Annotated in this window: 92 protein-coding genes and 5 pseudogenes (1 of these 97 cut by a window edge); 39 read left to right on the top strand and 58 right to left on the bottom strand. The window is 40.7% G+C overall.

From position 1 onward, the window contains the following. Window positions 1–1,556, bottom strand: the 5' portion of a protein-coding gene (locus tag MSHOH_RS22100) for a PKD domain-containing protein (RefSeq protein WP_052730787.1). Its footprint begins 814 nt before the window's first position; only the first 1,556 of its 2,370 coding nucleotides appear in the window; its start codon is at window positions 1,554–1,556; its stop codon lies beyond the left edge, outside the window. Window positions 1,557–2,226: 670 nt separating this feature from the next. Between MSHOH_RS22100 and MSHOH_RS23660 the strand changes: the two are divergent. From MSHOH_RS23660 to MSHOH_RS09155, 4 genes and pseudogenes are all read left to right on the top strand, one after another. Further along, window positions 2,227–2,352 (top strand): annotated as a pseudogene (locus tag MSHOH_RS23660) (hypothetical protein); the annotation flags it as partial. Between the two features lie 239 nt (window positions 2,353–2,591). Then, a complete protein-coding gene (locus tag MSHOH_RS09145; RefSeq protein WP_048139090.1) occupies window positions 2,592–3,413 on the top strand; it encodes a class I SAM-dependent methyltransferase in 822 nt (273 codons plus the stop codon). 484 nt (window positions 3,414–3,897) lie between these two features. Beyond that, window positions 3,898–4,959 carry an NAD(P)-dependent alcohol dehydrogenase gene (locus MSHOH_RS09150; protein ID WP_048139092.1) on the top strand — a complete coding sequence of 354 codons (1,062 nt, stop codon included), beginning with the start codon at window positions 3,898–3,900 and terminating at the stop codon, window positions 4,957–4,959. Between the two features lie 334 nt (window positions 4,960–5,293). Then, window positions 5,294–6,226, top strand: a complete 933-nt coding sequence (locus tag MSHOH_RS09155; RefSeq protein WP_048139094.1) for a Fic family protein — start codon at window positions 5,294–5,296, stop codon at window positions 6,224–6,226. Between the two features lie 97 nt (window positions 6,227–6,323). On the opposite strand, the gene MSHOH_RS09160 is transcribed toward MSHOH_RS09155, so the two are convergent. From MSHOH_RS09160 to MSHOH_RS25135, 3 genes are all read right to left on the bottom strand, one after another. Next, a complete protein-coding gene (locus MSHOH_RS09160; protein ID WP_048139096.1) occupies window positions 6,324–6,548 on the bottom strand; it encodes a type II toxin-antitoxin system HicA family toxin in 225 nt (74 codons plus the stop codon). Then, window positions 6,541–6,792, bottom strand: a complete 252-nt coding sequence (locus tag MSHOH_RS09165; protein WP_048139098.1) for a type II toxin-antitoxin system HicB family antitoxin — start codon at window positions 6,790–6,792, stop codon at window positions 6,541–6,543. Before MSHOH_RS09165 ends, MSHOH_RS09160 begins: the two co-directional genes overlap by 8 nt. 311 nt (window positions 6,793–7,103) lie before the next feature. Beyond that, window positions 7,104–7,250, bottom strand: coding sequence for a toxin-antitoxin system TumE family protein (locus tag MSHOH_RS25135; RefSeq protein ID WP_239451300.1), 147 nt, complete (start codon window positions 7,248–7,250; stop codon window positions 7,104–7,106). A gap of 399 nt (window positions 7,251–7,649) precedes the next feature. Between MSHOH_RS25135 and MSHOH_RS09175 the strand changes: the two genes are divergently transcribed. After that, window positions 7,650–7,979, top strand: coding sequence for a hypothetical protein (locus MSHOH_RS09175; RefSeq protein WP_048139100.1), 330 nt, complete (start codon window positions 7,650–7,652; stop codon window positions 7,977–7,979). A gap of 186 nt (window positions 7,980–8,165) precedes the next feature. On the opposite strand, the gene MSHOH_RS09180 is transcribed toward MSHOH_RS09175, so the two are convergent. Further along, window positions 8,166–8,993 (bottom strand): TrmB family transcriptional regulator, encoded by an 828-nt coding sequence (locus MSHOH_RS09180; RefSeq protein WP_048139102.1) that lies wholly within the window; start codon window positions 8,991–8,993, stop codon window positions 8,166–8,168. A 238-nt stretch (window positions 8,994–9,231) separates the two neighbouring features. Here MSHOH_RS09180 and MSHOH_RS09185 point away from each other — a divergent pair, with 238 nt between their 5' ends. Beyond that, the gene (locus tag MSHOH_RS09185) at window positions 9,232–9,942 is read left to right on the top strand and encodes an SAM-dependent methyltransferase (protein ID WP_048139104.1); all 711 of its coding nucleotides are present in this window, start codon (window positions 9,232–9,234) and stop codon (window positions 9,940–9,942) included. 679 nt (window positions 9,943–10,621) lie between these two features. Then, complete coding sequence (locus tag MSHOH_RS09190; protein ID WP_048139106.1) at window positions 10,622–11,683, top strand: NAD(P)-dependent alcohol dehydrogenase; 1,062 nt, start codon at window positions 10,622–10,624, stop codon at window positions 11,681–11,683. Between the two features lie 458 nt (window positions 11,684–12,141). On the opposite strand, the gene eif1A is transcribed toward MSHOH_RS09190, so the two are convergent. The 3 genes from eif1A to MSHOH_RS09205 all read right to left on the bottom strand — a co-directional run bounded on the left by eif1A (window position 12,142) and on the right by MSHOH_RS09205 (window position 13,561). Then, the gene (gene eif1A / locus MSHOH_RS22730) at window positions 12,142–12,471 is read right to left on the bottom strand and encodes a translation initiation factor eIF-1A (RefSeq protein WP_082089294.1); all 330 of its coding nucleotides are present in this window, start codon (window positions 12,469–12,471) and stop codon (window positions 12,142–12,144) included. A 247-nt stretch (window positions 12,472–12,718) separates the two neighbouring features. Next, window positions 12,719–12,901 carry a CxxC-x17-CxxC domain-containing protein gene (locus tag MSHOH_RS09200; protein WP_048134822.1) on the bottom strand — a complete coding sequence of 61 codons (183 nt, stop codon included), beginning with the start codon at window positions 12,899–12,901 and terminating at the stop codon, window positions 12,719–12,721. A 474-nt stretch (window positions 12,902–13,375) separates the two neighbouring features. Beyond that, window positions 13,376–13,561 (bottom strand): CxxC-x17-CxxC domain-containing protein, encoded by a 186-nt coding sequence (locus MSHOH_RS09205; protein WP_048139110.1) that lies wholly within the window; start codon window positions 13,559–13,561, stop codon window positions 13,376–13,378. Window positions 13,562–14,251: 690 nt separating this feature from the next. Here MSHOH_RS09205 and MSHOH_RS09210 point away from each other — a divergent pair. Beyond that, entirely contained in the window at window positions 14,252–14,839 is a 588-nt protein-coding gene (locus tag MSHOH_RS09210) for a class I SAM-dependent methyltransferase (protein WP_048139112.1), read from the top strand. Window positions 14,840–15,108: 269 nt separating this feature from the next. Here MSHOH_RS09210 and MSHOH_RS09220 read toward each other — a convergent pair whose 3' ends face one another. From MSHOH_RS09220 to MSHOH_RS09230, 3 genes are all read right to left on the bottom strand, one after another. After that, window positions 15,109–15,834 (bottom strand): flavodoxin family protein, encoded by a 726-nt coding sequence (locus tag MSHOH_RS09220; protein WP_048139116.1) that lies wholly within the window; start codon window positions 15,832–15,834, stop codon window positions 15,109–15,111. A gap of 512 nt (window positions 15,835–16,346) precedes the next feature. Then, window positions 16,347–17,786, bottom strand: coding sequence for a carbon starvation CstA family protein (locus tag MSHOH_RS09225; RefSeq protein WP_048139118.1), 1,440 nt, complete (start codon window positions 17,784–17,786; stop codon window positions 16,347–16,349). A gap of 329 nt (window positions 17,787–18,115) precedes the next feature. After that, the gene (locus tag MSHOH_RS09230) at window positions 18,116–18,523 is read right to left on the bottom strand and encodes a DUF1699 family protein (protein WP_048139120.1); all 408 of its coding nucleotides are present in this window, start codon (window positions 18,521–18,523) and stop codon (window positions 18,116–18,118) included. 517 nt (window positions 18,524–19,040) lie between these two features. Here MSHOH_RS09230 and MSHOH_RS25140 point away from each other — a divergent pair. Both MSHOH_RS25140 and MSHOH_RS25145 read left to right on the top strand, forming a co-directional pair. Further along, window positions 19,041–19,535, top strand: a complete 495-nt coding sequence (locus MSHOH_RS25140) for a hypothetical protein (protein ID WP_239451301.1) — start codon at window positions 19,041–19,043, stop codon at window positions 19,533–19,535. A gap of 312 nt (window positions 19,536–19,847) precedes the next feature. Beyond that, complete coding sequence (locus tag MSHOH_RS25145) at window positions 19,848–19,973, top strand: tetratricopeptide repeat protein (RefSeq protein WP_239451302.1); 126 nt, start codon at window positions 19,848–19,850, stop codon at window positions 19,971–19,973. Between the two features lie 234 nt (window positions 19,974–20,207). On the opposite strand, the gene MSHOH_RS09240 is transcribed toward MSHOH_RS25145, so the two are convergent. The 4 genes from MSHOH_RS09240 to MSHOH_RS23665 form a co-directional block, all read right to left on the bottom strand. Next, window positions 20,208–20,843 carry an undecaprenyl diphosphate synthase family protein gene (locus tag MSHOH_RS09240; protein ID WP_239451303.1) on the bottom strand — a complete coding sequence of 212 codons (636 nt, stop codon included), beginning with the start codon at window positions 20,841–20,843 and terminating at the stop codon, window positions 20,208–20,210. 368 nt (window positions 20,844–21,211) lie between these two features. After that, a complete protein-coding gene (locus MSHOH_RS09245; protein ID WP_048139124.1) occupies window positions 21,212–21,586 on the bottom strand; it encodes a DUF1428 domain-containing protein in 375 nt (124 codons plus the stop codon). A gap of 293 nt (window positions 21,587–21,879) precedes the next feature. Further along, window positions 21,880–22,449 (bottom strand): hypothetical protein, encoded by a 570-nt coding sequence (locus MSHOH_RS09250; RefSeq protein WP_048139126.1) that lies wholly within the window; start codon window positions 22,447–22,449, stop codon window positions 21,880–21,882. 345 nt (window positions 22,450–22,794) lie between these two features. Further along, window positions 22,795–22,971, bottom strand: a complete 177-nt coding sequence (locus MSHOH_RS23665) for a DnaJ-like cysteine-rich domain-containing protein (RefSeq protein ID WP_158024101.1) — start codon at window positions 22,969–22,971, stop codon at window positions 22,795–22,797. A gap of 342 nt (window positions 22,972–23,313) precedes the next feature. Here MSHOH_RS23665 and MSHOH_RS09255 point away from each other — a divergent pair, with 342 nt between their 5' ends. Then, on the top strand, window positions 23,314–23,682 hold the full coding sequence (locus MSHOH_RS09255) for a hypothetical protein (RefSeq protein WP_052730788.1): 369 nt from the start codon (window positions 23,314–23,316) through the stop codon (window positions 23,680–23,682). A 346-nt stretch (window positions 23,683–24,028) separates the two neighbouring features. Here the strand turns inward: MSHOH_RS09255 and MSHOH_RS09260 are convergent. The 4 genes and pseudogenes from MSHOH_RS09260 to MSHOH_RS09275 form a co-directional block, all read right to left on the bottom strand. Beyond that, a pseudogene (locus MSHOH_RS09260) lies at window positions 24,029–25,208 on the bottom strand (IS256 family transposase). Window positions 25,209–25,424: 216 nt separating this feature from the next. After that, window positions 25,425–26,540, bottom strand: coding sequence for an IS200/IS605 family element RNA-guided endonuclease TnpB (gene tnpB / locus MSHOH_RS09265; protein ID WP_048143321.1), 1,116 nt, complete (start codon window positions 26,538–26,540; stop codon window positions 25,425–25,427). Window positions 26,541–26,690: 150 nt separating this feature from the next. Further along, window positions 26,691–28,445 carry an MEDS domain-containing protein gene (locus MSHOH_RS09270; protein ID WP_052730789.1) on the bottom strand — a complete coding sequence of 585 codons (1,755 nt, stop codon included), beginning with the start codon at window positions 28,443–28,445 and terminating at the stop codon, window positions 26,691–26,693. 536 nt (window positions 28,446–28,981) lie between these two features. Further along, a complete protein-coding gene (locus MSHOH_RS09275) occupies window positions 28,982–30,853 on the bottom strand; it encodes a PAS domain-containing protein (RefSeq protein ID WP_052730790.1) in 1,872 nt (623 codons plus the stop codon). A gap of 1,387 nt (window positions 30,854–32,240) precedes the next feature. Here MSHOH_RS09275 and MSHOH_RS23670 point away from each other — a divergent pair. Further along, window positions 32,241–32,399, top strand: coding sequence for a hypothetical protein (locus tag MSHOH_RS23670; protein ID WP_158024102.1), 159 nt, complete (start codon window positions 32,241–32,243; stop codon window positions 32,397–32,399). 189 nt (window positions 32,400–32,588) lie between these two features. On the opposite strand, the gene MSHOH_RS23675 is transcribed toward MSHOH_RS23670, so the two are convergent. From MSHOH_RS23675 to MSHOH_RS09290, 4 genes are all read right to left on the bottom strand, one after another. Continuing rightward, entirely contained in the window at window positions 32,589–32,741 is a 153-nt protein-coding gene (locus MSHOH_RS23675) for a DUF3796 domain-containing protein (RefSeq protein WP_158024103.1), read from the bottom strand. A gap of 286 nt (window positions 32,742–33,027) precedes the next feature. Continuing rightward, window positions 33,028–33,654, bottom strand: a complete 627-nt coding sequence (locus MSHOH_RS09280; protein ID WP_048139130.1) for a LysE family translocator — start codon at window positions 33,652–33,654, stop codon at window positions 33,028–33,030. Window positions 33,655–33,842: 188 nt separating this feature from the next. Beyond that, window positions 33,843–34,595, bottom strand: coding sequence for an ABC transporter permease (locus MSHOH_RS09285; protein WP_048139132.1), 753 nt, complete (start codon window positions 34,593–34,595; stop codon window positions 33,843–33,845). Further along, the gene (locus MSHOH_RS09290) at window positions 34,592–35,395 is read right to left on the bottom strand and encodes an ABC transporter ATP-binding protein (protein WP_048139133.1); all 804 of its coding nucleotides are present in this window, start codon (window positions 35,393–35,395) and stop codon (window positions 34,592–34,594) included. Before MSHOH_RS09290 ends, MSHOH_RS09285 begins: the two co-directional genes overlap by 4 nt. 758 nt (window positions 35,396–36,153) lie before the next feature. On the opposite strand from MSHOH_RS09290, the gene htpX reads away from it, so the two are divergent. Beyond that, complete coding sequence (gene htpX / locus MSHOH_RS09295) at window positions 36,154–37,041, top strand: zinc metalloprotease HtpX (protein ID WP_048139135.1); 888 nt, start codon at window positions 36,154–36,156, stop codon at window positions 37,039–37,041. Between the two features lie 192 nt (window positions 37,042–37,233). Continuing rightward, a complete protein-coding gene (locus tag MSHOH_RS09300; RefSeq protein ID WP_048139137.1) occupies window positions 37,234–37,935 on the top strand; it encodes a type 1 glutamine amidotransferase in 702 nt (233 codons plus the stop codon). Window positions 37,936–37,949: 14 nt separating this feature from the next. Here MSHOH_RS09300 and mprF read toward each other — a convergent pair whose 3' ends face one another. Then, a complete protein-coding gene (gene mprF / locus MSHOH_RS09305; RefSeq protein ID WP_048139140.1) occupies window positions 37,950–40,526 on the bottom strand; it encodes a bifunctional lysylphosphatidylglycerol flippase/synthetase MprF in 2,577 nt (858 codons plus the stop codon). Window positions 40,527–41,058: 532 nt separating this feature from the next. After that, a complete protein-coding gene (locus MSHOH_RS09310; protein ID WP_239451304.1) occupies window positions 41,059–42,066 on the bottom strand; it encodes an RNA-guided endonuclease InsQ/TnpB family protein in 1,008 nt (335 codons plus the stop codon). Between the two features lie 58 nt (window positions 42,067–42,124). On the opposite strand from MSHOH_RS09310, the gene MSHOH_RS25150 reads away from it, so the two are divergent. Next, the gene (locus MSHOH_RS25150; RefSeq protein WP_239451305.1) at window positions 42,125–42,343 is read left to right on the top strand and encodes a hypothetical protein; all 219 of its coding nucleotides are present in this window, start codon (window positions 42,125–42,127) and stop codon (window positions 42,341–42,343) included. Window positions 42,344–42,811: 468 nt separating this feature from the next. Here MSHOH_RS25150 and MSHOH_RS09315 read toward each other — a convergent pair whose 3' ends face one another. Next, window positions 42,812–44,293 carry an MATE family efflux transporter gene (locus MSHOH_RS09315; RefSeq protein WP_048139144.1) on the bottom strand — a complete coding sequence of 494 codons (1,482 nt, stop codon included), beginning with the start codon at window positions 44,291–44,293 and terminating at the stop codon, window positions 42,812–42,814. Continuing rightward, window positions 44,287–44,499, bottom strand: coding sequence for a hypothetical protein (locus MSHOH_RS23680; protein ID WP_158024104.1), 213 nt, complete (start codon window positions 44,497–44,499; stop codon window positions 44,287–44,289). The genes MSHOH_RS09315 and MSHOH_RS23680 overlap by 7 nt, the downstream gene beginning before the upstream one ends. A gap of 1,202 nt (window positions 44,500–45,701) precedes the next feature. Between MSHOH_RS23680 and MSHOH_RS09325 the strand changes: the two genes are divergently transcribed. Then, the gene (locus tag MSHOH_RS09325; protein WP_052730791.1) at window positions 45,702–46,634 is read left to right on the top strand and encodes an alpha/beta fold hydrolase; all 933 of its coding nucleotides are present in this window, start codon (window positions 45,702–45,704) and stop codon (window positions 46,632–46,634) included. Between the two features lie 47 nt (window positions 46,635–46,681). On the opposite strand, the gene MSHOH_RS09330 is transcribed toward MSHOH_RS09325, so the two are convergent. The 3 genes from MSHOH_RS09330 to MSHOH_RS25860 are packed head-to-tail and all read right to left on the bottom strand — an operon-like array spanning window position 46,682 to window position 49,795. After that, on the bottom strand, window positions 46,682–49,384 hold the full coding sequence (locus MSHOH_RS09330; protein ID WP_048139148.1) for a hybrid sensor histidine kinase/response regulator: 2,703 nt from the start codon (window positions 49,382–49,384) through the stop codon (window positions 46,682–46,684). A 48-nt stretch (window positions 49,385–49,432) separates the two neighbouring features. Further along, window positions 49,433–49,651 (bottom strand): response regulator, encoded by a 219-nt coding sequence (locus MSHOH_RS25855; RefSeq protein WP_332881990.1) that lies wholly within the window; start codon window positions 49,649–49,651, stop codon window positions 49,433–49,435. A gap of 9 nt (window positions 49,652–49,660) precedes the next feature. Further along, window positions 49,661–49,795, bottom strand: coding sequence for a response regulator (locus MSHOH_RS25860; protein ID WP_332881989.1), 135 nt, complete (start codon window positions 49,793–49,795; stop codon window positions 49,661–49,663). Between the two features lie 512 nt (window positions 49,796–50,307). Between MSHOH_RS25860 and MSHOH_RS09340 the strand changes: the two genes are divergently transcribed. Further along, window positions 50,308–52,881 carry a U32 family peptidase gene (locus MSHOH_RS09340; protein ID WP_048139150.1) on the top strand — a complete coding sequence of 858 codons (2,574 nt, stop codon included), beginning with the start codon at window positions 50,308–50,310 and terminating at the stop codon, window positions 52,879–52,881. A gap of 198 nt (window positions 52,882–53,079) precedes the next feature. On the opposite strand, the gene ppcA is transcribed toward MSHOH_RS09340, so the two are convergent. Further along, window positions 53,080–54,660: a phosphoenolpyruvate carboxylase gene (gene ppcA, locus MSHOH_RS09345; protein WP_048139151.1), complete on the bottom strand. Its 1,581-nt coding sequence runs from the start codon at window positions 54,658–54,660 to the stop codon at window positions 53,080–53,082. 362 nt (window positions 54,661–55,022) lie between these two features. Between ppcA and MSHOH_RS23685 the strand changes: the two genes are divergently transcribed. From MSHOH_RS23685 to MSHOH_RS09355, 3 genes are all read left to right on the top strand, one after another. Continuing rightward, on the top strand, window positions 55,023–55,196 hold the full coding sequence (locus tag MSHOH_RS23685) for a hypothetical protein (RefSeq protein WP_158024105.1): 174 nt from the start codon (window positions 55,023–55,025) through the stop codon (window positions 55,194–55,196). A gap of 382 nt (window positions 55,197–55,578) precedes the next feature. Next, window positions 55,579–57,201, top strand: coding sequence for a hydroxylamine reductase (gene hcp, locus MSHOH_RS09350; protein WP_048143325.1), 1,623 nt, complete (start codon window positions 55,579–55,581; stop codon window positions 57,199–57,201). Between the two features lie 1,092 nt (window positions 57,202–58,293). Next, window positions 58,294–58,686 carry a hypothetical protein gene (locus MSHOH_RS09355; RefSeq protein ID WP_162197622.1) on the top strand — a complete coding sequence of 131 codons (393 nt, stop codon included), beginning with the start codon at window positions 58,294–58,296 and terminating at the stop codon, window positions 58,684–58,686. Between the two features lie 153 nt (window positions 58,687–58,839). Here the strand turns inward: MSHOH_RS09355 and MSHOH_RS09360 are convergent, their stop codons facing one another. From MSHOH_RS09360 to tnpB (MSHOH_RS09370), 3 genes are all read right to left on the bottom strand, one after another. Then, window positions 58,840–59,622 (bottom strand): helix-turn-helix transcriptional regulator, encoded by a 783-nt coding sequence (locus MSHOH_RS09360; protein WP_239451306.1) that lies wholly within the window; start codon window positions 59,620–59,622, stop codon window positions 58,840–58,842. Between the two features lie 1,232 nt (window positions 59,623–60,854). Further along, complete coding sequence (locus MSHOH_RS09365) at window positions 60,855–61,193, bottom strand: hypothetical protein (protein WP_048139156.1); 339 nt, start codon at window positions 61,191–61,193, stop codon at window positions 60,855–60,857. Between the two features lie 450 nt (window positions 61,194–61,643). Further along, window positions 61,644–62,759: an IS200/IS605 family element RNA-guided endonuclease TnpB gene (gene tnpB / locus MSHOH_RS09370; RefSeq protein ID WP_048143326.1), complete on the bottom strand. Its 1,116-nt coding sequence runs from the start codon at window positions 62,757–62,759 to the stop codon at window positions 61,644–61,646. A gap of 204 nt (window positions 62,760–62,963) precedes the next feature. Here tnpB (MSHOH_RS09370) and MSHOH_RS09375 point away from each other — a divergent pair, with 204 nt between their 5' ends. Further along, window positions 62,964–66,161 carry a CheR family methyltransferase gene (locus tag MSHOH_RS09375; RefSeq protein ID WP_239451307.1) on the top strand — a complete coding sequence of 1,066 codons (3,198 nt, stop codon included), beginning with the start codon at window positions 62,964–62,966 and terminating at the stop codon, window positions 66,159–66,161. 719 nt (window positions 66,162–66,880) lie between these two features. Here MSHOH_RS09375 and MSHOH_RS09385 read toward each other — a convergent pair. Beyond that, window positions 66,881–67,612 carry an alpha/beta hydrolase gene (locus MSHOH_RS09385; protein WP_158024106.1) on the bottom strand — a complete coding sequence of 244 codons (732 nt, stop codon included), beginning with the start codon at window positions 67,610–67,612 and terminating at the stop codon, window positions 66,881–66,883. Between the two features lie 320 nt (window positions 67,613–67,932). On the opposite strand from MSHOH_RS09385, the pseudogene MSHOH_RS23690 reads away from it, so the two are divergent. Continuing rightward, a pseudogene (locus MSHOH_RS23690) lies at window positions 67,933–68,055 on the top strand (IS5/IS1182 family transposase); the annotation flags it as partial. Window positions 68,056–68,116: 61 nt separating this feature from the next. On the opposite strand, the gene MSHOH_RS09390 reads toward MSHOH_RS23690, so the two are convergent. The 6 genes from MSHOH_RS09390 to MSHOH_RS22110 all read right to left on the bottom strand — a co-directional run bounded on the left by MSHOH_RS09390 (window position 68,117) and on the right by MSHOH_RS22110 (window position 75,181). Then, on the bottom strand, window positions 68,117–68,416 hold the full coding sequence (locus MSHOH_RS09390; protein ID WP_048139160.1) for an aspartyl protease family protein: 300 nt from the start codon (window positions 68,414–68,416) through the stop codon (window positions 68,117–68,119). Window positions 68,417–68,476: 60 nt separating this feature from the next. Further along, window positions 68,477–68,728 (bottom strand): hypothetical protein, encoded by a 252-nt coding sequence (locus tag MSHOH_RS09395; RefSeq protein WP_048139161.1) that lies wholly within the window; start codon window positions 68,726–68,728, stop codon window positions 68,477–68,479. 413 nt (window positions 68,729–69,141) lie between these two features. Further along, entirely contained in the window at window positions 69,142–71,550 is a 2,409-nt protein-coding gene (locus MSHOH_RS22105; RefSeq protein ID WP_052730792.1) for a PAS domain S-box protein, read from the bottom strand. 540 nt (window positions 71,551–72,090) lie between these two features. Further along, on the bottom strand, window positions 72,091–73,038 hold the full coding sequence (locus tag MSHOH_RS09405) for a DUF5996 family protein (RefSeq protein ID WP_048139166.1): 948 nt from the start codon (window positions 73,036–73,038) through the stop codon (window positions 72,091–72,093). 408 nt (window positions 73,039–73,446) lie between these two features. Then, window positions 73,447–74,757: an HAD-IC family P-type ATPase gene (locus MSHOH_RS09410; protein ID WP_052730793.1), complete on the bottom strand. Its 1,311-nt coding sequence runs from the start codon at window positions 74,755–74,757 to the stop codon at window positions 73,447–73,449. Next, entirely contained in the window at window positions 74,732–75,181 is a 450-nt protein-coding gene (locus tag MSHOH_RS22110) for a P-type ATPase (protein ID WP_052730794.1), read from the bottom strand. Before MSHOH_RS22110 ends, MSHOH_RS09410 begins: the two co-directional genes overlap by 26 nt. A 180-nt stretch (window positions 75,182–75,361) precedes the next feature. Between MSHOH_RS22110 and MSHOH_RS09415 the strand changes: the two genes are divergently transcribed. Next, on the top strand, window positions 75,362–75,547 hold the full coding sequence (locus MSHOH_RS09415) for a protease inhibitor I42 family protein (RefSeq protein ID WP_048139169.1): 186 nt from the start codon (window positions 75,362–75,364) through the stop codon (window positions 75,545–75,547). A 97-nt stretch (window positions 75,548–75,644) separates the two neighbouring features. On the opposite strand, the gene MSHOH_RS09420 is transcribed toward MSHOH_RS09415, so the two are convergent. After that, window positions 75,645–76,007 (bottom strand): VOC family protein, encoded by a 363-nt coding sequence (locus tag MSHOH_RS09420; RefSeq protein WP_048139170.1) that lies wholly within the window; start codon window positions 76,005–76,007, stop codon window positions 75,645–75,647. A gap of 684 nt (window positions 76,008–76,691) precedes the next feature. On the opposite strand from MSHOH_RS09420, the gene MSHOH_RS22115 reads away from it, so the two are divergent. From MSHOH_RS22115 to MSHOH_RS09440, 3 genes are all read left to right on the top strand, one after another. Next, window positions 76,692–77,477, top strand: coding sequence for a hypothetical protein (locus MSHOH_RS22115; RefSeq protein WP_052730795.1), 786 nt, complete (start codon window positions 76,692–76,694; stop codon window positions 77,475–77,477). A 194-nt stretch (window positions 77,478–77,671) separates the two neighbouring features. Continuing rightward, window positions 77,672–78,943: an ATP-grasp domain-containing protein gene (locus tag MSHOH_RS09435; RefSeq protein ID WP_239451309.1), complete on the top strand. Its 1,272-nt coding sequence runs from the start codon at window positions 77,672–77,674 to the stop codon at window positions 78,941–78,943. A 398-nt stretch (window positions 78,944–79,341) separates the two neighbouring features. Further along, window positions 79,342–79,926, top strand: coding sequence for a fasciclin domain-containing protein (locus MSHOH_RS09440; protein WP_204245408.1), 585 nt, complete (start codon window positions 79,342–79,344; stop codon window positions 79,924–79,926). A gap of 136 nt (window positions 79,927–80,062) precedes the next feature. Here MSHOH_RS09440 and MSHOH_RS09445 read toward each other — a convergent pair whose 3' ends face one another. Then, on the bottom strand, window positions 80,063–80,425 hold the full coding sequence (locus MSHOH_RS09445) for a SpoIIAA family protein (RefSeq protein ID WP_048139175.1): 363 nt from the start codon (window positions 80,423–80,425) through the stop codon (window positions 80,063–80,065). 318 nt (window positions 80,426–80,743) lie between these two features. Here MSHOH_RS09445 and MSHOH_RS09450 point away from each other — a divergent pair, with 318 nt between their 5' ends. The 8 genes from MSHOH_RS09450 (at window position 80,744) to MSHOH_RS09485 (ending at window position 87,400) form a co-directional block, all read left to right on the top strand. Beyond that, complete coding sequence (locus MSHOH_RS09450; RefSeq protein ID WP_082089297.1) at window positions 80,744–81,679, top strand: ATP-binding cassette domain-containing protein; 936 nt, start codon at window positions 80,744–80,746, stop codon at window positions 81,677–81,679. 3 nt (window positions 81,680–81,682) lie between these two features. After that, the gene (locus MSHOH_RS09455; protein WP_082089298.1) at window positions 81,683–82,519 is read left to right on the top strand and encodes an ABC transporter permease; all 837 of its coding nucleotides are present in this window, start codon (window positions 81,683–81,685) and stop codon (window positions 82,517–82,519) included. 44 nt (window positions 82,520–82,563) lie between these two features. Further along, window positions 82,564–82,698 (top strand): ubiquitin carboxyl-terminal hydrolase family protein, encoded by a 135-nt coding sequence (locus MSHOH_RS25620; protein ID WP_048143334.1) that lies wholly within the window; start codon window positions 82,564–82,566, stop codon window positions 82,696–82,698. A 142-nt stretch (window positions 82,699–82,840) separates the two neighbouring features. Continuing rightward, the gene (locus MSHOH_RS09465) at window positions 82,841–83,551 is read left to right on the top strand and encodes an SDR family NAD(P)-dependent oxidoreductase (RefSeq protein ID WP_048139180.1); all 711 of its coding nucleotides are present in this window, start codon (window positions 82,841–82,843) and stop codon (window positions 83,549–83,551) included. Between the two features lie 171 nt (window positions 83,552–83,722). After that, entirely contained in the window at window positions 83,723–84,433 is a 711-nt protein-coding gene (locus MSHOH_RS09470; RefSeq protein WP_048139181.1) for an SDR family NAD(P)-dependent oxidoreductase, read from the top strand. A 156-nt stretch (window positions 84,434–84,589) separates the two neighbouring features. Continuing rightward, on the top strand, window positions 84,590–85,264 hold the full coding sequence (locus tag MSHOH_RS09475; RefSeq protein ID WP_048139182.1) for a phosphoribosyltransferase: 675 nt from the start codon (window positions 84,590–84,592) through the stop codon (window positions 85,262–85,264). Window positions 85,265–85,685: 421 nt separating this feature from the next. Next, window positions 85,686–86,714 carry an inorganic phosphate transporter gene (locus MSHOH_RS09480; protein ID WP_048139183.1) on the top strand — a complete coding sequence of 343 codons (1,029 nt, stop codon included), beginning with the start codon at window positions 85,686–85,688 and terminating at the stop codon, window positions 86,712–86,714. After that, window positions 86,711–87,400, top strand: a complete 690-nt coding sequence (locus MSHOH_RS09485) for a TIGR00153 family protein (RefSeq protein WP_048139184.1) — start codon at window positions 86,711–86,713, stop codon at window positions 87,398–87,400. The genes MSHOH_RS09480 and MSHOH_RS09485 overlap by 4 nt, the downstream gene beginning before the upstream one ends. Window positions 87,401–87,734: 334 nt before the next feature. On the opposite strand, the gene MSHOH_RS09490 is transcribed toward MSHOH_RS09485, so the two are convergent. Continuing rightward, window positions 87,735–88,670 carry a DMT family transporter gene (locus MSHOH_RS09490; RefSeq protein ID WP_048139187.1) on the bottom strand — a complete coding sequence of 312 codons (936 nt, stop codon included), beginning with the start codon at window positions 88,668–88,670 and terminating at the stop codon, window positions 87,735–87,737. Between the two features lie 54 nt (window positions 88,671–88,724). Between MSHOH_RS09490 and MSHOH_RS09495 the strand changes: the two genes are divergently transcribed. Next, the gene (locus MSHOH_RS09495; protein ID WP_082089299.1) at window positions 88,725–90,218 is read left to right on the top strand and encodes an alpha/beta hydrolase family protein; all 1,494 of its coding nucleotides are present in this window, start codon (window positions 88,725–88,727) and stop codon (window positions 90,216–90,218) included. A 168-nt stretch (window positions 90,219–90,386) separates the two neighbouring features. On the opposite strand, the gene MSHOH_RS09500 is transcribed toward MSHOH_RS09495, so the two are convergent. The 3 genes from MSHOH_RS09500 to MSHOH_RS09510 form a co-directional block, all read right to left on the bottom strand. Then, entirely contained in the window at window positions 90,387–92,765 is a 2,379-nt protein-coding gene (locus MSHOH_RS09500) for a DUF3160 domain-containing protein (RefSeq protein WP_048139189.1), read from the bottom strand. Between the two features lie 495 nt (window positions 92,766–93,260). Then, on the bottom strand, window positions 93,261–93,833 hold the full coding sequence (locus MSHOH_RS09505) for a GDYXXLXY domain-containing protein (RefSeq protein WP_048139191.1): 573 nt from the start codon (window positions 93,831–93,833) through the stop codon (window positions 93,261–93,263). 45 nt (window positions 93,834–93,878) lie between these two features. After that, complete coding sequence (locus MSHOH_RS09510) at window positions 93,879–95,051, bottom strand: DUF2157 domain-containing protein (protein WP_048139193.1); 1,173 nt, start codon at window positions 95,049–95,051, stop codon at window positions 93,879–93,881. 284 nt (window positions 95,052–95,335) lie between these two features. Here MSHOH_RS09510 and MSHOH_RS09515 point away from each other — a divergent pair, with 284 nt between their 5' ends. The 3 genes from MSHOH_RS09515 to MSHOH_RS24640 all read left to right on the top strand — a co-directional run bounded on the left by MSHOH_RS09515 (window position 95,336) and on the right by MSHOH_RS24640 (window position 97,581). Then, the gene (locus tag MSHOH_RS09515; RefSeq protein WP_048139195.1) at window positions 95,336–95,821 is read left to right on the top strand and encodes a MarR family winged helix-turn-helix transcriptional regulator; all 486 of its coding nucleotides are present in this window, start codon (window positions 95,336–95,338) and stop codon (window positions 95,819–95,821) included. Between the two features lie 2 nt (window positions 95,822–95,823). Then, window positions 95,824–97,230: an MATE family efflux transporter gene (locus MSHOH_RS09520; protein WP_048139197.1), complete on the top strand. Its 1,407-nt coding sequence runs from the start codon at window positions 95,824–95,826 to the stop codon at window positions 97,228–97,230. A 189-nt stretch (window positions 97,231–97,419) separates the two neighbouring features. Next, window positions 97,420–97,581, top strand: coding sequence for a hypothetical protein (locus tag MSHOH_RS24640; RefSeq protein WP_204245409.1), 162 nt, complete (start codon window positions 97,420–97,422; stop codon window positions 97,579–97,581). Between the two features lie 240 nt (window positions 97,582–97,821). Here MSHOH_RS24640 and MSHOH_RS25155 read toward each other — a convergent pair whose 3' ends face one another. Together MSHOH_RS25155 and MSHOH_RS09525 are read right to left on the bottom strand one after the other, a co-directional pair. After that, window positions 97,822–97,986, bottom strand: coding sequence for a hypothetical protein (locus tag MSHOH_RS25155; RefSeq protein ID WP_239451310.1), 165 nt, complete (start codon window positions 97,984–97,986; stop codon window positions 97,822–97,824). A 113-nt stretch (window positions 97,987–98,099) separates the two neighbouring features. After that, entirely contained in the window at window positions 98,100–98,993 is an 894-nt protein-coding gene (locus MSHOH_RS09525) for a D-aminoacyl-tRNA deacylase (protein WP_048139199.1), read from the bottom strand. Window positions 98,994–99,287: 294 nt separating this feature from the next. On the opposite strand from MSHOH_RS09525, the gene MSHOH_RS09530 reads away from it, so the two are divergent. Further along, window positions 99,288–99,602: a hypothetical protein gene (locus MSHOH_RS09530; RefSeq protein WP_158024107.1), complete on the top strand. Its 315-nt coding sequence runs from the start codon at window positions 99,288–99,290 to the stop codon at window positions 99,600–99,602. Between the two features lie 624 nt (window positions 99,603–100,226). Here MSHOH_RS09530 and tnpA (MSHOH_RS09535) read toward each other — a convergent pair. The 9 genes and pseudogenes from tnpA (MSHOH_RS09535) to MSHOH_RS22120 all read right to left on the bottom strand — a co-directional run bounded on the left by tnpA (MSHOH_RS09535) (window position 100,227) and on the right by MSHOH_RS22120 (window position 114,734). Further along, window positions 100,227–100,689: pseudogene (gene tnpA / locus MSHOH_RS09535) on the bottom strand (IS200/IS605 family transposase). A gap of 1,026 nt (window positions 100,690–101,715) precedes the next feature. Further along, entirely contained in the window at window positions 101,716–103,287 is a 1,572-nt protein-coding gene (locus MSHOH_RS09540; protein WP_048139202.1) for a molybdopterin-dependent oxidoreductase, read from the bottom strand. Further along, the gene (locus MSHOH_RS09545; protein ID WP_048139203.1) at window positions 103,278–104,507 is read right to left on the bottom strand and encodes a Coenzyme F420 hydrogenase/dehydrogenase, beta subunit C-terminal domain; all 1,230 of its coding nucleotides are present in this window, start codon (window positions 104,505–104,507) and stop codon (window positions 103,278–103,280) included. Before MSHOH_RS09545 ends, MSHOH_RS09540 begins: the two co-directional genes overlap by 10 nt. 1 nt (window position 104,508) lies before the next feature. After that, the gene (locus tag MSHOH_RS09550) at window positions 104,509–104,955 is read right to left on the bottom strand and encodes a hydrogenase iron-sulfur subunit (protein ID WP_048139204.1); all 447 of its coding nucleotides are present in this window, start codon (window positions 104,953–104,955) and stop codon (window positions 104,509–104,511) included. After that, complete coding sequence (locus tag MSHOH_RS09555) at window positions 104,955–107,999, bottom strand: CoB--CoM heterodisulfide reductase iron-sulfur subunit A family protein (RefSeq protein ID WP_048139205.1); 3,045 nt, start codon at window positions 107,997–107,999, stop codon at window positions 104,955–104,957. The genes MSHOH_RS09550 and MSHOH_RS09555 overlap by 1 nt, the downstream gene beginning before the upstream one ends. Before the next feature lie 153 nt (window positions 108,000–108,152). Next, window positions 108,153–109,148: a CoB--CoM heterodisulfide reductase subunit B gene (gene hdrB / locus MSHOH_RS09560; RefSeq protein WP_048143336.1), complete on the bottom strand. Its 996-nt coding sequence runs from the start codon at window positions 109,146–109,148 to the stop codon at window positions 108,153–108,155. Between the two features lie 31 nt (window positions 109,149–109,179). Continuing rightward, window positions 109,180–109,719, bottom strand: coding sequence for a CoB--CoM heterodisulfide reductase subunit C (gene hdrC, locus MSHOH_RS09565; protein ID WP_048139207.1), 540 nt, complete (start codon window positions 109,717–109,719; stop codon window positions 109,180–109,182). A gap of 866 nt (window positions 109,720–110,585) precedes the next feature. After that, window positions 110,586–111,050 (bottom strand): annotated as a pseudogene (tnpA, locus tag MSHOH_RS09570) (IS200/IS605 family transposase). A gap of 513 nt (window positions 111,051–111,563) precedes the next feature. After that, on the bottom strand, window positions 111,564–114,734 hold the full coding sequence (locus tag MSHOH_RS22120) for a PAS domain-containing sensor histidine kinase (RefSeq protein ID WP_052730796.1): 3,171 nt from the start codon (window positions 114,732–114,734) through the stop codon (window positions 111,564–111,566). Window positions 114,735–115,343 lie beyond the last annotated feature (609 nt).

Raw genomic sequence — 115,343 nt, forward strand, 5'->3', positions numbered from 1 at the left:
GTAATTTGAGTTTCCTTGGAAGTAGAGATATTATACATGTAAATATCGGACTGGCCATTGCGAGCTTCATACCAGACAATCCTGTCCTTGTAAATCTCAAGTCCATACACTAATCCGTTAGTAGTGTGTATCCGAGTCTCTCTTTTAGTTGAAGTATTGTACAGACAGATGTCATACTTATCATTCCCACTATAATCTCCGGTATGATCAATCCATACTACTTTGTCATCGTAGATTGAAGGAGAATCGTACGTAGCTTTTCCACTGGTGCTAATTTGAGTTTCTGTTAGGACGAGTTGATCATCTAAAAGTTGTTCAGCAAATACTAAGACTGTAAATAGTTTTGAATCGGTAGTATTTATATCGCTTACTGTCAGATTAACAAGATAGTTTCCAGGATTGGTGTATACGTAAACAGGATTTTTTTCTGTAGATTCAGGTACTCCGTCATTATTGAAGTCCCATGATCTTAATATCGCATTTTTTGAGAAATCTGTGAACTGTACAGACAGAGGGGAAAATCCCAAATCTGGGGCCACAGAAAAGTTTGCGACGGGAGATTTGAATACTGCCGAAGCCATACAGGTGTAAACATCAGAATGTCCATCCTTTGCGTTACGATTATCCTTCCACACTATCCTATCATCATAAATAGCAGGCCACATTTGACCTGATTCACCTCTGGATACCTGAAATTCTTCCTGTGTGGAAATATTGTACATGTAAATATTCCAGCTGCCATTGCGGCTATCCATCCATATTATGTTCTCTTTATATATTTTAGGTCGAGATGCGGATTCACTATTTGTAATTTGAGTTATTTTTGAAGTTGAGACATTATACATGTAAATGTCTGAATTTAGACTGTAACGCCGTCCACCACGGTCACCCGCCCATACAATAGTGTCACCGTATATCGAGGGATATAACTGCGGATATTCGCTGTCGGTAATCTGAGTCTCTTTTGAAGCAGATAAATTATACATACAAATATTGGGGTTTCCATTGCGATAGTCTGTCCATACTATTCTATCAGCATAAATGGCGGGATGAAGTGCTACTCTATTGGATGTGATCTGATATTCGGTAGATGTGGACAGATTATACATGTAGATGTCATCGACTCCATTTCGAGAATTATGCCATACAATCTTATCTTCGTAAATAGCAGGAATGCTGTCTTCAGATACATTTTTGGTAATCTGAAATTTCTCAGCTGTTGAAATATCGTAAACAGAAAGATTGTAATTCTCATTGTTTCCACAGATTTGATAATCTCGCCATACAATTTTATCGCCGTAGATTGCAGGCCGGCTCCCATGGAATGACTCAAGCTGGATATCTTCTGAGGTGGTCAAATTATACAGGTGAATTATCCCTGAATCATTAACAAAATCTGCCCATACGACTTTATCCCCATAAATAGCAGGAGTAGATGCTCGTGAACCGTTTTGCGTAAGCTGAATTTCCTGTACAGCAGCTGATATTGAAGTTAAGATAAATAAAACCAAAATTGTTGAAGTTAAAATCATTGAACATAGCTTTTCTTTGTTCATCATTTATTCCCCCCAATATGATTTATCTAATCTTTAACACATAAGCCTTAATAGTGTCATTATTTCTCATTAGTCCCTAGAGATTAAAACGAAAGGAATAAAATGACCATAAATATATTTAGTAAAAAAATTATACCCTGAAAGTTTCTTCTGTTATTTTTAAAAATGATTGCCAAAACAAATTTAATGCTGAATTCGTGAAGCATAAACAGACAAAGGAGAACAGACTAATTAAAAGAGTTCAATACACTTTCAGAATGGAAAATCTTTAGTATCTCTGCATATGGAAAAAAGAGTTGCTTATCGAGGTTCTAACAGTTGAACTGGCATCAGGAAAGCAAATGAGATATTTCTAAAATATGAGTAAACAAGACAAATATACTTTCCTGCCAATTTTGATAAGTAATCCTCTTTTTAATTAAGATTCATAATGATTTACTGGTACTGACAGATAAAGAAAGTACTCTCTTTTGAAGCTGCAAAAATTACGAATTTTTCAATTTCACTTTTCTTACTTAATCTTAACAAATGTATTCGGGGAAGATTTAAGCAGACCGCCGGCAGGAAAAATATATTTCAATTGATTGTGTTGGGGGGAGATATTCATTTCGTATCCGGCGGTTCGTTCTGATAGTTACTTCTGATTCTTAACAAATGTACTCGAGGGAGAGCCCTCTACTCCGAAGACCTGGTCTCATTTGATAGTCAGACCATTGACCAGAAGGATGCAGAAGGGTTTGCGAAGTATCAGGGGTTCCAGGGGTTACAGAGTTCATGGATCTTTTCTGGATTGTGACAATAGCTGCTTAAATCCTGATTTTTCTGAAAAAATAAGAAATGTTTATATCTTTTGCTTCAGTTAGTAAGAATCAGAAATATTAATTTCATACTTCTGCTTGAAAAATCAGGTTCTTTGTTTTTCCTGTAAAGTGGGGTTAACCCCCTTATCTTTGAGAGTCAGAAGAACCTCAAGTTATACTGATCATGATTTATCTCCACCAGAATGTCTGTTAAGATTCCAGAAGGTGAACGAAAATGAGCGAAATTGACTGGGACTCTCCCGAAGGGGCCGAAAGGTATGACCGGAACTGTGATCATCAGTTCCAGAAAGGACATGTACTGATAGAAATGATGGGAATAAAGATAGGGGATTTCGTGCTTGACGTTGGCTGCGGAACCGGGCGGCAGGCCCTGAACGTCGCCGGAATTATTGGGCCGGCTGGCAAGCTCACGGGGATCGATCCTTCTTCATATCGCATTGAACTTGCACGAAAAAAGTTTGACGGAGATTCCTCAGGCAATGTCCGTTTTCTGGTAGGACAGGCTGAGGATCTAAGAGACGTACCGGATAACTCGATAAACCATGCATATTTCTGCTCCTCATTCCACTGGGTTGATGATAAGAAAACCGCCCTTAATGAAATATATCGGGTGCTCAGGCCAGGGGGCATGGTTGGCATGACAACAATTGACAGAGACAGCCCCAACACGAAGAAGGCACTTGCAGACCCCATTCTCGCAAAATATGGCATCGAAAGGCACCATGAATGGCACAGGGGCATGAAAAAAGTAACTTCACAGGAACTCCATGATCTGCTTTCAGAAGCCGGCTTTACCGGCATCTCAATAGAGCCAAGGGCAGTCCCACGGAAGTATAATTCACCAGAAGAGTTTTTGCAGCACTTGGAAGAGAAGGACAGCCCCGAAGGAGTGTTGAAGGACATTCCCGACGAGGTCAGGGAAAAGATCAGACAGGAAATTACCGAAGAATTCAGGAAAGCCCAGACCCCGGAAAGCACAGGTTTTGGGAATATTACGCTGTTTGCAATCGCAACAAAAGCGAAAGAAGAGATGTGAAGGGATATAAAATCAATTAGCAGGGATACTTTTCAAGGTTTTTCACGGCTTAGAGATTATCCGAAAAGTAGTTACCTGTTATAACTTTTACAATATTCAATATTCACAACCGGAATGGGTGCTCTGATATTATAGATTGTGACTTCTCAACATGTATTACTGACTTTTCGGATAGGCTCTTAAATGAAGGCTTTCCTTGATCCTTAATTTACTTTAAAAACGTCGCTTTAATCAGAAATATCTTCCCACAAGAAAAAAGAATCGCTTAATCTAAAAAAGCCCTGCAAAGTGCCCTTTTTAAGGCTACAAAAATCACAGGTTTTTCAATTTCTCTTTTCTTATTCTTTAATCAACAAAATCGGAGGAAAATAGAAATCCTCTAATAATACAAAATTTCTATATGTTAAGATGTAGTTGCTGCAGAATGTGGGTTACTACGAAAAACATTGAAAAGTAATTATTTTGAAAAGGTTGGTGTGATAATATGAAAGGATTTGCAATGCTTGAAATCGGAAAAGTGGGATGGATTGATGCTGAAAGACCTTCAGCAGGACCATATGATGCAATAGTGAGGCCTCTTGCGGTCGCGCCGTGTACATCAGATATTCATACTGTCTGGGAAGGTGCGCTTGGAGACCGCAAAAACATGATTTTAGGACACGAAGCCGTAGGTGTTATAGATGAAATCGGATCAGAGGTCAAAGACTTCAAACCAGGCGATAAAGTAATTGTTCCTGCAATTACACCTGACTGGAGGTCCATGGAGGCACAGGATGGAGTACCTATGCACTCAAATGGAATGCTTTCTGGATGGAAGTTTTCAAACTTCAAAAGTGGGGTTTTTGCAGAATGTTTCCATGTAAATGATGCAGACATGAATTTAGCTCTACTTCCAGAAGGAATGCCCCTCGAACAGGCTGTCATGCTATCAGATATGGCAACTACCGGAATACAGGGTGCAGAAATGGCAAAAATTAAAACGGGCTCTACAGTTGCAGTCATAGGAATTGGTCCCGTTGGTCTGATGGCAGTGGCAGGTGCAACTATTCTTGGTGCAGGCAGGCTCTTTGCAGTAGGAAGCCGGAAAGTCTCTGTTGATCTTGCTCTGGAATACGGAGCATCTGAAATTATTGACTACAGAAAAGGTGGACTTGTTGAACAGATTCTTGAAAAGACGAATGGAAAAGGTGTGGATTCTGTAATCATAGCAGGAGGAAATGAAAACACAATTTCGGATGCAGTCAAAATTGTAAAACCTGGAGGCACTGTATCAAACGTCAACTACTACGGAACCGGAGACATACTTCCCATTCCACGTATTGAATGGGGGTCGGGTATGGCTCACAAAGACATACGTGGAGGCCTGACAACCGGAGGTCGTCTGAGAATGGAAAGAATGGCAGACCTGTGTACCTATGGAAGAATAAAACCGGAAAAAATGGTCACCCATGTATTCGAAGGATTCGACAAAATGGAAGAAGCTCTTATGCTCATGAAAAATAAACCAAGAGATCTGATCAAACCTGTTGTTCTTCTGGATGAATAAGCGAGTCAACTACCCCTCCCTAAACTTTTCGCAAAGCTCAAAGTTTTAAGGAAGGGGTATTCTCGCCTTATGCATAAAGGATTGATCAGATAGATGGATAGAATCGTAAAAATCCTGCGAAGTATCACTTTTAAATCTGCAAAAGTCACGGTTTTTCCAATTTCACTTTTCTTAACGTTATCTCAACAAACTTATTCTGGGGAGATTTTAGTAGACTTCCGGCAGGAAAATATACCTCAAATGAGCTGAGTGAAAAAAAAACTGCAACATCGGATAGATCAAAAATTTGCCAATACCGATATATATTATGGGCATATATCGGATATACAGAGTTATGGCAGATACCGATACTCAACTGATTAAAGGAGAACTTCTTGCAAGAATAAGTGAAAAAATGAAGCAGCTAGACTCCATGCGGCCCATTCCGGCAGATGTTTTAGGCAGGCTCCATGAAGAGACGAGGTTAGTGCACACCTACCACTCGAACGCGATAGAAGGTAATACGCTAACACTCCAGGAAACAAAACTTATCCTGGAAGAAGGGCTGACTATTGGCGGGAAATCTCTCAGAGAGCATATTGAAGCGACAAATAACGCGAAAGCTTTTGACCGGATGGAAGAGCTGGCAAAGAAAAAATGTTCAATAGACCATATCATAATTCAGGAAATCCATGAAATTGTAACCAGAGGCATACTTGAAGATGCAGGCAGATACCGCACCAGAAATGTGAGGATAACCGGTGCAGTAAAATCTTCGCCCGATTGGTCGAAGATAGCGAAACTGATGGATGAACTTATCGAAAAGATAACTGAAAACAGTGAGCATCCCATTGAAACAGCTTCCTTCCTGCATCACAGGTTTGTAGAAATTCATCCATTCAGTGACGGAAACGGACGGGTAGCCCGGCTTCTCACAAATTTATATTTGATTGCAAGGGATTATCCTCCTGTCGTGCTCAAAAAAGAGGACAGGGGAAAATACTACAAATGCCTTAGAGCTGCAGATACTGGTAACTTGGGACCGTTTGCCAATTACATAGCAAAAGCCGTGGATGAAAACTTGACCCTTTATCTCTCCATCTCAGGAGGAAACGACGAACTATTGCCTCTGAAAGAACTTGCCATGGAAACTCCTTATTCTCAGGAATACCTCAGCCTGCGGGCCAGACAGGGGCTTCTGGATGCAGTAAAAATAGGAAAAACATGGCACAGTTCAAAACATGCGGTTGGACAGTATCTATCCGAGCATGGAAAAAAGGATATTTGATTTCTGTGTTTTTAACAAACGTTTTCGGGGTAAATTTAAGCAGGCCACCGGCAGGAAAAATATATTTCAATTGTATTCTGTTTGTGGACTCTAATTTTCAGGAATCCTCTCCAATCCATTCTTCCCGAGAAATCCGGGCTTGTTTAAGAATTCTGGTCAAAAGGTCAACTCCGATTGTACCTTTATTCGGATTGGGAATCGTCAAAACAAGATCTCCTTTTCTCATAAAAGGATGCTTTCCGCCAGAATAAGGCCCTTCAAATCCCAGTTCCTGTAGCCTTTTAACAAAAGTTCGCCAATCGACAGGAACCAATTTAGACAACTGCAATATCTCCCGGTTCTTTGATTATATGGTTTCCTATCCGGGGAAGAGGCAGTCTGTTTCTTAATCTGATGACAATCCATTCATCGATAACTTCTTCCAGGTTTCGGCGGCATTCTTCAAGGGTCTTGCCTGTAGCCCATACACCCTCAAGTTCGGGGACTTCTCCATAATAAGGTTCTTCGTCATCGATTATTTCGTATTTTGCCCTTTCAAGAGCTGCTTGGATATATTGTATAAGCATTGATAAGACTCCTTTCTGAACTTTTGTGTATTCAGTTCTATGCTGTCTAGGTCTTATATAGATTCTATGGATCGATTGATTAAGTTTTGGTTTACTGTTACTGAACGATAAAGAAATACCTCTTTCTAAAAATTCTTTCTAAAAATGCAAGAATCACATGTTTTTGGTTCTTTTTTCTTACTTTTTTCTCAATAAACATGTTTAGGGAAGATTTAAGAGAACCGCCTACAAAAAAATATGTTTAAACTGGATTAAAAATAAGTTTGATGAGAACTACAACTTAAACAAATTCGAAATCAGTGGAAGGTTTTTCAGCAATAGCCACATACATGATATGGAAACGTTTTAGGATCTTTCCAGTGAGGAGAATTGTCCCATCGTTTTACCATCTCATCCCCTTTTTGAAGGTGGTAGAAGTACCGTCTGAAGTTTGACCCTGAACTTTCACTAATCTGCAACGTGTAACCGCCTTGAGGGTTACTCTAGCTTTTATTGCCTGAACAGGCGACTCAAAGATTGCTTTGATAACTTTTAATTCCAGAACAATATCGCCGGAAGAAAAAGCAGAAACAGTTTTGTTTGTCATATCTTAAATATATCCGTTAATTCGATACTTCTTTATTTTCCTCTTTTCTCTATTTTTCTCTCAAAATATGAAAGAGACTACGGAGAAATTAAAGAAAATAGTCTTTAGGGTTGTTTTATTAATGTCAGAAAAGATTGATTTGATTCCGCAAATGAAGACAAATATTTAAAGTAATTTAAAAAATGGTAAAACTTTTAATAGATAAACAGCCTAACCATTATTAATAAGTGGGGAACGCTTTATAGAAAATATGTTGAGCGGAGAGTAAAATATGGAAAGATATAAAGGATTCAAGGTATGGGCTCAACAGAATCCAAATAACTTCTTACTTTTGTCATTTGGTTCTGTGATGAGCTTTTTATTGCTAGTAGGCACTATCATCGGACTTCTTGCAGGAGTTGGGATGATTGTAATGCCCAATGAAATTTCTCTAACGATACTTGAATTAATCATTTGGTGCTTGTTAATGGTTCCACTCTCTGCTTGGGCACTGGAGATAAAGGGAAGAAGCAAATGGTGGTTGATCCTTTCAATTGCGTGGTGGGGAGTCGTAATATTAGTGCTACTCAAAAACAACAACAAAGGAACTTCATGCGTTTAATGTAATTGCTTAACTTGTTGTTGCAAGGAACTATTCAAATTTATAGCGAATATATTATCTTGAATCCAAGAAATCTCTCGATAACAAATCTTAAACCTATTGTCTTTTAATAGACGAGTTCGATCAAAAATCCTGCAAAATGTCCCTTATAAAGCTGCAAAATTACAGGTATGTTTAAAAATCAAGTTAGAGAAATAATTCACCATTTGTCCAGAGTTCATCAAATTTTGTCTTGAATCGCTTTGCATATGATTCATTATATATTCTTGTCATACCGAGGTTTCTACTCATATTGAACTGGTCTTCAATATCGATCAGGGTTATCTTAGAATCGATGATTGTAAAATTGTATTCGGTTTCTAAAATTCTTACTTCCATCAGATCCTTAAAATCGCGTTTAAATGACAGATCTTCTATTGAATCAATAAGCTCTTTTAATGATGGCAGTAGTTGTGATCCCGGATCTAAAATTTTAACTTTTATGCCGCGCTGTACTAAACTCATATAAGCTTTGCTAAAGGTGGATACTGAGGCATCATACAGCTCCGATCTTCCAGGCTTGTACTTAATATGAATTACAACACACATTTCTTGCTCTATTTTCTCAAAAGATGAAGTCACCATTTCATTTAGTTCATTATTACGAAACCTGTCAGGCCAGAAGATAGTTTCAACATTTTGTGGGGAACTGTCGTTGCAAAGTTCCCTTTCGATTTCATCAAATGTTTCTTTGAGAATTTTTAGCTCATTGAGTGTTTCTTCCTCTTTTCTTTTGTACATGAGTTTAAATGCGCTTTTAGGATCAACCGCCCGGTATCTCTGTGGTCGTGATGGCTGGATTTCGACAAGCTCATAATTTTTGAGGGCTTTGAGAACCTCGTAGATCTTTCCTATAGGGACTTTCGATGCATGTGATAATTTGCTTGCTTCTATAGAATCCTGTTTTAGAAGTGTCAGGTAAACTGAACTCTCATACCTGTTCAATCCAATTTTTGCAAGTAATTTTTCATCCATCTTTTCACTACTTTTCAGTTTATTGTAGAGTAAAACGATTATCTTTCTGAACGATATTAAGACTACTGTTCAAGCATATGAAAGTGAAGTTGTTAAGTTAAAGGCTATACTGACCGAATACATTAGTTCGAATAAAAGAACGATATGTGACAAAGGTTACATTGAACCTATAGAAGAATAATAAGTAACAAACTCCATGAAATAATATGGGATAGAGTAGCTAAAAGTGGTCAAGATGATGTTTACAAAAAGTAACAAATATGATTTTGATTTTGTTAAAGAAAACATGATGGGACCAAACTCAATGAAGATTCTTGAAGAAGTGTCCGAATCTTTGAAATTTGAGAAAGGTATGAGAATACTTGATCTTGGTTGTGGGAGAGGGCTGACCTCAATATTCCTGGCAAAAGAATATGATGTTACAGTTTTTGCAACTGATCTCTGGATCAGTGCAACAGAGAACTATGAGAGAATTAAGTCAATGGGCCTGGAAGATAAAATAATCCCAATCCATGCCGAAGCACACAACCTACCTTTTGCAAATGAGTTTTTTGATCTTGCCATAAGCATAGATGCCTATCATTATTTTGGGATCGAAGCAGATTATTTGACAAAGTATTTTGCTCCACTCGTAAAAAAAGGAGGGCAAATGGCAGTTGCAGTTCCGGGCTTGAAGCAGGAATTTACAAATGGAGTTCCAGCAGAATTAGTGCCATACTGGTTTGATGATATGACTTTAACTCTACACTCATACGATTGGTGGTATAATTTATGGAAAAGCTCTGATTTGGTAAGTATTAAAGAATGCAAAGAATTAAATTGCTTAAAAGAATCCTGGCAGGATTGGCTTTCGTGTGATAACGATTATGCTCGTAGGGATATAGGAATGATGGAAGCTGAAGGTGGAAACTACTTTAATCTGGTTTCAATCATAGCTACAAAGTTATGATTCAAAATTTGTTGAGGAGCTCACGACCTGGCCTACAAAATTCCGTTCATTAACTTCCTTAGATCGGCAATGAAATTATTCAAATTACAGGCGAAAAGAAACGAAAGTACTTTTCAAGTCACATTACTTACATTCTAAATAAATAAAGGAAAAAATGAGCGGATTGGAAACTGCTACTTCTTCAATGTACGTTGTCGGGTTTTCGATTTCTTAATCATCCAAATGTATTTGGGGAAGATTTCAGCAGACTGCGGCAGGAAAAATATATTTTTAATGAATTGCTTTGAGGGAAGATTTTCATTCAATATTAGGAGGGGTCCGATTTCTGACAGCTTTCCTCGATCCCTATACACTAGAAAAACTTCACTCGAATCAGAAAAATCCCCCCGAGGGAAAAAGAATCGCTTAATCTAAAGAAGCCCTGCAAAGTACCCCTTCAAGACTGCAAAAATCACGGATCTTTTAATTTCACCTTTCTTAACTTTATCTTAACAAACGTATTCGTGGTAGATCTAAGCAGACCGCTGGCAGGAAAAAAATATTTTAACTGAATTGAATTGAAAATAAAACTCAAGTTTCCATCCTTAGTAATTATAAATACCACTACAGCAGATTAACATGGTGGGTTATTATAAAGGACATTGAAGAATAATTATTTTGAAAAGGTTGGTGGGATAATATGAAAGGATTTGCAATGCTTGGTATTGGGAAAGTGGGATGGATTGATGCTGAAAGACCTTCAGCAGGACCATATGATGCAATCGTTAGACCTATTGCTGTTGCTCCGTGTACCTCAGATGTTCATACTGTCTGGGAAGGTGCGCTTGGAGACCGCAAAAACTTGATTTTAGGACATGAATCTGCAGGTGTTATAGATGAAATCGGATCAGAGGTCAAAGACTTCAAACCAGGCGATAAAGTAATTGTTCCTGCAATTACACCTGACTGGCGATCTATGGAGGCACAGGATGGAGTACCTATGCACTCAAATGGAATGCTTGGTGGATGGAAATTTTCAAACTCCAAAAATGGAGTCTTTGCAGAATATTTCCATGTAAATGATGCAGACATGAATTTAGCTCTACTTCCAGAAGGAATGCCCCTCGAACAGGCTGTCATGCTATCAGATATGGCAACTACCGGAATACAGGGTGCAGAAATGGCAAAAATTAAAACGGGCTCTACAGTTGCAGTCATAGGAATTGGTCCCGTTGGTCTGATGGCAGTGGCAGGTGCAACTATTCTTGGTGCAGGCAGGCTCTTTGCAATAGGAAGTCGGAAAGCCTCTGTTGATCTTGCTCTGGAATACGGAGCATCTGAAATTATTGACTACAGAAAAGGTGGACTTGTTGAACAGATTCTTGAAAAGACGAATGGAAAAGGTGTGGACTCTGTAATCATAGCAGGAGGAAATGAAAACACAATTTCGGATGCAGTCAAAATTGTAAAACCTGGAGGCACTGTATCAAACGTCAACTACTACGGAACCGGAGACATACTTCCCATTCCACGTATTGAATGGGGGGTGGGTATGTCTCACAAAGACATACGTGGTAGCCTGACAACCGGAGGTCGTCTGAGAATGGAAAGAATGGCAAACCTATGTACCTACGGAAGAATAAAACCGGAAAAAATGGCCACCCACGTATTCAAAGGATTCGACAAAATAGAAGATGCTCTCATGCTCATGAAAAATAAACCAAGAGATCTGATCAAACCTGTTGTTCTTCTGGATAAATAAGCGAGTCAATTATCCCTTCCAAAACTCTTCACAAAGCTAAGAGTTTTAAGGAAGGGGTATTCTCGCCTTATGTAAGGGATTGATCAGATAGGATAGAGTCGTAAAAACCCTGCAGAGTGCACCTTCTAAAGCTGCAAAAATCACGGGTTTTTAATTTTACATTCCTTAGCCCTTTTCTTAACAAACCTATTCGGGGGAGATTTAAGCAGACCGCCAGCAGGAAAAGTATATTAAAATAGAAAATAAGAGGGAATGAAAGAAGTTTCAGCATTTTTCTATAGTAATTATAAAAGCTAAAGTATGAGATTTCAATAAATCGTCTATAGAATCTTGCCAGCAGCAACAGAGACGCGCTTCTGCAGAAAAGTAAAATATGGATTTCAGGCATCTTTTTCAGACACCTTTGTTTCAGATACCTGTTATATCAGGCATATCTTTATTCTATACTTTTAAAATCTTTACTTAATATAGCCTTTCCGCTCAAGCCATTCGACCTGAGGTCTTGTATATTTCCAGATTACTTCGGCTTTGGAGTCCTGGATTTCCCAGGGATTGGCTATGACAACATCGCCTTCGCGGATCCACATCTTCTTCTTTTTAGAACCTGGAATCCTGCCCATGCGAACGACTCCATCCATACATTGAAGCGTTACCCTTTTCGAACCTAGTAAACTCGCAACCGTTGCCAGGACTTCATTTCGGTCTTTGCGGGGGATTCGTACCCTTGATACTTCAGGGGTATCTCCTGCATTTACTGGTTTGTTTGATCCCGATTGTCTTTTTCTAATAGTGCTTCTGTAATTAGCCAGATTAATTCCTCCTTGACATACTTATGTTAATTTGTTTAGAAGTAGTGTATTGAATAATTCGTACCGGTTCCCATTATCTATGCCGGTTTGTTCTTACTTTTTCTTTCCTCATGAGGTGGAAACAAGTAAAGAAACAAAGAGAATAAACCAAAAAAAACAAAAAGAAAAGATGAATCAGGCGTTAATGTAACTTTAATGACAAATTAACACCTGATGCAGATTATCCTTAAAATTTCCTGTGGTTAGGAAGACATTCCCTGCAATACACTGGTCTTCCTTCGGTGGGTTTGAACGGTACCTCAGTTTCAACACCGCAGTCAGAACAGGTCACTTTTGTCATTTCCCTTGGTCCGCTGTTACCGCGGAAACCTCCGGAATTTCCCCTGAAATTTCTGTCATTAAAAGCCATTTTCGTTTCACCTCCGCTTGTAGCGGATATTTAATAATTTTAAAAACAAGATTGTATATCCCCTAGATTAAAAACAAAAATCGGTTTTTAATAACAGATCATACGTCTCTTTATTTTCAATACATACATCATACAGTCAAATTACATAAAGGTGCTTATACAAAAGAGAGCTCACTCTCTCAACGTAGAGAACTCTTTTTTTAAACATAGTTTACAGAGAAGGTAGCAGCCCATTTTTTGATGTTATGCTTTTGAAACCAGGATTGCTTGAAAAATTTTCACTATCCTTTAAAAACAGCCACTTCAATGCCAAAAGATCACTAAATTACATAACAATTGGCTCTGTAAAGTGCTCCTTCTCAAACTGTAAAAGGTCACAGGTATAATAATTATATTTTAAGACAGCCTCTAAGATAGACCTCAAAAAGTGGAAAAGAAAAAAGTGTTGATGTAACTCAGTTACATAAACAACATTTAGTATCTGTTTTCTCTGGATTTCCTGTGGTTAGGAAGACACTCTCTGCAATAGACCGGTCTTTCCGGGTCAGGTTTGAAAGGCACTTCTGTCTCAACATTGCAGTCAGAACAGATAGCTTTGTGCATTTCTCTGGGAGCGCCGAAATTATTTCCTCTAAACATGTTTCTGTCATTAAAAGCCATTTTTGTTTCACCTTGTTTTAGTTTTTGTTAATTGTTTGAAAATAAGATTGTATAGAACTCTTTGATTAAAAACAAAAATTGGTTTTTAATAACAGATTGTTATACGTCTCTTTATTTATCAACATACATAAATGGCACTTAAAATATATAAATTTATCTATAAAATATGAACATACTCTTTATCAAATTAGATAACAATTTTTTTTAATACGGTTTGCAGAAAAGCTAACAACCCATTTTTCTGATATTTCTGAAAACAGGCTTCGTTTGAAAAACCTGACAGCATAATTCGAAAACAGATATGCAATACCAAATATCTGATTAATGACTTATGAACCAGCTTCAAAGGTTTGATCGATAAAGCAAAATTTGTCAGCCCTGTAAAGTGCCTCTTCTAAAGTTGCAAAAATCGAGAATTTTTTAGTTCCCTTTTCTTACAAATGTATTGGGTGAGATTCAAGCAGACCGCCAGCAGGAAATAATATCTTTGAACTGAGCTAAAACAATTAGAAAAATATACTTTGACAAACGAAACTTACTCTAATAAATCACCAAATCAAAATTTTTTACTTTACTATAAAAATTATTCTCCCAAAATAGAGGTCACCCAGAAAATTTATTTGAATTAAGGTTTATCGTTAACCGGTATCAAATTGTAACTTAATATTTTTAGCTTAGAGGAGGAGAAATTTGTTCTGGAATGAAGTATATAAGGGCACGCCGCCGTGGGACCTAGATCACCCCCAGTCTGCTTTTCAGGCTCTTATACAAAGTGGAGAGATCAGGCCTGGTCGAGCTCTGGACATAGGATGTGGCCGGGGTGAGAATGCGATAATGCTGGCTATGAGTGGATGTGATGTTACAGGTATGGACCTTGCTGAAAATGCCATCTCCGACGCAAGGGCAAAAGCTGTAGAGCGTCATATTAAGGTAAACTTTGTTGTAGGAAATGTACTGCAGATGGACCGGTTTTTCAAGGAAGGCGAGTTCGATGTCGTCATAGATTCCGGCCTGTTTCACGTGATGACAGATGAAGAGAGACCGGTTTTTACGCAACAGGTGCACAGGATACTCAGGGAAGGCGGCAAATATTTCATGCTATGTTTCTCTGATAAGGAGCCGGGAGAATACGAGTTGCCCAGAAGACTCTCAAAAGCTGAAATAGAGAGTACTTTTTCGCCCCTTTTTAATATAGTCTATATAAAAGACGCGGTTTTTGATTCGTTGCTCAGTCCGAGTAGTAGAAAAGCCTATCTTTTATCAGCTACAAGAAATTAATCGGATAAGAAAGTAATTTCGAAAATATCGATAAACGTGAAATTAATAAGCTCTTCAGAGTGCGAGTGCTCTCCAAATCTGCAAAAATTACGGTTTCTTCAATTTCTTTTTCCTTACAAACATGTTCGGAAGAAATTGAAGCAGATCGTCAACAGGATAAACATATTTAAAGCCGGTTAAGAATAGACGAAAAGTAGCAGATAAAAAATAAGAAAAATCTTTTTTATTGATCGTGTTCACAAAAATAGAAAAGTAGTGAGCGAATTCCGTTAACACTTCTCCAGTGCTTCTAAAGTTTGCTGGAAATACTGGTTTACAATCTGAATATACATTTCCTTCGGCAAGAGTTCACGGCTCACAGCATCAAGGTTTTCCTGTGATATCTTCTGTCCTTTTGCGAGCTGACGACCTGCTTCCTTTGCCGCCTCAAAAATGTCATTTATCGGTGCACCCATCTCCAGCATACCGGGCATAGCTTCGCCATGAGGGCGCAAAAGTGCCCCTGCAAACTCGGCGGATGCATTCTTACAAAATGCTTTCATAAACACAAGCAAGGGATCAAAATTATCCTTCTCCCAAAAACCACAATTAGAGATCAGCACAAATTTGAGAGTCTTAGCTTCCCCACGTACTGAATGGCGACAGTGTTCTTCTCGTAGCTCAAAGAAGGGCTGTACCCTTGGTATCATCCTGTCAATCAGATTCTTCATCGGACCCGTGACCCCGTCTACATAAACGGGGGTAGCAAACACTATAACGTCAACCTCAGCGATCTTAGGATATAAGATATTCATGTCGTCATTATGATAACACTTACCTGGGGTCTTCAGCCAGCAGTTAAACTCACCTGTACAGGGGTTGATATTAAGCTTCTTTGTATAGAAGAGTTCAACCTCTGCTCCTGCTTCTTTCATCCCTTCAAGAAAAGGATTCAGTATCAAAGCCGTGTTGCCTTTATCCATTCTTGGACTGGAATTTATTGCCAGAACTTTCATATGTGATTCCCTCCAACATACCTCAACCACTTTTAGCAAAGAACAGGTTTTTGTTTCATTGCGTCAAAAAGCAGTCCTTTTACGCTCATTACTTATAAATCACATTTTTTGGGTCTTACAAAAATTAAAAAAGCTCCACTGAAAAAATATTGCAGTAAATCAGAAATTACACTCTTGCATAAAAATGTATTTGAGAAATTATCACACAAACTGTATTTGTACTGAGGAAAACAACTCAGAAGAATCTATTTCCGGGTCAAAAAACTAATCTTTCTGAAGATTTCTCATTTTTCAAATCTATAAAAACTATGGGTTTTTTAGCTCTTTTTTCCCAATTCTTTTTTAACAACTTATTCGGGAAAGATTCAAGTAAATCGTCGGCAAGAACAATATGTTTTAACTGAATTGATTACAGGGAAAGGTTTTCATTTCATATTTGTCGACTCATTACCGGATGTTTTGACTTTCTGAGGTCTTACTATCACAGTTATATATAGCCATCATATCTTTATTCATTGTTTACTCACCGAGTAAGCTGATGATAGAGATCTTTTCCTTAAAAAGGTAGCAAATAAACCACAAGCTGCGGCTGCACAGCCTACTCCTGCAGGATAAGTGATACTGGTTGGTAGGCTGAACCCTTCAGGGGCCTGTAAGATATATGTTGTTACCACCGCTGTCATAAATGCAGCCGGGATGGTAGCGATCCAGTGAAATCTGTCGTTATTTGACAAATATACAGCAGATGTCCAGAGAACTATGGTAGCTAATGCCTGATTCGAGAAAGCGAAGTAACGCCAGACTATACTGAAATCGATCAGAGTCAGACTGAACCCGATGGCAAATATTGGCAAAGCTATTATTAACCTGTTCTTTAAAGGTCTCTGGTCCAGGTTAATTGCATCAGCTATGGTTAGACGTACACTCCTGAATGCCGTATCTCCAGATGTAATGGGGCAGGCAATAACTCCGAGGATTGCTAGAATTCCTCCTACAGGCCCCAGCAAACCCAATGATACATTCTTTACCACCAGGGCAGCACCTCCTGCAGTAGTGATTTCACTCAGACCGGTTACTCCTCCTGGAAAGAAAGACATTGCAGCAGCAGCCCAGATAAGGGCGATAACCCCCTCTGCTATCATAGCTCCGTAAAAAATACGTCTGCCATATTTCTCATTAGTCAGACATCGGGACATTACCGGAGACTGGGTTGAGTGGAACCCGCTAACAGCTCCGCAGGCTATGGTTACAAAAAGCATAGGCCACAAAGGAAGGCCTTCAGGATGGAAACTCCTGAAGGCTATTTCAGGTATCTCATATCCTTTAATGAGAAGCATGGAGACGATGCCTAATGCCATTATCAACAGGACAGCTCCAAATAAGGGGTAGATACGGCTTACGATCTTGTCGATCGGATCGACAGTAGCCAGGAAGTAATATAGGAGGATGATGACCAGCCAGAAATTCGATTGGGCCAGTAGCCCTGTGAATCCCAGATTTGCCATAAGTCCTGCCGGTCCGGACATAAATACCGTTCCTATAAGTATGAGTAAGATGGTGGAGAACACGATAATGGCAACCCTGGCCTTTCTTCCTAAATATATCCCCACAATTTCTGAAATGCTCTTTCCCTCATGACGGACACTTAGCATTCCGGAAAAATAATCATGCACTCCGCCTGCAAAAATACTACCCAGGACGATCCACAGGAAAGAAGCGGGACCGTATAAGGCTCCCAGAATAGCCCCATATATAGGGCCCAGGCCAGCAATGTTGAGAAATTGGATGAGGAATATTCTTGGCCAGCTGAGGGGAACAAAATCAACACCGTCTTCCTTGGTGTACGCAGGCGTTCTTCGTGAAGAATCAGCTCCGAATACATTTTCGACAAACATACCGTACGAAAAATAGCCCAACAAAAGAGTGGCCAGAGAGATAAGGAAACTGATCATATTATTTAATAAAGAGGTTTTTTATTATTTGCTGGTTTCCCTTCAAATTTTCTATTAAATGTACTCAAGAATTCTTCTCTATTGGATGTAGGATTGTTTCACTTATTCATAAGTAAGCCATAAAAGGACAAAAGTATCAGGATAAAAGTATCAGGATAAAAGTATCAGGATAAAAGTATCAGGATAAAAGTATCAGGATAAAAGTATCAAAATTTAAGTTGGAGATTAGAGAACGGAAAATTCAAGCCATTTCTATCCACCAATCTCCAGTAAAACCCTCGATCTAATCTCTGGCAAAACACCTGCAAAAGTATTTTACTTACTTGAATTCAAACAGAAATTTCTTTTGTCAGGAGATAAGCGACCATTTCGGGTTTTAGCTTACTTTCACTTGAAACCATCTTCTCAATCTCCTCAGTGGATTTACCTTCTATTTTCATTTCCTTGATGTTTTCAAGTAGCAGGGGTGGAATTACGTAATATTCATTGATGTCTTTCCTGTGACCCCAGATATCTCCTTCGAGAAGCTGGATTCTCTGCATCTGAAGGAACATTTCTATGGACTTTGAGACAGTAGCCATATAAGATTTAGGCAACTGAATTACTTCAATCCTCGGGCATGTTTCTACCAGTTCAAAGATATCCTTGTTTGAAGGTCTGAATGTCAGGTGTACGATACGCTCATTTGGGTTAAGTGTAGAGATTTCTTCTCTAGAACTGACCACTCTAATTTTCATGTTTTCCCCCTCTATTTATTTTTATTTACAATAATATAAATTATACATACTTATTATAAATATTTTTCTTATTAAGCTAATATTATTTAGGTAGTATTTAAAGACAGACACGAATTATATAAGGTCACTAATAAGGTTCTAATAAGGTTACTAATAAGGTTACTAATTTGATTTAGTGGCGTCAAAAATGAAATAAAAACTATTTTCTAAAGCTATTTTGTTTTTTGCTTCGATTTTTACTCTCAATTCCACTATAGTTGCTTCCAAAGTTTAGCTTAATTATTTTATTCATTCATTTCCACAGCTTCAAACTTTCATGAGACTTCCATACATGCAAATATCCTCACAATAAGAGTTCCGGTGTTTACTTCCTGAGACAAAAATGTATTCAGCTAGAATCAAGTATAAAAAGCAATAAAAGCCTATCAGATCTAAAAATATTATAAAGAATTAGATGCTTATACACGGCGAGTAGTCTTTGATTAAGTAAGATATACATGTTTCTGGTGTTTATTACATGGGTTTATTAGATGTCCTTAAAAACAAAGCAAAAATCTCTCAAAAATCTCCCAAACTAAATTATTCGATTACTGACAATATTCTATCAGCTGGCGATTTTACGGGAGAATATCATCAATCACCAAAAGGCAAATTCATTTTAACATGGAAAGATCAAAATGAAAATGGGAAGTATATTTTATTGGAAGGAGGGAAAGTAAAACTTCAAGCTAAAATGAGGCACCCTGATAACGGAATGGTTTCAAACTCTGGAGTGTTTATTCTCAGCGATTTGACTTCTAAGGGCATGTACGGAGTGTTCCATATAATTAATTCAGACGGAGAGACTCTAATAAAACAAAGATTCAAGGCAAATCTGGGTCCTGCCAGCATTTCAGATGACGGGAGTTTCGCTGTTTGCCAGGCTTTAGAAAGTACCGGTAAGTCGGATAGCTGTAAATTGTTTTTCTTTGATATAAAGAATAGAAAACTGTTATGGAAAAAAAATACCTGAAACAATCGGACCTGAACTTAACTGGGCAAAAAAGTACCGCTTTGATACTAAAAGAAAAGTCCTTTATTTAATACACGATAAGAATAGAGTTTACCGTTATACCTTTGAAGGAACTTTCATTGATTCTAAATTATATAGACATGACTGCATCATTGTTGGGAACGATACTGAGTTTCTTGAAGCCATTAAAGAACTGAAAGTAGACCTTTCTGAAAACATCGATCCCAGAGAATATGATGCACTTATAATTCCTCTAAAAAAAGGATTAAAAAATTTTCTGACAAAGGCACCAGATCGATAATTCATAGAGTTTTGGGAGAAATACTCCATTTACAGGGAAATAATGCTGAGGCGATAAAACATTTTGAAACCGCATTGAAACTTAATCCCAGGGTGGGAGTAAAAAGGACACTCGAAAAATTAAAGAAAATCGATTAACTTGACTAAGGTCACATTAAAAGTAAAGTTTCCCCAGATTTCATATGCCAGATGTACTTTCATAGTGAAATCAACAACATCAATTGGAGTAACTGTATAATCTGACGAAGTCAAGTTATAAGTCAAGTTATTCTCCATCTAAGGAGGAAATGACTAATTACTGCCTCTAAAAGAACTGCCCGGAAACTCTTTATTCTCGGGAAATCTCAGCCTGCGGACCAGACAGGGGCTGCTTTATCCACCTAATGTAATATCTTGATCCTGATAAAACTCCAGTGCACTGTATAAGTGTTCTGGCTTAAAATCCGGCCACATTTCATCGACTACATATATATCTGAGTATACTGTTTGAATCGGAAGCATTCCGCTGAGCCTATGTCTCCCTCCCCACCGGATAAGTAAGTCTATTCTTGGAATCTCTGCTGATGCAATGCTTTCTACCATTTTTTTACTATCTGAAGAGTTATCAAATGCATACGTTAAATCCCAATACCAGCCATAATTTACCAAAAAATTTATCCTTATTTTACCTTTCCCAAATTTAGTTCTCTTTGTATATGCAAGCAACTCTTTTGGAAACATATCCGAACTAGTATTCCCTAGTACAAGTAATTCAGCGTCACGTTTAGAAATCTCTTGAACTGATTTTATACAGGCATCTACAAATGCTTTTCTTTGAACCTGAGGCCTTTTTGTGTTATCTTGAGTGAATCCAAAATAAGTAACTTCGTCTATTCCGATTTTTACGCATATATCATATAATTCCAGACCCGGAACTATTCCGTTGTCGTATCCTTCATGTTTTTCTAAACCTCTAGATAGAGCCCATCTTCTGTTGCCGTCCGGTATTATAGCAATATGTCCTGGCAATCTTTTGAATTTTGGTATCCCCAGAAAATTACCCCCCTATGTCTTTGCTTAAAATACTATAAATAATCTTCATTGGACTTAATTAATAACGGATTTTATGCACAGTTTTGATTACTATATAGTATTTTTCCAATACTTTCTCAGATATATGACATAAAAAAAAATAATACTTTTTGGTATTTTGTACCTTAATCCAAATGGAGTTACCCTATATTGTAAGAAGAGATTTTTTAATCCTGAAAAGCCGGGTCCACAAAAATTTTAGTTTCAAAAATCTATAAAGCTTTTTCAATTAGTCTTAAATTAACAAAAAAGCCGCCGCGGTATTTGCGGTCGGCTGGAGCTAAAAATCAGGTCAAAATTTCAGGTTAAAGATTTACCAGTGTTTTGAAGCCGCCATAAGCCATGCGCCTGTAATCGAATATATCAGGGCTGCCTGACTCCATCATTTCTTTCATTCTTGGATCGTTCATAACTGCTTCATTTACTTTGTCTCTTTGCTCTTTTGATTCATAAACAATCCATGAGAAAACTACGGTTTCTCCTTCAGAAGTGTTAGCTGCTTTTTTGAAAGAAACCATTTCTTCGATATCCAGTTCATCCCCAATACATTCGTAGTACTCTAAAGCACCAAGCTCTTTCCAGATCTCACCTGCTTTTTGAGCAATTTCTCTGTATTTGCTTACTTTGTCTTTAGGTATAGGAATTAAAAATCCGTCCACATATCTTTCTGCATTTCCCATATTCTCTTCCCTCTTCTCCTAATTTCCTTTCTGGTCTAGATTGACGATACAGACATTCACGTTTTTGACCCCGGAAAAAATAAATACAAAGTACAACTGCTGGTTGGGCTTTTGCACTTTTTCTTCTCGATGACTATAATCTCTTTTATTACCATGATATTTTAATCTCTCAGTAACCATTATTCAGGTAACTATTCAGCGTATCTAAAATCAGTTTAAAAACAATAATTAGAATTATCAAAGATATATAGCTGTTAGACTATATGGTGAACAGGGGAATCAGAAAGCATTTATTACTGGATCTTTTCCAATAAAGCAAAAATTATATTTTGTTGGCTTATAAAATGCCTTTTAAATTGCAAAAACATTTCTGCGTTATCATCCGATGGTAACCGTTTGCTCATTTCAATCCAGTTCCTGACGGTCTTTGACTCTTCATCGAAATCATTCAGTTTTTCAGGAAGAAGTTTCTCTATGAAATCTCTGGAAGATAAAGCCCAGTTTATATATCTTCTAAATAAGTCATCCTGCACAAGAAACTGGTCATTAGTAAGTTTAAACCATCTGTAGCAAAGAGTCGGATCTTCAAAAGGATCGAACTTCATATCCGGATCATGCTCCCACATTTTGGGAAGGTCAGACACGCTACCGACTCCTGCACCAAGATGAGGATCGCATTGAATGGGAACCGAATAAAAAAATTCACGTAAAGATTCCAGCATGATATCTGATTCTGAAATCAGGTCATCAATTTGTTTTTTATTATCTTGTTTTTTATAATCAATTTGTTCTTTATCGTTAACTTGTTTTTTATTGACAATTTGCTTATCAACTTCAATTTGCTCTTTAATCTCCTGAGCCACATCTACACCCCCCAGAAAGTACAGATTTTTATTCCTTTATCCACGATCGAAAATTTATGTTGGACAGCACAGGCTGCCCCTTTAAAATTGTTTCTTTTTCGGTCCTTGTGCGCGTGTTCTGAGAACCATGATCTGATGATCTAAAAAGATCCTCGAAAAAGTCTAACGCTAAATAAAAGAAATGATCAACCCTGAGACGTGCTCTTTGAATCTTTAAAAGTTCGCTGGTTTTCTATCTTTTAGATTCTACAAAAGAAGCTATCTTCAATAAGTTAATTGATTTTTATCCTACTGTTAGATTTCATCCTTATTGTTCTCTTTTTATCCTTACTCTTCCAGGCTTATTTAGACCCTGCCTGTCCCGTCGCAATTGATACAACTGTTAAATCCATCTCCCCAGCATAGGGGACATTCTTCCCACTCCCTATCGCCTGCAAATTCTCTCCACGTTCCGCCTGCTCCGTCACAGTTCCAGCATTTTTCCTTTCCACTGCCTCCACAGTTACGACATACGTCGCTCATAAATTCACCCCGGATTTTTGGTAAATACTGGTGTCTAAGTAAATATTGGTGTCTAAGATTACATGCATTTCATGCATTTCAGTTCCTATGCAAATGCTAAAAACTAAGAGTATTTTTATAATTGTTGTTCTATATTAAAGCGGTTTTGAAACAATGTTCCTGATAACTGATTTCCCCTGCCAGTAACCTGTCGGTCTAAGATAATTCTTTTTGCAATCATTTGCAGTTCTACAACAAGCCGACAATTCCTCCCGATCCCAATACTCGATGATAAGCCAGAGAAATCCAGTCTTCGGTTCATGGCTCGCTGCGGAGTGCTGCAAATAGTACTCTAGCGGATTTATGGGGCTCACACATCTCGATGAGCAGCTTTTCAGAGTAGCTGTCGGCTTTCCGGGAAAACATCCAGTTTCAGATAGGGACACGGTAATCGAGGAACTGAAAGCTCAGGGTAAGCGGCAAGAAGAAAATCAAACTGTGAATAAAACAAACAATACCGGAGTAACAGAAAATACAGAAACAATGGGTAAGCAGGAAGAAACTCAAACCGTTAATAAGGAAAGAGATACAGGAATGGCAGAGAAAACGAAGACAGCAAGAGGTCAGGAAGGGAATTACAGCTCTACTCAGAAATCTAATAGCATTCCTTTCATAAGCTTTATCTGGTTGCTTACAACGGTACTGGGTGCAAGCATGTATGTAAGGAAGTAGAGATTTTTGCAGGATTTAGTGGAAATATAAGATCAATATTAATACAGAAAAAATAAGAATTGATTTATAAAAAACTATTTTGTAAGAGAGAATGCTGAAGACAAAGTGATATTTAAGTGTTATTTGTTATTTTTACCCTCCTTTCTGCAACTTAAGCTAGTATGAGCAGAATCTTAAAGTTGCTTAACCTTCCTGGATTTTTTCTAGGAAATCCATAACAGAATTTCCTAAAATTTCCTCATTATGATTCTGAATATAGGCTATTTTTTCTAGTATTTTAAAGTTGCCGGGCAGTGTGCCTGAATTTCTGTAAAATTCTCTATACCTTTTTCCTCTTCTTTTTTGATTACTGTTCCATTATTAAATACTTATTTCCTGTAATCCACTCTTCATTAATATCAATCAGTATTGAGACTTGTAGTCTCAATACTGATTCCTGACTCGGGAATGCCCCTACTACCTTAGTTCTTCTTTTTATCTCCTTGTTAGTTCTCTCCATGATATTTGTTGTCCTTATTCTTCTCCAATGATTTTCCGGGAACTGCATATAATTCATTACATCATACTGGAAACTTTCAAGTGTATCAGCTGCGCTTTTATATCCCATTTTATCCAGTTCTCTAATCAATTCCTGTAACTTCTGACGGTCTACCAATGCTTCTTTTATTTTATCTGCTACTTCTTTTTGCTTCTTTTTTGGAACCTTTTTTAGGGCTTGTCTTATCAGATGGACATGACACATTTGCCAGCTTGATCCAACAAAGGACTCTCTAACTGCTTTTTGTATTCCTTTATGACCATCAGAAACAATTAACTTGACACCTCTTAACCCTCTTACTTTAAGGTCTTCGAATAGATCTTGCCAGAATAGAGAGTCTTCACTGTCTGCTAATCTTGCTCCAAGAATCTCACGATAACCGTCGTCCCTGACTCCGGCAACTATGAAAAGAGCTTTATTTTCATAGTGAAGTCCATCTCTCACTTTGAGATAAGTCGCATCGATAAACAGATAAGGAATTTCGTGTTCTATTGGCTTTGATAAGAACTCTTCAACCTTTTGATCAAGTTCTTTAGTAATCCTGGAAACAGAAGAGGCTGAGATTCCCTCTACTCCTAAAGCAGTCATGATCTTATCCACCCTTCGGGTGGAAACACCTTGGAGATAAGATTCACTCACGGCAGCTAAAATGGCCTTTTCAACTCTTGAATACTTCTCAAAAACCTCTGTTTCAAAGGGAAACTCACGGAACTGAGGTTTTAATAATTCAAGTTCTCCATACTTGGTCAGGAGAGTACGGGGTTTGTAACCGTTTCTACTAGCTTTGCGAGAATCAGTCCTCTCATAACGTTTTGCACCAGATTGGAGGAGGGCTTCCTCCTCCATTACAAGGTTTAAAAACCAGGTAATTAACTGGCGAATTCCATCTTCCTGATCGAAAAGATAATCTTTTATAAATGAGACGACATTAACCATTGACTCTGCATCCTGTTTTTTTTGTGGTGAAAGGAAAAGGATATAGAGTCAATCATATTTTACAGAACTTTCGGTACACTGCCGGATCTCATACTTAGACTCAAAAATAGAGTCTAATGCAATACTAAAAACGCGCTGTCGTTTGTAAAAGTGCCCTAGTGAACTACCCCTCCCTGCTTTCTGATGAAAGCGAGGAAGTGGCTTCTTGCTTCATCCCTCGAACTACTGTTCGCAAGTCCACAAGCTCATCCCCTGCGTTCCGTAGGTGTCAGATAACTATAAGATTTTGATCTTGAAGAGAGAATTTTTTGATATTGATTGCAGCATTTATGTCTCTGTCATGCTTTGTTTTGCAACCAGGACACGTCCACTCTCTAACATCAAGAGTTAGATTGGAATTGTGATACCCACAAACATTGCATAATTTAGAAGATGGCTCAAATCTTCCTATTCGTAAAATGGTTTTTCCCAACCATTCAGCTTTATACTCTAATTTTGTTACAAAACTACTCAACGAAGCATCGGAAATAGACTGAGCCAGACAATGATTTTTTACCATACCTTTAACATTCAGAGTTTCCAGCGCAATAGCTTGGTTCTCGCTAATCAGTCTAAAAGAGAGTTGATGCTGGAAATTATTTCTCTGATTGCTAATAGTTTCATGGATTTTTGAAAGATGCTGTCTAGCCTTATTCCTATTCTTAGAGCCTTTAACTTTTCTCGATACTCTTTTTTGCAAACATTTCATTCTTTTTAGAGAATTTTCAAGGTATTTTGGATTTTCAACCTTTTCTCCATTTGATAGAACTGCAAAATCTTTGATGCCTGCATCAATACCTATTGTAGTTGATTCTGAAAAGTTCTGCTTTTCAGGAATATCTTTTTCGTTATCTACAAGGATACTGATATAATATTTTCCTGTACTTGATCTTGAAATTGTTGCGGTTTTAAGTTTGCCTTCAAACCTTCTATGAAGTATGGTTTTAACTTCACCTATTTTAGGAAGCTTAATTATCTGCTTCTCAAAATCTACCGCATAATGTTGAGGCATTTGATATGATTGAACCGGATTTTTCTTAGACTTGAACTTGGGAAATCCGGATTTCTCTCTAAAGAATTTAGTAAATGCTGATTCTACATTTACTAAAGAGGCAAGTAGAGCCTGTGAATTAGCTTCTTTTAACCATTCGTTAGAAGGTTTTACTTCATGGACTAAAATGTGCTGTAAATCAAACCTCGATATTGATTTCCCAGTTTGTTCATAAGTTTTTATCTTTTGTTCTAAAGCCCAGTTATAGACAAATCTACATGCACCAAAATGAACTTGTATCATTTCCTTTTGTTTTTTGCTAGGGTAGATTCGATATTTGTAGGCTTTTAACATACTATACATTATGCGTTTTAAAGAAATATATAGGTTTTGTTAAACTTAATATAGTGAAGTTGACGGCTTTCATCCCCCACCTGTCGCTTCGCTCCGAGGAAGGGGACTTCACGCCTTAAAGTTAAATGACTGTCACTGCATTAATTAGGGTTACTTGCTCATTTTTTCTATTTTGCAAATTGAGACTATGAATTCTGTGCCCTTATCTTTTCTAAGCTCGATACAGCCATCTATCTGCTCAACAAGAATGTTTATAAGCTGAAACCCAAGGGAATCAGCGGTTCGGAAATCTGTTCCTTCTGGAATACTGATTCCATTGTCAGATACTGCAAGTACATAATTGAAATTTTCTTCTGTACATCCGTTCTCTAACTTGAAACATTTTCCATTAACAGTAAACTTTTCCGCTCTTTTCAAGGCTATGCTTATTTCCCCTTCCCTTCTATCCGGAAAAGCATGTTTCAGGGAGTTTGAAACCAGCTCGTTAACAATAATTCCAAGAGGTATGGCGGTATCCATACCGAGATATATCTGTTCAAGGTCCAGTTTCAGTTTGATATTGTCGTTTCTAAGATTATACGAGGAAAAGAGGTCCACAGCCAATTTTTGAAGATAATCTGCAAAATCAAGAGTAGTTATTTTGTTTCCTGTGTAAAGCTCCTCATGAATCAGAGCCATTGAAGCCACACGATTCTGACTTTCCCTGAAAGCTTCAAGCACCTTTTCATCACTGAACCTTTCCGCCTGAAGGCTGAGAAGAGAAGAAATGACCTGCAGGTTATTCTTTATTCTATGGTGGATTTCTTTTATATGAGTCTCCTGTATCTTTTCGAGCTCTTTTTCAGCTCTTTTGCGTTCTGTAATATCCTGAATTGTTCCGCTCATAAAAACAGGATTATTGTTCTCATCAAAGACAGCACCACCCTGAGCATGAACTATAAGTTCTGCTCCATCAGCTGTAATTATTCGATAATCAATCTCATAAGGCTCTCCGTTTAAGGATCTCTTAATAGCGGTATCCGCATATTTCCGGTCTTCGGGATGTATATAATCCAGAATCTCATTGTAAGGCAAGCCAAATTTTCGAGGTGCAAGCCCAAAAATGCGGTATAATTCATCAGACCAGTATACCTCACCAGTCACAAGATTCCAGTCCCAGCTTCCGATATGGGCTATTTTTTGGGCTTCTGAAAGCCTCATCTCGTTCTCCTTTAAGGAGTTATAAGTTTTTTCAAGTTCAGCTGTACGTGCTTTAACCAGATTTTCCAGGTTATCAAGTACTCCTTTCAGCCTGGATTCTGCCTCTTCAGCTCTCTTTCTACCGGAGTTTTCTATTCGCTCCCATTTTCCTTCCTTTTTAGCCAGAATAAACTGATGGTTCGAGACTATCTCAGCAATCCCGGCTACATTACATTTTTCGAAGGAATAGGTACACATAGTTATCATACGATATTTGCTGATGACGCTATCTATTTCTCCCTCACGATAAGCAAAGTCCTGCCTGCGTTCCTCTAACAAGAAAAAATCGCCACTTAATCTCAAACCATCGTAATCTTTAGCGATTTTCTGGTTGAGCTTCTCAAGCCCATTTCTTATAGGATTGCTTGAATCCGAAATATAATATCTTGCGTACCAGTTATCATACGAGATTATCTCCATCTGCCCTCTCTGTAGATAAACATCAAAGTCAGGAACGCCCTTTACCAGGGCTTCCTTTGCTTCTTCTACATCAAGAAGTTGTGATGTGACCCACATACAAAATTCATCATTTTCCAGTCCTGCTTTGAAATAAGGAACAACTACATCCATCAAATCTTCTTTCGTCTTGTAGAACTGGCAGAAATGTGTCCCCCATGATATGTTTCCGATAGTTTCGACGCCAGAAATCCTTACTCTTCCTTCCATTCCATATTTTCCCCAACAGAACGAATATCCAATAATAACAAATGAAATTATTATTTCAATCAGGAAGCCGAAATATTTCTTCTTTGAACATAAAGGAATTTATCGGGTAGTTATTTATACCAAATAGATAATATACTGGCCTTTTAGAAAATGAATGGTTTGAAAGTTATTTGTAGCAAATATTGATTATATCAATAATGAAAACTTCGAGATTTAGATAATATATAATATTTATTTTCTCAAAGGAGAAATATTAAGTTTAATTTCAGTAAAGATAATACATAAAATGTCAATACTTTCTAAACATAAAATATTATTTTCAAACTGCTGAGCGTATTTTTTTCAAACCTGGAAATACCTGTATTAACCATTTATAGCTGGTATAATAAGAAGTTACTCCAAGTACTTGCAATAATTTAAGAAAAATCCGGGTGATATCTAATTTCAGATTCATTTATTTAAGGTAGCTTGTTGATATATCAAGGGGACAAATACTTTACACTTAAGTACATGGGTCCGATAAGATAAATGCAGGCTTATCTATTATTTTCTGTAGCACTGAAATTTATGGTAAATTTCGTTCCACCGTTTCTTTTTAGCTGAATTTTACCATCTAACTGGTCCACTAAACTATTTACCAGCTGGAGGCCCAGCGTACCGGGGTCTTCGAGATTAACTGTTTCCGGAATGCCAGATCCGTTATCGGAAATTATCAAGGCGTATCGAGCGCTTCTTCGAGCAGATTCTTCTTCTCTACTGCTTAATTTACTGCTGTCCTTTTTTTTAAAGAGTTTAATTTGAATTTTTCCTTTGTCCCTACCTTTAAATGCATACTTTAAGGAATTGGATATCAGCTCATTAACGGTCATTCCCAATGGGACGGCAATATCCGTGTCAAAGAATATATCATCTTCGATATTCAGGTTTAAACTGATATCAGTGTCTCCAACTCTGTAAGTCTGGAAAAGATTTTTAGCAAGTTTTTCAAGATATAACGAGAAATTCAGAGCATCATCTCTTCCTCCCTGATGCAGTTCCTTATGGATAAGTGCAATAGACATTACTCTGTCCTGGCTTTCCCTGAAGCCTTCAAGGACTTCCGAGGCTTTAATAGTCTTTCTATTTCTGAATTTTTCAGCCTGGAGATCCAGAAGAGAGGAGATTACCTGAAGATTATTTTTGATTCTATGGTGCGTTTCCTTTTTACGGGCAATTTCAAGATTTTCCAGAGCTTTTTCTGCCTCTTTTTTCTCAGTGATATCATAGGCGGTCCCCTGGTATTTATCAGGTCTTCCATCTTTTCTCTGGACTTTCTGGTAAGACTGGTGCACCCATATTATTTTGCCGCTCTTATGCATGATCCGAAAGTCAAGCTCCCTAGATAAATTATAAGATGATACTCGGATGTCTTCTATATCTTTAAGGACAAGTGGCAAATCTTCAGGATGAATAATTCCCACCCATGAAACTCGCCTTAAAAGGAACTCTTCTTCACTATATCCGGTTATTTCTTTTACCTGGCCATGCATAAACTCCGGGAAAAAATTTTCATCCAGCTGGAAGGCAATCCCCTTAAAATTCTGTATAAACGACCGATAGTTCTCCTCACTAAACTCCAGTCTTTCCTGGACAAGCTTCCTCTCGGTGATGTCTTTCATCACACCAAGAGCTCTATTTACACTGCCTTTTTCATCTTTCAGGCAGATCAACTTTTCTTCTATCCAGGCGTAGCTCTCATCCATCCTCCTGAATCTGTATTCCATACAGAGATTTTCCCCACATTTTATGCAATTTTCAAAAGTCTGCCAGATTCTGTCCCGTTCTTCCGGATGAACTCGATTTAACCATACATCGAGACCTGTACTTTTAAAGTTTTTTGAATCAAATCCCATAAGTTTTCTGGTAGCTCCAGACCAGGAAATTTTCTTATTTGTTATATCATAATCAAATACGATTTGTCCTGTTTGTGTCGTAACAACTCGATATCTTTCCTCGTCTTTCTTAAGCTTCTTCTCTACTTCATCAAGTTCTGTAATATCCTGGAGTACTGTAACCAGTCCGGCAATTTCACCTTCCTCATTGTCAAAGGTCGACTTATTTACCAGGAAAGTTCTTTTTATTCCGTCTGCACAAATTCCCTCGTACTCATGTGTGCTTGCTCCGCCACGATTGAGAAGCTCGGTATCATCTGTATTCCACTCTGCTACATGCTCCAGCAGAAGTGTCTCGTTTACAAAAGTTCTTTCGGGAAACTTTTCAACAATCTTGCTGGCCACTTCAGGCAGAGTATATCCGATAATCTCTTCTTCAGGAAGACCGACAATCTGTCTAGCAAAAGTTCTGTTTACTCTAACATAAATTCCATTCCTGTCTTTATAGCAGATAGGGTTAAGCATTGTATCGAGCATATTTCTTATAAAATAACAATTATTTTGAGGCATTTATTTTACTTCCGGAATTTTATTATTCAGTACTCGAAACGCTGAGGTTTATTACTGGTTTGTAATTTTGTAGTTTCAGTTCTTTTGCACACAGGGTTTTTACAATTATTTGCGATCATCTCATTTTTTCTCCCATCCCTCGTTTTTAAGAAAAGGTTCTATTATTGATTAATTTTTACATGTATTTTCATCTAAAAGTATAGTGGAAGGAGCTAATAGGTAGCTTTGTCCTGCAATATTACTTTTAACAAGGTCTATAGTTCTGCTAATTTTTTATTTTCCAGCAGTACTTCTCGAAGAGTAAATACCGATTAAGCAGATTAATTTTGATGAAATTTTTTTGCTTGTAGTTTTAAAAGTACTAAGACGATAATTTATTTTAAATTAATTATATCAAAAATTGCTTCTAAGCGAAAAGAAGTTTAATGTTGAAAATTTAAAGCCTAGGATAACTTTTTATATATAATGCTTATGAGAGTGCATCATTTTGAGGAAATTAAAATTTTTAAGATACTATGGTTATTTAATTGTATCCAAATTTTCGATTAGAAAAACCTTTTTATAATCCTACCTAAGTAAATGCCCTGTATATCTGCATATTGAAAGTGAAAAACGTGATAGAAGGGAAAACAGGAATTTAAGAATAGTAAGAAGAAACCTAGAGGCACTGGATCCATACTGCATCCCCCGATACAGTCTCTTCGAATGTTATGCTCCCCCAAGCATATCGATTCGAAGGAAGGATCAGCGACCCCCGGGTAATTCTTTATGCGGTAGATTTTCCCCAACTCTCTATCCCATCTTACTTCCCAACTCCAGAATATACTAATAAGATAAATTATTTTAAATTAATTATACAAAAAATTGTTTCCAAACAAAAAATAATTTAACGTAAAATATTTCAAGCCTATCATGAGATTTTCTTATGTAACTCGAGTTATTTTCAATGTAATTAAAATTTTCAATACAATATAATTATTCAATTATATTAAAGTTTAAAATATGAACTAATTTTTTGCATCAATTATGATATATATAACCCTGTTATTATATATGTCTGGATTAAGGGTAATAGGGTTTCCTCTTAATCTATGGGTTGGATCGCAGGTAGGGACCTCGAGAATAGGGACTCAGACCCTACCATCTACTTTTAAACTGGACCCGGAGATATTGCCTCTTTTTTATCATTTCTGGATTTGTCCCTAGCTTATATTTGATTTGTGGCTCTATTGAGGATTATATTGACCTGAACTTTGAGTTTGGATTTAACTGAAAAAAAAGCTCAAATTAGTGTTTATTTTTGCCCTTCAAGGGCCTGGAAATTTATTTATGTTTTAGATATTAATAGTATAATATGTCTACACTGGTAGGTAATGCTGAAGCTATTAGTCAACAAATCTCTCCTGATGCAGCTTTTGGATGCGTCCTTACCCTGGCAATTATCGGTCTTGTTATGCTCTTCCTTTTGTTCTTCACGCTTCGTCATAATATCCGGAGTAAGCCAAATATCTGAAATCCTTGCTGCCTCTGCTCTTTTTGTCCGGTATATCTGTGATGTTCTGTTTCTTAAACAGTCACGGGTACGACTTGGTGAATATCCGATCCGTAAAACATTCGTGAGCTACTCAGTCACTATAAATGGAAATGGCGTTATCTACCGAAGGATAAAGCTGAAGTCTAAAATCAAAAGCGAAGTCTAAAGTCATTTTTCTTTAAAATACTTAAAAAAGATGAAGAAAGCAAAAAAGGCAACATATCCTGCCATTCCATAGCTTTCGGTTGCGATTCCCACTATTCCTTGAATTCCTAAAAATCCAAAAAATCCAAAATAACCTAAATTTTTTTTATTTTTCATAGTGAAAATAATATAAGTAAATATTTAAGATTTCCTGAAAATGAATTCCTGTAACTCGTTAATCTGAAAATTTTCGTTTTTCTTGCTCGCTTTTCCGGTGATTATCTTCGAGTGCATTTATTTTTTAGGTATAAGTTTTATCTGCTTGCCTGTTTTGAACCTACGTGTTGTTTCATGTTTTTACATTCTCTCTCTTTTCTCTCTTCTTTGTTAACCGAAAGGGCATTTAAATTTACATGGTATTTAAGACCCCGCCAGCCTGTCTGGCGGCTCTGCCCAGAATAGTTCAAATCAAGTTCAATGACCCCATGCCCACCTTAATAAAAGTCAATCCAAAAATAATCTGGGCTATCCCCAGAAACTGAACGATGGAAAAATAATATTTGCTGTTAATAAAGAACTTTGACTTCTCTACAATTAATGCGACAATTACCTTTGACCCTACAAGAAGTAGATAGAAACCTGCAATGAATAAGACTGTAGCCAAGATATGAATGCTTAAACTCTTAAAAATTATCGGGCCGCCTATGGAGAGCCAGAATACATATGGGTGCGGATTGCTGAAATTGACAATAACTCCTTTTTTAAGGGCATCTTTTTTTTCTACATTTAATTCGATACTGTCCTTTTTGATTTTAAGGGATTCGACTCCCGAATATATAAGATATGAGGCCCCAAAAAAAGCAATAATCCCTATAAAAAAATCAGAACTTGTCAGATGGGATAGAACAAACAGTACAGCTAAAATTATTGGCAGGTCTGTAATCAGAGGAGATACTGCAATCTTTATCCCTTCCCACTTGCCATACCGCAGAGTTTCAGAGATAGTTACAGCCAGGAGCGGGCCAGGAGATGTGCCTGCAGCAAGACCGAGAAATGCTCCCATAGCTAAATATTCAATAAGATCTAACATTACGATGCCTCATTTTTCACATGTCAATTCAAATGACGATAGTAACATTCGACAATAGTGCAGGTTAATACATTAATGGCTTAAATAATACATTGAATTACAGATAAGAGTTTAGTGCTATATAACCACACACTATTTTAAACAAAATTTCGAACTTTTAAATCTATTTTTTGGAAGGAAAGAGGCTTTTATGCCTCTATCTTTGAAAAAAGAAATGCGCCGATCATACAGACAAAGACAGATAATGCACTTATTGTTGCAAGGTCACTATAAATGCCAAACACGCTCATGCCTGCAAGGGCTCCTCTCATGCCGTCCACGCCGTAAGTGAGGGGATCGATCCTGCTTATGAAATAAATTGCAGGAGGCAGGTTTTCAAGAGGGAAGAGGGCTCCTGAGAGGAAGAAGATGGGCATTATCAGGAAGTTCATGATCAGCTGGAAGCCGTGCATATCTGTCATTTTTGAGGCAATTGCAAGGCCAAGGCCGGTAAAGAAAATAGCTATCAGGAACATGAATATTAACCCTATCCCGAGGCTCCCTATACCAGGAATCCTGAACCCGAGCATGTAGGAAAGGCTAAGCACGATCAGTCCCTGAACCATAGCTATGGTTGCGCCTCCAAGGGTTTTCCCTACCATGATTTCCGTCCTCGAGATTGGAGCTACAAGGGTTTCTTTGAGAAAGCCGAACTGTCTGTCCCAGATAACCTCAAGACCTGAAAAAACGGCTGTAAAGAGGATTGACATCGAAACAATTCCGGGTGCGAGGAAGTCCATGTAATTTGCTCCTCCGCTAGCTCTCGTATACATTGGCCCGAATCCGAAGCCAAATGCGACCATGAAAAGAAGCGGCTGCCCGAGAGAACCTATCAGCCTCGCTTTTGAACGCCAGTAGTGTTTAAGCTGCCTGAGCCAGAGGATGTAGATTACTTCGATCAATTCCTGCTCCTCCTTCCCATGCCTCGCATAAACCTTATCTTATTTCCTCCGCCGCTATTTTCGTCTCTTATATCTCTACCCGTAAGCTTGAGGAAGGCTTCTTCCAGTGATTCGGTGCCGGTATTGGCTTTTATTTTTTCAAGGGTGCCGGATTCTATAATTTTTCCGTGATCGATAATTGCTATTTCGTCGGCTATCTCTTCAGCTTCGTCCATATAGTGAGTCGTCAGAAAAATCGTCATGCCCCTTTCTTGATTGAGGCTTTTTATATGGGTCCATATGGACTTTCGTGTCTGCGGGTCAAGACCTACGGTGGGCTCATCCAGAAAAAGGATTTTCGGATAGTGGACAAGGGCTCTTGCAATCTCAAGCCTGCGCTTCATCCCACCTGAGTACTTTTTTACGTAATCTTTCCGCCTATCCCAGAGCCCTACGATCTCAAGAGCCTGCCGGATCCTGTTTTCCCTTTCTTTTTTGGGAACTCTGTAAATCACGGCATGGTATGTCATATTTTCGTAGGCTGTAAGCTCTTCATCAAGGCTGTGGTCCTGAAAAACTATTCCGAAAGAAGCTCTTGCTTCATCCTGTTGTTTAAGAGCGTTGAAGCCGTTTATCCTGATTTCTCCGGATGTTGGCTTCAGAACCGTTGTAAGCATCTTGATGGTTGTGGACTTGCCTGCCCCATTAGGTCCGAGGAAAGCAAAAATGGAGCCTGCTTCGACATCAAAACTGATCCCCTTTACCGCTGTAAAATCCTCGAATTTTTTTGTTAGAGATTGAACTGAAAGTATGTTTTGCATGACTGGTCCTGAAATTCTTTTTTTAATAAAGAGAGAATTAGTTTATACGTTCAAATTAGAAGTGTTCTGCTCCTGAAAAGTTGAGCAGTTCAATTGAATATTTATAAAGAACAATATCTGTAAAGAATATATCTTTCTGCTACTGAAATGAAGACATTATTTATAAATTCTGTTATTGAAATAGCATCTCAGTTCTAAAATCCTAATTATAAATAACCTGCCGATTTAAGTAACTGTAGAATGTATCAACAGGTTCTACTACATACTATGTCTTCAAGTCGTCTCTTTATGGATTTACTTTTATTTTTAAAAAGGAAAGGATTTAAATCCTTGAGGAAATGTTTTATTGAAGACAAAAGCAGGCTGGCTTTCAGATTTTAATTAAGTAATGGCCAAAGCCTTTCTATTATTATTCTTGATATTTGAACTTTACTTCTTTGAATTCGTTTATTTGACTCGGGCTTAATTTGCATTACTCATGAATCCATCAGATGTCATCCGTTCAGTTTATGGTCTATAAGATGTACCAATGTTTATAATTGTAAGAGCAGTTATGAATCTATCAGGATATCCATTGTTTACTTCTTACACACCAGAGGTTATTCGTTAATTAATCAGTTCTTTATATTTGTTAATTAATAAGTTCTGTAGACACCTTTATTCAATTTAATCTATCGGACTTTACCTCACTATCAAAATTGCCATCTTGTTATCAGCCTATAATACAGCCTATTTATAATTGGCAGGAGCAACAACATATGAAAAGAAAATGGGAACGTGACTTAGGACTTCAGGGACGAATGCTTTTTACGATGTTTCTTCTGGCAGTAGTTTACCTTGCCTTCCTAGCGTTCCTTTCATACTATGGAACACCTCCGATTTTCATGATTCTGTTCGTTGGTCTTTTCATGGCCATCCAGTACTTTTATTCGGATAAAATGGTGCTCTGGACAACGGGTGCGCATATTGTTTCCGAAAGTGAGGCTCCGCAGCTCCATGGAATGATTACCAGGCTCTGCGCAATAGCCGATCTCCCAAAGCCCCAGGTTGCAATTGTAAGAACACAGGTACCAAACGCCTTTGCCACAGGCAGGAGCCAGAATAATGCTGTTGTTGCAGTTACGACAGGAATTCTGGATAAACTCTCTCCAGCCGAACTTGAAGCAGTACTTGCCCATGAACTGAGCCATGTCAAGAATAGAGATATGGCTGTTATGACGATTGCCAGTTTTCTCTCAACAGTGGCTTTCTACATTGTCCGTTACAGCCTTTACTTCGGGCATATGGGAGGAGGGGATAGGAGGAGAGATGGAGGAGGCATTATCCTCGTCTGGCTAGTTTCCATTGCAGTCTGGGTTGTTAGTTTTATCCTGATCCGTGCTCTTTCCCGTTACAGGGAATTTTCTGCGGATAGGGGAGCTGCAGTTATTACGGGACAGCCTTCAAATCTTGCCTCTGCCCTTATGAAAATAAGTGGAGTTATGGACCGGGTGCCAAGCGAGGATCTCAGAAAAATAGAAGGAATGAATGCCTTTTTCACAGTACCTGCACTCTCAGGCTCTTCTATAATGGACATTTTTTCCACTCATCCATCTGTGGAAAAAAGAATAGCCAAGCTTGAGAAGATGCAACAGGAAATGAGTTAATAAAAAGGCGGGTTAAAAACAAAGGTAAAGAAACGATTTAGTCTCCCAGATTGAACCACTACTCCTGCAGATATCCGAAAATGTTTATTCCTTCTTCATTATTCCTTCTTCATAACAGAAAAGGAATTCTATTGATAATAATTTATAATATGTGAGTAAAAGCTTTTGATCCAAAAAGTTAGATAGATTTGTATGAGAATCCACGTCCTCCAGCACTCTGCCCTTAACACCCTCGGCAGCATAGAAGAATATGCTAGAACCAAAAACTACCCCCTTGAGTCAACCCGCTTTTACAAAATTACAAACCCACCAGCCCTTGATTCTTTTGACCTCCTTATCATTATGGGCGGTCCTATGGGAATCTACGACTACGAAGAAAATCCCTGGTTGAAAGACGAAAAAAACTTTATCAAACAGGCAATTGATGCAGGAAAATCGGTTCTCGGAATCTGTCTCGGCGCTCAACTGCTTGCTGACGTGCTCGGCGCGCGAGTCTATGAAAACGGGCACAGGGAAATGGGCTGGTTCCCCATAAAGGCAGCAGCAGTGAAATATAAACAAGAATTTCTCAAAGGGCTGCCGGAAGAAATCACGGTTTTTCACTGGCACTCGAGAACTTTTGATCTTCCTGAAGGAGCTGTACACCTTTTCCGGAGCGAAGGATGTGAAAATCAGGGCTTTGTCTACGGTGGAAGGGTTGTAGCACTACAGTTTCATCCCGAGGTTACATATGAGAGAATTAAAAACATGATCGGAAGGTTCGGAAATGAAATGGGGAACGGGCCTTTTATCCAGAAAAAAGAGGAAATGATCGGACAGGAAGAGTATCTGGCAGGAACAAAAGAGTTTATGTTCACGGTACTGGACAGGTTTGAGAAGATTATTCATTCTTAAAGAATTATAAACTCTTAAAAGATGTCTTTAAAAGGATCTTTCATCCCTGAGATAAGGGTTGCAATATCTTTTAGTGCAAGGCTTTTCTTAAATCCTGTGGGGAGAGCAATGTACTTTGGGCTCCATACCGGGTTGAATTTTTCTTTGTAAGCCCTCAGACCTTTGTAGTTATAAATATAGTCGCCATTGGCAAAGATTAAAGACCCGACTTTATGCCAGAGAGGGGCAAACTGCCTATTTTCAAGGCCCGAAAGTGGAGCCATTCCGAGGGAAAAGCGTTTGTACCCGTTTTCTTTTCCCCAGAGTATGAGTTTGACAAAAAGGTAGTCCATTGCCGGAGCACTGGATTTGTAACGCATTAGGTCAATACTGAACTCTTCTGTGCCTGCTCCTGCCCATATATTTGTAAAGGCAACGATTTCTTCTTCGTTCCTGACAATTGCAAGAGGAAAATTACTTAGATATTTCTCGTCAAAAAAGCCTACTGAGAATCCCTTCTCTTTTCCGGTTTTCATTTCCAGCCAGGCGTCAGAAACCTGTTTAAGTTCAGGAGTGAGGACAGTTATGTTTTCTGGCTGAATAATTTCAAACCAGTACCCTTTCTTTTCTACATTTTTCACTGCATAGCGGAAATCTTTACCTGCGCTTCCTTCCAGTGTAAAGGACTCTAAGGAAACTTTTGCCTCTTCCCCTATTTTGATCAGAGTCAGGCCAAGGTCAAGGTAAATTGGAATGTGTTTTTCACTTACTTCATAAAAAACGGCTCTTCCCTGGTGCAGCCTGGTCATTTCATAAAAGTCCCAGATCAACTCTTTTATCCTGTCACTCTGCCCTACAGGATCTCCCATAGCAATCCAGCTCTTTCCTGAGACTCCGTACATCAAAAAAGCCTTTTTTTTGTCGTCAAAAAGCAGGTATTTGTCACCTGTAAACGCCAGGTTTCCCAGGGGTTCCCTGTTGTCCCTTACAATCGCTTTTGCAAGCTCAAGTTCTTCATTCCCCGGGAGATGAATATCTTTGGAAAAGGGGCTCAGCATTTTCATGACCCCGAGGACAAGCAGGATGAAGAAAACTCCTACTACGGCTCTTAAAAAGCTCGATGCCTGAGAATTAACCCCGAACTGCCACCACAGTTCGTTTGAATACTCCACATTCCTGTATGAAAAGAACCCGAGCCAGACAAAGCTTACGAGCACCAGAATTATTGCAATTATGTTTTCCCTGCTAAAAGACTGGTGCAAAAGAGAAGATTTTCTGTAAAAGTGCTTCCTTGAGGGAAACAGGAGAATAAACATAGTAAAGAGCACTGCAGCTTCGTGATAATCAAAGTCCTTAAGGAGGGCAAAGACTCCTCCCAGTAGAAGGACTATGAGGGAAAGTACATAAGCTCCATCAATCCTTTTCCAGAGTCCGTTTGCCAGAAGCAGGAGCAGTACGCCTATTATGCTTCCAAAAAGCCTGGAAGCCTCAATGAGAGGGAGAGGGACAATGTATGCTATTTCGCGCAGGTATCTGGGATCTGAAGGTAGGGCTCCGGAGAAGAGGAGGGAAATGCCTCCGAAAAAGATTAGAATAGAAAATATCTGGGGCGTTATTTCTGACAGGCTGGAATAAGTGACCTTTCCGGCTTTTTTTAGGAACTCTTTCTTCTCTTCAAACTCGTGGAATATCAGAGTCAGGAAACCCATTAGGAACGGGACAAAATAGTAGATGAACCTGAAGAGTACAAGAGCCCTCATAATGTCTACCGTGCCAAAATAAGGTTCCAGCATGAACAGCATAACTGTCTCAAAAACCCCAAGCCCACCTGGAACGGTGCTTATAAGCCCTATCAGCTGTGCCAGTGCAAAGAATAAAAGCACATGCAGCAGAGTAAGCTGCGAGTTTGAGGGAAGGAGGAGATATATGATGCTTCCAGGAAGCAGGTAGTCTCCTGAGGACAATGCAAGCTGCATGAAAGCAATTTTTGGCTCAGGAATCCTTATTTTATGCCCTTTTACCTCCAGGTCCAGTTTTGTGAATGAGAAATAGAAATAAGTGACAAGAAGCAGCAGTAACAGGATCCCTACAAGATTGAGGGGAACAGGAATTCCAGGAACATACTCAGACAGCTTCAATGGATAAAATGTGAAAAGCAAACCTGCAATAAAGCAGAACCCGACCCAGAAGGTAGAGATACAAAAAACTATGATGTCCCATATCTGAGCCAGGCTCAGCCCGTATCCCGAATATAATCTGTAGCGGAGGGAGCCTCCTGTCAGGAAATTAAAACCTGCAGTATAGCTGATGGACGTACTGATAAAAGAGGTTCTTGCAACCTCTTTATAAGGCAGGGTCTGGTTGATATGGCGGGCTGCAAGGTAGTCGTATCCGGTTAAGCTAGCATAGCTTAAAGAAGTTAGAAAGACAGCTATCCCAAGGTGACTTAAGGGAACACTGGAAATACTTTTCAGAACATAGCTCAGATGCAGATAGCTCATTTGCTTATCCAGAGTCCATAAAGCCAGAGCAAATATGATAGCCGGTAAGAGATAACTGACAAGCCTCTTTACTTTAAGGGCTTTTTCCTTTTTGCTGCCGTTTTCTTTCATCAGGATCGAGTATCCTTTTGCATTGTAGGCTCACTGTTTAGTTAGAGTTAAGAATCGTATTAGAGTTAGATTTAGAGTTAGATTTTATGATTAAAATTTTTAATGTTGCACCTACTCTTTTAAAGTTAATATATTTTTTGTAAGTGGTTATCTGGAGATTCTATAATTCGGATATCTGAGTTCTTTGTGCCCGAGTTTCGCTTCCTGAGTTTCGCTTCCCGAGTTTCGCTTAGGCACCCGAACTGTCATATTCGACGCAGGAGAGAGGTCTTTTCCGTAAAAAAGAGAAAAAAGAGAATAAAAACCAAAAAAATGAAAATGACTCGATATCAGGTAAGAGACTAGCAAGAAACAAAAACTTTTGGGCAGGACTGCCAGATTAGCTGGCGGAGACACTTATAGTTACCAGTGATTAAAACGCAGTTTTCGTGATCAAGAGAAGTGGTTCTCTGGCCAGGCGGTAAATTTCTCTATCGCTAACGGGAGCAATATTACCGACTATTAAGGTACAAAGGCTCGGTTACTGGAAGTCTTAAGTTAAAAACTGACATACTTCCCACGCAAAATGTGGAGAAGTTTTTTTACCGGCTGTACGTTTTCTGAAGAAAGTACGTGCCAGGACTTTTTGAGGGGTATCAGGGCTCCCTTTCCCTGCATCTCTTTCTGCAGAGAATTGACCGTTGCCTTTTGGCGTCAATGCTATATTAAAGGCAGCGTTGACATCGGCATGGTCAACGTGCCCGCAGTGGGGGCACTCAAATTGCTTGCTGTGACGGTGGCCTTTATGTCCGCAGCGGCTGCACTTCTTGCTTGTCGCATGAGGATCAATGTAGACTACCTCTACTCCCTGCAGCCTGGCTTTGTATTCGATAAATTGCTGGAGCTGATGAAAAGACCAGCTGTTCAGGGAATATTCGTTTGACCACACATGTTTTTTAACTTTTTTTAGAGCGATTTTTCTACTCATTTCTTTGCTTTTGCGTTCTGGTTGGGTCTTCTTTTTATCATCGTTTCTATTTTTCCTGCCTTTTCCTCCACCTTCTGCCTTGCTGTCGAGTTTTCGGATTCCTTTAAGGTTCTCTAGCTTAATTCCGCATTCATTATACAGGGCGATGTCTACAATCTTTCGGCTGATTTTATGGTTCAGGTTTTTTACAATGCTCTTCTCTCTTTTTTTTACAGCTTTCAGCTGTTTATGTTTGCCACCCTTGCAGAGCCGTTTTTTTATGTTTTCGTATTTCTTATGCGTATGATAACGCATTTTTCCAAACTTCCAGACCTTTCCGGATTCAGGATCTGCAGCAACTGCAATATGACCTCTTGTATTGCGGTCAACTCCTATGTAATGCCCGGTACTCTCAGGTTTTTCATCCGGGAAGACAACTGCTACATAAGCGTAAATGCTGTCGATTTCTATCTGGGAGATTTTCTTGAAGTTGCTCGAAAAATGATAGTTAAGCAGAAGTTTAAGGCAGGGGATAAGAAGGATTTTCTCTTCCCTATCGACCCTGACCGCCCTCGAAGGGATAATAAGTTTCACATTTTTTACGGATTTTAACTCCCTGTTTCTTGAATATTTCCTGAGAATCTGGCCGGAAATGGTTGATTTCAGGCCTATATGTCTGACATTCCCTGGAGAAAGTGAACCCGATCCCGGAGAAAAATTCATTCCCGGTAGTGAGTCGGAAAAAGAAGGAACAGAAGAAAGAGATAATGATTCGTTAGAAGAGTCGGACGATAAAACCTGGGAAGAAAGTGAGGAAGAAAGGGAAGAAGAAAGAGAAGAAAAGGGAGAAAGAAGAGAGGCAGGAAGATAATGGCCGGAAGCCCCGGATCTTTGTATTTGTATTGGGGGCGGGTTAAGGGTATGGTTTTGAGTCCGGTATTCAATACAGAACTCAGCAATCTTTCGCGCCTTTCGGAGTTCTTCCGAAAAGTCCCGGTTATGCTTGATTTTATAAGTCAGTAGCATTCAGGGTACTGCTCCATAACTCTTTTTATTTTTGTTCCAGAAAGATCTGGCGTCCTGGAGAACCTAGGTATTTTTGACAATATCTATAAACAATTTTTAGCTACTATATTTATAATATCTATAAACATACTTAAACATTTTGTCAATAGGGAAAACAGAGTTTTCTCCTACCAAAGGTCTCCAGAGAAATGGCTCAGGGAAGCCAGATACGAAAAGTTAGGCTCTGAAATCAGAGCCCAACAAATGCCTGAAAAGTACATGGAAAAGTTCCTTGATCTCCATGCCTTACAAAAAATGAGATTAAAGAGTTAGTTCACAAGGCTTCCCTATCAGCATGCTTGAGAGTAATGAACCCCACACCTTCTTCACTCCCTGCTTTTACACTGCTTTTTGAAACAGATGTTGCATGTTTTGTATCTACTGCCTTCTTGATCTCTACCCTTATCTCTGCCTTTCTGCTGTTCCTGAGGAATTTGAACTCCTTTGAAAGCATGATCATTACCATTACCGTCATAAGATATTCCGTAGCAGGAGATGCGGCCCAGACTCCGTTAAGGTCGAAGAACTGAGGCAAAATGAACAGCAGGGGAAAGAGGAAGATAAAGATCTTTCCAAGATGGATGAAAAGTGCTGCTCTGACTCTATTGATTGACTGGTAGTAGATGGCAGTAAGCAGTACTATGCCTTCAACAAGCAGAGAGAACATGAAAATATTCATTCCCTGAAGTGTGGCATCGAGAAGTTCTGAGTCATTCTGGCTGAAGATCTGTACCAGGCTCTCAGGGAAAAGATAGACCAGTGCAAATCCCAGGGCTCCTATCAGGGTACATGAGAGCATTGTCAGTTTCAGGGTCTTTAAAACCCTTCCGTACTGACCGGCTCCGTAATTGAAACCTATAATCGGCTGCACACCGAGGGCTATCCCTTCAAAGAGCATGTAAAATATGGAAAATATGTATCCTATAATGCCATAGGCCGAGACCGCAAGTTCAGAATCATACCTGAGCAGCATGTAGTTTTGTGCAAAGAGCACGAGAGCAAATGATATCTGCATAACAAATGACGGTATGCCGGCTTTAAGGATCTGCAATGTTGTATCGATTTTGACTCTCATGGCTTTAAGTTTCAGTCTCAGCTTTGCCTCGCTGCCGAAAAGGTAATACGTAAGCATCACTGTCGGCAGAGCAAAGGAAAGAATTGTCGCAGCGGCTGCACCTGACATACCCATTCCAAGACACATGACAAAGAGATAGTCAAGAACGACGTTTGAAAGCACTCCTGCAACCATTATTTTCATGCAGAGTTTGGGTTTTCCATCATTCCTTACAAGTGGATCGAGGGCAATCGCAAGGATCATAAAAACCGAGCCTGCGAAGATTACCTGGAGGTATTCTCGAGCAAATGAAAGGACAGGTCCGCTGGTCCCGAGCAAACTGATAGATGTTTTGCAAAAAATCAATCCGCCTGCAGTAAAAATGGCTCCTGCCAGGAGACATAGTGGAAAAGCGTTATTAACTATTTCCAGGGCTTCTCCGGTCTTCCCTTCTCCAAGTTTCAGAGCTATGAGGCTTGAAGAACCGATTCCGATAATTATTCCTGCTCCAATTACAGCCAGATAAGGAGGATAAGCAAGGGTAATGCCTGCAAGCCCGTGGCTCCCAATGGCATTTCCAATAAAGAAGCCGTCAATTATCCCCTGGATTCCGGCAATAAGCACTCCCACAACTGCCGGGAGCGCAAATTTCCAGAATAGGTTAAAAATATTTCCGGACTTCATTTCCTCATCGCTTACCATATCCTGGCCTCCACAGGCTGCAAAGGCATTACTTCGGAAGCGTGCAGCCGGATTTCCGGTCCTTTCTGATAGAGAAAAGCCCTGACTTTTCGTACCACGGACCTGTTCAAAGCGACATAGTTGAGGTTATTTTTCTGTGAGTTTTCTTCTTTTAAAAAATTGAGACAACGTCGATCAACTTTTTTAAGTGGTTGATATAAAGACATTTTCCGTCCCGGATGAAGCCTCGGAAAGTATGCGAGTCAAAGGCGTGCTCCTTTTTTACAGAACCTTTTTTCTGCCTGCACTTAACCGATAACTGCATATATTCTTGAGGTTGGTTGTTTTTGGGAATTGTTAGGGCAATTTGCATTGCATCCCTGTAATACTTTTAAAATTTTTACAAAGCTTCATCATTATTAAACCGGTAAATCCGGATTTGATCGAAATAGAAATTTCCTGGTATAAAGTATTGAACAAAAATTCCAGATTGGAACTTATGAGTAGAAATTTCAGATAAAAATTCTGAATAGAGATTTTATGAACTATAAATAAAGCAAATTAGCTATTATTCAGATTTTTAGACTGAATGGCTAATCTTTACTCATTAGTTTCTGATATTTAAGCACTAATTAATATTTACACTATATTTATACATTCACATTCTCTTCTGTTTTACCAGGTTACTTTTTCTGAGACCAAAAACACACGTTTGAGCCTCTCCTGGAGACTTGTCACCCTAAATGAGAGAAACTCCTGTAAGCTGATCTTCAAGCTTGTTCTCAAAAAGCATAAAAAACGGTTTCCAGGCAAAGGATAAAGAGGGTCAGCTTTTACCTCTCAATCATAACATCTTGCCGGTAATCACCTGTTTCGTATTTTTTGAATTTTATTTATGTACCTGCTAATTTTATGTACCTGCTTTATCTCTTTTACAGGACCTTTTGAAAGAACTATTTCAAGCCTGATATTAACGTATTAGATCCAGATTAGATCCAGGCAAGTTTTATTTATCATAAATATATATAAATTTTCTGTTATAATTGCAGGATATTTTCTTAAGGTCCGGCACTCAATCTTTAAATCCAGAGTTTAATCCATAAAACTCAAAACATCACCTGCTATGAATTTTTATTTAAAAATAGATAGATATGTTATTATGTGATAGAAGTAAACTGAAAGAGAGCTGGAAGCTCGTTAAAACCGGGATAGGTGCTGTAACAGGGAGGTGATTCGAATACAAAATCCCTTCTTATGATTAGAATGTGCTGATGATCCGGTATAAGAGTGTTCAAAAGGAACAAATCGTGAACCAAAATAATTCAGGAAGTATTTTCGGATCATCTTTGAACTTGTTCCCGGGATATTTCCTGACACGAAAACCGGACTAGGAACATTTATGCATTGAGGCTACGTTTAACCAAAAGAGATGAAGCTTAAAAGCCTGTTAATTATTGAACGTCTGTCAATTCCGGGGAACCTGCGATTTATCCTGAGAGGACTGCTCCCACTGGTGTTATTTTTGATACTTATTGCAGTCTCAGGGTGTACGGAGGCTCAACAAAAAGACTCGACTCCACAACTAAAAGCTTCAAATTTCTCCTTTGACTCCTCCCCTGTAAAGTACGTGTATGTTAACGGAGTTGAGCTCGGATACAGAGAGTTCGGGTCAGGAGAGCCTCTTCTGTTGATAATGGGATTTGGGGGAACCATGAATGCATGGAATGAAACTTTTGTATGGGCGCTGTCTCAGGAATACAGGGTCATCATATTCGATAACAGGGGAGTGGGATACTCTTCAGATTCCGGAGAAAATTATTCCCTTGAACTGTTTGCCAGTGATACAGCAGGGCTGCTTGAAACACTTGAAGTCCAGAAAACGAGTGTTTTCGGGACAGCAATGGGGGCATCAATTGCCCAGGAACTGGCTCTCAATTATCCGGAAAAAGTCGATAAGCTCATCTTCTCGTCAGCAGTTTATAGCGTTGATGCCCCTGAAGCCGGGCTTCTTAAAAAAATGTTTCAGTCCTTTGCAGGCAATTCCGAAATGAGTCCCGCGCTCCGGAGGCAGGCAGATGCAAATCTCAAATGGAACGGTACTTACGAACGCCTGCCAGAAATCAGGAGCGAAACCCTGCTTCTGATTGGTACGGAAGACGAATATGCTCCCCCTGGAATCACCCTTGCAATGGCAGAGGAACTTCCGGAAGCACATATTATTGTGTTTGAAAACGCAAAACATTCCGGAGAACGCTATCTGCCGGATAAATACTCAAAGGCAACCCTGGATTTCCTTAAAGAAGGAGAGTTAGCAGATCTTAAAGACCGGACTCCCTTTTCTAATGGCTTTGAAGATCTTTAATTTATTGATTTTCAATTTAAAGATTTGTAACTTTAAGATTTGCAGTTTTAAGGGTTTGCCAGCTTGTCTTTGAATTTCCTGTCCTCAACTCTATGGAGCACATTCAGGAGAGTTTCCCGGTTTATCCTTCCTTTCTGCATAACATAAGAAACATTTCTGTTAAGCAGCTCTTTATCTTCAAAGCTCAGATCCTTTGCTGTACAAACAATGATAGGAATATCTATGGTTTCAGGATTTTCTTTTAAAGCCTTAATAACATCATAACCCGTAAATTTCGGCATCATCAGATCAAGGAGAATTGCATCAGGGCGGCTGTCTATAGTTTTATCCATTGCTTCTTTGCCCCCGTATGCACAGATCGGTTCGTATCCTTCCTGTTCGATGATGGAACTGAGAAGTTCGACCACGGTTGGTTCATCATCCACAACTAAAACCCGCAGTGAGGAGTTCGCATCTGTAGTTCTTTTTATTTTCTGCAGGCTGGAAAGGAGACGTTCCTTTTCCACAGGCTTGATCAGATGATCAAACGCACCCCATAGAATGCTGCAGTTTTTGTCGTCATCCATGGAAATAACCAGGATAGGAATACCGGCTGTCATAGAATCCTTTTTAAGATCTTTCAGAATGTCCCAGCCACTGATCCCTGGAAGCATTATATCAAGAGTAATTACGGAAGGCTTCAGCTTACGTGCAAGCAAAAGAGCCTCCTTCCCACTGGAAGCCGAAGCAACCCTGTATCCTGCCTCAGAAAGTGTGATAGTAAGAAGCTCCCTTGCCATTTCGTCGTCTTCAACAATCAGCACAAGATTCTCGTTCCCTGAGGCATCAGAAGGCTCTATAATTATCGGAGTTTCAGTTTCTTCAGATGTTTCTGTTATTATTGGAGTTTCAGTTTCTTCAGATATTTCGGTCTTTAAGTCTTCTTCCTTTTTTGTCTTTTCATCTGTCAACAGAGCTGTCTTTTCGGAAACACCTGAGTCGGAAACATCTGAATCGGAAGCATTTGAATCGTTTGCACATGTTCCGAAAGTTTTTTTGTAATTCAAAAGTAGTTCGAATGTAAAGATTGAGCCTTTTCCGGTTTCACTTTCGACCCAGACCCTGCCTCCGTGAAGGTCTACGAATTTCTTGACCAGAGCCAGCCCGAGCCCTGTGCCTTCATACTGACGGTTGATACTGGAATCTATCTGCCTGAACGGCTGGAAAAGGAGTTTCTGGTTTTCTTTTGAAATCCCTATCCCTGTATCTGAAACACTAACTCTGACATAATCTCCTGCTTTTATTGCTGAAACCTTTACTGACCCGCCTTGAGGTGTAAATTTTATGGCATTACTTATAAGGTTGTAGATAACCTGCTTGAAACGTACCCTGTCAGCATAGACTGAAAGTTCGGGCTCCAGATTGTACCCTATTGAGATGTCCTTTTTCAGGGCAAGAGCTGAGGTTACGGCTCGTGTATCGTTAAATACTTCGGACACTGAAAACATTTCCATTTCCAGTTCCATCTTGCCTGCTTCAATTTTTGAAAGATCGAGAATATTGTTTATGAGGGTAAGGAGATGTTTTCCGCTGTTAGCTATATTAGTGAGAAACTTTTTATTCTGCTCGTTGAATTCTCCGCTCATTCCGCTGAGCATCACATCTGAAAATCCTATTATTGCAGTGAGAGGAGTCCTCAGTTCATGACTCATGTTTGTCAGGAACTCACTTTTGGCGCGGCTGGCACTTTCGGCAGCAAGTTTAGCCTGTAATAACTCTTGTTCGGCTTTTTTGCGTTCTGATAGGTCAATGAAGCTTTCAATAAGATATTCTTTCTCTCCAATTTTTACAGGAACCACACTTTTCAGGACAGGTAAATGCTCACCTTTTCCATTGCTCAGCAGTTTTCTTTCAGATTTATCTATAGTCTGCCCCAGGTCAGTTATCGGGCACTTATTTTTTTCAGCAGGACAGACGAATTTATGACAGATATGTCCGATTAATTCATTCCTCGAAAGCCCTATTGTTTCTTCAGCTGCCTGATTTGCTTCCACTATTTCGTGTGTTTTGGAGTCTATCAGCAAAATTCCACAGAGAGAGTTATCAATTATTTTTTTTAGCCTTTCCTGGCTTTCCTGCTCAATTTTTTCGGCTTTTTTACGTGAAGTTATATCTCGAATAACAAACTGGACTTCTCCATCCTCAAGGCTCAGGAACGAAGAGTTAACTTCAACATCAATAATAGACCCGTCATATTTCTGAATTTTCATTTCAAAACGTGCATCCCCACTTTGGAAAGTTGTCTTCAAAGCTTTCCGGACTGTCGGAAGATATTCTTCAGATACCAGAGAACTGAGAGATAAGTTCTCAAGCTCCCCTTCGCCAAACCCGAGGGCTACACGACCCTTTTTATTAAGGTCAAGGACTTTTTCCTCATTCAGGATTGCAATTGCATCATTTGACTGCTCGAACAGAGCTCTGTATCTTTTATCCTTCTCCTTTAAGCTCTCTTCTGCCTGTTCCTGAACTACCAGGGCATTTTCGAGTTCCATCCAGCGCCGCAGGGAGAAAATCCCAAGAGCAAAAGAGAGATAAACAGAAAGGGTAAGCAGCCCTCCGAGCTTACGCTGGTTGTACCCTTCAACAAATAAAACAATGGATTCAAAGAGGCCAAAATAAGAGGCAAAAGCTGTAAAAAAGAGTCCTACGGCTAAGATAATTAACAACTCATCCGATTTTTTTCCGAAGGTGTCTCTGAAAAAATCTGACATTATACAGTCCCCATAAAACAAAAGTAACGTTTGCTCCCGGTTTTCACTTCATGAGATGAACTCTGCTATCATCGATTTGAGTTTCAGAATATCAATGGGCTTGGAAACGTAACCACTGCAACCCGCTTTAAGAAACTTTTCCTCATCGCCGCACATTGCATGGGCTGTGAGAGCAATAACCGGGATCTCTTTAGTCACAGGATTTTCTTTCAATATTTTAAGCACTTCTATCCCATCAATTTCCGGCAACTGTATATCTAATAATATTAAGTTAAGCTAGCTTTTTTTACTAAGTTCTATAGCCATAACTCCATCTACAGCCTCTATTGGCCTGTATCCAAAAGAAATCATTAGAGTTCTGACAAGTTCCATAATTAAAGGATTGTCTTCCACGACAAGTATATTTTTCATAGGCAACGACCTCTAATCTACTTTATCCCCCGAACTTTCGCAGCCTTATATGAGTGTCTATCTGACAGGATAAAACACTTTGTCAGAATAAACAATTTTGTCAATCATACCAATATTTGTTAGTATATTTGATTTATTTATTTAAATAAGTTTCAGTATTAATTGAAACAAATATATTAATTATGTAATAGATATACTCAAAACCCCATAAAACCTCAAAACACTACACCCAGGTAAACCTTAACAAAACAGGCTTGCGGTTATTATTACCTGTTCCGTTAATACGCAGTTTGCTAATATTCCTTTTACCATCTATTTTTTATGCGAGAAGCACATTTACATTTTAACTTTAAGGCGGAAAGTCTCTCCTCAATTCCAGAGGAGCAGGGGTAGCTTACAATGACTTTGAACTGAATTGCTTAATCCCTTTTTTACAGTTGTTATCCATTTCCAGCTACTGAAGTTCTTTATTCGCCAGAAGTTCAAGTTACTTGAAGAAAACACTGATCAACATGTCTGCTAAAATATCTCCTAATAATTTCACCTGCACTCCCCCAGAAATCCTTTCTCCTGTAGGCGATCAGGAAGCCCTGCTCGGAGCAATCAAAGGAGGAGCTGATGCCGTTTACCTTGGGGTCGGCGAATTCAATGCCCGCCAGGGAGCTAAAAATTTCACCGTTGATGACCTTGAAGCTGCCCTCGACCTTGCCCATTCACATGGAGTACTTGTTTACCTTGCTCTGAATATCCCTATTAAACAAAAAGAACTGCAGCATGCCCTTGACATAGTGGACCGTGCATACGCAGCCGGGATAGATGCAATTATTCTGCAGGATCTCGGGCTTCTCAGGCTTTTAAACGAAATCTACACCGACCTGCCGCTTCATGCAAGCACGCAGATGACCATCCACAATAAAGAAGGAGTGGACTTTGCAGCAGGACTGGGAGCAAAAAGAGTCATAGTTTCCAGGGAACTTACCACTGACGAGGTAAAGGATATTGTGGATCACTCCGGAGTGGGTATTGAAGTCTTCGTTCATGGAGCTCTCTGCTATTCTTACTCCGGAAAATGCCTTTTCAGCAGCTTCCTGCACGACAGAAGCGCAAACAGAGGAGCCTGTGCACAGCCCTGCAGACGCAGGTACAGGTTCCTGGTAAACGGCAGGGAAATCGACGAAAGGCATATCGGAGGCAGTTACCCTATAAGCTGTGCCGAACTCTCAACTCTTACCGGGCTTGAAGATATAATAAAAACCGGGGTTGTAAGCCTAAAAATCGAAGGCAGGATGAAAAAACCCGAGTATGTGACTGCAAGCGCCTCTGCCTACAAAGCTGCAATTGAAAGCATATGCACCTCCGGAGAAAAACCGACAAAAGAGGAGCTCGAAGCAAGGGAAGCCGAGCTTGCAAAACTCTTTTACAGGGGTTTTACGCGTGGCTTCATACTCGGGGAAAAAGGGGTATCCCATCCCAAATACAGCTCAAATTACGGGGCATTTCTCGGAAAAGTCCTGGATATCTCCCGTTCGAAAGGTAACACAAAACTTACAGTCCGGCTGGAAGAAGATATCCGGGTAAAAGACGGCATAAGTATCTTTACGCGGGAAAGGATGCTCGGCTCTGCAGTAACCGGCATAGTAACAATTGCAGGCGAGCATGTCAAAAGTGCAAAAAAAGGCGAAAAAGTCGGGCTTGAGATCAGTTCAAAAACAGGCAGAGCAGTTCAGAGAGGAGATGAACTCTACCTCACGACAGACACGCAGCTCCTTGATACCCTTCAGAAAACAAAACTGAAAACTCTTCCGGTAAGCCTGAAAGCAAGGGCAAGGAAAGGAGAAAAGTTTGCGGTTGAGATAAGAAAAGAAATCGGAAAAGGCAGCAAAACCGAAGAATCCGCGTACGCAGAGTTTACGGACGATTATGTCGTACAGGAAGCCGAAAAAGCCCCGACAACCGATGAACAGATAAGAAAAGCAATGGAAAGCCTTGGGGATACTCCTTTCGAGGCCATCTCCGTTGAGATAGAATCTGACGAAAATATCTTTATCCCCGTCGGCGTGCTGAAGAATACCAGGCGAAAAGCTGCGGAGCTCCTTCTCGAAAAAACCCTGAAGGCAAAGAAAAAAGAGCAAAAACACCCTGACCTAGAAGGTTTCAATCACCTGTGCAGTGCAGAAAGCGGTGCAGAGAGTAAAATTGAAGCCGGTATGAAAAAGACAGGTACAGGATTAAGAGGCAAAGATTCGAAAAAACTCCTCCTGAGCGTTGAAGTGCAGGATATTTCTTCTCTCTTACAGGCAGCCACAGCCGGAGCAGATATAGTTTACGTCCCTGTTTCGTTGTTCGAAGAACTGATGTCTCCCAGAAACGCTGACATGCTTGAGGACCTGAAAGCAGAAAGAGCCGAACTGATTTTCAGGATTCCCCGTATTACCCATGACAGGGAACTGGAGGAACTAAAACCCCTGCTTGAAAAAGTAAGAGATGCCGGCTTCACATTAGCATGTTCAAGCCTCGGAACATCACAGCTTGCAAAAGAGCTTTCCATACCTTTTGTTGCTCAGAAAGATCTCAACATCTTTAATGCTTTTACTGCCAGCGCCTTCTACCAGGCAGGCGCATACAGGGCAACCCTTTCAAGCGAACTTAACCTGAATGAAATTAAAAACGTCTGTGAAACGCTCCAGACCTGCTGGGCTTCAGGCCAGATCGAAGTTTTAGTTTATGGCAGGGAACTGATGCTCGTTACGGAAAACGACCTCTTAAAGCCCCTTGTCGACCGAAAGATCGTAAGAAATGAGAGTGAAGTGCTCCTTGTTGACCAGAGCGGCTCCGAGTTTCCTGTCCGGCGCCTTGGCACCCGCACCCTTATCTATAACTCAAAGGTACTTGATATGCTGAAGTATGTTAAGAATATGAAAGAATATGGTGTGGACGTACTCAGGCTTGACCTCTCGCTCAATACCAATGCCGAGGTAAAAGAGATCACAGAAGCGTATAAACAGGCAATTGCAGGAAAAGAAGCAAAATTGAAGCCTGCAAGAGGGGTTGAATATACTACAGGGCATTATTTTAAAGGAGTTTGAGCACCCGAGTTGTATTTCGGGATCACAGGAAATTATAGATATCTTCGATCGATGCAACGTCATTATCTATACCGAACCATTCTTGTACGCTCGACGAAGGAGAGCGGCCTTGCAGACAAATAAGAAGAAAAAGACTGGAAAGTAGAAATCGAAAAACGACTGAGAAAACCGGCTTCAGGATTAAGGAAGCTTTTACCCTTAACCCAGAGCCTTTCTAATTTTTCCCATTTTGGTAAGGGTCGAGCATACAAGCTGCGAGACTTCTTCATCCATGCAGTTTCCTGCTGTCCCTGCCTGCAGAAGGTCGGGCTGCATCATTTCGAGCAGGATGCGGTATGAGGGTTCGGGTCTGACTTTAAGGTTGAATGTGTCGCTCAAAACCTCAATGTCTTTACGGACTTCTTTCAGGCAGGCCTCTGAAATGAAGCGGGAGGCTACATTCAGGTCCAGGTAACCGGAAGCAAAACTCAGGTCGCTGCCAAGGGAAGGAAAATATTTAGTAAGTAGTCTTTCACAGGTTTCCTCGCCGAGTTTTTCCCGGGCTTCTTCAAGGGCAGTGCCTGTGCCTATAAATTCGGGAGGCAGGCCTATTGAGTAGAGGGCGCCGGTGAACTTTATAGCTCGTGGCAGGTGCAGATCTTCCGAAGGCATGCTCGTTTCGAGCTCTTTTCCGATATCACTGCGGCAGAGACTTACAAGGCATGAGATATCCGGAGCGTTTCTCGAATAACCGCCTGTTCCTTTATGCATCAGACGGTCCCGCTGCTGGGGGAGGAGACATGCGAGCTGGTTTATGGCAGGGGACAGTTCACGGATAATGCGGCTATACCTTGTCCCGAAAACTCCTATAAGGTTTATAATTTCTTCTTTCTCTTCACTGGAATAGATATTTGGAGATTCCGGAAGCCTTGCCTCTGCAAGACGGACAAGAGCTTCAGCTTCTCCTTTTCCATGGCTGTACCTGACAGCTGACTGCAGGGTGATTGTACTTATGCCCCTGTACTCTCTGAAGAAGTTTTCCGCGTTTTTCAGGTTCAGGTTTCCCCTGAAAGGTAGAGTCCCTGCTCCGAATATGATGCCTGTGCCGGTATCGAGTTCCGAGTTCAGTTCGGAAATTCCGCTTATGGCGTATTTGCACGAGAGTGTGCTTGCCACATGTCCGAAAGAGAGAGCAGAGTCGGACTTGCCCAGGAAGACCCTGAACTTTTCAGGTGCTGTTCCGAAGCGTTCTTCCCAGGAAAGGATCGTACTTTTTACCAGTTCCTTTGCATGAAGAAGGGCAGGAGCGTCTTCTATAAGGGGAATTATACGCGGGACTTCCATTGCAACCCCGAATTCCTTTTTTGCAAGCTCGCCCACATCTACCATGTGCTGCTGAGCATCAAGGATCTCTCCTACCGTAGCTGTCATGGGGTGCACGAATTCGTTAATTGCCTGCACATCCGAGTATTCAACGGCTCCGTAATTGGCTTCGGCAATGGACATCATGACCATAAGCTGCCTGAAGCGATTTTCCTGCGCTGCACTCGGAGCCCTCGGAGTGATAAAAATGTCTTTTCCGGGTATCAGGTCTGTTTCTTCTATGAATTTTGATACTATCTGGACGTTCTGGTGGTAAGGTGTCGCCTTCCCTTCATAATCCGGCATATATTCATCACAGCCGAATACCACTGCAGCTTCAATGGCTTCACCGGGTTCTTCCTGCGTGGAGATATACTTTGATGCAGAGTCCGGGTGCTGCGTGCACATTACTTTAGGATAGGTTGCTTTCCTGCTCATGAAACTGGACCCTCATTGTTTAACGGAGTAAATTTTTAGACATTATTGGTTTTGATTCTTCTGTCGGCTTCCAGATTAATTCCTTTACTGGACTATTGTTAACCAGCAAATAAACTTGAACTAACATCGGTAAAGAACGTTTACTTCATAATAAACGTTTTCGTTGACAATAGTTGACATTAAAGTATCGGCTTTGAAACTGTTTGCTATATATGTATCAAAGTACAGCATAATAGTATCTAAAATATACTGGTATTGAAAGTATACTTATGTGTGTACTCAAATACCCTTAAAAACGAATTCAAAGGAAAAAAGAAACAACAAAATAATCAATAATTCCATAAAAATTAGAGGGTGTAAAAATGTATTGTGACCAGTGCCCTGAAGTCCTGAGTGGAAAAGGCTGTACAAAAAACGGACCCTGCAAAAAGCAGAGAGATGAACTCTTAAGAACCGAAAAACGGGACAGAGAAGGGGGTTTGAGCCTGACAGTTCGGTTAAAAGACTTGATGGGCGTTTTCAAGAAAAAAACTTAAACGACACTATAGGAAAATTATAAAAATTCCAGTTAATAAGTCCAGTAAATAAGTGTTTAGCGATCTTTCAGGATAACAAATCTTTTCAGGCCTTTTTCAGATACTTATTGGGTTTTTTCAGACTTCTTCTTTTTTCATTGATACTTTTCTCTCTCCTTGCTCCTGATATAGTTCGGTATCAGCTTTGATACTGATACCTACTTCGAAACTGTCTACTATATATGATTTGGTATCATATGAAAATTGGTATCCTAATGATATCAGTATTAAAAAGATATCCTGCATGAGAGCGATTGAAAACGATAGAAAAATGAAGATAAGATTAAAAAAGCGAGGAAAATCGGAAATTAACTGTACAAACAGATTTGAGGTGGAAGAAGATATGTTCTGTAATCAATGTCAGGAAGCACTTAATGTAAAAGGTTGCACCAGAAACGGAGTATGCGGCAAAAAAGGGGAAGTTGCAGACCTCCAGGACAGGCTGCTCTATGTCCTTAAAAGTATCTCATTCTATAACCTGAAAGCAAGGGAATATGGCCTTAACGAAGAAGCAACCGACAGGTTTGTGCTTGACAGTTTCTTTGCCACCCTTACAAATACTAATTTTGACAAACAAGCAATCGAGTCCTATATAAGGAGAGGGTTTGAGATCCGTGACACCATCAAGGCAAAACTGCCTGAGGGAGCGCTACCTGCCAGAGGAACTCTACCTGCTGTGGCTACAGTCACCCCTGAAAACATAAATGAAATGGATGTCGCTATTCACTCCACGCAGGACGAAGACGTCCGGTCTCTTCGTGAACTTCTGACCTATGGAATGAAAGGGCTGGCTGCATATGCGCACCATGCTTATATCCTCGGGTATAAAGACAAAGCAATTTTTGAATTCATAGAAAAAGGGCTGGTTTCTACAACAGACGACAGCATAGGTGTGGAAGCCCTTATAGGCCTGGTTCTAGAATGTGGACAAAAAGGCGTATCCGTCCTCGCCCTGCTGGACAAAGCAAACACCGAAACTTACGGAAGCCCAGAGCCGACTGCAGTCAACATAGGGGTGCGGAACAATCCAGGAATCCTTATCAGTGGGCACGACCTGTGTGATCTTGAACAGCTCCTTGAGCAGACCAGAGGAACAGGAATCGATGTCTATACCCATGGGGAGATGCTGCCTGCAAACTCATACCCTGCTTTCAAGAGGTACGACAACTTTGCAGGCAACTACGGGAACGCCTGGTGGAAGCAGAATGAGGAATTCGAGAAATTTAATGGCCCAATCCTCATGACCACAAATTGCATAATCCCGCCAAAAGAATCGTACAGAAACAGGATATACACTACAGGAGTTGTGGGTTTTGAAGGACTGACCCATATCTACGAAAAAGAAGACGGTACAAAAGACTTCACCCCGCTTATTGAACAGGCAAAAACGAGCAAGCCCCCGGAGCAGCTGGAAAGCGGAACAATCGTCGGTGGCTTTGCGCACGAAGCAGCCCTCTCGGTTGCTGACAGGATAGTAGATGCCGTAAAAACCGGAAAGATCAGCAGGTTCATGGTCATGGCAGGCTGTGACGGCAGGCACAAGGAAAGGGCCTACTATACCGAGTTTGCAAGAGCTCTTCCGAAAGATAGCGTAATTTTGACAGCCGGATGTGCCAAATACCGCTACAACAAACTGGACCTCGGAGATATAGGAGGAATCCCGAGAGTTATCGATGCCGGGCAGTGCAATGATTCTTACTCGCTTGTGGTAATTGCCCAGAAGCTTGCAGAAGCTTTCGGGCTTGAGGACATAAATGACCTGCCAGTTTCCTACAACATTGCCTGGTACGAGCAAAAAGCCGTGCTTGTTCTGCTCGCTCTCCTGAGCCTTGGTGTAAAGAATATTACTCTTGGACCGACACTTCCGGCTTTTATCTCTCCGAATGTCCTTAAAGTGCTGGTAGAGAATTTCAATATAAGGCCGAACACAACGGTAGAAGAAGATATGAAAATTCTGCTGGGTTAAAAACAATTTTGAATTTAAAGACAGAAATTGAAGATGAGCGCCATCCTGTAATTAATTAGAAAAGTGAGATGTTTTTTTATAGTTTACATCTTACTTATTTTTTATTTTAAAGTAGAACTGGTCCCGCCAAAGCCTATTGTTTAATTTTTTGTTTGTTTTAATATATGGCAGATATCTTTTGCCTGCTCTTTCAGCCTTTTGCCCGCAACCCATCCTTTTGTCCTGTAGTACCATTTTTACTGGTTTCTCAGCTAAACTGCGTAAGTCATATGTTTCAATAGCTTCAATGACGATTATTTTATTCTCTACTTGAAACCTTGAATAAACGATTTTATTATTTATTTTTAAAAATATAAGGTTTTAAAGAGCTAAATGCATGTTTAAGTCCATATTGTCAATTATATATTAGATTAAAAGTTTAAAAAAATCTTATTTACTCACATGGTTCTTTTCAGGCTTTTTTCAACTCAGAGCCGATTTACTTTTTGAATAAAAATTTTTTTAGTCGGAAAATATAGAATACCTGGAAAATAAGATAGCAGACGTCAACTATTGATCAAATTTGATTGCTCGAATTTGTAAAAAGAGACATATTCTCTGTGTCATGGAAAAATGAAGAGAGATTTTTATGATCAATATTTTCAATAAACCATTCTCAAAACTGATTTTTAAGGTGTCTATTAGCATTTAATGCCTTTTTAATAAATATAATTTAATTATAACAATTATTAAGTTTTATTATTTTATTTAAACCCTTAATAACTGTTATTTTATTAATTAATCCGTTATAATTTATTTTAAATTATAAGTATACTTATATTTAATTGAGTCAATTTTAGAATTGTCAAGCCGCAGGTGGCGGGCAAGACAATTTGAGGATAGGTTGAGACGTTTTGAAGATAAGTTGATTTCAATAACCGGCAGATAGCTGGGAAGATAGTTAAAAGAACAAACCAGAACAAAACCGATGGTTTCAGAAATAAATCTAGACGAAATAAATCTAATAAATTCGGAAAATTCATCGGTGCTGTTTGATCTGTGTTTGGTATTAACAGAGATATTAAATTACGGGAGTGGATTCTGAAAATGAAAATGAAAAAGATACTGGGTATTTTGATGGCGGTATGCTTTGTACTGTCAGTAACAGTTGCATCAGTAAGTGCGGCGCCCTCGAAAAATGAGAAGCAATGGGGTAACGAGAAATATAAATTTGACAATGATAAGAAAAAATATGATAATGATAAGAGAAAATGGGACAATGACAGGAAAAAGTGGGACAACGAAAAGAGAAAGTGGGACGACGACAGGAAAAAGTGGAACAATAAGAAACACGGTTACGATTACAGGAAATGGGAACAGAACTATTACCAGTGGTTCCTGCTTTACATAAAATGGCTCCAAGGTTATAATAACTGGCACAAAGGTTATAATGGCTGGTATAACGGTTATAATAACTGGAACAAAGATTATAACAGATATCACTGAATAATTCTGAGGTAAGGTTCTTCACCACTGGAGAGTGTAGAGGATCACGAGCATTCCGCCTTTTGTGCAGCATTCAGCCTTTTGTGCAGGAAATGTAAAGTGAACCCTCACTAACCTCTCTTTTTGTTCCTTGATTCAGGCTCATGTGAGATTTTAGGGCTCTTCAGGATCTTCGTATACTAAAACCACAATATTCTCACGTCCGTTTCTGAACTTCTTAATCAGCCCTCTCTTTTCCAGCTCAGAAAGCATGAGGCTGACTTTTACTTCCGAATAACTCAACCTGCTGCGCAGATCTTTTTGAGTGATCCTGCCCTTATGCCCTCTAATTATGTCAAGGACCTCATGTAAATCCGGAGAAACAGGTTGTTTATTTAGAGCAGCAGTATTGATATAAGAATTATCTCCGTCGTAGTTGTCTCCGGGTTCTATTACTGGCTCTGTCAGGAATACTGCTTTTCCATAATTTCCGGATGCCGATTTAATTCCAGAATCAGTGCTTTTACCCAGGACTTTTACCAGAAGCCCGGACATATTGGATTTTCCTTCCTGAGCCCTATTTTTTTTCGTTTTTTGGTCTTTTCTGGAAAATTTATAGACTCCGCCCAATATAAGAAAAAGCATAAGGGCTATTGACAGGTAACTCGCATTTAAAGAGTCAGTCCCTGTTTGTTCGGGGGGATTTATACCATTGGGGTCATTTATTCTGGTTGAGATTATTCCCGTTACCCCATTTTCGGGAACAGGATAAAGCAGGAGATCAAAGACATAATCTCCTTCATCTTCAATCCTGAGAGTTATTTCTTTTGAATAAGCTAGAGTGTTGTTCTGGTAGTAACTGGCTGTAATAACATAATCTCCGGGCATTAATTCAAATGAATATGTGCCGTCTTTTGCTAGTATTGACTGGGGGGGAGTAGAGTTTACATAAATCACAGTATCATTTATAGGTTCGAGAGTATCCCATGCATATGTTACTCCGTGAATTGTTGCAGTAGTAGTGTTTTTATCCTCTAAAAAAGGTACTCCTAATGCAAGTACAGGTAGCCCTAAAACGAGTAAAGCACCAATACAAATAATATAGAACTTCAGATTCGTTTCCCCCAGAACCCAGTATTGTAAGTCGAAGTTTCGCAGAAATCAGGTGCTAAAAACTGCAACTACAAAATCCCTTTACATCTTTTTAACCACAGGAAATCTATTAGCTTTGAATATACTCGTTTTTTAGATTTATTAATGACTTGTCCCCTCGCTCCCTCACCATCATAACTTAATTTGTGTTCTTTATCGAGCACGTTTCAAAATCTTTCCTGATAAGCTCAAATTATTAATGAGTCCAAAACTCAATCACATCATATCTTGAACTCGAGTAGTCAGTTGAGTTTCTGGTATGGAAATAGTCTGAAACTCTTATTGATTGAGATAAAATTGATGTTCGTATGAGCTCAATAGAACCTTAAATCAGGTTCATTGAGATTTTTCTTCACGCCTGTAGACTCTTTAAATTTTACAGTTTTTTCCAATCCCCTTTTGAATTTACTGTTTATTTTTGAGTCTATGAATCCGTTTTAGTTCCGATCATTTACAACGGCATAACATTGTTTTAAATGTAGACATCTATATAAAGATTCAATCCAAAGGATCTGGTACCAATCAGGAGTTAGTTTCATTAATGATATACATTGACTGAAGCTTTTGCTTCTAATTACGTTGAGTTGACCATGCCCACTGATACAGTTAAGTAAGTATATATGGCAGATAAACATTTCGTTTATTATTTACCTTCCTTTAAATAATTGATTGAATTAATGAAGACACACATAACTAAAATTTTAAGCAGTGAACTAATCATAAAACTCGAACTAATAAAACTCGAATTACATTCATCACTTTCGAATCTGGAATAATCAACCTGTCTTTTGATTGGAAAAACAGTTCAGAAATTCTTATTGATATGAAATAAAACCAGTTTAGACTAATTCAACAATAATTCTTAAAATAGATTCTTTGAATGGCAGACATTTCATCGTGAATATCTAAAAAAATCGCAAACAGAGTTATTGAATTTAATGTGTTTCTGGAGAAAACTCTTTTTAGCGATACAGTATCATTTTAAAGATTGAATTTTTTTATTCTATTTCCAGTCTATTTCCAGAACTCTTTCTTCCTCACTTCAAGCATGTATATCTGTTTGCATTGTAGCCGTCTATGTATCCTTTTTGGTAACCTTTGTTGTAACTATTTTTGTAAGATTCTGTCCAGCTGTCTTTGTTGGGTGGCGTAGGAATTTTATCGAGGTTTTCTCTGCTACCGTATTGCTTGCAGTCTTTTTCACCCTGTTTTTTGCCGTCATCTTTGCCATCATCGTATCCTTTGTTGTATCCATCGCTGTATCCTTTGCTATTATCAGCTGCGCTTGCTGATGTGGATATTGTTGACAATGCAAAGCAAATTACCAGCAAAATAGCAATGGTCTTTTTTATTTGTTCAAATTTTTTATATCTCATAAAATTTTACTCCTATTTTGTTCGATTAAATGAAAATTATCTGTAAACCAATGATCTATTAATTGCCAATTTTAAAATCAACCGGATTAAATATAAATATGCTTATAATAACAGTTTAAACAATTTAATTGCGAAAAAAAAGTATTTTCAAACTTTTAATTTAAAATACAGATCTAAATAATGCATTTAATATTAAGAAAACTCTGAATAATCCTTATTTATCAATTCTAACACATAAAACCTGTTTTTTCTCACGTAATAATAATGAAAAAGCAGGGCAGTTCTACCAGAGAGGTCAGTCAGCTTTCTTTATATCATTCTGGACGCGAATACTCAAGCCGTGAACTACCCCTCCCTGCTTTCTGATGAAAGCGAGGAAGTGGCTTCTTGCTTCATCCCTCGAACTACCGTTCGCAAGTCCACAAGCTCATCCCCTACGTTCCATAGGTGTCAGATAACTATAAGATTTTGATCTTGAAGAGAGAACTTTTTGATATTGATTGCAGCATTTACGTCTCTGTCATGCTTTGTTTTGCAATCAGGACACGTCCACTCTCTAACATCAAGAGTTAGATTGGAATTGTGATGCCCACAAACATTGCATAATTTAGAAGATGGCTCAAATCTTCCTATTCGTAAAATGGTTTTTCCCAACCATTCAGCTTTATATTCTAATTTTGTTACAAAACTACTCAACGAAGCATCTGAAATGGATTGAGCCAGACAATGATTTTTTACCATACCTTTAACATTCAGAGTTTCCAGCGCAATAGCTTGGTTCTCGCTAATCAGTCTGAAAGAGAGTTGATGCTGGAAATTATTTCTCTGATTGCTAATAGTTTCATGGATTTTTGAAAGATGCTGTCTAGCCTTATTCCTATTCTTAGAGCCTTTAACTTTTCTCGATACTCTTTTTTGCAAACATTTCATTCTTTTTAGAGAATTTTTAAGGTATTTTGGATTTTCAACCTTTTCTCCATTTGATAGAACTGCAAAATCTTTGATGCCTGCATCAATACCTATTGTAGTTGATTCTGAAAAGTTCTGCTTTTCAGGAATATCTTTTTCATTATCTACAAGGATACTGATATAATATTTTCCTGTACTTGATCTTGAAATTGTTGCGGTTTTAAGTTTGCCTTCAAACCTTCTATGAAGTATGGTTTTAACTTCACCTATTTTAGGAAGCTTAATTATCTGCTTCTCAAAATCTACCGCATAATGTTGAGGCATTTGACATGATTGAACCGGATTTTTCTTAGACTTGAACTTAGGAAATCCGGATTTCTCTCTAAAGAATTTAGTAAATGCTGATTCTACATTTACTAAAGAGGCAAGTAGAGCCTGTGAATTAGCTTCTTTTAACCATTCGTTAGAAGGTTTTACTTCATGGACTAAAATGTGCTGTAAATCAAACCTCGATATTGATTTCCCAGTTTGTTCATAAGTTTTTATCTTTTGTTCTAAAGCCCAGTTATAGACAAATCTACATGCACCAAAATGAACTTGTATCATTTCCTTTTGTTTTTTGCTAGGGTAGATTCGATATTTGTAGGCTTTTAACATACTATACATTATGCGTTTTAAAGAAATATATAGGTTTTGTTAAACTTAATATAGTGAAGTTGACGGCTTTCATCCCCCACCTGTCGCTTCGCTCCGAGGAAGGGGACTTCACGCCTTAAAGTTAAAATGTGGCAACTTATTATTGATGAACCACTAAATTCAATTACATATCATAAAGGTATATACAGCGACTAATAAAGGTATATGAAGCGACTGGATTCAGGCATGAAAGGATGCGAAGACATGGTAACAAATAAAACTACAAACAAAAAGAAAATACAGGCACCAGTAGGGAAACCGTTACTAAAAGGAAAACGGATACCAGAAGGAAAACAGATTCTAAAGGAGGAATTGATCTCAAAAAAGGAACAGGTATCAGAAGGGGAACAAGAACCGGAAGAAAAGAAAGAGCCAGAAGAGGAACCGAAACCGGAAGAACAACAGAAACCGGAAAAGAATTTTCCCATCGTGGGCATCGGCGCATCGGCTGGTGGGCTGGGTGCATTCGAAGCCTTCTTCTCAGGTATTCCCAAAGACGTCAATCCTGGCGTAGCCTTTGTAATAATACAGCATCTTGACCCAAAATACAAGAGCATTCTTACCAGTCTGATAGGACGCTACACAAACCTGCCTGTTTACGAGATCGAGGAAGGGATGGATGTCAAGCCTAACAGCGTTTATGTTATCCCGCCTAACAGAGACTTAATTTATCGTGAGGGTTTGCTCCACTTAGTAGAACCGATCGAACCACATGGTCGTCGTATGCCTATCGATTTCTTTTTCCGTTCCCTGGCAGAAGAAAAGAGAGAATGGGCTATCGGAATTGTACTCTCAGGCACTGGCAGTGACGGAACATTAGGAATAAGGGCAATCAAGGCTGAAGGCGGAATGGTAATGGCACAGACTCCCGAATCCAGTGAGTACGACAGCATGCCGCGCAGTGTTATCGACACCGGTCTGGCAGATTATATTCTCCCGCCGAAAGAAATGCCTGCCCAGCTCATTGCCTATGTAACTCAGGTTTTCGGGAAAGTATTCCATCCGGCTGCCAGGACAGAAGATTCGATGAACAGGGTATTCAACCTGATATTTTCCCAGACAGGTCATGATTTTTCCCGTTATAAAAAAGGCACCATCACCCGGCGCATTGAGAGGCGTATGGCTGTTCACGCTATTAAGCGTGTAGATGAGTATGTGCAATACTTAGAGCAAAAACCTGCCGAAGTAGAATCGCTCTTTCGCGACTTCTTAATCAGTGTCACCAGTTTTTTCCGTAATCCCAAGGCTTTTGACTTGCTTCAGGAAGAGGTTATCCCGAAACTCTTTGTCGAAAAGAATATACACGAAACAATACGGGTCTGGGTGCCCGGCTGTTCCACAGGCGAGGAAGCTTATTCAATCGGCATCCTGCTCCAGGAACATATGGAAACATTGAGGCGAACTTTTAAGGTACAAATTTTTGCAACGGATATTGACAGCCGGGCAATCGAACGTGCCCGCGCCGGTATATATCCTGCCAGCATCGCAGTCGATGTCTCGCCTGAACGACTGGAACGCTTCTTCGGAGTGGGTCCAGACGGCAGCTACCACATTCATAAAAATATTCGTGAAATGGTGATCTTTTCCGAGCATGACCTCACAAAAGACCCTCCCTTCTCCAAACTCGACCTGCTCAGCTGCCGCAACGTACTGATTTACATGGACTCGGAGCTGCAGAAGAGACTTATTCCTCTCTTTTACTACGCGTTGAGCCCTGGCAAGTTTCTCTTTCTTGGATCTTCCGAGACCATTAACGGGTTCACTAACCTTTTTGACACGCTGGATCGCAAGGCGAAACTGTACCAGAGCAGGCAGAATGTTGGAATAGAGCAACTCCGTTCCATAGCTGCATATATCCCACCAAGAGTGGAACCCAGGGAGATTCAAGCAAAGGCAATTGAGGTTCCTATTCAGGGCAAACCTAAATTTCGCGAGTTGACCGAACGGCTTCTGATTCAAAATTATGCTCCTGCCGGTGTGCTAGTAAATGAAAAAGGTGACATCCTTTATATACACGGACGTACCGGCATGTACCTGGAACCGGCTCCGGGTGAAGCTGGAATGAATATTCTGGGTATGGCACGGGAGGGACTGCACCAGAGGTTGACTATTGCCCTGCACAGAGCGGTAACTGATAAAAAACTATTATTTTACCCTGGAGTGCAGGTCAAAACCAACGGCGACTTCACCGGAGTTAATCTGGCGGTAATACCCATAGCTATAACTCCTTATGCAACCGAAGGGCAAGACCTGTTCCTGGTCATTTTTGAGAAACCTCCAGAATGGGAACAGAAAACAGCAGAGGAGGCAGCTCTCGGTGAAGGAAAGGGTGAAGCTCTCGCAAGTGCAACGGAGACTGACAGGCGCATTTTGGAGTTGAGGGAGCAACTGCGGATCAAAGAAGAAGAACTCAAAGCCACCAATGAGGAACTGGAGACTTCCACTGAAGAACTCAAATCCTCCAATGAAGAAATGCAGTCGGTAAATGAAGAATTACAGTCTTCAAACGAGGAGCTTGAGAGCTCAAAAGAGGAACTGCAGTCAGTTAACGAAGAGCTGGCTACGGTCAATGCCGAACTGCAAAATAAGGTCGCTGATTTGTCTCAGGCCAATAACGATATGAACAACCTGCTTGCGGGCACGGACATAGGCACTATCTTCGTGGATTATGGGATGCGCATCATGCGTTTCACTCCCGCAGTCACAAATCTTGTTAATCTAATACCGACAGACGTGGGACGGCCTATCTGGGATATTGTCCCGAGTATTACAGGATATAACCGGCTAATAGAAGACATAAGAGAAGTACTGGACAAACTGACGTCAAAAGAGGTAGAAGTTCAAACCCGGAATGGCATGTGGTTCCTGATGCGCATCAAACCTTACCGCACCCTTGATAATGTTATCAAAGGAGCGGTGATTACCTTTATAGACATTACCGAGCGCAAGCGAGCTGAGGAAGCACTACGCCAGAGTGAAGAGCGTTTTCGCGCTTTGGTGATGACCAGCTCGCAAGTAGTGTACCGCATGAGTCCAGATTGGAGTGAGATGAGCCGGCTCCATGGTAGGGGTTTTCTTGCAAATACGGAAAATCCAAGCCGCAACTGGCTTCAGGAGTACGTTCCTCTAGAAGATCAGCCGCATATGACCGCTGCCATTAATGAAGCCATCCGGAAAAAGAGAGTTTTCGAACTGGAACATCGAGTCAGGAAAGCGGACGGCAGCGTGGGATGGGTGTACTCTCGTGCCGTTCCTATTCTCGATGAAAATGGTGAAATAATTGAATGGTTTGGTGCCGCCAGTGACATTACCGAGCGCAAACGGGAAGAACTTTCGGCAAAAGAGCAGGAAACCAAAAAATGAGTATGGGAAAAACCGACCGTGACTAAAACTCTATCCAGATAGGTAGCCCAGATAGGTAGCGGAGACTTCTCAAAGGGAAGAGGGAAATATCAAGGATAAAACTCTCGTCCCGGAAACTGCAATTTCAGCGTCCTTGAAAAATATTTACAAAATAGATTCGTAGAAATTTTCTAAATAAATTATTTTTTATTTAAATTTTTTTGATTATAATTGTCATGATGTGCTTTTTAGGGAATAGTCCATTGTTAGATTTTTTTTAAGATTCTGGAAAACAATAAAAACATTACTAATATTAAATTGTTGTTTGATTTTAAAATATTTTAAATAAAACTAACATTTTATCAGGAACAATTTTTCTGATAATTAATTTAAAATAAAATCGGGACATTGTATATTATAACGGAGAGAACAAGTCTAAAAGAGTGGAAATAACCGGTAGGGTATGTGAAAAGATAATTGCCTGGAAGACTTTTTTCCAGTTTCGAATAACTAAAATCAAGGGGAGAACTTTCGGAACCACTGTATCGGGAACTACAGTAAAAAGAAAAATGATTCTTTCAGGCAATTTCCTCCTATTTCTTAATGCGCTTTTTATCCAGTGGCTTCATAACTGTTTTTTGTCTGCTGTTTTGATGTTTTTCGGGCTCTTTCATTCAGTTAATGTAAGACTAAATAACCTCTGGAATTTATTAGTTAACTTTGCTGGCATCGCAGATAGTTCACAAATCCTTGTGGGGCCCGTTTAAATGTTTCATAATCCAATCTTTTATCTCCACATAAACCTCATCGGCTACATTATCCAGTTCATGACCGGCTTTAGCGTCATATACTTCTATTCTTTTAGGTTCGTGTGCCATATCATATGCAAGTACCGAAACATCCGGAGGTATGACCTCGTCCTCCTCGCCGTGGATCAGGAACACCGATGTGTCTTTTGGGAGGAAAGAGATCGGATCAACCCCACGGCCCTGAGTTGAGAGCATCACTATGGTTTTTACGTTCTTATTGTTAAAAGCAGCCTGAACAACGACTGCACCCCCAAAAGAGTGCCCTATCAGGCCAAGAATCCTTACATTTTCCGATTTTAAAAACTCTATTCCCACAAGGACGTCTATTAAAGCCTCAGCCATATCTTTTGGACTCCTGAATTTTATCCTTAGAGAACTTATGCCTGTTTCTCTTAGATCACTGGATAAACGCGGGTACAGGCTGTCTGCAGGTGAATCAAAGCCCCCGTGCACTCCTGTGACCATAATTACGCCTTTATCTGTCCCCTCTGCCCCGTAGTAAGCGCAATCTATCCTTCCACGGCTTGTCCCTATCTGGACGAACTCATAAAAATCTTTTTGTTCTCTTTTGACATCGAGAATAATTGTTTCCAAATCCCGTTTTTTGATATTAATTATCTCTGTGCCCTGAAGCTTTGTGCCCCTCAATTCCGTGCCCTGCATGATTATAGTTTGACTTTTACTTATTAGCCACTTATGGATAACATTAAATTTCTAGCAAGAAGTGAAGCATTGATAGGCAGTGTATCGATTTTTCAGTAAAACCACAAATCTCATAAAGTCCCTGAATACAAAATTCGAGATCAAGAGATTAACTTAATTCGTAGTATACAAAAATTTGACTTCGAATTTACAGCAAATTCACGACACTTCTTTACGCCCAATATTCAAATTTCTTCCTTTTTGGGTAGGGCCGCCCGACAAAACGTAAAATCGGCTACGACTACGAGATTTCTGAGAACTTATTGAAAAAATCTGGATTAACAGGAGCAAACCCCACTGATCGTGGAAAAAAAGGGACAAAAAAGAGTATCTTAACTGACGGAAAAGGTATTCCACTTTCAGTAATAGTGGATGGAGCGAATCGTCACGATAAAAAGCTTGTAATTTACCGCGAAACCCGTGTATTTTAACCATTTAATCAAGAAAACGATGTTTTATTACTGCTCATTCTATGTACAATTTAGAATTCCTACCATCGAATGTGACAGAATATTCATCAAGAACATTCCGCCCGATCAACATATCTCCGGCAACTTCATTATAAAAAACTTCAACATCCTTATGTTTGTTTCCAAAAAATTCCAGATCTATAAATGTATACCAACCAACAACTGTACTATTAACAGCACTAACAAAAGTACGATATTCTTCTTGTAATCCAAGTCTTAACCAAAGATCTCTTGGTATGACAATTGCATCAGAACCAGTATCAAGATAGGCACAGGCAGTTTCTCTTTTATTCAAAATAGGATAATCAGAGTGACCTTGACAAGTGGGTCATTATCATAATAATCCAAAACTTTTTTACGCATGGTTTCTATTCCTGATACGAAGAGCTACAGGATTCTTGCCAACTCTACGCACAAAAAAACGATGACCTGGGCGCTTCTTTCTCGCCTCAAGACCAACATCTCTAAGGCTATCACCAACAGATGCGAAGTCATTGGCATCAATATCTATGGCTATAATCTTTTTGTCATATAACTTCTCCCATTCTTCCTTATGGGCTTCATAGATACTATTTGCTTTTTCATCGAATTTATTGGCATCTAACATATGTTTACCTCTTCGATCAGACCTTTGCTTTAAACTATGTTTTATTATCTAAATAATACTTTTTCTTTATTATCAGTGTTTAAGAATCTATTCGAAAAGTATAATGAACTGTGTCTCAAATTAAAAATCAACTTTCAATAAACATTTTCTTCAAATTTGTGTACAACCACTGAAACAGACTTTTCGGATAGGCTCTTAATGACCCTCTGCGCTCCCTTAGCAATAAATCTTAAATCGGAAAGTGTTCCGATTTATCTGTAAGACCATAAATTTCATAATTAACGACACTGCCATCAAGAAATCACAAATTAATCAAGACAAAAATTAATCAAAGCTAAAATCACAAATCCAGATGCAACGGAGTCAAACTTGATTAACCCTCAAACGTGTGATAGAGGAATAACTTATCAGGATTATGGCTTTTCAGTTACTTCGAAAGTAATTACGAATTCCGTTCCGTGGTCTCTTCTAAGCTTGATTTCTCCATCCAGTTGGTCAATAAGGATGCTCACTAACTGCAGTCCGAGCGACTCAACATTCCCTAATTCCAGGCTTTCAGGAATTCCTTTTCCGTTATCCGAAATTGTCAGGCTGAAAAGAGATTTATGCGTTTCATTATTCTTTTTTTCTCTGGAAAGCTGGACTCGAATTTCTCCGTCTTCGCTTTTGGTAAATGCATATTTGAGGGAGTTCGAAATAAGTTCATTAACAATTATTCCCAACAGGACAGCAATATCCATATCGAATAATGCATTTTCTTCCAGATCCATGTGAAGGCGGACATTCTCACTATTAAGGCTGTAAGTATGGAAAAGGTTTTCAGCTAACTTCCGGATGTATTCAGAAAAATTCAGCGTATCGGTCCCTTTTCCTTTATAGAGTTCTTCATGGATAAGGGACATTGAAAGTACCCGGTTCTGGCTTTCTACGAAGGCTTCAAGAACCTCCGAGTCTTTGATACACTCTTTGTCCTGGAACTTTTCAGCCTGCAGATCCAGCAATGAAGAGATCACTTGCAGGTTATTCTTAATCCGATGATGGATTTCCTTTTTACGGCTAATCTCGATGCCTTCAAGAAATTTTTCAGTTTCTTTCTTCTCGGTCACATCATAAATCGTACCCTGGTAGAATTCCGATTTCTCATCTGTCTTTTTAATTTTCTGGTAAATCTCGTGAACCCACCTGATTCTTCCATCTTTGTGTTTTATGCGGTATTCGATATCTCCATAACCTGTGGACTGGAAATTTCGAATCTTTTTCTCTTCTTTGAGAACAAGAGAGAGGTCATCAGGATGAATTATCTCTTTCCACTTAATCCGGGATGAAAAGTCTTTTTCTCTATACCCGGTGATCTCTTCGGCAGCCCCATGCAGATACACGGGAATAAAATTTTCATTACGCTGATAGACAATACCGTGGAAATTTTGTATGAAAGATCGGTATTTCTCTTCACTTTCTTTCACTTTTTTTAACGCAAGTTTCCAATCCGTAATGTCTTTGATTACTCCTATAGCCTCGTAAGGATGACCTTCATGATCCCTGAGGTAAATTCCTTTATTTTCTATGTCAATGTAAGTTCCGTCTTTTCTTTTCAACCTTAATTCTTCTTTATACCTATCTCCGGTAGATTTTATGTCTCGGAATCTTGCGCCCACATGAGTTTCACTTGAAGACTGGATATTCGTAGTCCAGATGTACTTGCCAAGCATCTGAAATTCTTCAAAACTATATCCTGTGGTTTCTTCTATTGCACCTGCCCAGGTGCATTTATCAGTTCTTAAATCATAGTCATAAACCAGCTGCCCTGTCTGTTCTGTGATAATTCTGTAGATTTCCTTGCTTCTCAGAAGTTTTTCTACTGTTTGTTCATTTTCAGTTATGTCCCTGGACATAACCAGGGCAGCTGTCGGATTTCCGGAAGCATCGAAAATCGGAGAAAGAGTTAATGAGACGTTTATTACCTTACCATCCTTTCTTAACTGTAAAGTCTCATAGTGATGTATTTTTTCTTCATATCTGATAAGTTCAGTTAGTTCTTTTATTTCTTCGACTAAAGTAGGTGGTTCAAGGACGTCTATGGGCTTTCCCAAAACTTCCTCTGCCGTATAACCGTAAATTCGCTCTGCACCTTTATTCCAGCTGGTAATAATGCCATCAAGAGATTCGGTCATAATAGCATCATCGGATAATTCAAGAATATTTGCAAGTATCTCGGTTTCTTCCATTTTTTTATATCTGGAATTTCCTACCAGTTCCCACTTTCCTTCCTTTTTTATCAAAGCAAACTGGTGATTTGCAATTATATCGATAGTCTCGGTTGCGTTAAACTTGTCAAGAGGATAGGTGCAAAGAGCTGTTATCCGGCACTTGCCTGTGATCCGATCCAGTTCTTTTTCATAATCAGCAAAATCATTCCGGTTTTCTTTTTCCAGCCAGGAAGTATCTTCGGTCAGCCTCAAACCGTCATAACCACTGGAAAGAGCCTGATTGAATTTCTCAACCCAGCCATTCAATACTCTCTCCGAATTAAAAACTCCATTTTTAAAATACCAGTGAGTATATGGGATAATTTCGATTTGCCCTTTTTCCAGATAGATATCAATGTAAGGAATAGCTTTTCTAAGGGCTTCTTTTGACTCTTCTATTTCCAGAGGTTGTGACGTGATCCACAAGCATAATTCGTTATTCTCCAGTCCTGCTTTAAAATAAGGAAAAGCTATATCCATCAAATCTTCTTTTGTCCTGTAGAACTGGCAGAAATGTGTTCCCCATGGCATATCTCCAGTAATATTGTGACCGGAGTTTCTCGATTTTTCTTTCACTCTACCCCTCTCCAGCTGTCGGGAAAAATTTGAAAGCGCTTATTTACTTTCTTGAGTAGTATACTGTTATATTCCGGGTTAATACTTCTTATATCAGTAGCTTCCTAAGAATTATTTTTGTATTAAGTGAGTACGTTTTTGCAACTTCTTTTTTGGAAAAGTATAGGATCAGTTTACCAGATAATTTTCAGTATTAATATTTAAATTAGTATATTAATATTCTCCATGGCACTTTCTCATATTCTGTTCTTCAGATCATCTCTCTGTTTTCGAAATATTGTCAGTTTATGGTCATCTTTTTTACGAAATATTTGGATAAAATCAGGAAAAGTATGCCGGACGAGTTTCAAAAATCAAGAGATCAATTCCGGAATATATGCATAACTTAGGAAAAATTACATTAAAAAGGCAAAAAGAGTAGTGTTTGTTAGCTTTAGTAATAGCTAACAGAAACGAACAGACCTTTTTAATTTTAACTCAATCATAAGGCCTTTCCAGCTTTTCCAGTAGACTCTGATACTCTCTCTGTTTCTCTTCAACCTATCCTTCAAACTGCTTTTCAGATGAAGGAAGCCTGAGAGCTCCGATATTCCAGTTTGTTCTCTTTGCTCCTGCCTGATATACGCTTTCAAGGAAGTCAAGTATAGCTTTTTGAGGCGAGTCAGCTGCGTTTCTGACATATTCGTACATAAGGAGAGCTTCTCCTGCTTCCCTGCTCCAGAAAGCTTCTTCAGGGCTGAGCCGCTCGTCCATAATATCCTGAGGCTGCGGGTGCACGTATGCGTAAAAAGCCGGCTCCCTTACATTCCGGTCCCCTGCCCAGAACCCAAAGCTGATCATCTCGTGCGAGGAAGCTTCACGCTCTACGGGATTTGCCCCTTCCCTGACAGGAGCTGACCTGCCTGAAAATAAGGTAAAAGCCAGGTCGGCGTGGTGCCAGAAAAAATGCACAGGCGAGCCTTTACCTGTAAACCAACCTCTAAAAACCTTGAAAACAGAATCGACCTGTACAAGAATTCTCCAGAACCTGTTCACATACTCTTCATCATAAGATGCATGTTCATAGTCCGATACAAAAGGCTCTGTCACTCCGGGGATGTCATAAGGCACAGGCCTGATGCCTGCTACTATCCCGAGTTCGTTCAGGCTCGAGAAAACCTTCTCATAAAACCCGGCAACTGACAGCCCCTTCAAAGGCACGGTTTTTGAGTCCCCTTCACTTGTCTCGATCTTTAAAGTGTGCCCGCTGTCCCTAAAATTAAACTCCATCTCAAAAGTCATGTCCTCATAAGGAATGGATCCGGTAGTAAGCCCGCGCACAGAAACATAAAATGGGACATGCCACCAGTGGTTCATTTTCGGATGCAGTGAAAGCCTGACCTTTCCCACAACCTGCAGAAACAGGTGCAGCGTACTCTTTGTATCTTCCCATTCTTCAAGCGGCAAAGCCGGAAACTGAACGTCCCGTGTAAAACTGGTATTTACCATATTTATCCCCTCTAAAAATCTCCCCGATTAATGACAGTAAGCTTACTGAAGTTCAATTAGTACATTTATTGTAACTCGATTAGTGTTATAGTATTTATTTCAGTCGAATACCAAGCTGTGGAGATGGAGAACTTCCCAGGTAATCGTTGTAAAATTATCGATTTATATTTTATCCACTTTTTTACTGTAAATGAAACTAAGACACGCAAATCAGTGTCTCTATAAAAATAAGATAATGTATGATTTTTTGTATAAAGTGCCGTAAAAGACTTATTTTATAGATCAAATCACAAACTTTTCGAAAAATGTGCATTTTGAAATTCATGAAAGATGCTATTTTTTGAATATGACGCGGTTGTAACTATGATCGTGATATCTTTTTGTAGAAACTAATTCAAGCATTCTCCTTCAATACTCCCAGAAATAGCCTTTTTCTCTTACAACAAGTATTGTAAACATACCCCCAAAGATTAGCATATCAAAGACAAAAGTATTCAGCCCTGTACCTTCCGTAAGTCCCAGGTAGCTCATCCCTAAGTATAGTAGCCCGAAAGATTCGGCCACGATCAAGATACCCAGCAATACCGCAACTTTTGCCAGTGATGCCATGTTCCATGACTCAGGTTTCCTGAAAGGTTTGACGTTGTCCGTTGCTATAGATATAGTGACGAAGTCGATCAAAAAAAGTAGCAGGACGATCTCAAAAGCACCTATGACATATTTCCCGGTAATCAGAAATGCAAGGACGACAAACAGCACTATTTCAAAAGTTTTTACTATCTTATTTAAAATCCATGAAGAGATTCGCTGGTGTATTTGCCTTCCCGTTTTAACCAGCTCAATTATCTCGGCAAGACCCTCATCAGTAAGAACAACACTTGCGGCTCCTTTTGCAATGTCCGTAGCATTACTTACTGCAATTCCCACTTCTGCCTGCCTTAATGCAGGGGCATCATTCACGCCGTCTCCGGTCATACCAACGATGTGTTCTTTTTCCTGGAGGTTTTTCACTATAAGATACTTATCTTCAGGGTAAATTTCAGCAAACCCACCACTTTGCTCGCTGGCCTGTGCAGCTTTTTTTGTTGGCAAGCCTTCCATCTCTCTTAGCTCAGCCACCTTGATGATTTTTCCTTCAATGCCTGCTTCTTCTGCAACTTCTTTTGCTACTGACAACGCGTCTCCAGTAAGCATCTTTGTTGTAATTCCAAGTTCTTTAAGCTCAGCGATTAGCTTCGCAGATTCTGGTCTAGGTGCATCATAGAGGGCTACCATACCAACAAGTTCCATCTGAGATCCTGTTTTTTTCACTGCGACAGCCAGAGTTCTGTAACCCTTTTCGGCATACTCCCTAATTTTTTCCTCCAGAATAGAAATCCTTCCGGCATCATAGCTGCATAAAGTTGCCAGCACCCTTACTGCTCCCTTGGCCACCTGGATGCGTTCATCATCCTTTTGTACGACTGATTCTGTTCTTCGGATAGATGGATCAAAAGGAGTGAAGCTGATCTGGGCATACTCAGCTGTATCGAGGCCTTTTTGCTTGGCGGCTTCAATGAAAGCAACATCAATGGGATCCTGGTTTGCTTCACTGGATGCAAGTGCTCCATAAAGAATCGCATCTTCTTTAGTATAGCTGTCAAGCTCGGTTATGTCGGCTACTGAAAGCTTGTTCAAAGTAATTGTGCCTGTTTTATCTACGCACAGTACATCCATCATGGACGCATCCTGCGAAGCATTGAGTCTTTGTTACCAGCACACCCTTCTTAGCTAGCTCCAGCGAGCCCAGGGCCATGGTCACCGTGAACATGGTAGGCAGTGCAACGGGAATAGCTGAGACAAGTAATATCAGTGCCAATGGCAATATCTCTACAAGGTTAATGCCCCTGATATAAGATACAGAAAAGGCGATGGCGAGCAAAACGACTACCAGCGAAATAAGCCACTTGAGCAGGTTAGTTATGACTTCTTCGATATACATTCTTGGTCTGGCAATATGAACAAGTTGTGCTGTCCGGCCGAAATAAGTCTGCACACCAGTAGATACTACCACACCGGTAGCCTCACCTTTCCGGATAACCGAACCTGAATAGAGAATATCCCCTTTTAAACAAGGGATAACGGCTCCATACAGTACTGACATCTAACCAAACTGTCACTGCTGTCGTCTTTGCAGCCGGCTGTGCTGAAAAATACCCGAAAATATAACTGTTAACAACACAACTCAAGTTAATGAAACAATGGAAACTGGTCAGATAGTAACCGAGGCTGACAGCGGAAAAACCATACCTCAAAAACGGAGAGAACTTTACCCTAAATTCTATTGAATGATTCTGCAGCAGGCTATGAATGGGAACTTAACCCGAGCAATGGGCTCACCATTCTCGGCGAGAAATATGTAGAGCACCCAGATCCTCAACACCTTGAAGGTGTCCCTGGAACTCATTCATGGTTGATCGAGGCTGTGGCTCCGGGCAACCAGAAAGTAATTGGCACATATGAAAGATAAGAGATCGTGGGAGAACACAACCTATATAGAGGATCATTTTACTCTCAACATTAATGTTATCTGAGAAGTCTTTGAAGTCTATTTCTTATGGTTATTTTCAGACAGCTTTGGAATGTTCCACGTACTCTATTACCGACCCGTCAGGATGTTTTACTGTCATGTTCCTGCCGGTCGGAACTTTCGCAGGTTCCCGGACAATTTCTGCTCCTTTTTCTTCCAGAAAAGCCCTGAAATCATCTAGAGAATCAACAAGAAACGTAGCCTGTGTGCTTCTAAAAGGTTTCAGAGCTTCTTCAGAGCCGGCTATAAGTAAAATATCTCCTATCTGAGCCAGTTCTAGGCCGATTTGCTGAATTTGAAAACGTATGATTGCAGGTGTGCCGAGGAGTTTTTCGTAGAATTCGAGGACGGAACTCAGGTCGTTTATGTAGAGGCGGGAGAGAGTTTGAAGGATTTTCATATTACTGGGCTCTTTTTAACTTCTGTCAATTCTCTAAGTTTTTAAACTCTTATTCGTGAATAAGCTGGCACTTCTGTGTAAATCTGTTTCAATCGAGTTCTTCATTATAAAACTAATTATTCCAGATTGGAAATTCCCTTAGATTCTACGTCCAAGAAGAAAAGATTTTAAAATCTAAGTAAATATTTAACTAGCTCTTTACGTCTGATTTTACAAATAAGGGATAAAAGGAAGGAAGAAATGAAAAATTATTTTCAATAGTTTTGATACCTGTACTTGCTTTGTTTTTGCTTCTTGTATTTTCCGCAGCATTGGAAAGTAAGGATTCGGAAAATCCGAAGGTTACAGAAATAGAATCGAATCCTGTTTATGATACTGAATATTTATACCCCAAAGTCCCTTCCGAGCTAATTTCGAGCTCAATATATTCTGCAAATCTCACCGTAGTAAATAAGGGCATTGAGACCTGGAGAATAAAGATGGAAAAGAGCCGGTTCACATATCTTATCACTGGAAGCAAGATAACGAAACCGTTGTTTATGACGGACTCAGGACACCCCTTCCGTATAATGTAAGTCCCGGAACCAGGATAAATACCGGGATTACAATAAAAACACCTGATAAAGAAGGAAATTACACCCTCGTTATAGATATCTCTGGCAGCAGGATAAGGGATATTATAAGATGCATGTCCACGTCTCACCGGTTAACCTTGAATTTGACGAGAACGATATGTTTCCGATGGGAGGGAATGTGATTGCTATACAGTCCGGCCTCGCAAACCATTCTCAGGCAGAGCAAATCTTTGAAGCTGCCAAAGAAAGAAAAAAACAGGTTAATGCGAGCACCATCGGCTGTGTACTTGCCCCTGCCTATCCTGCAGGATTCTTTGAAAACCCTGGTACGGATGAGGAATACGAGTATCAAAATGGTGATCAGTGGGACTGGTTTGCAGGCAGATTGATTCTTGAAGAATTTCTTAACGGCCGGAATGAAGATGCGCTTATTCACTTAAGAGAAGTTGCAACTCAGGATAATAACCTGGGAGGATTTTACGAATGGTGTACCCTGAACGGCACAGGCAAAGGTAGTCCTACTTTTTTGGGAAGTGCTGGCGTGCTTGGGCAGTGTGTAATAGAAGGGTACTTTGGTGTGGATCTCTCGGCTAATAGTCTTGTGATTACCCCTAGACTTGGGTCAAGTAACGGTTCTGTCTCTCTGTACGAGCCTGCATCGGGTACAAGGCTCTCATATAATTATACCGTGCTTCAGAATAGTACTGTACTGTTTGATTATGAGACAACTTACCCCGGAGAAATCAAATTTAATTTCTGTGTCCCTGAAAATAAAAGGGCTCACATATACTCGGACGCCCCTCCTGAAAGTGCTTACTATAATAATGAAAATGGGAGATTCCTTACTTTTAGTAGTGAGAGTAACAGGTCAGTTTATAAAATTATGTACTACTGAGATATGAGCGTAAATATCTGAAATTCAGATAAAGTTAAAATGATGTTTTCCTCATTTCCTTTTTAATTAAGCAATAGACTCCAACGGCAAAACCATTTTTTTTAACTGGTTTTTTGTAGCGCGTTTTAGTTCAAAGAGGTTCTAATCTGTTACATAGCAAACTGTTACATAGCAGATTGATAGCAGATTGCGAAATGAGTTCCAAAATAAATATTACTACCCTCTCTTATTATCTGGCTTCAGATCTCAAAGCCGAAAACCAAAGAAAGGTTAGAAAAATGTTAATCCTTGACCATCCCTATGTCTCCGATTTCTTAAAAGACACTGCAGCAGAGTTGCAGATTCCGGTTTTAAAAAATGAAATGACAGCCGGACTGAACACCAGAAAAGGGCTTAATCTTCTCGAAAAAACCGAGTTTATTGAGTTCATAAAGGAAAAAGGAGAGTATTCTCTTTATTCCAACTCCGAAAATTCCATTGGCTGGATTTCGGAAAACCTGGGTTTTACCGGGCTGCCTGAGAAAATAGAGCTCTTCAAGAACAAAATCAAATTCAGAGAACTGCTGGAAAGAATATATCCCGACTTTTATTTTCAGGGCATTGAGTTCGAAAAATTGGACGAGATTCGGGTTGAGGAGATAAAGAAACCCTTTATTATAAAGCCTGCTGTAGGTTTTTTCAGTCTAGGAGTGTATAAGGTTTCAACTGATGAGGAATGGGATTCCGTCCTCAGGCGAATAAAAGCTGAGGTTGAGGACATTAAGGACCGTTATCCTGTACAGGTGCTTGATGCCGGAAAGTTCATCATCGAAGAGAACATCGAAGGTGAAGAGTTTGCAATTGATGCTTACTTCAACAGTGCAGGAAAGCCTGTAGTCCTCAATATCTTAAAGCATATCTTTTCTTCTGAAAACGATGTTAGTGATCGGGTATACTTTACTTCAAAATTAGTTATGGAAACTTACAGAGAAGCTGTTGAAGATCTTTTAAAAGAAATAGGAAAGCTTGCCGAACTCAAGAATTTCCCTTTACACATGGAATTGCGGATAGGGAACGACAGGCGAATCCAGCTAATAGAGCTGAACCCTATGCGTTTTGCTGGCTGGTGTACAACAGATCTAGCACATTTTGCCTATGGGATCAACACATACAGGTATTTTCTTGAACAGCTTGAACCGGAATGGGACAAAATTCTCAAAGGTAAGGAAGGAAAGAGTTTCTGCCTTGTGATCCTGAATAAACCTGCAGAAATAATTTCGGAAACTGTAAAGGCTTTCGATTATGAAAAACTGCTTTCTGATTTCGAAAAACCTCTGGAACTCAGGAAAGCCGATCATGAGAAGTACGGGCTCTTCGGGTATATGTTTACGGAAACAAAGGAAAGTAACTGGGAAGAGATTGAAAGGATTCTGAAGTCGGATCTGAAGGAGTATATTACTTTCAGTCAATCCATCCTTCAACCTTAATCACAGCATTCCGGTCTTCCATATTAAATTTATATTCCGAATCTTCTGGACCTCAAAAATTATTTTTATGTTCATAACATGAATTAAGACAATTTAAGACAGTTCAAATAAATTTTTACTTTTTTAATTGTGTTTTTATAGAAGCAAAATTTCAATCGAAAAGGGATTTTGATCCAAAAAAGATATCAGAAAAAGAGAATCTGCACAAAAAATTGATTGTTTTTGGTGCTATACTTCAGGAATTCCATTTTATTTGATAAAACTGTTTCTTGAGAATGTTTTACGGAAAAGGTGCAGTATATAAAAGACAAATTATATAAAGCCCGATCTATATTATTCATTGAGGTACTATTTCTATCTGCATTTACATAAATGAAGGGGGAGAGATTATAGGGAAAATGAAACTTTTCGGAGCTGTGCTTATCATATTGATGGTCATCTCATTAGTATTTGCTTCCGGTTGTGCTCAAAGAGCGCCAGAAAATGAAACTAGACAAATAGAAAATGAAAGCGAAAATTTAGGAGAGGAAGTTGAAGGGGTGCCCCAAGAAATTGAAAATGTTGTAGAGAAAAGCGATAGAAATGTCATGCAAGCGTTAGCTGACAGAAACTTCGTAACTTTTGTTGAGCTTCTCAACGTTGCAGGACTTGAGCCGCTCCTTGCCGAGGAGGGAATTTATACTGTTTTTGCTCCAACTGACGAAGCCTTCGACGAACTCCCTGAAAACGAGATGACTGCGCTTGAGAACAATACCAGGGAGCTGGAAAAAGTCTTAACTTACCATATTGTTGCCGGTAAAATACTGATGGAAAAAGATCTTGAAAACATGACGAGTGTCAGGACACTTGAAGGAGGAGAACTCCCCATCACTGTGACAGCAAATGGTGTTCAGGTTGGCGGTGCAAACATAACAGAAGCGGACATCATTGCCAGCAATGGGATAATTCATCAGATAGATAAAGTATTAATCCCGCCACAGTGAAATGGAAATTACGGGCTTCTCCATGAAACTGATCCACAAAAGTAGGAACTCAGGAGTCATGAGAGAAGCTTTAATATTCCTTTCCATTGCCTCATTTTTCTTATTTGATTTTTTTATTCCCAGTAATCATGGGTTTTCATTCACTGATCCAGGCTTTTGCTTCGGAAAGTTCTTCGTTCCTGTAGGTTCTTACTGAGCCGGGAATAATAAATTTGAAGACCTTTACGGCATTAACTATCCAGTCCACGTTTGAAACAAGTGCGATTTTTTCAAAGGATGTAAAGTGCCGTATGCCAAACTTGGTGTCCTCCAGCATTGCCTCATCGGTAAATCCCTCGAATTTCTCCCCCAGTTGATAAAGGATACGAATCTTCCCATACTTCTGTACTTTGTCCTCGATAGCAGGGACTAACACCTTTTCATAGTCTTCTCCTGTCAATATCCCACTTACGGTAACTGCTAAGACATTATCCGGCAGGCCCGGTATGATCTCTATCATTTCACTCCCCCATTTCTATTTGACTTCGTTTGGTAACGCTATAAAGCCAATTAAATTTATTATAATTCCAAATGAATATAAATCTTGACTTGAAAAGGAATAGTTTATCTATGAGTTCATTTTTACTCAAAATCGATGAAAATTTAGTTTTATTGTATTTAAATCTGTTTTTCAGAAAATGTATAAAGTAGGTTCCAAGCAGCAAAAAATCTATTTATCACTGAAGGTTCAATCAATTTAAAGTAAAAGGAAAATGGGGTAACAGTTCTGGATGAAAACATCATAGAGGTAAATAACCTCGAGTACTTTTTTGGGGATATAAAGGCAGTCGATAATATCAGTTTTACAGTCAGGAAGGGAGAGATATTCTCTTTTCTCGGGCCAAACGGAGCAGGAAAGAGTACTGTTATCAATGTACTTACCACCCTCCTGCCTGTCCAGAGAGGGAGTGCAAAGATTGCAGGCTATGATTTGAAAACCGAACCTGAGAAAGTGAGGGAGTCTATAGGAATTGTTTTTCAGGAACTCACTCTTGACAGGGATATGACCGTACGTGAGATTCTGGAGTACCACGGAAGACTCTATTCCATGCCCAAAGCTGAGAGGCAGGAAAGAGTTGATGAACTTATCAGCCTGGTTGAGCTTGAAGGAAAGAGGGATACCCTTACCAAGCACCTGAGCGGCGGGATGAAACGCAGGCTTGAGATCGCAAGGGGGCTTATGACAAGGCCTAAAGTGCTCTTTATGGACGAACCTACGATCGGGCTTGATCCTCAGACCAGGATAAGGATCTGGGACTATGTAAGGGACATTAACAGGCAGGGGACAACCATCTTCCTGACCACGCACTACATGGACGAAGCCGACCAGCTAAGTGACAGGATAAGCATCATAGACCACGGAAAAATAGTTGTTACAGGCAAATCATGGGAGTTAAAAAACACGCTTGGTCAGGACCTTATATACATGGAAACAAATGACAACTGGGCAGCCGGAGAGCTATTAAAGGACCTCGATAGCGTAAAAGGGATTAAAGAAAAGTCAAAAGGGATAATTGTTATGGTCAACGTGGACGGAACCTATTTGCTGCCTGAGATTATGGACAGACTTCGAAACGGGGGGATCGGAATTAAGGCAGTAAACCTGAAAAAGCCGTCAATGGATGATGTTTTTGTCCATTATACCGGCAGAGAGTTAAGGGACAACGGGGCAGAAAAGGGGGCTGTTGTAGTCCCCAGGATCAGGAGGCGTTAAGCAGTGCATACAGGGTTTCTTACCATATACTGGCGCGATATGCTCAGGTTCGTCCGGTTCCGGGCTTTGCTGTTTTCCTCACTTGTCCAGCCCGCACTCTGGCTTGCATTTTTCGGGATTGCGATGTCAAACAACTTTGAGAGGCTTACTGCAACAATGCCCGTCGTTCCCGGTGTCAGGACTATAGGATATCTTACATTCATAGGGGCAGGTGTTATTGCAATGACCACGCTTTTTACGAGCCTGTTCGGGGGAACTGTCCTGCTCTTTGACAAAAACTGGGGACTTATGCGCGAAACGCTCTCAAGCCCGCTTCCAAGGATCCACGTAATTATTGGTATAGGCCTGTCCGGCATGACCAAGTCTTTTATTCAGGCAGCTGTAATTATGGGATTCGGGCTTTTTCTTGGCGTCGAATTTTTCGAGGGCTATTCTCCGGCACAGGTTCTTTACTCTCTGGTCGGGATAATGGCTTTTGTAGGTACGTTTTCCCTCGGATTTCTTTTCCTTTCGGCTGCAATTGCAATAACTATGGAGAGCCCGGAAGGTATGCAGGCAGTAATCACTTTACTTACCATGCCTTTCTTTTTCACAAGCAATGCCCTTTATCCTGTAAACTCTTTCCCGCCTGTGCTCAGAGCTCTATCAACGATCAACCCGCTTACGCATCTTGTTAGCGGTATCAGGTACTTTGCAATAGGTAGCGATTTTTCTGCAATCGGAATCCGTTATACTTACACGCATGCAGAGATCCTTGTTTCCTATATTGCCCTGCTGGCTTTTGCAGGAATAATGTTTTTTATTGCGAGGTGGAGGTTTAGTAAGGTTACTGTTACATGACTATTACATGATCCGTATATTCAGAACAGAGAAAGGGGAATTCTATGGTATGCGCGCATAGGGACACAATAAAAATCAAGTATTTTGAACCTGAGTCAAAGGGCTGTGAAGAATGCCTGAAAAGCGGGGATAGCTGGGTACACCTGAGAATATGCCTGACCTGCGGGCATGTAGGCTGAAGAATTGGAGGACATTTTAAACTGCACTTACCGAAATAAAACCTTTTTTCAGAAACTTAATTTCCAAAAATATATCCATCTTTTTGTCCCTTGATTTAATAAAAAACGATTAAATAAAAATTGATGGATAAAAGTGATATCAATGAGTTTAGCAGGTCAAACAGCCCTTGTAACAGGAGGGAACAAAGGAATAGGAAGAGCCATCTGTTTCGCTCTGGCAAAAGAGGGAGCAAATATTGTCATTGCTGCAAGGAACGAGAGCGAGTCAAGAGAAACTCTGGACAGATTAAAAGGCATGGGAACCAAAGCCTTTGCAGTTTCTGTTGACGTGCGCAGTGAAGATGATGTAAGGCGTCTGATCTCAGTAATCATTGACAAATGCGGCGGACTTGATATTCTTGTCAACAATGCAGGAGTGGCATATAAAAATCGACTGGAAGAAACCACTCTGGAAGAATACGATGAAATCATGGATACAAACTTAAGAGGCGTCTTCCTCTGCACAAAATATGCTATTCCTTACATCCGAAGGAGCAAAAATGGAAAGATAATAAACATCTCTTCAGTGGGAGGGCTGCACGGAATTCCTGATTTTTCCATATACTGCGGCTCGAAGTTTGCGGTAAACGGTATAACCGAATCAATTGCTTCGGAACTGGAAGGGGAAATAAAAGTTTATTCTGTCTGCCCAGGAGCTGTGGATACGGATATGTACCGATCATTCTTCAAAGACAAGCCTCCACTCGAACCTGAACATATCGCACAAAAAGTGCTTGAGCTCGCTTCACCTGATTCAAAAGTTGCATCCGGAAAAATTATTGAGATAAGTGCTCCGCCTGTCCCTCAGCTCTGAGAGTTTAAGTTCAGGACAGAATCCCGATGTTCGGCTGAATTTGCTGAACTCTAAAAATATGTTTTTTATCGGGTTCTTGATCAGAGTTTAGAATTATCAGAACTTATTCTTAGAAACAATGTTTCCAAAAACATATCCTTTATTCTGGCAAAATTATAATAGTGATCTTGTATGAGATTGAGAGGTCAGACAGCCGTAGTAACCGGCGGGGGAAAAGGAATTGGAAGGGCAATATGCCTGGCACTCGCAAGAGAAGGAGCCGACATTGTAATTGCTGCAAGGACAAAAAAAGACATTCGGGAAACTGCCAGAATGGTAGAGGACGAAGGTAGAAGGGCTCTTGCAGTGAGTACGGATATCCGGATAGAAGAGGACGTCAAAAATATGATTTCAGAAGCAGTAAACGCTTTTGGAAGGATTGATATTCTTGTAAACAATGCAGGAGTGGCATACAGGAAGTATATGGTAGATACCTCAAGAGAAGAATATGAAAAAATAATGGACACAAATGTGAAAGGCATGTTTTTTTGCACGAAATATGCTCTTCCTTACTTACTTAAGAGAGGAGAAGGCAGGATAGTAAACATATCTTCAGGTGCGGGAAAGCATGGGATACCCAAACTCTCAATATACTGTGCTTCAAAATTTGCAGTAATCGGTTTTACAGAGTCTATTGCGTATGAAATAGGAGGAGGAGTTCATGCATATGCAGTCTGCCCTGCCAGTGTGGATACGGATATGTACCGCTCGCTGTATTCGGATGAACCTGTCCTGAAGCCTGAAGACGTTGCAAGGGAAGTTCTAGAGCTCTGCCTGCCGGGTACGACTCTGCCGTCAGGCTCTTCGGTTGATGTTTACAGACCTCCTGTCAGAGTTGTTTAATCACACATTCAATTTCCGTTTACTCCACATTTGTTTGATTCATATCTTCTTTATCGGAAATCATTCTTTTAATTCATATTTCCTTTACTGGAAATTATATTTCATCTACTGAAAAAGGACGAAAATAGGGACAAAGTTCAAAATCAGGGTGGAATTATGTTTAAAAACCGTAAAGATGCGGGAGAGCAACTGGCTCAAGCTCTTGAAAGATATAAAGCTGAAAATCCTCTTATCCTTGCTATCCCACGTGGGGGAGTGGAAGTTGGACTGCAGGTTTCAAAAAAACTGGGCGCTGACTTTTCCCTTATAATTGCAAGGAAACTGCCTTTCCCTGACAATCCTGAAGCCGGATTTGGGGCAATCGCCGAGAATGGGAGCACTTTTATTTTTGAAAATGCAGGTTACTGGCTTACCGGGGAAACTATTGAACATATTAAACAGGAACAGATTGCTGAGATAGAAAGACGAGTAAATGCCCTGAGAGGGGGAAACCCCTTGCCTGATCTTGCTGGAAGGACAGTGATCCTTATTGATGACGGGATTGCTATGGGTTCTACTATGAGGGCAGCCATCGAACTCTGCAGAAACAGAAAAGCAGGAAAAGTTGTGGTTGCCGTACCTGTAACAGGAAGAGAAACGGCAGATGCGATAGCAAAAGAAGCCGATGAAGTGGTCGTGCTCGAGATCCCTGTCTATTTCAGGGCTGTTGCTCAGGCTTATGAAAACTGGTATGACGTCTCGGACGAAGAGGTGCTTGACCTTCTCAGGGAAAGAATAAGCGAAAAAGAAACGAAAGAGCATGAGTTTGATCAGTCCGGACCAGGAACCTGAAAGAATCCTGAATTAATATACAGGACTAAAAAAGTTCGAAATCTCAATTTACATATCAATTTATATAAATAGACTCCTTGAGACATCATTATAAATAAATTTCCGAAACTTCAGATGCCTCCTTAGTGGACCTCTGCACTTGAAATGAGAAGTTAGAATATATTAATAATAGTCATATATAGATCTATAGATTATATAGAGCGGCATGAAATATATGGAAAATATAAAATATAATGAAATGGTCTGGAATACCATAAGATACATGGGTTTAAGGAGAGCAGGTGCAGACTCCATAAATCAAGCATAAATGGAAGAGATCTAAATCATAGCAGTTGTGCATAAGTCATACATCATAGCAATTTATGCATTATAGCAGTCATCGCAATTTTGGAGTTTAAAATCTCTGGAGTAAGGAAAAAAAATGGATTTACTTGTCATAGCAATTATCCTTGCAGGCTTATATATGGCCTGGAACATAGGGGCAAACGACCTCGCAAATGCTATGGGAACTTCAGTAGGAACGGGTGCCCTAACGATCAAGCAGGTCATTGTCATTGCCGCTGTGTTTGAATTCCTGGGTGCCGTGTTCTTCGGAAAACGGGTTACCTCAACAATTGCAAAAGGAATCGTTCCCATTGATATGATCAGCAGCATTCACCCTGATATCGTGGTGCTGGGAATGCTGGCTGCAATTCTTGCCGCAAGTTTCTGGATAACGCTCGCAACTTTTTATAACCTTCCGGTCTCAACCAGCCATTCAATTGTGGGTTCTGTGCTCGGTTTCGGGCTGATCACAGCTTATAACGGTACTATCTCTTTTTCTGACATTCACTGGTCAGTTCTTCTTAAAATCGTTGCCAGCTGGTTTATATCTCCTGCCCTTGGAGCTGTTCTTGCGTTTCTAATCTTCTCTATCATAAGGAGCCTTTACCTTCACAGAGCATCGGATTTGCCAGGCGTTGAGAAAAAATTCATATTCTTACAGCTCATAACTGCCTGTTATATCGCATTTGCGCACGGGTCAAACGATGTTGCAAACGCTGTAGGCCCTCTCTCTGCCGCACTTAACGTGATGGGGATAACAGGAACCGAAATCCCTATCTGGGTACTTGTAATGGGAGGACTGGGCATGGTAATAGGCATGGCAACCTGGGGCTATAAAGTGGTCGAAACCATAGGGTCAAAGATCACCGAACTTACCCCAACTCGAGGTTTTTCCGCACAGTTTGCAACTGCCTCGGTTGTTCTGTTACACAGTTACAGTTCCCTCCCGATTTCGACCACCCATACCCTTGTGGGTTCGGTTATTGGCGTAGGGCTTGCAGGAGGTATTGCAGCCGTTGACCTTGGCGTAATATGGAGGATTATTTCTTCCTGGATAGCAACAGTCCCCATAGCTGCCCTTACATCGGCAATAATCTTTGTGGGACTTGAGGTGATCTTTTTATGAAAGACTACATCCGTTCCGTACTCGACGTGGTCGCAGAATCTCCCTTCGTCCCCCTTGAAATGCACGCCAGGAAAGGGGTGCTTGCCGTCGAAAAGCTTGCTGAAGCAATGGAAGCCTACTGTGCAGGGAATCAGGCACTTCTTGATGAGCGTACTGAAGAAATCGATATTCTGGAACATGATGCCGACAAAATAAAACAGAAAATAAGAGCAAGCATACCCTCTTCCGTCAGGTTGCCGGTGAACAAAAAAGATCTCCTTTCTTTCCTCAAGCAGCAGGACTCTATAGCTGACTTTGCCCAGGCTTCAGCCTACTGGATGACTCTGCGTCCCTGCAAAGATCTCCCAGACGAAATCAAGGAAGGCTTTCTGGAACTTATGGCAACCTCTCTTAAGACAGCCAGGATGTATGACCAGCTTGTGGGTGAGCTTTACAAGCTTCTTGCTACTTCTTTTAGCAAAGAAGAAATCAAAGAGACCATGCAGATTGTCCCCGAGGTCGAAAAGCTGGAACACGATGTAGACGTACTTGAGACAGCCCTCTTAAAAAAGATTTTCGAATATGAAGATGCGATCGGAGGAGCAGGTGTCTGCCACCTCATGGGGCTTGTTGAAAGGGTAGGAGGCATTGCCGACAAGTGCGCAAGTGCAGCCGACCGCCTGAGATCCATGATCCTCAGAAGATAAATCCTCATTTTTATTCTCTTTTTTTGTTTTTCCTCTTTTTTGCCCTCTTTTTATTTCATAAGCTCTCCGAGTTTTGCGGATATATTTTGATCAGTTCATTGCTTTATTCCGGCAAGATAAGAAATCATCAATTTTTTTCTTCTCCCTCTGGGCTGGTCACTGGCTGCCTGTCAGGTAAGAAAAAGCACTATGACAAACCAGCACCGCAATTAAAAATAATTACTAAAGAGATATCCATGGCTGACAGATTGTTTTTAATTAAGGGAGTGGAGCGAAAAATGGCGGATGTAATGAGAAATTCATTAAAATGTCTTTATAGCTTTCCAAGGAGACATCAATATTTTTCAACAATTTCTGTAGAATCCGCAAAACCTATGAAATTCATTGCGGGTTTTGAAGAGCCACTGTAACTTACGATTACAGCTGCAGCAAGCACAAGAACACATCCGGCAAGTGTGCCTGCTGAAAGAGCAACTCCAAGGAAGACCAGATCAAAAAAGACACCTGCAACCGGTTCAATTAAAGCAAGAAGGCTCCCTGTTTGGGATTGAAGGTTTGCAAATCCGATGGTCGTTAAAACTCCTCCTATCCCTACGGAAACGATCCCAAAAACAATTAGAGTGAGCAGGTTTGGAGCAAGCAAAGAAAAAGAAGTCTCAAAAGCAAAAGGCAGCATTAAGATGCAGCTGATAGCAGTACCCCAGAAGGCAATAGCAAATTCCGAATAGTCCCTTTTCAGAATCCTCACATTCATAATAATAACTGCAAGAAGCATTCCCGCAAAGAGCCCGGATACGATTCCTATTAAACGGCTGCCGGAAAACTCAAGAGCCCCAAATCCGCCTTCCGGCCGGATTACAAAATAAACACCTGCAATTGCGAGGACAAGAGCTGCGACACTTTCCTTTCCTACCTTTTCTTTCAAAACGAAAGGTGAAGCCAGCATCACATAGATAGGGGCAGTGTACTCAAGCAGGATCGCTATGGAGAAACAGGTTTCTTTTACGCACAGGAAATAAAAAAACATGTTTACCGTGATAAATATGCCCTGCAGAAAAAGGCGAAACTTTCTTTTTCCAGGTTTCAATTCTTCAAGCCTGTTTGTTACCAGAAGGAAAGTGAAAATAAAGATAAGCCCGAAGAAGAGGCGGTAAAATATTATTGAAGTTATGGGCAGGCTGTGAATACCGGCAAGAAATAAGCCGGTCATCCCGTAAAGAATGCAGCCAAGCAACACTGCCAGATGGGCACCTTTTTTAACCTGGAACATAAGGCAGTAAAAAGTCTGATACATTTAAATAAGTTGTCGAGTCAGAGTCTTTTGATGAATAAAAAAGTTGTAGTTTGTTTGCTCCTACTGTTTGTTATAACAGTTGGCTCCGGATGTGTATCTGAGCCGATTACGTCTGATGAAAATGCTAACAATAGTATGGACCTTGAAGAAATAGAAGGGCTCTGGCTTGGCATCCTTCAGGTTCAGGGCGGAATGGAACTGAGGCTTTTATTCAACGTTTCTATCAGCCCTGACGGCTCTGTCAATGCGACGATGGACAGCCTTGACCAGGGAGTAAAAGGGATACCTGTAGAAGCTGTCACTTATAAAGATGGAAATTTGCACCTGGGAGTAAAATCCATAAGGGGTGCTTTTGACGGGACACTCAAAGAAGACGGAAAAACAATCGAAGGCGAATGGAAACAATCAGAATTAACTCTTCCTCTTGTGCTTTCTCGCATTAATGAAACTCCTGACACACGAAAAGAACAGGACCCAGTAAAACCCTATCCTTATGATGAAGAAGAAGTTACTTATGAAAATGAAGAAGCAGGAGTAAAGCTTGCAGGCACGTTAACTCTTCCGCATTCTGAAGGTCCTTTTCCGGCAGTAATTCTCATAAGCGGTTCAGGCCAGCAAAACCGCGACGAAGAAATCCTGGGACATCGTCCCTTCCTTGTACTTTCGGATTATCTGACCCGGCGGGGTACTGCCGTGCTCCGGGTCGATGACCGGGGTGTGGGAGGATCGACCGGAAACTTTTCGCAGGCCACTACCGAAGATTTCGCAGGAGATGTGCTCGCCGGAATTGAGTACCTGAAAAGCCGTGAAGAGCTAGACCCTACCCGCATTGGCCTGATAGGACACAGTGAAGGGGGCTTAATTGCTCCAATAGTAGCGGTACAGTCTCATGATATTGCATTCATAGTGATGATGGCAGGCCCGGGTATCCCCGGAGAAGAAATCCTGTACCTACAGAGTGACCTTATTTCCAGGGCAGAAGGAGTAGACAATGAGACTATCTCCCGGAATGAAGCTCTTATGAGAAGTATGTATTCCGTGATCAAAAAGGAACAGAACAATACAATCGCAGAAGAGAAGCTTCGTAAACTTCTGGCAGATGAGCTGGCAAATATGAGCGAAGAAGAAAAACAGAGTTCCGGCTACTCTGAAGCTGACCTGGACGCTCAGGTTAACGCTCAGGTTCAGGCTCTGGTTTCGCCCTGGATGCGCTTTTTCCTGACATACGACCCCAGTCCGACTTTAATGCAGGTGAAATGCCCGGTTCTTGCTATAAACGGCGAAAAAGACCTTCAGGTGCCTCCTGATGAAAACCTGCAGGCAATAGAAAAAGCCCTTAAAGCAGGAGGCAACAGCGACTATACTGTAAAAGAACTGCCAGGCCTCAACCACTTATTCCAGACTGCAGAAACAGGATCACCATCAGAATATGCAAAAATTAATGAAACTATTTCTCCATCTGCTCTGGAACTGATAGGGAACTGGATTTCTGAACATACAGCTGACATGGAAAACAAGCAATGAGGATGTAGGCATCAGAAAAGTCTGATCGTCCTGTCACACTCCAGTAAAGAGAGCAGCCTCCTTTAATTCATTCTTTTTTTCGGAGGCTGCGAGCGAGTTACTGGCGGAGAAGTTCTATAAACAGATTGAAAACCGGTTACCAGAGACGGAAAAATTTTTTTCAGGGTTTTAAGCCCTGTATGTAGAAACCCACTCCGGTCTCTCCGGTGGGTTTGCCTCAAGCATCTCTCTCCATTTTTCATCGGTCAGGCGTTCTTCCATGGGCTGTTTGAACTCATAATGGCTCATAACAGGCCCTGCAGCCAGGAAAACCCTGCCGTCAGGAACCTTGTAAGCCACAATTGCCATGTCCACATACCCTGTCCCTTCCTCAAGCACAAGTTTATTATTTGGTTCTGTATGGACATCCGCAACAAGGGTAGTTTTCCGGGCTTCTTCGTCGACGTCCACGCTCATTTTGATTATTTCTCCAAACTTGAATATGTAATATTTGTCTTCTTCTGTTAGTTCCTCATTTTCGAGTTCCTTTTTGGAAATCTCGATAAGCTTTTCCAGGTTATTCTCTAGGTTTTCAAAGTTTCTTCCCGTATCTTCATCAAGAGCATTCAGTTCTTCAAGCCCGTTTGCGGTCATCCGGGTAAGGGCTAACAGCCTGTTATAGAATTCAGGCACAGGTTCTACATATCCTACGGTTTTATCCCCAAAAATAGGAAGTGATGTCTCTATCACATAGAGCTGCTTTGCATAGAGAATTGTATCATGCCTCAGTTCGGTCCAGGAAGCCAGAGAAGTGCTTAATTCCTTATCTTGCCAGGCATCGGTCTGCATGAAGGTTGGGTAACCTGCACCATAACCTTTTAAGAGTGGCTGGAGAGAATAAAGCCAGGACCAGTAAAGGTTCCTGTTCCAGTCGGCTGCACTGAAGTTCGAGAACTCCGAATCCAGTTCTCCGTATCTGAGACTGTAATTTTTATAGCTCGAATCGTTCAGTTCGTCAAGCCAGTAAACAGCCCTCTCCGATCCCAGGAGAGCCATCGCATCAAGCCCTCGCGGGAAACCCCTGTTGTTTCCGTATTCGGAATCTATATAGGTAAAAGGCATCTGTTCCTGATTTCCTGTGTACTCTTTAGTATAGGGACCGCTGAGCCTGAAGAATATGTAAGAGTCCGGGATAAAACGCTGCCCCATGAACCTGAAACCTTTCGTATCCTCAAGGAGTTCGTCGGCCTGCTCGGCTATTATTACAGGCTCGTGAGTTCCGCTTCCCGTTCCTCCGTAGATCTCCGGACTCCGGTATCCTGCAAGTTCAATTTTTAGCTCTTCCATTGTCGTTGTGTTAAAATTCCTTGATCCATTTCCGAATACTGTCTCCATTGCCTCCATGTATTCATAAGGTCCAAGATCGTCAGAGATACCGACATAAAAAGCAGTAACTGCGTAAATCCTGTCCCATTTCATGAGGAGATCAGGGTCATCTTCGAGCCGGGAAGTGGTCAGGTTTGCCTGGATTGTCTGGATGCGAGCTTCTTTTTCAGGGTCTTCTGCCTCGATTAGCTTTCCCTTTAGGAGCATACTCATCCTTCCATGCCACATAAAAGCTTTGAAGTAATTCTTCAGAATTTCCGAGTGAGTGTAGTGTCCCCTGGGCACATACTGAGAATAATCTTCTTTATAATGGAAAATCGGAGAGAGAGCAAAGCCTTCGTGAGCTTCTATCAAAGCCAGTTCTGCATTGACTTCATCTTTTACAAAAGCAGGAATCTCAAACTGATACTTTTCCTTTGCTGCAAGGTCAAAGTATGTTCCTGCTTCAGGATCGTAAGGATCCTCAATCTCTTTTATCTGTTCTTCTTCGGGCTGGAGAAGGCTCAATGCAACTGAAAAGTAAGCAGTGTTCCTTTTTGCAGCTTCTTTTTCTTCTCCTGATGCGCTATTATAATCACTTACAGATGCATTAAGCAGAGCCTTATCAAGTTCCCACAGGAGGACATACAACTCTTCTTGCTCGATCCGACTCATGCTGTCATCAAACTGGACATGGTAAAGGTGGAGAAGTGTATCCGAAGTTATGAAAATCAGCTGTCCTTCGTTTCCAAGCCTATTATACATAGCAGTTATATCTTCTTCCTTTGGGTTGTAAGGGTTGGAAATTACCACAAATCCGTTTTCTTTCAGCTTTTCCAGAGCTGTATCATCTGTCAAAAATTTTTGAGAAAACTCACCGTAATTTGAAATATCTGATTCCTGCAGGGGCAGGTCGTACTGGGGAGCTTTCAGCTCTATATCAAGAGCTTCAAGCCTGTAGTTCCCCACAAGAGCCGGATTTCCTGTTTCAAAACCGGAAAGATTTACTGCTTCGGTTTTCAGATGACCAGTTGAAGGGCTTCTACCAGTTGAAGGGCTTCTATTACTGTCAACTTCTTCTATCGCTTCAGTACCGTTCTCCCTGCTTAATCCGGAACTTTGCTCAAGGCATCCTCCTGCAAGGGAGACTATGAGGATTAAGAGAACTAAATAAGTTACAACTAGCCTGATTTCGTACTTCATTCTTTCATCTCGGTCGCTTTGGATCAGTTTCTGGTTCGAGCTTTGTTCGCTTAGAGAGGAAGGGATTTACCTACCAAGTCTATAAATTCAGATTTCAGGTTCAGATTTATTGTTTTGCAACCGAAGATCTGTATGGGGGTCAAATTTTCAAAAATTGACTTTCATATGTTATCTAATCAAAGATTTTAACTTATAGAACAAAGTGAAAACGAAAATAACAAAACTCTATCTAAAAACACTTTTTTAGCGTCTCTTTTTTACTGAATTTTTAAATTTCTCCTTTCAAACTTCTTTTTTATGCTTTTTAGGTAGTGCCTCCAGACAAGCTGGCGGCGGCATCCGATCCTATCAGTGAATTAAAAAACGGCTGTCAGAAAAAGGGAGTTTCTTTATCCAGCCAGGTATTTTTTTCCATAACTTTTGCACAGTAATAGATTTTTTATATATTTTAATATTTTATAGATGAAGACTGCTTTGAATTGATTTATTCTAGACTTAAGTCTCTACTTCTTTCCCGTCAATCAATAAGCTCTTAATTACGGCATTTCCGTATTTGTCAACAACAACCTTTACATCAACTCTTTCTCTCCCGGTCCACTGTTGACTTTCTATCTCTTTTCCCCTGCCCTCGGGAACGAAATAGCTCTCGATACCGTACTCAACTGTCAGTTTTTCAATATCTGTTTCGTCTATAATGCCCTCTCCATCAGTTTCCCAGTCATGTTCTATTCCTTTTACCTTGCCTTTGATGTAAAGCTCATCATCCGGAGGATTTCTGTAAATTTTTTTGGGCACTCCATACCCGTTTTCAAGTTCCAGGACAAGATATATTCTGTCATTATATTCAAAGTAAGGATCTTCGACCGGGATTTCTTCCAGATCCAGGGTGCTTATCTCGTAGTTAAGAACCACGTAGTCTCCCCTGAAAAGATCCCTCGGGTCTACAGGCTCAGTTTTAAGTATAACCTCTGTTCCGGTCCTCAGGGTATACTCTTTATACAGAATAAAACCTGAAAAAATCAGGAGCCAGAAAACTACAGTAAGATAAAAGATTTTCCTTTGATTCATCTCTGGAAGCCTCCTGTTTCTGAACCGGCAGTGAATTTACAGATCTCAAATCTCAGAATGGCACTCATCATTATTCTCCCCGGAAAATTGAACCTTTAATTCTCTTCTTTTTCTTTCCAGAATAATACTTATGACCAGCAGGACAAAACCTCCAAGCATGAAAAAGAGCGACCTTGGAAGTAGTTCCCAGAAGAAATCGAAATATCTCGCAAAAATAAGCAGGATAAACCAGAACATTGCAGTACTTACTATCCCTATATCTTCCATGTTATATCCGGCGTAAAGAAGCAGAGTCAAAAGTCCAAGGAAGATCACGTTGAACAGAATCATATAAACTTTTTCCGAAGCAGGAAGGTATATTGTTGTAAGAGTGATTCCTGCCATCAACAGCGCAATAACGGATATGCTTACATCTGCCTGGAAACTTCTGGACTTTTCACGCAGTGGTTTTGAAAGCAGGACTGCCAGAAGGAGGATTCCTGAAATGGCGTAAATCACAGGGACTATTTTTTCAACTCTATACTGCCAGATCTCGAAAGTATGTACGAATAAGGTAACAAGTACAGCCTGCAATCCCATGAACTTAAAAGTCTTTTCAGCGTGTCTTGCTTTCTCTACGAGCCCGTTTAGAATTCCGGCAAAATAGACAGCAATACCTGATATGAGGTAGAGGTCTTTCATGCTGATTAAATTCTCCAGGTCGATTCTTTCCGTGTAGAGAAGGCCGACCCAGAGGTAAAAAAGTAAGGAACAAAGTCCGGCTATTGGCGTGGACATGTAACCATAAATCAGTGGGAAAACTCCAATAATCCAGATCAGTACAAGGGTACTGTTATTAGCGTTAATATTGTAAATCTGGGCAATTAAAAAGAGACTGGCTCCGAAGAACAGGGCTGAAAGCAAAATCAGGGCAGAACCAAGCCTGGTATAATTCCGGTTTTCATACTTAAAATGATAACCGGCGTAATGTATGCCTATTGTGCTTCCAACAAGCAGCAAAACTTTAACGCTATTCCCGATTTTCTCCCAGTTGGATGCCACAAACAGAATGGCTCCAATTCCTATTAAAATTGCCCCTATGGTTGAAAAGGCAATGACCTGCTTTTTTGATCTATGCTCCTTCTTATATTCGGCAAGATCTGCCCGCATCTTTTCAGCCTGGGCGTGATTGATTGTACCTTCATCCAGCCATTTCTGGATCAAGTCATCATCGAACATATTTTTAATATATTAGCATGTTGTATTTACGTTTTTTTAGACACTTTGTTAGAGAAAAATATTCATCGCAGAATTTGTTCATTTGTCTGGAAACTCCTGACCTCTTACTCCTGCAGAGCTGCTATTCTTTTTAGTTTCGTCCGTAACTATTATATCTATCAAGATCTTACAGAAGGCAACTATATTAGTTTCACATGTAACTATTTATAAAGCCACTATTAAGTCACTATTAAATCATTCTACTAAACAAGCCTCCTGGCCCTACAAAAAACGGAGGATTAATTATGGAAGACCCAAGAGAGATCTGCGGCCCGATCGCCCACATCTACCGAAGCCACATGGCATATATGGCAAAGGAACTCGAAGCTTACGGGATTGGGAGCGGGCAATTTGATTTCCTTATGGTTCTGTACCGGAAGGATGGCATTTCTCAGGAAACCCTTGCAAAAATATTAAAAGTAAGCAAAGCAACAAGCACCAGGGCGATCCAGAGCCTGGAAAAAGAGGGGTATGTGTACAGGCAAAAGGACGAAAACGACCTTCGGGCTTACAGGGTTTACCTGACTGAAAAAGGAAAAGAAATAAGAGGCGTGGTCCTTGAAAAACTGATTTCTTTTGTTGATACTCTCCTTTCAGATTTCACATCGGAAGAAAAAGAAATTTTCAGGCTGCTGGTCCGCAAGGCTTCACTTAAGCTCTGCGAGCCCGGATTCGGACCTGAATGTCAGGATGGCAGAACGAAGTGTAATAAAAACGAGAAGGAAGCATAAATATGGAAGAAAAAAGTGAATTTCTGGGAAAAGAGAGTATAGGAAAGCTCCTGTTCAAGCTTTCGACTCCTGTAATTATCGGGATGCTCGTACAGGCTCTCTATAATGTTGTGGACACGCTTTTCGTAGGAAGGGCATATGGAACGGAAAGTGTCCAGGCTATAGGCGGGCTTTCGATAGCTTTCCCAGTCCAGATGATAATTATGGCTTTTGGAATTGTTCTCGGCACAGGGGGCTCTTCCATTATCTCACGTGCCCTTGGAGCACGAGAAAAAGAAAAAGCCGAGAAGACTCTTGGGAACGTTTTTTCCCTGAGCCTGATCCTCAGCGTACTTATTGCCGTTCCCTGCCTCCTTTACCTGGATGGCATTCTGGAGGTCTTCGGAGCTACTCCCGGAATCCTGCCCTATGCTATGGAATATCTTGGGTATATAATTGCAGGAGGGATTTTCTTTGTTTTCGGAGTAGCTGTTCAGCATATCGTCAGGGCCGAAGGGAACGCCCGCCTTGCCATGAATGCAATGCTGATAGGCGCGGGCATCAACATTGTCCTTGACCCGTTTTTTATCTTCGGCTTTGGAATGGGCGTGCAGGGAGCTGCGATTGCAACCGTGCTATCCCAGGCAGTAAGTTCGGTCTGGCTTCTGCAGTACTGCCTTAAAGGAAAAGGAGCCGTACACTTTAAATCCAGATACCTGAAACCTAACCTGGACATTATAAAAGAAATAGGGGCTATAGGGGTCGGGTCTTTTGTTATGCAGGCGTCGAGCAGTCTCATGATGATCTTTGTATATAATGCCCTTGCAACCTATGGAGGAGATGTCGCAATCGCTGTTTTTGGAATTATTATCAAAGTTAACTCCTTTATTTTCCTGCCTCTCCTGGGCATGTCCTTTGGCCTGCAGCCGATTGTAGGGTATAATTACGGGGCAAAGCAATTCGGGAGGATAGCCGAAGCCGTAAAATTGGCTCTTATGTCGACAACGACCTTCGGACTCCTCGGCTTGCTTATTATTCATCTCTTCACGGAGCAGATCCTCGGGCTTTTCAGTGCCGATCCGCAATACCTGTCTGTCGGGAAACACGCTATAAAGATCATGCTCCTGGGAATGCCTTTGATAGGCTTGAACGTAGTCGCAATGACACTTTTCCAGGCCCTTGGGAAGGCGAGACCCTCTTTCATCCTTTCCCTCAGCAGGCAAATCTTATTCCTGATCCCGCTTATTGTTATCCTTCCGCGTTTTTATGAACTGGATGGAATCTGGGCGGCTTATCCGATTTCGGACATTCTATCATTTATGCTCTCGACATTTCTGATCCTTAGAGTATACAGAACTTTTAAAGAACGTCCAGGTCCTTCAGGAGTTGGTGCGGGGACAGAATTAGCAGTTTCCAGCGGGCTCGAGTAATATCTGGCACGCTGAAACGAAGGCAAAAGTTCAAACTGCCCTCTTTTCCTTTTTTTCTTCTACTCTTTTAGACCCGGATACATTGAAAATCACTCAGTTTACAGAACACTGTTCAGAATCATTGTTTCAAAAGCAGTTTGAATCTTAGTTACATACTTTTACATATCAATATACTGAGGTGATATGCAAATGAACTGTGGAGATTTGAAAATGGGTCAGGTTCTTCTTTGCGATATATGTGGTTTTGAGCTTCAGGTAGTAAAAGAGTGTGGAGATGTCACCTGCGCTACAGACACTTGCTGTACCGGCAACGTAACATGTTGTGGAGAGCCGATGAGATTAAAACAGTAAATTAAACGGCAGAGTATACGAAAAATAATAAATTAATTGAAAGATATTGAAGCAGAATTTAGACGGTAGAGATAAAAAAGAGCTTTAAAAGCTCTTTTTCAAAACCTGAATCTTAAAGTGCTTTTTCCCTGCTGTTTCCTTTTCTTTTTCTTTTAAGAATACCCTGCATCAGTATAATTGCTGCATATGAGCTGAAAAACCAGACTGCAAGGGCTATTGCCAGGGACAATCCCCGCCGGTTCAGGTTTTCCATGCAAAAAGTTTTGAGGGAAGGTGCTGAAGCAGGATGTAACAGACAACAACAGCCGTGCCTCCGAAACTCCGTGCAATCAATCTGGAAGCTACAACTGCACTCCCACCGAAAAGGAAACGGAGAAGAACAGAAGACATACCAGTACTGAACATTAAGTCCCAACCTATTAGTAAATGTTTTTTATATATAATGGCGCACTATGGCTTACCTGGGGATACACCTGTATGCACCTTTTTTAAAAAACTGAGCTTTTTTACTCTCCGAATTAACTCTCGATCCCATACTTTTCCCTGATCTCCGATTCTTTTAAAACCTTAAGCTCGAGCTTCTCAAGAATCTCGGAGATCCTGTTCCGATCTTCGCTTTTCATTGATTTCCTGTCAAAATAAGCAAACTCAGCACCGGATTTCTCAATAGCCTGCCTGATCAGTGCTTCGTCCACAAATTCTAACTGGTACTTGGGGAAGTTGTGACCAAAAGAGATTTCGGTTTCAAGCAAAAGTCCTGTCTGGCGCATTGCATAGTGTCCTCCCCCAAAGCCGAGAGCTGCAGGCACTTTTTCAAGAGAAACTGCAAGAATAGCTTTTGCGGCAACCTCTCCGGCTTCAGGGTCTTTCCACTGTGCTTCGGTACTGCCGATTTCGGCATAGACGGATGGAACTGAGAGTTCCGTCGGGCCGTGGTGGGTAACTTCAAGGGTAACGTCATATTTAAGCCCTTTTTCTCCGGCAAGCCGCTTCATTTCTTTAAGGATTGACTTCATTGCGGCAGGTGAAGAGACTGCAAGCTCTTTTGGGTGCCCTCCAAGCCTTGCTTCTCCTGAAGGGTTTCCCGTGCAGTGTACGGTTAAAGAATTGATCTCTTCTTTGCTCCTGTGCTTGGAGGCAAAGATTATCAGAGAGGCTGGAAATCCTGACGCTTCCAGCTTTCTGTCAAGTCCGTCCTGAAAGACATGAATCTCCTCTATATCAACAAGTCTGAATCTTCCATCCGCAGATTCTCGGGCTGCCGAAAATCCGGATTCAAGAGGGAGTTTGAGGTCTTTCCATTCTCTCAGGTTCAAAAGATGAGTTTTGATGTTCTGGCTGGCAAGGTCTGGGGCAGAACAAATGATTGTAATTCTTGAGTTACTCTCATTTTCTGGATTCATATCTGTCATTTTCGGATCAGTCCGGTTTTTTTCTGAATTTATCCTGAACCTATTCTGAACTTTCGTTCAGAAACAATTTCGTTCAAAAACAATTGCCTTTAGAATTCGTAAAGATAGATAAAACCAACCCCAAAAATAGAATAAATTCGGTCAGAACAATCCAACCTCAGAAGAGTATGGAATGGTGTACTTGACATAATTGATGATTGGGCTGCCGAGCGTGAACTGTACTGTGTTCACAACCACGATGATATCATGGGTGCTTGCGTAGCACGTTTCCAAGAAAACACAGTAAGGCTTGCAATGCTGATCGAACTTGGTGAGATCCCGGAACTCACAAGGAAGATGCCAACTGAGCAAATCCTCGAATTCAAAATCTCACGCAGGGCTGTGGAAATAGCACTCCACATGATTGATGCTGTGTATATGCCATATACACAGAAGCTAATTGCAAAGCTCCACGATGATAGAAGCGGTACTTGCGTTTCAGGTATTGCCAATGACGTGGTTAGGGTTGAAGAAAAGCTAATGGATACGTTGAAAATAGGACAGTGCGAAGCCTATCGCGAGTGTCACATGAAGGTGGCACAGTTCAACGAGTGTGTAGACTCATTGTAGTTGTCTGGTGCAGTAGAGTTTGCAACAGTACTGAACAGACAAAACAATCGTGTAGAGTGGTTGGTCTACATACCTCGTGAGCTTAGAGACCCAAAGTTCCAACATAACTACACTCATACAAAGTTCTCAGAGTACACATGCGGAATTTGTTTTAACTATTCCTCACCTACTGTATTTAAACAGTATGAAAACACTTCTAATGCTCCAAAGATGGCAGAGTGGTAAGATATTTACAAACTTACCTCTCTTTTTTATTTTTATTTCTAAATAATTCTTTTTATTGCTTCTTTTTTGTAATGATGTCACAAATTGAAATCATAGTGCAAATTCGCTTTTTTGATATCTCCATAACTCGTTTTTTATTCGTTTTTTATAATGTTGTGTGGACAGTTTAGAGAGTATTACCCGGTAGTGTAAAATCGAAGAAATCCCTGATAGTGTCACAAAATCGACTATACACAAATAAAAACATAAAATCCTCCCTAATATAATACATAATAACATTATAAAGAATAATTAGTATATATTATAATAATATATAAAAGAAGAAATCAAATTGCGGGCGGCCACCCCACCCTAAAGGATGGGGTATGCTTCGGGCCGCCCGCCCGGTTGTTCTGGTAATTAGAAATCATCAAGTCTTCTTTGCTTGGATCTCATGAACCTATGCAATCGAGACTCTTCACTCGGTTTTCCTTGCGATTCTTTAATGTAATGCTTAATTGTATCAGCAGTTACGTTTCCAACGGATCGATAGAACTTTCCACTTGACCATAGATTTCCACCCCAATATCGTTTTTTAAGATCAGGATGAAGCTTGAATAAGCTGTAAGAACTACCTCCTTTCAAATACTGAATTACCTCTGACAGAGAATTACTTGGATGAAATTCAAGAAACAAATGAACATGATCATCTACTACTTCCATTGCATGTATTTTGTAGCCATTTTTAGCACAAATTATACTGAGAATCAACTCGCAATCCTTTTTAATTCTCTTATTGTAGAATATATTGTATCGACTTAGGCACCAACACGATGTGGTAAGTAATCTGACCATAGCCATGGCTAAAACTGCGTAATTCCAACTTATATCACATCCTAGCCAAAGGTGGCTGGCACCACCTCTGGTTATGGTGCCAAAAAAACCTTATTTTACAAAAAAAGTGAGGATTTAGATAATTAAAGTGAAAAAACGAAGAGGCGAGGGTTCACTTCATCCCCGACCTGAAGGACGGGGTATTCGTGACCCTCTGCGCTCCATTAGTAATAAACGAAGATAAGAGAAGCGAATTACGGGAACAAACTCAGCAGGTGCTGCTATCTGCAGTACCTTGACCTGTAATTGGCATTATCCGTACCTGATTAGTGTTTGCGCCTGATCAGTATCTGCTTTTATACTTACTGTAGGCAGATTGGAGTGAAGTACATTAAAACAAGTTTTGAGTGGGTTCTGAGGAGATCTGGGGAATTGTTGGAATTAAAAATGATAGTACTTAAGGTAAAGTACAATGTTCGCGGAGGCACTACTTATCTTCAGAATCCACTCAGCGTTAAATAATTTTTTATCGCTAACTATTTAGTTATTTTGAATCTATTCTACTTAACTGGAGTCAGAAACCGGCATATTCAGGAAAGAGCTGGCCACTATTTCTACCATGTCGTATTTATTTAAGAAAAATATTCTATTACCTGTTCTTTTATTACAATTAATAGAAAAAACAAACTCAGTTGTATACAGACGGAAGAAGCATTGAATATACTTTTCGAAAAACCTGCATCTGAAAAGAGATTGTTGAGCGGTTAGGGAGAGAGATATGGGGAGTCTCTTTGGAAAGAAAGTTATACCATTGGGGCTGGTATGTTTGCTCGTAGAGGGTGGATAAATCCTACAAAGTTACCCGCTCAACAGTATAGATAGTTTTACTGCTAGGTATTTATTCCTTATGAATTTATCTTACTGATTTTAGATCATTAAAAAGGTATAGCTTCACAGAAAAAAATATAGCTTCACAAAAATACCTGATCCTGTGGAGCTATATTTTACTTATTAAATCAGTTTAAATTAACAGTTATATCGATTACCATAGATATCCATCCAGGCATCTTTTGTTTTATCTGGAAATCTCCACCTCAACCCCTCGAAAGCCTTCAACCGGGATTCTCCTGGAAGAAAGCAAGTAACCATCTTCAATGTTCGATACCCTGAACTTCGCATCAACTGTATTTTCCTGAGACCTGATTTTTACATTGCCTCCCTTCACAAGCTCAAGTTTCCTAACTGTTTGGAGGTTCAGTTCGACAAAGGCGTTCTCATTTTCAAGCCCGTGCCACATGAAAGGGGACAGAGAATAAACGAGCGAAACTGAGAGCGAGGCTGAAGAACACCCTGGACAGGACTCTGAAAAGGATCTGGAATATGTTTCCTGATCTAATTCACACTTTAGACAGGAAGTTTCAACCTCAACTGGCTCGGGAACAAATTTCTCGGGAGCCCGTAGGGAAAACTCACCTGCTTCCTTCAGTCCGAAGCCATCAAATATCTCTTTCTGGACCGATTCGAAATCAAGCTGTTTTCCAAAAGCCGCTGCAAGGCTAGAAAGAGAACCGAAACCAAGAGTGGAGTCTCCCCCTGTTGAAAGCAGCCTCCCTTCAGCATTGAGTACAGTACCCTGTTTGTGGTAAAAATGTTCGGATGCAATTACAATGTCAGCAAGCCTGGAAAATTCCCCATGCCTTGAAGTCTGGACTATCAGAGTATCCAGCTTCGAAAGGATCCGTACTGCCGTCTCCCGATCAGGTGCAAGTTCGAGAAGGTCGGATTCCAGGCAGAAGAGGGTTTTTATTTTTCCGGAATCGATATTCTCAAATATCTTTTCCAGACTGCGTCGTTTCGTGAGCGCTTCAAGCAATTCTGCTCCTGCAGAATTGACGAAGGGTCTGAGGAAGAAGGTCTTTGCACCTGAAGCCTCTGCAAGTTCCAGAACCATTTTTATATGCTCAAGATCCGAGTAAGGGTGGATATCGGCTATAAGCACTGAGTCCTGGGAGGGAGATAGGAATTTCCCGCATTCTTCCGGTTTCAGGCAGAACTGCTCATCAGCAACAGGCAGGTGCCTTGGTCCTATGCAGACAATCTTTGTCCCATTTTTCTTTGCCCTGAGAACCCTCCTGAGAAGCAGAGGATACTGAGAGTATGGATCAACAAAGAGAAAGACCTGTTTTGCCTCTTCAACTTCCTCAAGGGACATACTCTGACTGAGTGAAGAGTGCTTTCCAGCCGGGAGTGAAGAATAAATATCCATCCCGATCTCTACTCCAATGCCAAAAGCACTTGCAAGGACTGAGAGAGCCTTCTGTTCTTCATTTGTCGTATTACCAACAGAAAAGAAAGCCAGGCTTTCTGCGGACGCAGTTCTCAGAGTCTCGATTGATGCCGAGATAGCAGTTTCAAGCCCTGACTTCTTTCCTCCTACCATTGAGGTTTGAGGTCCAGCATAATATAGCGGAAGCTTTAGCCCGAACCTGCAGAGTTTGCCTGCATTTACAGGAGAGCTTTTTCGGAAGTCCACCGACACCGAAGTCTCTCCTGTTTCGGAAACAATTTCCCTTAAATAAAGTCCGCATGTAAGCCCGCAGCCCGGACATATGCTCGAGTATACATTTTCCCTGTTCTTTATCTGCATGAGCAGCCACTTCCTTCTTTATCTTCATTGTCTTCGGGTTTCAGGGCAAAAAAAGGCGGAGTCCTGTCTGACATGCCCGGAATGTACCTGTATTCTTTCTGGATAGGCACCGCAAAGCGCTGGTAAAGGCGAGTAAGCAGAATTTCCGCAGGGCAAACATCTTCACACTGCCCGCAGCCTATACAGGAGTCCGAAAGGTGCAGGAAGCGTACCATATGGAAAAGTGACATCCTGTAGCTGTCCGCAAGGGAAGAGTACGCAGTACATTTTGAGTCTTCCCCGCAGGTGCAAACAGGACAGACTGCCTTGCAGGCTCCGCAGTGGATACAGTTTTCAAGCTCTTTCCGGAAATACTCAAAGCGTTCTCCTCCATTTTCAATAGGGGCAAAGACTTCAGCTTTCCTTTTCTCGCTCATCCCGAGCATTACCTTATTGACCTTTTCCCGAGCAGAGATTCCTTTTTCATCAGCAGATATAAGTTCGGCAAAGCCCGCATGGACTGCATTTCTTAGAAGTTCTGCTCCTTTCTCAGTCATAACTTCTACGAAGGTACCTTTTCCTGCAAGATCGCCGGGGACACCCCAGTTTCCGCAGGCAAGATCGGCATTCTTAGGTACCTTTACCTGGCAGTAGCGGCAGGAGTCCCTTCTTCCAAGTCCTTCTGCCTCAAGATCATCAATAGGAACTGCATGCTCTTTCCCATCCTTTGTGAAGAAAACAAGCTTACCTTTTAAGATTTCTTCTCCTTCGATCTCTTCGGGACCAAGCCTGTAGACGGCCTCAAGCATTTTCCTGACCGTTTCAGGGTGCATTGTACCCCCGCAGTTGAGACCTATCACATAGGTATTCTCAGGAGATAGGACATTTCTTTTTGCCCTTTCGACAACTGCCCTTGTATCGCAGGGCTTTGCTGGGAGGGCTATTTTTCCGGAGCAGGTTTCGGGTTTTAAGTACCTGGCAAGGTTTACGGGCACGGAATGCATGGAACCAGCTGATTCCAGAACTTCTTTCACATCCGAAGTAAACACAGGGTAGGCTTCAAATTCGCTGACCCTTTTCAGGACAAGCACTCTTTCCACAAACCCGGTCTCAAGGGCAGCTGCAAGCACTGCTGTCACAAGCCCTCCGGAGGCTCCACGCGACCTCACGTCTTCGGACACAGCCCAGCCGAGCAACTTATCCCCAACTTTAATATCGGAGCCAGCTTTCAGTTCCGACATTTTATGCCACCCCTTCTGGTTTCAAGATACTCGGACCAAGCTGCCTGACCTGTTCCGTAACCGCACGGACAACCTCGGAAAACTTTTCTCCTTCTGAGGCCGAGATCCAGTTGAGCTGAAGCCTTTCTTCTTCCAGGCCGAGCTCTTTTAACATCGAACGCATGAAATTGAACTTCACGAGAGTTTTTTCGTTTCCGTTTATGTAGTGGCAGTCCCCGAGGTGGCAGCCCGTGATAAGTACGGCATCGGCTCCCTCAAGGAAAGCTGAAAATACATGCACAGGATCTACCCTGCTCGAGCACATTACACGGATGATGCGCATGCTTGCAGGCTGCTGGAAACGCCCGATTCCGGCTCCGTCTGCGCCTGCATAGGAACACCAGTTGCAGCAGAACATAACAATTTTGGGTTCCCATGCCTCAGGGATTTCGTTTTTCTCAGGTTTCATTAGAGGACCTCCTCAGAGTAAGCAAAGACATCTTTCACCTGTGCAAGGAGCTGGTCATTTCTGAAATGCTGCTGGTCGAGTGCTCCTGTCGGGCAGCTCATAGCACATGCCCCACAGCCCTTGCAGAGGGCAGGGTTGACTTCCGATTTCCTTGCCTTATAAGAAATGCCCTGCTTCTCAAGCAGAACTTGGGTTAAGCTGATTGCCCCGTAAGGGCAGACTTTCTCACAGGCTCCGCACCCAACGCAGAGTTCGGTATTGACTTTCGAAATAACAGCACTTGATTCCAGGGATTTCTTGGAGAGAATAATACATGCCCGCGAAGCTGCAGCCGCAGCCTGGGCAATGCTTTCGTCCACAAGTTTGGGAGCCTGGGCTGTCCCGCAGAGGAAAACTCCTTCGGTTGCAAAGTCCACAGGTCTTAACTTTATGTGGACTTCCAGGAAAAAGCCGTTTGAGTCCAGAGGAACTTTAAACATAGGAGCAATCTGTTTGTTTGAAGCAGGAGCAGCAAGCGGAGCACTCAGAACTACAAGGTCAGCCTCGATTTCCAGGTCAAAACCAGTAATCTCGTCGTACACGCGGACCTCGTTTTCTCCTATCCATGGCAGCCGGGTATCGGAATAAGCTATAAAGCGGACACCTGCAGCCCTTGCCCTTGAGTAGAGTTCTTCCCAGGCACCATAGGTGCGCATTTCCCGATACAACACATGCACGGTAGCCGAAGGGTCCCTTTCCTTGATGCGGAGAGCATTTTTCACAGCTGTTATACAGCAGACTCTGGAACAGTAGGGGCGTTCTTTATTCCTGCTTCCTGCACACTGAACCATTACCACATGTTTTGCCTTGAAGTTGCCTTCGAGTTTTGCTTCAAGCCCGGACTGGGTGACAACATTCGGGAATTCGCCATAACTGAAGTATCCTGCAGGAGAAAGCTCTTCGGCTCCAGTTGCAAGAACCGCGACTGCAAACGAGACTTCCTGCTCTCTGCCTGTTCTATCCCTGACCCGGCCTTTGAAGTTTCCAACCGAGCCGCTGACTTCGACCAGTTCTGAATCTGTCATAACCGTGATCACGGGATGAGACCTGACTTTCTCTATAAGAGGACTGAGAATCTCACTGGTTTTCCTCCCGTCCTGAAGGACTGTTATATTCCTGAGAAGCCCTCCGAGTTCGGGTTCTTTTTCCACGAGTAAAACTTCAAACCCGTTTTCTGCAATCTCGAGGGCTGCATGCAGGCCTGAAATCCCTCCTCCGAGCACGAGTGCATTGTGCCCGAGTGAGAGTTCCTGTTTATAAAGAGGAGTAAGGTGCCTGACCCTGGAAACCCCCATCCTCATGATATCCTTTGCCTTTTCAGTGGCTTTCTCAGGCTCCTGCTGGTGAATCCACGAGCAGTGTTCCCTTATGTTCACAAGCTCAAAGAGGTAAGGGTTCAGTCCTGCAGCCCTGCAGCTTTCCTGGAAGAGGGGTTCGTGAGTTCTCGGAGTACAGGAGGCTACAAGTACCCTGTTAAGCCCGTACTCGGAGATCATTTCCTTGATCCTTTCCTGGGCATCTTCGGAGCAGGCATACATTTCTTCCCGTGCAACTGCTACATTTTCAAGCGTGCCTGCATAGCTCACCACTTCAGGAACGTTAACAAAGCCGCCTATGTTCGTGCCGCAGTGGCAGACAACCACCCCAACCTTTGGTTCACCTTCAACTGCCTTTTCCGGTGGGAACTCCTTTTTACTCTCCAGAGTCCCGCGGACAGAAGAAAGCAGAGCCCCGGCTTTTGCAGCAGCTCCGCTTGCCTGAGCCACAGTATCCGGAATATCTTTTGGACCCTGCACGGCTCCTGCAGCGAAAACTCCGGGTCTGTCCGTGCTCATGGGGTTCTCTATGGAAGTATTAATAAATCCGGCTCCTGTAAGCCCTACTCCTGCAAGCCTGGCAAGTTCTTTGCCTGATTCGGATGCCCCTATGCCTATAGAAAGGACGATCATATCGAACTCTTCATGGGATATGCTGCCGTCTTCGTTTTCATAAGGAATCCTTAATTCGCCTTTCAGAGGGTCGGTTTCAACACAGGAAGGACGAGACCGGATGAAACGGACTTTTTTCTCGTTTCTAGCTCGCTGGTAGAATTCTTCAAAGCCTTTCCCGAAAGCCCTTATGTCGATATTGAAGATTGCACATTCGATTTCCGGGTCGTGCTCTTTTGCAATCACTGCCTGTTTTACGGCATACATACAGCAGACCGAGGAGCAGTACTTTCTTGATAATCTCTGGTTTCTGGACCCAACGCATTGAATAAAAGCGATTTTTTTGGGTTCTTTTCCCCTTGAGGTCTGAAGATGCCCGTGGTAGGGCCCGGATGCGTTCAGAAGCCTCTCAAACTGAAGGGAGGTTACAACATCAGGATGCTCTGGCCTGTAAGCCTCAAGCCCTTTCGGGTTGAAAGCCTCAAAACCCGCAGCAAGTATTACGGCTCCTGCTTTGAGAGAGAGTTCCTTATCTTTCTGGGTGTAGTCAATGGCCCCTCTTTTGCATACCTTTGCACAATTTCCACATCTGCCCTTGCTCAGGTAGATGCAGTTTTCAGGGTCAATTGTCATGATTCTGGGAACAGCTTGCGGAAATGCGAGGTAAATAGCTTTTCTCGGAGCAAGCCCTTCATTGAACCCGTCCGAGACTTTTTTAGGACACTTTTCAATGCAGTCTCCGCAGCCAGTGCATTTTGTCTCGTCGACGTACCTGGCTTTTTTCCTGACCTTTACAGTAAAGCCCCCGGCGACCCCGTCAATGGCAAGGACTTCGCTGTATGTGAGCAATTCTATATTCGGGTGCCTGCTGGCTTCAACGAGTTTGGGAGAGAGTATGCAGGCTGCGCAGTCCGAAGTCGGGAAAGTCTTGTCAAGCTGGGCCATTTTTCCGCCTATGGTCGGCCCGGACTCTATAAGATAAACTTTATACCCGCTGTTTGCAAGGTCAAGGGAAGCCTGTACCCCGGCAATCCCTCCCCCGACGACAGCAACTGCTCCGGTTATATCCGTTTTCATGCTTTCAGCTCCTACAGATGTTCTTCAGATAATTCTGCTTCAGCACAGTGTTTTCAGCTTTATTCAGCCTTTTTTAGTAATTTTCGGCTCTTTTGTGCTTTTTTATGGCTTTTTTCTGCTTTTTTCAGCATTTACTTTAAAGCAGCTTCAAGCTCATGTGGGCACTCCACCCTTTCCAAAATCTGTGCCTGCACCGAGTTTTTTACCCGGAAATTTATTTTCGGGTATCTCCCCGAGTTTTGTATAGAATTCGGTATTCTGAATGCGGTTCAAGTGAATGCCCAGTTCTTCAGGGGAGTACCCGAGAGCAAGCCCGAGGAGCTGAGAATAATGTAGCACCGGAATGCCGAACTCTTTGCCATGGCGGTCTGCAAGCTCAAACTGTCCCTGATCGAACTGAAGGTGGCAGAAAGGACAGGCGTCCACGATGCAGTCCACATCTGCTTTCTGCATGTGTTCGAGCTTTTTCTCCGTAAGCCTGAGAGCCACATCCTGTACGGCTGAGCGGGCTCCTCCCCCTGCACCGCAGCAGGCTGTTTTGTCCTCGTATTCTATACTGCGGGCGCCTGTAGCTTCTACCAGCTCGTCAAAAAAAGAAGGGTTTTCCGCGCTTCCTAGTTTTCTTTCATGTGACGGCTTTATCATGTGACAGCCGTAGTGCACTGCAACTCTGAGATCAAGTGGGTGCGTAACTGTGTCCCGGATTTTTTCGGGGCTGACTTCTCTGAAGAGGTATTCGACTATGTGCCTGACCTCAATCTTACCGGAAAACTCTTTTCCGATTCCCGAAAGTTTTTCATTGACCCCGGCTTTTGCCTCTTGGTCTTCTTTGAGGATCCGGTTGGTATCAGCAAGCGTGGCGTAACAGCCGTTGCACACGGTAAGAAGATCGGCATTTAGAGCTTCAGAAAGGCAGAGATTTCTGCTTGCAAGGGTGAGCCAGGTCTTTTTGTCAAAGGACTGGAAGACTCCCGGAGCAGGACAGCAGGAAGCCCCTTCAAGTTCCCTGATGGAAATTCCAAGCCGTCCCATTACTTTCCGCGTGGCACTTTCAATACCGGGATAGCGGTTCGGGGCGATACAACCTAAAAAGAGAGAAAGGTTACGTTTTGAATTATCTGTACTATTTTTCGTAATGTTTTCTGTCATGTTTTTCAGCTTCTTATCGCAAATTCGTGTTTCAGGCCCGAGAAGGCTGGTCAAACCCTATAAGCCTGTCAAACCCGCAGGCTTTAATGAGCTGCCTTACTTCTTCAATGGCTTCCGGGCAGGAATGTACGGTTCCGGGCAGTTCGTCCAGTTCAAGCTCTTTGCGCTTTTTCCTGTTCTGCTCATCAATCGGAACACCATGCCCGGTACGCATGACGTACTCGGCGATTTTTTTATGAGCTGGAAGCATGACGCCGTTTTTTACGGCAATACTTCGAAGCTTAAGCATGGTGTCCACGGTTTTTACTCCTTCTGGGCATCGTTCTTGACACCTGAAGCAGGTAGTGCAGTACCAGAGGTGCTCACTGTTGAGCACGCGGTCCCGCAGCCCCATTGCAGACATGCGCAGAAGTTTTTTTATGTTATACTGAGGTACAACATCGGTAACCGGGCAGCCTGTGGAGCAGCCCTTACAGTTAAAACACATCAGAATCTTTTCCGCTCCGGCTTCTTCTGTTATTTCTTCTAAGAAAGCAGGATCGGATTCTGAGGTTTTTATAGGGTGTTTCATAGATTCATCCCTGATACATCTCTTAGTTTTTGAGGTGATTAGACAATTTCGGATTTTTAGATAATTTTTCGAATTCGAGTAATTTCTAAGGTTTGGATTAATTCTTTTAACTCTACCATTTTCTGGAAGACGGCCTTGCAGAAAGCGTTAATTCTCATACAGGAACCATCATTCCTTTTCAGGAACCCTCTCAGGATGCTCGCGGGGTAATAATATAATAATATACTTAAAAGTTTCGCACATTTATCATGATAAATAATTAAAAATATAGCAAACAAAAATATTTAAAAAAAGAAATATCAGCAAGCTCAGGCTCATTCTACAGAAATGTAGATTAAAAAAGATTAAAGGTTGAACAAAAATAAAGAAGAAAAAAGAATGAATAACAGAAACTGGAAACAAAAATAATGTACAGACCAGAAGTAAAAGTAACATGAAAAGCCTGCGGGAATACAATTTAAAAAAATTCTTATGCTCTTTCTTCTGTTCCCTTTTTGAAGAGTCACCAGATGGGCTGGCGGAGGCACTTATATTTAATTGCGAATTGAAAACGGTTTATAGGAATTAAAAAAATATTTTTTCGGCAGGATTTGTTTCCTCAGGATTTTGCCCTTCTTAACCTTGATACTGGTTCAAAATTTGTTTTTAATCTGGTTAGCAGAGAGCTCTGTCCCCGCACGACGCAGAGAAAGAAAACTGAGGTATTTCCTTTCGGGATTCTGGAATAGATAATTAATCAGGAACCACAGAAGAAATAGAAATTAAAAGAGTAAATACAGAAAAACCGCAAGAAATCAAATTGCGGACGGCCACCCTACCTTAAAAGGTAGGGTATGCTTCGGGCCGTCCGCCGATTTCGGGGGAAGTTAGAAATCGCTTAATTTCAATTGTCCATATTTCTTTATTCTATTCGATCTAATCTCTTTTTTTGGTTTTCCTTAGGATTCGTTAATATAATGCCTGATTGTGTCAGCAGTTACATTCCCAATTGATCTATAGAACTTTCCACTTGACCATAAACTTCCACCCCAGTATTTTTCCCTTAATTCAGGATGAAGCTTAAATAATCTGTAAGAACTTCCTCCTTTTAGGTGTTGAATTACCTTGGATAGTGAGGTGCGTGGGTGGAATTCCAGAAACAAGTGCACATGATCGTCTACTACTTCCATAGCATGTATGCTATAGCCTTTCTCAGTACAAATGTTTTTGAAGATTGATTCGCAATCCTTTTTAGCTCTCTTGTTGTAGAATATTTTGAATCTGTACTTAGGCGCCAGTACGATGTGGTAGGTGATCTGACCATAGCCATGGCTAAAACTACGCAATTTCAATGCTTATCACATCCTAGCCATAGGTGGCTGTAACTGCCTGTGGCTATGGTGTCAAAAAACATTATATTGAAAAAAGTGACGATTTTAGATTTTTAAGGTGCATGTCGAAAAACCTGCGAGGGTTCACTTCATCCCAGACTTAAAAGTCTGGGCATTCGTGACCCTCCGCGCTCCCATAGCAGTAAAAAGCGAAAACAGTTAATACCTGCAGTAGACTCAGCACCAGTGTCCGAATGGTTAGTAAACATTGAAAAAGAAAGTGCCTAAAAAACTTCTACAATATCCGTACTTGAAGATAGCAGCTCAAGCAGTGGGAATAGTAGTGACGGCGGTGGAGGTAGAGGTGCTGTTGGCTCTCGCGGGCTCTATTTATAATCTATCTGAAAAGTGTTGTAAACTATGTATCTTTACAATTGTCGTTATCATAATCAGAATTAATACTGGATATTACACACCTTAATAACTTTACAATATATTATTGACTTTTGGGATAGCCTCTTATTCAATTAATTGTTATTGAGCTGGAGTTGATGCCTGATTATTCTTTTCTGTTACTGTGAACCTTATAATGAACTCTGTCCCATTATTCCTTTCCAGCTCAAGTTCTCCGTTCAATTGTTCAACAAGAGAAGTTACAAGCTGAAGTCCCAGACTTTCGGGATTTCCAATGTCAAGTTCTTTGGGAATGCCAATGCCGTTGTCTGAGACAGAAAGAACATAAGCGGTACTATTACGGTCTTCTATCTCACGGTCTTCTATCTCGTATTCTCTGTCTTCTTCTCCATGCAGTTTAACTCTAATTTCTCCGTGGTATCTTCCTTGAAATGCATATTTTAGAGAGTTTGAGATAAGCTCATTGATGATAATGCCTAATGGGACTGAGGTATCCATGTCGAAGAAAATGTTTTCTTCTATATCCTTACTAAACCTGGTGCCGTCATTTCCAAGCCTGTAGGTGAGGAAGAGATTATCAGCAAGTTCATTAATATACTGTGAAAAGTTAAGTTTCTCAAGCCCTTCGTTTCTATGCAGCTCTTCATGAATGAGGGCCATTGAGATCACACGGTCCTGACTTTCCCTGAAAGCTTCAAGAACTTCCGAGTCTTTAATATCTTCTCTGTCCTTGAACTTTTCAGCCTGTAAATCCAGAAGGGATGAGATCACTTGCAGATTATTCTTAATGCGATGATGAATTTCCTTTTTACGGGCATTCTCAATGTTTGCCAGAGCTTCTTCAGCTTCTTTTCGCTTGGTGATATCAGTGTACATGCACAGTGAGCCTGCGAAATTACCGTCTTTATTAAAGAATGGTTTAGCGTTTATAAGTGCCCAGAAGGGTGAGCCGTCCTTACACATTAATTTCAATTCGTAGCTCTCACCGATACCACAGCGCCTCTTTTCCAAACTTCTTTCGGCAATAGGCCTGCTTTCTTCACAAATAAAATCCATTACCGGGCTGCCGATAGTTTCTTCATGGGTGTACCCCATTAGCTCTATAGTTCTTCTATTAGCATAAGTAATCTTGAATTCGGCATCCATCAAGAATATGCCTTCATTTGCTGTTTCTACTATGTTGCGGTACTTTTCTTCACTTTCGCGGAGTTTTTCTTCTGCTATTTTACGTTCAGTAACGTCCTGAACTGTTCCCCTCATTCGAATAGGAACATTACTTCCATCAAAAATAACTTCAGTTTTTGCGTGGACTGTTCGCTCAGACCCGTCAGCCAGGATGATTCTATAATTAATGTTAAAGGTTTCCTCATTTAAGACTTTTTTAAAAGCACTGTTTACATAGTCCCGGTCATCTGGGTGCACATAAGTTAAAAACAGGTCATATGTCATTTCAAATTCTTCAGGCTTAAGTCCAAAAATACGGTATAACTCATCAGACCAGAACAGGTTATTATTTACAATGTCCCAGTTCCAATTTCCAATATGAGCCATTTGTTGAGCTTCAGCAAGCCCTCTTTCACTTTCTTTCAATGAATTGAAAGCTATTTCAAGCTCTTTGGTACGTACTTTTACTAAGTTTTCCAGATTGTCAAGAGTTTCCTTAAGCTTTGTCTCAGCTTCTTTACGTTTGGTGACATCAGTGAACATGCACAGAGAGCCTTTGAAATCACCATCTTTATTAAATAACGGTTTAGCGCTTATAAATGCCCAGAAGGGTGAGCCGTCCTTACACATTAACTTCAATTCATAGATCTCACTGATACCATAGCGCCTTTTTTCCAGATTTCTTTCGGCTGCAGGCTTGCTTTCTTCACAAATAAAGTCCATTACCGGTCTACCTATAATTTCTTCATGGGTGTACCTCATTAGCTCCGCAGTTCTCTTATTTGCATAAGTGAGCTTGAACTCAGCATCCATCAGGAATATGCCTTCATTTGCTGTCTCTACGATGTTGCGATACTTCTCCTCACTTTCACGCAATGCCTTCTCCATCTGTTTTAGGTCGGTAACATCCTGAACTGTTCCTCTCATCCGAACAGGTGTGTTATTCTCATCAAAAATAACTTCAGCTTTTGCGCGGACTGCACGCTCAGACCCGTCAGCCAGGATGATTCTGTAATTAATGTCAAAAGGTTTTCCGTTTAAAGCTTTTTTAACGGCATTATCTACATAGTCCCGATCATTTGAGTGTGCATAAGTTAAAAATAAATTATAAGTCACTTCAAATTCTTTAGGCTTAAGCCCGAAAATACGATATAACTCATCAGACCAGAGTAATTTATTATTTACAATGTCCCAGTTCCAATTTCCAATATGAGCCATTTGTTGGGCTTCAGCAAGACTTTCTTCACTTTCTTTCAAATAACTGTAAGCCTTCTCAAGCTCTGCCGTTCGTTCTATAATTTTTTCTTCTAAATTGTCGTGCGTCTTTCCAGGCTCTTCTCTCGCCTGCCTGCTTTTAGTAATATCTTTGAAAATCAACGCGAGCTTTCTATTTTCAGGGCTAAACGCATAAACATCAAGATACCTGTTGTTAATCTCTCCACTCTTGACTTCATAATGAGTCGGTATGCCGGAGAGTGCCACTTTTTCATATTCCTTCATCTCCATGGGACTGATATCAGGAAACACTTCAAGTATTGTCTTACCTAACAATTGTTCCTTCTTTAAGCCTGTATAACGTTCATAAGCAGGATTTATCTCAAGGAAACGATAGTCTCGGGGCGTACCACCTTTATCATAAATTATTTCCGCAAGGAAAAAAGCATCGGTCATATTTGTGAATAGCATTCGGTAACGCTCTTCACTTTTCCGCATCGTCTCTTCAGTCCGCTTCCTCTCTGTAATGTCCCTGATAGTCATGACCGTTTTCACCTGATCATTCTTATCGAAAAAAAGCACGGTTGATAACTCTCCAGGGAAGGTAGTACCATCTTTCCTCCTGAAATTAAGTTCCCCTTTGAACTTGCCGGTCCCGGCCATTTCAAGGGCAAGCCTGAGTCTTGAGTCGGATGTGTCTACAATTCCGGATCTTCCGGCCCATATGATTTCCTTTTCGGTCATCCCGAAAATTCGGCAGGAGGCTGGATTAGCTGCATAAATTGTTCCGTCAGGTGATGTGAGAAGAACGGCATCATTGCTGTTCTCGAAGAGCACCCTGTACAGTTCCTCGCCATCCCGAAGCTTTTCCTCGTCTTTCTGGTCACTTGTATCGGGTCCAGAGATAAACATACGTTTATCCTCCTCAGGTGAAACACAGATAATTGTGCTCCTTTCTCCATTTTAACTTACATTTATTATATAATCCGGCAAATCACTTTCTGTACATAACTTCTACTGGAAGGGACACTTCTTCTACTTCTTCTACTTCTTCTGCTTCTTCTACTCCTTCTACTTCTTCTGCTTCTTCTAATACCGCAGTTTATTCATACGGTAAAATTTTTCCAGATTCTATGGGTAAAGAATAATCCCACTTAATCTACGGGAAACATTGGGTCTGGACTTGTTGTTGAAAACTGATCTGGTTTGATTTGCATTTTTCGGTTTAGACTTCTATTATTAGTGACAATACATTAATTTTAATTATCTTAATAGATCAAATTAATGCTAATATGTTTTAATTTTGTCATAGTTTATTGTAAATAAGACATAATTATTTCTTATTAAGGTTTGCATAACTTACCATCATATACGGCTGAACCATGCTTTTCACGAGCTTATCCAAAATGTCAATAATAGCATGCTGCAATGTTATGATGAGGCACAAGACTTTTCGGATAGGCTTTAAGATTTGAATCATTAACCTCTTTTCGAAAAACGCAAGATTGTTATGAAAATTTC

The organism is Methanosarcina horonobensis HB-1 = JCM 15518, from assembly GCF_000970285.1.
Lineage (GTDB): Archaea > Halobacteriota > Methanosarcinia > Methanosarcinales > Methanosarcinaceae > Methanosarcina > Methanosarcina horonobensis.

Bases quoted from the DNA above. Each gene is read 5' to 3' on its own strand.
- MSHOH_RS09145 (WP_048139090.1), top strand. From the start codon at position 2,592: ATGAGCGAAATTGACTGGGACTCTCCCGAAGGGGCCGAAAGGTATGAC.
- MSHOH_RS09150 (WP_048139092.1), top strand. From the start codon at position 3,898: ATGAAAGGATTTGCAATGCTTGAAATCGGAAAAGTGGGATGGATTGAT.
- MSHOH_RS09155 (WP_048139094.1), top strand. From the start codon at position 5,294: ATGGCAGATACCGATACTCAACTGATTAAAGGAGAACTTCTTGCAAGA.
- MSHOH_RS09165 (WP_048139098.1), bottom strand. From the start codon at position 6,792: ATGCTTATACAATATATCCAAGCAGCTCTTGAAAGGGCAAAATACGAA.
- MSHOH_RS09175 (WP_048139100.1), top strand. From the start codon at position 7,650: ATGGAAAGATATAAAGGATTCAAGGTATGGGCTCAACAGAATCCAAAT.
- MSHOH_RS09180 (WP_048139102.1), bottom strand. From the start codon at position 8,993: ATGGATGAAAAATTACTTGCAAAAATTGGATTGAACAGGTATGAGAGT.
- MSHOH_RS09185 (WP_048139104.1), top strand. From the start codon at position 9,232: ATGTTTACAAAAAGTAACAAATATGATTTTGATTTTGTTAAAGAAAAC.
- MSHOH_RS09190 (WP_048139106.1), top strand. From the start codon at position 10,622: ATGAAAGGATTTGCAATGCTTGGTATTGGGAAAGTGGGATGGATTGAT.
- MSHOH_RS09200 (WP_048134822.1), bottom strand. From the start codon at position 12,901: ATGGCTTTTAATGACAGAAATTTCAGGGGAAATTCCGGAGGTTTCCGC.
- MSHOH_RS09205 (WP_048139110.1), bottom strand. From the start codon at position 13,561: ATGGCTTTTAATGACAGAAACATGTTTAGAGGAAATAATTTCGGCGCT.
- MSHOH_RS09220 (WP_048139116.1), bottom strand. From the start codon at position 15,834: ATGAAAGTTCTGGCAATAAATTCCAGTCCAAGAATGGATAAAGGCAAC.
- MSHOH_RS09225 (WP_048139118.1), bottom strand. From the start codon at position 17,786: ATGATCAGTTTCCTTATCTCTCTGGCCACTCTTTTGTTGGGCTATTTT.
- MSHOH_RS09230 (WP_048139120.1), bottom strand. From the start codon at position 18,523: ATGAAAATTAGAGTGGTCAGTTCTAGAGAAGAAATCTCTACACTTAAC.
- MSHOH_RS25140 (WP_239451301.1), top strand. From the start codon at position 19,041: ATGGGTTTATTAGATGTCCTTAAAAACAAAGCAAAAATCTCTCAAAAA.
- MSHOH_RS09245 (WP_048139124.1), bottom strand. From the start codon at position 21,586: ATGGGAAATGCAGAAAGATATGTGGACGGATTTTTAATTCCTATACCT.
- MSHOH_RS23665 (WP_158024101.1), bottom strand. From the start codon at position 22,971: ATGAGCGACGTATGTCGTAACTGTGGAGGCAGTGGAAAGGAAAAATGC.
- MSHOH_RS09255 (WP_052730788.1), top strand. From the start codon at position 23,314: ATGGGGCTCACACATCTCGATGAGCAGCTTTTCAGAGTAGCTGTCGGC.
- tnpB (WP_048143321.1), bottom strand. From the start codon at position 26,540: ATGTTAAAAGCCTACAAATATCGAATCTACCCTAGCAAAAAACAAAAG.
- MSHOH_RS09270 (WP_052730789.1), bottom strand. From the start codon at position 28,445: ATGGAAGGAAGAGTAAGGATTTCTGGCGTCGAAACTATCGGAAACATA.
- MSHOH_RS09275 (WP_052730790.1), bottom strand. From the start codon at position 30,853: ATGCTCGATACAATGCTTAACCCTATCTGCTATAAAGACAGGAATGGA.
- MSHOH_RS23670 (WP_158024102.1), top strand. From the start codon at position 32,241: ATGTCTACACTGGTAGGTAATGCTGAAGCTATTAGTCAACAAATCTCT.
- MSHOH_RS23675 (WP_158024103.1), bottom strand. From the start codon at position 32,741: ATGAAAAATAAAAAAAATTTAGGTTATTTTGGATTTTTTGGATTTTTA.
- MSHOH_RS09280 (WP_048139130.1), bottom strand. From the start codon at position 33,654: ATGTTAGATCTTATTGAATATTTAGCTATGGGAGCATTTCTCGGTCTT.
- MSHOH_RS09290 (WP_048139133.1), bottom strand. From the start codon at position 35,395: ATGCAAAACATACTTTCAGTTCAATCTCTAACAAAAAAATTCGAGGAT.
- htpX (WP_048139135.1), top strand. From the start codon at position 36,154: ATGAAAAGAAAATGGGAACGTGACTTAGGACTTCAGGGACGAATGCTT.
- MSHOH_RS09300 (WP_048139137.1), top strand. From the start codon at position 37,234: ATGAGAATCCACGTCCTCCAGCACTCTGCCCTTAACACCCTCGGCAGC.
- mprF (WP_048139140.1), bottom strand. From the start codon at position 40,526: ATGAAAGAAAACGGCAGCAAAAAGGAAAAAGCCCTTAAAGTAAAGAGG.
- MSHOH_RS25150 (WP_239451305.1), top strand. From the start codon at position 42,125: ATGGTTGATTTCAGGCCTATATGTCTGACATTCCCTGGAGAAAGTGAA.
- MSHOH_RS09315 (WP_048139144.1), bottom strand. From the start codon at position 44,293: ATGGTAAGCGATGAGGAAATGAAGTCCGGAAATATTTTTAACCTATTC.
- MSHOH_RS23680 (WP_158024104.1), bottom strand. From the start codon at position 44,499: ATGTCTTTATATCAACCACTTAAAAAAGTTGATCGACGTTGTCTCAAT.
- MSHOH_RS09325 (WP_052730791.1), top strand. From the start codon at position 45,702: ATGAAGCTTAAAAGCCTGTTAATTATTGAACGTCTGTCAATTCCGGGG.
- MSHOH_RS09330 (WP_048139148.1), bottom strand. From the start codon at position 49,384: ATGTCAGATTTTTTCAGAGACACCTTCGGAAAAAAATCGGATGAGTTG.
- MSHOH_RS25860 (WP_332881989.1), bottom strand. From the start codon at position 49,795: ATGAAAAATATACTTGTCGTGGAAGACAATCCTTTAATTATGGAACTT.
- MSHOH_RS09340 (WP_048139150.1), top strand. From the start codon at position 50,308: ATGTCTGCTAAAATATCTCCTAATAATTTCACCTGCACTCCCCCAGAA.
- ppcA (WP_048139151.1), bottom strand. From the start codon at position 54,660: ATGAGCAGGAAAGCAACCTATCCTAAAGTAATGTGCACGCAGCACCCG.
- MSHOH_RS23685 (WP_158024105.1), top strand. From the start codon at position 55,023: ATGTATTGTGACCAGTGCCCTGAAGTCCTGAGTGGAAAAGGCTGTACA.
- hcp (WP_048143325.1), top strand. From the start codon at position 55,579: ATGTTCTGTAATCAATGTCAGGAAGCACTTAATGTAAAAGGTTGCACC.
- MSHOH_RS09355 (WP_162197622.1), top strand. From the start codon at position 58,294: ATGAAAAAGATACTGGGTATTTTGATGGCGGTATGCTTTGTACTGTCA.
- MSHOH_RS09365 (WP_048139156.1), bottom strand. From the start codon at position 61,193: ATGAGATATAAAAAATTTGAACAAATAAAAAAGACCATTGCTATTTTG.
- tnpB (WP_048143326.1), bottom strand. From the start codon at position 62,759: ATGTTAAAAGCCTACAAATATCGAATCTACCCTAGCAAAAAACAAAAG.
- MSHOH_RS09375 (WP_239451307.1), top strand. From the start codon at position 62,964: ATGAAGCGACTGGATTCAGGCATGAAAGGATGCGAAGACATGGTAACA.
- MSHOH_RS09385 (WP_158024106.1), bottom strand. From the start codon at position 67,612: ATGCAGGGCACGGAATTGAGGGGCACAAAGCTTCAGGGCACAGAGATA.
- MSHOH_RS09395 (WP_048139161.1), bottom strand. From the start codon at position 68,728: ATGTTAGATGCCAATAAATTCGATGAAAAAGCAAATAGTATCTATGAA.
- MSHOH_RS09405 (WP_048139166.1), bottom strand. From the start codon at position 73,038: ATGGTAAATACCAGTTTTACACGGGACGTTCAGTTTCCGGCTTTGCCG.
- MSHOH_RS09410 (WP_052730793.1), bottom strand. From the start codon at position 74,757: ATGATGGATGTACTGTGCGTAGATAAAACAGGCACAATTACTTTGAAC.
- MSHOH_RS22110 (WP_052730794.1), bottom strand. From the start codon at position 75,181: ATGTCAGTACTGTATGGAGCCGTTATCCCTTGTTTAAAAGGGGATATT.
- MSHOH_RS09420 (WP_048139170.1), bottom strand. From the start codon at position 76,007: ATGAAAATCCTTCAAACTCTCTCCCGCCTCTACATAAACGACCTGAGT.
- MSHOH_RS22115 (WP_052730795.1), top strand. From the start codon at position 76,692: ATGCATGTCCACGTCTCACCGGTTAACCTTGAATTTGACGAGAACGAT.
- MSHOH_RS09435 (WP_239451309.1), top strand. From the start codon at position 77,672: ATGAGTTCCAAAATAAATATTACTACCCTCTCTTATTATCTGGCTTCA.
- MSHOH_RS09440 (WP_204245408.1), top strand. From the start codon at position 79,342: ATGAAACTTTTCGGAGCTGTGCTTATCATATTGATGGTCATCTCATTA.
- MSHOH_RS09445 (WP_048139175.1), bottom strand. From the start codon at position 80,425: ATGATAGAGATCATACCGGGCCTGCCGGATAATGTCTTAGCAGTTACC.
- MSHOH_RS25620 (WP_048143334.1), top strand. From the start codon at position 82,564: ATGGTATGCGCGCATAGGGACACAATAAAAATCAAGTATTTTGAACCT.
- MSHOH_RS09465 (WP_048139180.1), top strand. From the start codon at position 82,841: ATGAGTTTAGCAGGTCAAACAGCCCTTGTAACAGGAGGGAACAAAGGA.
- MSHOH_RS09470 (WP_048139181.1), top strand. From the start codon at position 83,723: ATGAGATTGAGAGGTCAGACAGCCGTAGTAACCGGCGGGGGAAAAGGA.
- MSHOH_RS09475 (WP_048139182.1), top strand. From the start codon at position 84,590: ATGTTTAAAAACCGTAAAGATGCGGGAGAGCAACTGGCTCAAGCTCTT.
- MSHOH_RS09480 (WP_048139183.1), top strand. From the start codon at position 85,686: ATGGATTTACTTGTCATAGCAATTATCCTTGCAGGCTTATATATGGCC.
- MSHOH_RS09485 (WP_048139184.1), top strand. From the start codon at position 86,711: ATGAAAGACTACATCCGTTCCGTACTCGACGTGGTCGCAGAATCTCCC.
- MSHOH_RS09490 (WP_048139187.1), bottom strand. From the start codon at position 88,670: ATGTTCCAGGTTAAAAAAGGTGCCCATCTGGCAGTGTTGCTTGGCTGC.
- MSHOH_RS09495 (WP_082089299.1), top strand. From the start codon at position 88,725: ATGAATAAAAAAGTTGTAGTTTGTTTGCTCCTACTGTTTGTTATAACA.
- MSHOH_RS09500 (WP_048139189.1), bottom strand. From the start codon at position 92,765: ATGAAGTACGAAATCAGGCTAGTTGTAACTTATTTAGTTCTCTTAATC.
- MSHOH_RS09505 (WP_048139191.1), bottom strand. From the start codon at position 93,833: ATGAATCAAAGGAAAATCTTTTATCTTACTGTAGTTTTCTGGCTCCTG.
- MSHOH_RS09510 (WP_048139193.1), bottom strand. From the start codon at position 95,051: ATGTTCGATGATGACTTGATCCAGAAATGGCTGGATGAAGGTACAATC.
- MSHOH_RS09515 (WP_048139195.1), top strand. From the start codon at position 95,336: ATGGAAGACCCAAGAGAGATCTGCGGCCCGATCGCCCACATCTACCGA.
- MSHOH_RS09520 (WP_048139197.1), top strand. From the start codon at position 95,824: ATGGAAGAAAAAAGTGAATTTCTGGGAAAAGAGAGTATAGGAAAGCTC.
- MSHOH_RS24640 (WP_204245409.1), top strand. From the start codon at position 97,420: ATGAACTGTGGAGATTTGAAAATGGGTCAGGTTCTTCTTTGCGATATA.
- MSHOH_RS25155 (WP_239451310.1), bottom strand. From the start codon at position 97,986: ATGTTCAGTACTGGTATGTCTTCTGTTCTTCTCCGTTTCCTTTTCGGT.
- MSHOH_RS09525 (WP_048139199.1), bottom strand. From the start codon at position 98,993: ATGACAGATATGAATCCAGAAAATGAGAGTAACTCAAGAATTACAATC.
- MSHOH_RS09530 (WP_158024107.1), top strand. From the start codon at position 99,288: ATGCTGATCGAACTTGGTGAGATCCCGGAACTCACAAGGAAGATGCCA.
- MSHOH_RS09540 (WP_048139202.1), bottom strand. From the start codon at position 103,287: ATGCAGATAAAGAACAGGGAAAATGTATACTCGAGCATATGTCCGGGC.
- MSHOH_RS09545 (WP_048139203.1), bottom strand. From the start codon at position 104,507: ATGTCGGAACTGAAAGCTGGCTCCGATATTAAAGTTGGGGATAAGTTG.
- MSHOH_RS09550 (WP_048139204.1), bottom strand. From the start codon at position 104,955: ATGAAACCTGAGAAAAACGAAATCCCTGAGGCATGGGAACCCAAAATT.
- MSHOH_RS09555 (WP_048139205.1), bottom strand. From the start codon at position 107,999: ATGAAAACGGATATAACCGGAGCAGTTGCTGTCGTCGGGGGAGGGATT.
- hdrB (WP_048143336.1), bottom strand. From the start codon at position 109,148: ATGACAGAAAACATTACGAAAAATAGTACAGATAATTCAAAACGTAAC.
- hdrC (WP_048139207.1), bottom strand. From the start codon at position 109,719: ATGAAACACCCTATAAAAACCTCAGAATCCGATCCTGCTTTCTTAGAA.
- MSHOH_RS22120 (WP_052730796.1), bottom strand. From the start codon at position 114,734: ATGTTTATCTCTGGACCCGATACAAGTGACCAGAAAGACGAGGAAAAG.